Genomic DNA, 115,343 nt, shown 5'->3' on the forward strand with positions numbered 1-115,343 from the left:
GGTGCTCGGTATCGACCCGCTGGCGGCGCTGGACGCGAAGATCGACCGGAACGAACGGAGGTTCCCGATCTAGCGGGCACCACCCGGCCGCCTGGAGCAGAGAAGTCCACTTGTACGCTGCGTAATCGAATCGTGGTCCGATTCCGAATTGTTGTCCGCAGATTTCCGCCTTCCTCTGGCTTTTCGTCTCACGCCCCCTCACGCTGGGTAGTGAACAAGGGAGTGCGGGCAGACAGACGCGCGCAGCGCGTCGGACAAGACGGGGGCAGCGCATGGACGCGGTGCGGCTCATCGTGACGAGCAGGCGGTCCCTGGCGGCGGGCGGCGACGCGCGGGAGACCCTGGCCGAGGTGTGGCAGGCGCAGGCCCTCGCCCAAGCCATAGGAAGCCGTCTCGCGGTCGCCGGGCCGCCCGAACTGCGCGGCGAGGCACTGGGGTTGACGGAGCTGGCGGGCCGGGGCTGCGGTGTCCTCGACCCGCCGGTGCTGGCGCCCGGTGAGCTGAGGGCGGGCCAGCTCACCGAGTTGGGCGACGCCCGGCACACCCTGATGTACCTCGGCGACCTCCTCGGAGAGGTCGGCATCGCCCTGGTCGCCCTGGCCAGCGCCGCCGACGACGAGGGCACGTACTGGCAGTGCATGGAGGCCATCGACGCGGCGGACGAGTCCCGCGACCGCGTCCTGGAGATGCTCCGCAGACTCGCGGACCGGGAACAGGCGCTGCCGGAGAAAGAAGCGGGGTGAGGGGACGGGGCAGGCAGGCACGGGGCTCTCCTGAGCCGTGGAAGGAGGCACGACCCCCTCGGCCGGCCCTGAGGTCCCCGGTCCCTAGCCCGTTTGCCCCTCCTCGACGACCCTCCGTTCGACACCCCCCGCCGCCTGAAGGTCCGTGTCCAGCGCCGACAGGTCCGCGTTCAACGCCGCCATCAGCTCCTCCATCTGCTGCAACAGCCCTTGCGGCTGTCCGGTCCCGCCCTGCTGCGGCACGGTCTCTTCGGACATGATGGCCTCCTCGGCCCCCGGCCCCCGGGGAGGCCGACGCGGGTGACGCCCCGGCGGTCCACCCCCCGGTGCGGAAGCCGGGGGCTCCGGCTCCGCCCGAGCCAACGATCACCATCGGGGCCGGTCACTGGCCCGGTCACCGGGGCCCCGCAGTATTGACGTATTTTCACCCGACCGGGGACCGGACGCTACGGGGGACCGACCGCGTGATCGCACACCCCGGCGTGCAGGATGGAAGCATGGATCTGCGCATCTTCACCGAGCCCCAGCAGGGGGCCACCTACGACACTCTGCTCACCGTCGCGAAGGCCACCGAGGACCTCGGCTTCGACGCCTTCTTCCGTTCCGACCACTACCTCCGCATGGGCACCGTGGACGGCCTGCCCGGCCCCACCGACGCCTGGATCACCCTGGCCGGACTCGCCCGCGAGACCAAGCGCATCCGGCTCGGGACCTTGATGACCGCCGGCACCTTCCGGCTGCCCGGCGTGCTCGCCATCCAGGTCGCCCAGGTCGACCAGATGTCCGGCGGCCGCGTCGAACTCGGCCTCGGCGCCGGCTGGTTCGAGGAGGAGCACAAGGCCTACGGCATCCCCTTTCCCAAGGAGAAGTTCGCCCGCCTCGAGGAGCAGCTGGAGGTCGTCACCGGCCTGTGGGGGACGGCCCCCGGCAAGACCTTCGACTTCCACGGCACCTACTACGACCTCACGGACTCTCCCGCCCTGCCCAAGCCGGCCCAGCAGAAGATCCCCGTGCTCGTAGGCGGTCACGGCCCGTCCCGCACCCCGCGGCTGGCCGCCAAGTACGCCGACGAGTTCAACATGCCGTTCGGCTCCGTCGAGGACAGTGAGCGCCAGTTCGGCCGGGTCCGCGCCGCCGCGGAGGAAGCGGGCCGCGGCGACGAGCTGACGTACTCCAACGCCCTCGTCGTCTGCGTCGGCCGGGACGACGCGGAGGTCGCCCGCCGGGCCGCCGCGATCGGCCGTGAGGTGGACGAGTTGAAGCTCAACGGCCTGGCCGGCTCTCCGGCCGAGGTCGTCGACAAGATCGGCCGCTACGCCGAGATCGGCTCCCGCCGCATCTACCTCCAGGTCCTCGACCTCGACGACCTGGACCACCTGGAGCTGATCTCCGCGCAGGTGCAGTCGCAGCTGGCGTGACCCACCGCCAACGGCTCCAGGAGACTGCTCCTGCGAGCCGTTGGCCTGTACAGGCCCGCAGAAGTTCCGTGCACTTCCCCGGGTTCGCCTGCGTGGCAGGAGCGGCAGCCGCATACTGTCGTCCGTGACCGAGGGATCCCCGAAGCCGGGCTCGATGAAGTTCTCCGATGACGGCAAGACGCTGCTCGTCTACGAGGACGGCGAGTGGAAGCCCGACTACCAGCAGCTTCAGCAGTCAGATCAGAACACCGTCGAGTACCGGGGTGACCAGCCGACATGACGGGGGCGGAGCCGGTGGCCACCACCGACGCCGTCGATGACCTCAGGGCCACCCTGAAGTGGATCATTGCCGCCGCCGCCGGCACCGCGACCCTGCTCGTCGGAGCCGGCCCGTTGATCGCTCTGGGCAAGCTCGACGACAGAGGCGATGTTGCCGCTGCTTTCTGCGGACTGGCCCTGGCGGTAGCGGGCATCGGCTGGATCGTCTGGCAGGCCAGCGAGGCCCTGATGCCTCATCTTTCCACTCTCACGCGCTTTCACGGCGATGAGTTGGCAGGCCTCCGCAAGCTCACCGAGGCCGATCCCCGCTCCTTCTTCGGCCCCTACAGGGACTTGACGGAGCTTCAGGCCAAGGTGGAATTCCATGACGCCGTGGCAGGGAACGCCGCCGTCATGCTGGCCCGGGAATCGGACGAGATCCGCGCGAAGATCCTGCAGCAACGGTTTGAGGCGGCACGTGCCAATGCCGAGCATGCGCGGCTGCTCGAACGCCGGCTGTTGGTCGTCGTTCACGCCTGGCTCGTCCGGGAGGCCGTCCGCAAGGCGCGGCGGCACGCCTTCTGCGCGATGATCGTGGTGGTGGCGGGAGCCGTCCTGTTCCTCACCTCGACCAACGACAACAAGCAGGAGACGCCGAAGAAGAAGGCTCAAGCGCCTCACGCCAGGCTGGTGCCCGGGTCCCCGTACTGGGTATAGGCGAGCCATGTTGGATCCGTGCTGCTGTGCAGTGCCTTGCGCGCGGTCATGACGGCGAGACCCAGGGGCTGGCGATCGGCGACGAACGCGTCGTAGAACGCCTCGGAGAACTCTGTGGCCTGCTTGCTGGGCACTCGCCACAACGTCCCCACGAAGCCGCCGGCGCCCGCCTGCATGAACTCCGTGGCCCAGCCCGTCAGCTTGGTGTACGTGTACGTGGCTCCGGCGCTTCTGCACGCGTTGAGGAACACCAGCGGGGAGTGGGTTGCCAGGTCCTTTCTGGCCACCGCCATGGCCAGCAGCTCCGGAGTGAGGGAGCCGCCTTCCATCGCGATGCTGGAGCCTCCCTCCTCGACGTCGAAGGTGTTGTGGCACGCGAAGTGCAGCAACCCGGGAGCCCCTTCCTCGATCCAGTCCAGGACGTCCTCGGTGTCCCGCAACACCCTGCCGTGATCGATGCGCAGACTTCGGGTCAGTCGGCCATTGAGACTGATGACCTCGGCGCGGGCGTCGCTCGGTGCTGCCTGTGGCAGAACGAAAGCCGCGCAGGAAAGGGGGATCGTGCCGACGCGTTCCTGGTTGTAGACCCTCCGGGACACGGGAAACTGCTCGACGAGGAACCCGTGGTCCTCGAGGCCGGTCATCGGATAGAGCAGTTCCCAAGGGATGACGTCGTCCTCCGTGGCGATGCTGAACCGGGAGATCTTCGAGCGGATGCTCCAGAACTGTTCCCTGATAGGGCCGGGCACCATCTCGTTCCAGAGCTTCACTCCCAGTGCCTGTAGCCGCCGGGATCGCGAGCGGTCGGCTCCCGCGCCACCGCAGTACTCCTCAAGCCGCTGGAGCGTGCGTTCGATGGGGCCGTCCAGTTCGGCCGGCAGGCTCATCGGCACCGTGCTGTAGAAGATGTTCTCCATCAGTACCTGGAACTCGTAGCGGTCTCCGACGCGTTTCAGCTGGAGAGTGGCCTCACCCGGATTCGCCTGGAGCGGTCCCAGGTTCGCCCCCTTGGACGCGCTCTGCCCGCCCCGCGCACCGGGTTGGACCGAGAATTCAAGGGCGAGTTCACCGACGAACGTGCCCCCACCCATGCGGTGACATGCGCGTGGAGCATTCCCGTCCGACGTGCCTCGAACTCGAAGAGCACTGGCTCCGAATCGCCGTTCGGGGGGACGACGAGCTTCTGGTTGAGGCCGCTGACCGGGGCGAGACCAGCTCGCGTCTGCACGGTCAGCATCACCTCGACGCCCTGGTCGGGAACGTCGAACTGCTTCAGCGCCGCGCCCTGGGTGAAGCGGATCGACGAGCCCTGGACGATGATCCGCATCACCAGGCAGATCCGCTCCCCGGGAGCCACCTGGAGAGGGAAGTCGGCGACCAGCAGCCGGTCGACACGCTCGAGTGCGGGAGCCGCCTGCCGTGCTTCGAGGGCGGGTGCACTGCCGGTCAGAGGCAGCTGGGGTCGGCGGCTCGCCGACAGGGCCCGGGTCTCCACGAGCACGCCTGTGGAGAACGCCTGGGCCGCAGCGTCGTACCGCGCGATCACCAGCTCCTCCCGTTCGACGAACTGGGCCTGCTCCCTTTCGCGCAGCAGAGGGATCTCGTCCCGGGCGTGATCGACCTTCCGCCGTTCCTGCTTCAGCCCGAACGCCCGCTTCTTCATGTCGTCGTAGCGGTCGCGTTCGAAAAGGAGCCGAGCGGTGACCGTCGCGAGCTGCCGGGTGTGGCCCGAGTAGAAGGCGAAGGCCGAGCACAACAGCAGCATCACTCCGTAGAGGACCCATTCCCCCACATACGAGAGGAAGAAGGTGCCGTCGAGCACGGTGATGGAGCGGGCCGCGAATGCCGTGACGGTGAGAGACGACACGGCCATGCCGAGCGCACCGTATCGGTACAGCGGGTGTCGCCGCCCCAAGAAGAGCCAGACGCCGGCGACGAAGGGGCAGAGGATGCCGACTGCCGTGAGGAGCACGGCGGACAACCACTGGACGAAAACGCCCTCGTACGAAGCGCTCTGGCCGGCCAGGCTGAACCCGAACAACAGAGTCTCCGCCGCGCCGGCCGCGGTCAGCACGCTGCGGCCCCGCCGGGGGTGGAACTCCTCCGCCCCCACGGTGCTCAGTTCGCCGGGCGACATGCTGTGCGTGAGGCTGTCGACGATATCCCGGCACCTGGCGAGATCCGTCGCGACGTGCGCCTGGCTGGTGCGGATATCCCGCAACTGCCGCTCCAGGCTCTCAGCCCGCTCCTGCACCTCCTTCAGCGCATTGCGGGCCTCCTCGCGAATCGCGGCGACGGCGGCCTTCTTCTCCTCTTCCAGCGACCGGAGATAGGCCGCCTGCACGTGCGCGAATTCCTCGGCGTCAAGGCCGGCTTCCCAGGCATGCCGGGTATGTTGCCGTCCGGCCCTCTCCTGGAGATCGAAAAAGGAGGGTGCGGAGCCGTGTCCGTCGGGAAAGGTCATGCACGTCGTCCTTCGTCGGCTCCACGCGAATCCGCTGCGCTCAGCTGGAACCACACTTTAAGGAGACATGGGGCCTTCGCGCCCCCCGAAGGCAGCAAAAACAAGTGAATGCGCCGGGATCCCTCGCGTACCTTGTCGCACATACATCCGCAGACCAGAAGGTGTTTCGAGGTGCGACCCCCTTGCTCCTGACGATCACGACCACCGGCACGCCGGAACGTCCCGCCACCGACCTCGGCTACCTGCTGCACAAGCATCCCGACAACGCGCAGGCGTTCTCCACCTCCTACGGCACGGCCCACGTCCTCTACCCCGAGGCCGAGGCCGGGCGTTGCACGGCGGCGCTGCTGCTGGAGGTCGACGCGGTGGCACTGGTCAGGCGGGGCAAGGGCAAGGGCCGCGGCGGCGCTCCGGACGCGGCACTCGCGCAGTACGTCAACGACCGCCCCTACGCGGCCTCCTCCCTGCTCGCCGTAGCGCTGAGCAGCGTCTTCTCCAGCGCGATGAAGGGCGTCTGCAACGCCCGGCCGGAACTGCCCGGCCGGGCCAGGCCGTTGCGTGTCGAGGTGCCCGCGCTCCCCGCCCGGGGCGGCCCGGACCTCGTACGGAAGCTCTTCGAGCCGCTCGGCTGGAGCGTCACCGCCGAGCCGGTGGCACTGGACACCGAGTTCCCCGAGTGGGGCGACTCGCGGTACGTGAGCCTCGTGCTGGAATCGGACACGCTCACCCTCGCCGAGGCCCTGCGCCACCTCTACGTCCTGCTCCCCGTCCTCGACGACGCCAAGCACTACTGGGTCGCCCCCGACGAGGTCGACAAGCTGCTGCGCGTCGGTGAGGGCTGGCTGCCCGGCCACCCCGGGCAGCGGCTCATCACCAGCCGCTACCTCTCGCGCCGCTGGGCGCTGACCCGCCAGGCCACCGAGCGCCTGGAGCTGGTGCGTCTCGCCGAGGCCGACGACAGCGAGGTCGAGGAGATCGACAACGCGGTCGAGGCGGAGACCGAGGCCGAGGAGAAGCCGACCCCGCTGGCCGTGCAGCGCCGCGAGGCGATCGTCACGGCGCTCCGGCAGTCCAAAGCCGCCCGGGTCCTCGATCTCGGCTGCGGTCAGGGCCAGTTGGTGCAGGCCCTGCTCAAGGATCCGGCGTTCACCGAGATCGTGGGCGTGGACGTGTCGATGCGGGCGCTGACCATCGCCTCCCGGCGGTTGAAGCTGGACCGCATGGGCGAGCGGCAGGCCTCCCGTGTCCAGCTCTTCCAGGGTTCCCTCGCCTACACCGACGTCCGGCTCAAGGGCTACGACGCCGCCGTGCTCAGCGAGGTCATCGAGCACCTCGACCTGCCCCGGCTGCCCGCCCTGGAGTACGCGGTGTTCGGCTCCGCGCGTCCGGGGACGGTCCTCGTGACCACTCCGAACGTCGAATACAACGTGCGCTGGGAGTCCCTGCCGGCCGGCCACGTCCGGCACGGCGACCACCGCTTCGAGTGGACCCGCGCGGAGTTCCGCGCCTGGGCCGAAGCGGTGGCCGAACGGCACGGCTACGACGTCGAGTTCGTCGCCGTGGGCCCTGACGACCCCGAGGTGGGACCGCCCACCCAGATGGCCGTGTTCACGATGACCACGCCGAAGGAGGCGAAGGCGGCATGACCGACGTACAGCAGGGGCGCGTGCTGCCCGTCACCGACCTGTCCCTGGTGGTGCTGGTCGGAGCCACCGGCTCCGGCAAGTCCACCTTCGCCCGCAGGCACTTCAAGCCCACCGAGGTCATCTCGTCCGACTTCTGCCGCGGCCTCGTCTCCGACGACGAGAACGACCAGAGCGCCACCAAGGACGCCTTCGACGTCCTGCACTACATCGCGGGCAAACGCCTGGCCGCCGGCCGCCGCACGGTCGTGGACGCGACCAGTGTGCAGTCCGACGCCCGCCGCCAGCTGATCGACCTGGCCAAGCAGTACGACGTGCTGCCGATCGCGATCGTGCTGGACGTGCCCGAGGAGGTGTGCGCCGAACGCAACGCGGCCCGCACGGACCGCGCCGACATGCCCCGCCGGGTCATCCAGCGCCACACCCGCGAACTGCGCCGCTCCCTCAGGCACCTGGAGCGCGAGGGCTTCCGCAAGGTCCACATCCTGCGAGGCGTGGAGGAGGTCGAGCACGCCACGGTCGTCACCGAGAAGCGCTTCAACGACCTGACCCACCTGACCGGTCCGTTCGACATCATCGGCGACATCCACGGCTGCGCCGCCGAACTGGAAGCGCTGCTGGCCAAGCTGGGCTACGTCGACGGCGTCCACCCGGAGGGCCGTACGGCCGTCTTCGTCGGCGACCTGGTCGACCGCGGCCCGGACAGCCCGGGCGTACTGCGCCGCGTGATGGCGATGGTGAAGTCCGGCAACGCCCTGTGCGTGCCCGGCAACCACGAGAACAAGTACGGCCGCTACCTGCGCGGCCGCAAGGTCCAGCACACCCACGGCCTCGCCGAGACCATCGAGCAGATGGCGGGCGAGAGCGAGGAGTTCGTCGCCGAGGTACGCAAGTTCCTCGACGGACTCGTCAGCCACTACGTCCTCGACGGCGGCCGGCTGGTCGTCTGCCACGCCGGTCTGCCCGAGAAGTACCACGGCCGCACCTCGGGCCGGGTCCGCAGCCACGCCCTGTACGGCGACACCACCGGGGAGACCGACGAGTTCGGCCTGCCGGTGCGCTACCCGTGGGCGGAGGACTACCGGGGCCGGGCCGCGGTCGTCTACGGCCACACCCCGGTGCCGGAGGCGACCTGGCTCAACAACACCATCTGCCTGGACACCGGCGCCGTCTTCGGCGGCAAACTCACCGCGCTGCGCTGGCCGGAGCGCGAGCTGGCCGACGTCCCGGCGGAGCAGGTCTGGTACGAGCCGACGAAGCCGCTGCGCTCCGAGGCGCCCGGCGGGCAGGACGGCCGTCCGCTGGACCTGGCGGACGTGCGGGGCCGCAGGGTCGTGGAGACCCGGCACCAGGGCCGCGTCGCGATCCGCGAGGAGAACGCGGCCGCCGCCCTGGAGGTCATGAGCCGCTTCGCGGTGGACCCGCGCCTGCTGCCGTACCTCCCGCCGACCATGGCCCCGACGGCCACGAGTCACGTCGAGGGCTACCTGGAGCACCCGGCCGAGGCCTTCGCCCAGTACGCGGCGGACGGTGTCGCGCGGGTCGTGTGCGAGGAGAAGCACATGGGCTCGCGGGCGGTGGTCCTGGTGTGCCGGGACGCGGAGGCGGCCCGCAAGCGCTTCGGCGTCGGGGGCACCTCCCGCTCGAGCGCAGCCGAGGGTGGGGCGGGCCCCACGGGGTCCCTCTACACCCGCACCGGACGTCCCTTCCTGGACGACGAGGCCCTCACCGAGGAGATCCTCGACCGGGTGCGCACGGCGATCGGCGAGGCCGGTCTCTGGGACGAGCTGGAGACGGACTGGCTGCTGCTGGACGCCGAGCTGATGCCCTGGTCGCTGAAGGCGTCCGGCCTGCTGCGGTCGCAGTACGCCGCCGTGGGCGCCGCGTCCGGCGCGGTGCTCCCGCGGGCACTGGCCGCCCTGCGGGGCGCGGCGGCGCGCGGCGTGGACGTGGGCGGTCTGCTGTCCCGCACCGGTGAACGCGCCACGGACGCCGCCGCGTTCACCGAGGCGTATCGCCGCTACTGCTGGACCACCGACGGCCTGGAGGGCGTGCGCCTGGCACCGTTCCAGATCCTCGCGGTGCAGGGGCGCAACCTCGCCGGCCTGCCGCACGACGAGCAGCTCGCCCTGCTGGACCGGCTCGTCGAGCACGACGGCAGCGGACTCCTGCAGACCACCCGTCGCCTCTACGTCGACACCGCCGACCCGGAGTCGGTCCAGGCCGGCATCGACTGGTGGCTGGAGATGACCGGCCGCGGCGGCGAGGGCATGGTCGTCAAGCCCGTCGGCGCGGTGGTCCGCGACGGCCAGGGCCGCCTGGTGCAGCCCGGCATCAAGTGCCGCGGCCGCGAGTACCTGCGGATCATCTACGGCCCGGAGTACACGCGCCCGGAGAACCTCGCCCGGCTGCGCTCGCGGTTCCTCAACCACAAGAGGTCCCTGGCGATCCGCGAGTACGCCCTGGGCCTGGAGGCCCTGGACCGGCTGGCCGAGGGCGAGCCGCTGTGGCGGGTGCACGAGGCGGTGTTCGGGGTGCTGGCGCTGGAGTCGGAGCCGGTGGACCCGAGGCTGTGAACGGGTGGGCGACAGTTCTGCCGTCGCCCACCTGCGCTTGGCGACGGCACCGGGCAACCCGGCCGGTCGAGCCGGCCGGTGCGGAGGAGGGCTGAGGCGACCCGGCGTGTGACGCCCCGGCGCCCCCGGGACCTCGTTGTCGTCACCCCGACGCGAACAGAAGCGCGACGAAACATGCGGGAAGTGCGTCAACGTGGGCCCTGGCGGTCAGGATGGATGCATGGCATACCACGTCCACTCCGAGGCCGGGCGGCTGCGCCGCGTCATCCTGCACCGGCCCGATCTCGAGCTCAAAAGGCTCACCCCCAGCAACAAGACCTCGCTGCTCTTCGACGACGTGCTGTGGGTACGCAGGGCCCGCGCCGAGCACGACGGGTTCGCCGACGTGCTGCGCGACCGCGGTGTCGCCGTCCACCTCTTCGGTGACCTGCTGGCCGAGACGCTCGAGGTGCCCGCGGCCAGATCCCTCGTCCTGGACCGGGTCTTCGACGAGAAGGAGTACGGCCCGCTGGCCACCGACCCGCTCAGAGCCGCCTTCGAGAACCTGCCCGCGCGGGACCTGGCCGAGGTCCTGATCGGCGGCATGACGAAACGCGAGTTCCTGGACGTGAACCCCGAGCCGACCTCGGTGCGCTTCCACGTCATGGAGCTGGACGACTTCCTGCTGGGCCCGCTGCCCAACCACCTCTTCACCCGCGACACCTCCGCCTGGATCTACGACGGGGTGTCCATCAACGCGATGCGCTGGCCCGCCCGGCAGCGCGAGACCGTGCACTTCGAGGCGATCTACCGGCACCACCCGCTGTTCCGCGACGAGACGTTCCACGAGTGGTCGAAGGGGCAGACCGACTACCCGTCGACCATCGAGGGCGGGGACGTGCTGGTCATCGGCAACGGGGCCGTGCTCATCGGCATGAGCGAGCGCACCACCCCGCAGGCCGTGGAGATGCTCGCGCACAAGCTGTTCGCCGCCGGGTCCGCCGAGACGATCGTGGCCCTCGACATGCCCAAGCGGCGTGCCTTCATGCACCTCGACACCGTGATGACGATGGTCGACGGCGACACCTTCACCCAGTACGCGGGCCTCGGCATGCTCCGCTCGTACACCATCGAGCCGGGCGTCGGCGAGAAGGAGCTGAAGGTCACCGACCACCCGCCGGAGCACATGCACCGCGCGATCGCCGCCGCCCTCGGCCTGAACGAGATCCGTGTGCTGACCGCCACCCAGGACGTGCACGCGGCCGAACGCGAGCAGTGGGACGACGGCTGCAACGTCCTTGCCGTCGAACCCGGGGTCGTGGTCGCCTACGAGCGGAACTCCACCACCAACACCCACCTGCGCAAACAGGGCATCGAGGTGATAGAGATCCCGGGGAGCGAGCTGGGCCGGGGCCGGGGTGGGCCGCGGTGCATGAGCTGCCCGGTCGCGCGTGATCCGGTGTAGGAGGCCCCTGGGCCTCTGCCCCTGCGGCCGCCGCCCGAGAGCCCGCGTATATACATGCCGAGGTTCGTATAGTATTCCAGCAGTCTGTGTCCCCCGTATCCCTGGAGCGCCCTCATGGCGACTGTCCCGACCGCCCTCGCCGGCCGCCATCTCCTCAAAGAGCTGGACTTCACCGCGGAGGAGTTCCGCGGTCTGGTCGAGCTGGCCGCCGACCTGAAGGCCGCCAAGAAGGGCGGGATCGAGCCGCGCTATCTCCAGGGCCGGAACATCGCGCTGATCTTCGAGAAGACCTCCACCCGCACCCGCTGCGCGTTCGAGGTCGCGGCCGCCGACCAGGGCGCCTCGACCACGTACCTCGACCCCTTCGGCTCGCAGATCGGGCACAAGGAGTCGGTCAAGGACACCGCGCGGGTGCTGGGCCGGATGTACGACGCGATCGAGTACCGGGGTGACAGCCAGCAGAAGGTCGAGGAGCTGGCGGCGCACGCCGGTGTCCCCGTCTACAACGGGCTCACCGACGACTGGCACCCCACCCAGATGCTCGCCGACGTGCTGACCATGACCGAGCACTGCGCCAAGCCGCTGAGCGAGGTCTCCTTCGCCTACCTCGGCGACGCCCGTTTCAACATGGGCAACTCCTACCTGGTCACCGGCGCCCTGCTCGGCATGGACGTCCGGCTCGTCGCGCCGAAGCAGTACTGGCCGGCCGAGGGGATCGTCGACCGGGCCCGCGCGCTGGCCGCGGCCAGCGGCGCCCGCATCACGCTCACCGAGACGGTGGACGAGGGCGTCCGCGGCGCCGACTTCGTCGCCACGGACGTCTGGGTCTCCATGGGTGAGCCGAAGGAGGTCTGGGCCGAGCGCATCACCGCCCTCGCCCCGTACGCCGTGACCATGGACGTCCTGCGCGCCACCGGCAACCCGGACGTGAAGTTCCTGCACTGCCTGCCCGCCTTCCACGACCTCGGCACCAGGGTCGGCCAGGAGATCCACGCGGCCTACGGCCTGGAGTACCTGGAGGTCTCCGACGAGGTCTTCGAGTCGGCCCACTCGGTCGTCTTCGACGAGGCGGAGAACCGGATGCACACCATCAAGGCGGTCATGGTGGCGACCCTGGCCTGAACAGGCCATGCCCGTGCGGCCGGCGCCCTGCGGCCGCTACGGGCTCCAAGACCCCCGGCTCGCCCCGGTCACACCGTCCGGCGCCGCTGAGCCGGTACCGCGGACAGCCTGAACCAGACCGCCTTGCCCGACTCGGTCGGCCGGTGCCCGCAGGAGGAGCTCAGGGCGCGGATCAGCAGCAGCCCGCGCCCGTGCTCCTGCCAGGGGTCGGGCGGTCCGCCGGCCGGGCGCGTGAGGTCGCCGGGCGGAGCCGGGTCGGTGTCGTGCACCTCCACCTGGCAGCCCGACGGCATCAGCTCCACGACCAGCTCTATCGGCGTCTCGCCCGTGGTGTGCTCCACGGCGTTGGCCACCAGCTCCGCCGTCAGCAGCTCCGCGGTGTCGCGGTCCGCCCCGTGGTCCAGCTCGGCCAGCGCCGTACGGACCAGGGCGCGGGCCACGGGCACCGCCGCTGCGGTGTGCGGCAGCGCGATGCGCCAGGAGGCGGGGGCTGAGGGGAGTTCGTACACGGCGGGTCCGTTCATGGAGCAGGACATCCTGCTTGCAACCTGATGAATGGTACGGCGCCGCTCCTCGGAGGCGTCCGAGGGGCACCGTCGGAGGCGCCCTTGCCCCCTTGCCGGACGGCTTACCCAGGTGAACGCGCCGTCGCGCACAGCTGCTCCCGCCGTTACGCCGGTGTGGACGATCTGTGACGGATGTGACCGGGCCGGGTCACGCCGGGCCCGTGCCGAAGTCCTACCCGTACGGTCTATCGCGCACTCATGACGACAGTCACGGATGAGTGATAGCTTCGAGGGGTAGAGCTCAGTGAGGCAGTGCCCGCCCGAGGAGGCCGCACGTCATGAGTCCCTTCACCGGCTCCGCCGCCCGCACCCCCGGCTGGGAGCATCTGCGCGTCGACGTCGCCGACGGCGTCGCGACCGTCACCCTCGCCCGCCCCGAGAAACTCAACGCGCTCACCTTCGGCGCCTACGCCGACCTGCGTGACCTGCTCGCGGAGCTGTCCCGGGAGCGGTCCGTACGGGCCCTGGTGCTGGCCGGCGAGGGCCGCGGCTTCTGCTCCGGCGGCGACGTCGACGAGATCATCGGCGCGACGCTCGGCATGGACACCGCACAGCTCCTGGACTTCAACCGGATGACCGGCCAGGTGGTCCGTGCGATCCGGGAGTGCCCCTTCCCGGTGATCGCGGCCCTGCACGGCGTGGCGGCGGGCGCCGGAGCGGTCCTCGCCCTGGCCGCGGACTTCCGCGTCGCCGACCCCACCGCCCGCTTCGCGTTCCTCTTCACCCGCGTCGGCCTCTCCGGCGGCGACATGGGCGCGGCCTACCTGCTGCCCCGGGTCGTCGGTCTGGGCCACGCGACCCGCATGCTGATGCTGGGCGACCCGGTCCGGGCCCTGGAGGCGGAACGCATCGGCCTCATCAGCGAACTGACGGAAGAGGGCCGGGCGGACGAGACCGCACAGCAACTGGCCCGGCGCCTGGCGGAGGGCCCGGCTCTGGCCTACGCCCAGACCAAGGCACTCCTGACGTCCGAACTGGACATGCCCCTGGCGGCCTCGATCGAACTCGACGCCTCGACCCAGGCCCTGCTGATGACGGGCGAGGACTACGCGGAGTTCCACGCGGCGTTCACGGAGAAGCGCCCCCCGAAATGGAGCGGACGATAGTGGACGTCCCTGAAGGGGCGCGGGGAACCGCGCGACAAGCCACAACGCGCCCGCACCCGGGCACTGAGCCGAACCACCCCCTACGCGTGGCGATCATCGGCGGCGGCCCCGGCGGCCTCTACGCCGCCGCCCTCCTCAAACGCCTGGACCCGGAACGCCACATCACCGTCTGGGAACGCAACGCCCCCGACGACACCTTCGGCTTCGGCGTGGTCCTCTCCGACGAAACCCTCGGCGGCATAGAACACGCCGACCCCCAGGTCCACGAGGCCCTCCAGCAGCACTTCACCCGCTGGGACGACATCGACATCGTCCGCCGCGGCACCCGCCACACCTCCGGAGGCCACGGCTTCGCGGCCCTGGGCCGCCAACGCCTCCTGGAGGTGCTCCACACCCGCTGCCGCGACCTCGGCGTCGACCTCCGCTTCCACGCCGAGGCCCCCGAAGACCTGCCGTGCACCCACGACCTGGTCATCGCGGCGGACGGTGTCCACAGCTCCACCCGCGAGACCCACGCGGACGTCTTCCGCCCCCGGGTGACGACCCACCGCTGCCGCTACATCTGGCTCGCCGCCGACTTCCCCTTCGACTCCTTCCGCTTCGAGATCGCCGAGACCGAACACGGCGTCATGCAGCTCCACGGCTACCCGTACGCCCCCGACGCCTCGACGGTGATCATCGAGATGCGCGAAGAGGTCTGGCACGCTGCCGGATTCGACGAGCTCGGCGAAGCGGAGTCGATCGAGCGCTGCGCCAAGATCTTCGCGGAGGCCCTCCGCGGCCGCCCCCTGAAGTCGAACAACTCCACCTGGACGACGTTCCGCACGGTGGTCAACGACCGCTGGTCGCACGGCAACGTCGTCCTCCTCGGGGATGCCGCCCACACCGCCCACTTCTCCATCGGCTCCGGCACGAAGCTCGCCGTCGAGGACGCGCTCGCCCTGGCCGCGTGCCTGGAGGAGCAGGGCTCGCTGCCCGAGGCCCTGGCCGCCTACGAGGCGGAGCGGCGACCGGTCGTCGCCTCCACGCAGCGCGCGGCACGGGCCAGCCTGGAGTGGTTCGAGAACCTCCCCCTGTACCTGGATCAGCCGCCCCGGCAGTTCGCCTTCAACCTGCTCACCCGCAGCCGTCGCGTCACGCACGACAACCTGCGGCTGCGCGACCCCCGCTTCACACAGAAGGTGGAGCGCGAGTTCGGCTGCCCGCCCGGCACGCCCCCGATGTTCACGCCGTTCCGGCTGCGCGGACTGACCCTGCGCAACCGGGTCGTCGTCTCGCCCATGGACATGTACTCGGCCGTCGACGGCGTCCCCGGTGACTTCCACCTCGTCCACCTGGGCGCCCGGGCGCTGGGCGGGGCCGGGCTGGTGATGACCGAGATGGTGTGCGTCAGCGAGGAGGGCCGGATCACGCCCGGCTGCGCCGGCCTCTACACCGGACGGCAGGCCGAGGCCTGGAAGCGGATCACGAACTTCGTGCACGCTCAGGCGCCCGGCACCGCCATCGGCGTGCAGCTCGGCCACAGCGGCCGCAAGGGCTCCACGAAACTCATGTGGGAGGGCATGGACGAACCGCTGGAGGAGGGAAACTGGCCGCTCGTGGCCCCCTCGGCGCTTCCGTACAAGCCGTTCAGCCAGACGCCGCGCGAGCTGTCCCGCGCCCAACTGACCGACATCCGCGAACAGTTCACGGCGTCCGCGGTCCGCGCCGCCCGGGCCGGCTTCGACCTGCTCGAACTGCACTGCGCGCACGGCTACCTGCTGTCGGGGTTCCTCTCCCCGCTGACCAACCTGCGCACCGACGCCTACGGCGGCTCCCTGGAGAAGCGGCTGCGCTTCCCGCTGGAGGTCTTCGACGCCGTACGGAACGTGTGGCCCGGGGAGCGGCCCATGACCGTCCGCGTCTCCGCCACCGACTGGGCCGAGGGCGGGACGAGTGCCGAGGACGCCGTCGAGATCGCCCGGGCCTTCGCCGCGCACGGCGCCGACGCGATCGACGTGTCGACGGGGCAGGTCGTCGCGGACGAGCGACCGGAGTACGGGCGGTCGTACCAGACGCCGTTCGCCGACCGGATCCGCCACGCCACCGGCATCCCGGTGATCGCGGTCGGCGCGATCTCCAGCTGGGACGACGTCAACTCCCTGATCCTCGCGGGCCGCACCGACCTCTGCGCCCTGGCCCGCCCCCACCTCTACGACCCCCACTGGACCCTGCACGCGGCGGCCGAGCAGGGCTACACGGGCCCGGGCGCGCCCTGGCCGGCCCCGTACCGCGCGGGCAGCCGCCGCCCCCGGACGGGCCGCCTGGACGCCCCCAAACCGCGACTGGATCTCGAAGGACGCGGCACCCGGGGACGTTAGGATCCGTGGCATGCCCCTGACCCTGGACGACGTGGACCGGTTCGAAGCCTCCCGACCGCGTCTGGAGGCCGTGGCCTATCGGATGCTCGGGTCGGCGAGCGAGGCCGAGGACGCCGTGCAGGAGACGTTCCTGCGCTGGCAGGGCGCGGACACCGACCGCATCGAGGTCCCCGAGGCCTGGCTGACGAAGGTGCTCACCAACCTGTGCCTCAACCAGCTCACCTCGGCCCGGGCGCGGCGTGAGACCTACGTGGGGCAGTGGCTGCCCGAGCCGCTGCTCGCCGGGGACCCGATGCTCGGGCCCGCCGACACCGCCGAGCAGCGCGAGTCGGTCTCGTACGCGGTGCTCGTCCTGCTGGAGCGCCTCTCCCCGAACGAGCGGGCGGTGTACGTCCTGCGGGAGGCCTTCGACTATCCGCACCGGGAGATCGCCGAGATCCTCGACATCACGGAGGCCTCCAGCCAGCAGATCTTCCACCGCGCGAAGAAGCGCGTCGCGGACGGCAGGGCCCGTACCCGCACCGAGATCGACGAGACCGCCGCGCGGCGGATCATCGACGAGTTCCTCGCGGCCGCCGCCAGCGGCAGGACCGAGCCGCTCGTGCACCTGCTCACCGGGGACGCCGTCGCGGTCGGCGACGGTGGCGGGAAGGTCCCGGCCCGCGCCCGGGCGTTCGAGGGTGCCCTCGCGGTCGCGAAGTTCATGCGGGGCCTGTTCAAACCCAGCGCGGCCAAGCGCGCCCTGGTCGGCGGCTCGCCCGACGTCTACGCCTGGACCGCCAACGGCGACCCCGCCCTCGTGGTGGTCCTCGACGGCCGGGTCATCGGCGTCATGTGTCTGGAGGTCGCCGCCGACGGCATCGCCGCGTTCCGCAACCAGGTCAACCCCGACAAGCTCGAACGCGCGACCCGGCTGTGGGCCGCCGGCGACCACGGAGAACCCCTGCTGACGGTCTTCTGACCCGGCCGACCGCAGTGTGACGCGCATCACAGCACGCTCCTGTCAGGAAACGGCGGGCCGCCCGGTTCAAGAGGCGAACCCGCTGAAGACAGCCGTCATGACAGGAGCCACGCCATGCAGCACCGCATCGTCGTCCTCGGAGCCGGCTACACCGGAGCCACCGCCGCCGGCCGCCTCGCCAAGCGACTGCACCGCGAGGACGTCGCCATCACCCTCGTCAACGCCGAGCCCGACTTCGTCGAGCGCGTCCGGATGCACCAGCTCGCGGCCGGCCAGGACCTCGCGCCCCGGCCCTTCGCCGAGATGTTCCAGGGCACCGGCGTCGCAGTGAAGCAGGGGAAGGTCACCGCCCTCGACGTGGACGGCAGGACCGTCACCGTCGCCGCCCCGGAAGGCTCGGGGGAGCGGGAGGGCGAGGTCCTGCCGTACGACACCCTCGTGTACGCCCTCGGCAGCGGCTGGAACGACCAGGGCGTGCCCGGTACCGCCGAGCACGCCCACGAGATCGCCGGCCGCACCGGAGCGCTCCGGCTGCGGGAGCGCCTGGCCGGACTGTCCGCCGGGCAGTCCGTGGTCGTGGTCGGCGGCGGCCTCACCGGCCTGGAGGCCGTGACCGAGATCGCCGAGGCCCGCCCGGACCTCGACGTCGCCCTCGCCGCTCGCGGTGGCCTCGGCGACTGGCTCTCACCCAAGGGCGGCGGGCACCTGCGGAAGGTCGTCGACCGGCTGGGCATCACCGTCCACGAGCACACCGCCGTCACCGCCGTGGCAGCCGACCACGTCACCACCGCCGACGGCACCCGCCTCCCGGCTGCGGTCACCGTGTGGACCACGGGCTTCGCCGTCCACCCGATCGCACGGGCCACCACCCTGGAGGTCTCCGGCACCGGCCGGATCGTGGTCGACCGGACCATGCGCTCGGTGTCGCATCCGGACGTGTACGCCGTCGGCGACGCGGCCCTGGCGATGGGCCCCGGGGACAAGCCGCTGCGGATGTCGTGCGCCTCGGGAGTCCCCACCGCCTGGCAGGCCGCCGACGCCGTCGCGGCCCGCCTGACCGGCCAGAAGGTCCCCCGTGTGCCGGTGCGCTACTTCAACCAGTGCATCTCGCTGGGCCGCAAGGACGGTCTGATCCAGTACGTCACCGCCGACGACCGTGCGGTGTCGGCGGCCCTGACCGGCCGGCTCGCCGCGTTCTACAAGGAGATCATCTGCAAGGGCGCGGCCTGGGGTGTCGCCCACCCGACGATCCTGCCGGTCCGGCGCCGCCGCGTCGTGCGGGAGGCCGTCGTCCCGGAGGGCACGCCGGTCAGGACGGCGGCCTGACCCGTGGGGGTGCCGACCGCCTCAGACCGGGTACGCGTGGGTCTGCGTGGCCTTCACGGTCGCCCAGACCTCCGCGCCCGGGTGGAGGCCGAGTTCGGCCGCTGCCACGGTCGTGAGGTCGGCGGCGAGGGGCAGTTCCCCGGTGAGGTCGGCCCGGATCTGGTCGCCGTGCGTCTCCAGGCCCGCCACCTCGCAACGCCACAGGTTGCGGGCGCTGGAGCCGGTGGGGCGCTCGCGGTGGAGGGTGACCGCGCTCGGCGGGAACGCCACGAAGACCGGGCCGGACAGCACCTCGGTGGTGATGAGGGACGGGCCGTCCGCGAGCCGGACGGTGTGGCCGTCGGCCACACCCCGGTAGAGGTTCAGGCCCACCAGCCGTGCGATGTAGTCCGTGCGGGGGTGGCGGGCGATGTCGGCCGGGGTGCCCTCCTGCACGACGCGGCCGTGCTCCACGACCACCAGCCGGTCGGCCAGCACCATCGCGTCGAGCGGATCGTGGGTGACGAGCACGGCCACCGCCTCGAAGTCGGCCAGGTGGCGCCGCAGCCGGGCACGGACCTCCAGCCGGGTGCGGGCGTCCAGGGCCGCCAGCGGCTCGTCGAGCAGCAGCAGCCGGGGCCGGGTCGCCAGGGCCCGGGCGAGGGCGACGCGCTGGGCCTGGCCGCCGGAGAGCCTGCGCGGCTTGGCACCGGTGTGCGCCGCGAGGCCCAGTCGGTCGAGGCATTCGGCGGCCTGCGCCCGGGCCTCCGCCTTGGTCGCGCCCTGGCAGCGGGGGCCGAAGGCGACGTTGTCGAGAGCCGTGAGGTGGGGGAAGAGCAGGTAGTCCTGGAAGACCACCCCGACGGGGCGGGCCTCCGGTGGCGTGCGGTCCAACGCCGTGCCGTCCAGCCGCAGATGGCCGTCGGTGAGCGGGGTCAGGCCGGCCAGGGCCCGCAGTGCGGTGGTCTTGCCGGCGCCGTTCGGCCCGAGCAGGGCGACGACCTCGCCGGGCGCGACGGTCAGCGCCACGTCGAGGCGGAAGCCGCCGCGGTCCACGACGAGACGGGCGTCCAGCCCGTCCGCCGAGGTGCCGGCGTGCGTGTCCTGCTCGTGGGTCTCGGTCATCCGGCACGCATCCAACGGTCGCGCAACCCCGCCAGCACAGCGATCGACACGGCCAGCAGCACCAGGCTGAGGGCCATCGCGGCCTCCGGGTCGCTCTGCAGGGCCAGGTAGACGGCCAGGGGCATGGTCTGGGTACGGCCGGGGAAGTTGCCGGCGAAGGTGATCGTCGCGCCGAACTCGCCGAGCGCCCGGGCCCACGCCAGCACCGCGCCCGCCGCGATGCCCGGCGCGATCAGCGGCAGCGTGACCCGGCGGAACGCGGTGAAGCGGGACGCCCCCAGGGTGGCGGCGGCCTCCTCGTAGCGCGGGTCGGCGGCCCGCAGGGTGCCCTCGACGCTGATGACGAGGAACGGCATCGCCACGAACGCCTCCGCGATCACGACCCCGGCCGTGGTGAAGGGCAGCGTGATCCCGAACCACGAGTCGAGCCACTGCCCGACGATGCCGTTGCGGCCGAGCGCCATCAGCAGCGCCACACCGCCGACGACCGGAGGCAGGACGAGGGGCAGGGTGACGAGGGCGCGCACGAGTCCGCGGCCGGGGAAGTCGACGCGGGCCAGCAGCCAGGCCAGCGGCACGCCGACGACCAGGCTCACCGCGGTCGCCGCCGTGGCGCACAGCAGGGACAGTCTGAGCGCCTGCCACACATCCGGGCTGGTCAGCAGCCCGGGCAGGCTCTGCCACGGGGCCCGCACGAGCAGGGCGACCAGCGGCACGATCAGGAAGGCCAGGCCGATCAGCGCGGGGATCAGCAGGGGCAGCGGGACGCCCGTGCGGGCGCGCCGGCGCCGCGGACCGCCCCGGAGGGTGTCCGCCGCGGCGCGGGGCCGGTCGGTCGGGGAGATCACGGCTCGAGGAATCCTGCCCCGCTCAGGACCTTCCGGCCCTCGGCGGACCGCACCAGCGCGATGAACGCCTTGGCGGCCTCGGCGTTCGGGGCGTCCTCGAGCAGGGCGATCGGGTAGTCGTTGACGGCGTCGGCGGACTCGGGGAACTCCACGCCCTCCACCTTGTCACCCGCCGCGCGCACATCCGTCCGGTAGACGACGGCGGCGTCGGCCTCCTTCAGCTCGACCTTGGTCAGCGCGGCTTTGACGTCCTGCTCGTAGGAGACGGGGGTGAGCTTCAGCCGGCCCGCGTCGAGGGCCTTCCGGGCGGCCGCGCCGCAGGGCACCTCCTCGTCGCAGAGCACGACCTTCAGCTCCGGCCCGGTCAGGTCCTCAAGGCTGGTGATCTTGTGCGGGTTGCCCGGCAGGGTGGCGATCTCCAGCCTGTTGCGGACGAAGGTCACGGGCGCCCCCGAGGCGTCCCCGGCGCCCGTGACGATCTTCATCGTCCTGGGACTGGCCGCGGCGAACACGTCGGCCGGAGCGCCGCCCGTGATGCTCGCGGCGAGGGAGTCACTGCCGCCGAAGCTGAAGGTGACCTTCGTGCCCGGGTGCTCCTTCTCGAACTGCTCGCCCAGCGTCGTGAAGCTCTCCTTCAGCGAGGCCGCGGCGAACACGGTCACCTCGCCGGCGAGCCGGCCCGGCTCGGCGGAGTCCTGCCTCGCCGAGGAATCCGAGCCGGACGACGAGCAGGCACTCAGGGCCAGCAGGGCGGCGGCTGCCACCGCGGCCACCTGGAGCGGGCGGCGGGTCCGGCGCACGGTACGGGTCGGCACGGCTCTTCTCCCTCTGCTGGGCATGCGCCGATGATAATGCCGCAGATGCGAGGGGTGGACCCCCTGTTGATTCGCATGAGCCAGGGCCGGGATCCCCACGGGTGGCATGTGCGTTTCTACGGGGTGACCGGCGGGACCGGCTCTACCCGGTGCGGTTCCGGTGCCCGTGGTGCTCCAGAGCCCAGCGGCCGAAAAGCGCCCCGCCGTAGACGACGTAGCCCACGCCGATGAGCCAGGACTCCACGACCAGGACGACGCCGACCGCTCCGTAGTTGATCGCGTTGGTGACGATGAGGGGGGTGAAGACGAAGTAGGAGAACATGCGCAGGCCGCCCAGTCCCAGCATGGTGGCCAGCGCCCCCGGGAGCAGATCGCGCCAGCGGACCTGCCCGCCCAGCAGGAAGCGCTGCCCCCACCAGAAGAACAGCACCCCGGACGCCGAGCTCAGCGCGATCCGCTCCGGCCCCGAGAGCAGGCCGCGCGTCTGCACCTCCTGGTACAGGTACGCGGTCATCGCGATCAACCACACCGCCTGCCGCCAGACGCGGTGCCACGGGCCCGAGGGCAGGCCCCAGATCCGCTCGTAGCCGTTCTGCACACTCCCGCCGAACGCGACACCGAAGACGGCGAGCGCCACCCCGCCGAGCACGCTCGTGGTGCCGATGACCTTGCGCGGCGGGCTGATGATGTCCGTGAGCACCCGCGCGGACCGCCCGGACAGCCCCATGCCGTCGGCCAGCCACGAGGCGAAACCGCCCCGCCCCAGAGGGTCGGCGGCGGCGACCACGATCAGCAGCGGCGCCAGCGTGACCAGGGCGAGCGTGGCGAACCCCATGGCCCGGTGCATCAACTCCACGTCGCGGCCCTGCCGCACGAGGGTGGGGGCGCCGGCCCGCTTCCACCCGCCGTGCACCGAACGGCCCAGCCGCCTCACGGGAGCCGGTCCGCGCGGGCGCCCGCCGCCCTCGGTGGTGTGGTGACGGTCATCCCTCGGTCCGCCTCCCGCCGCGTGCTCCGTCCGCTCGCGGACATCGTTGACCGTTCCGCAACGGAGCAAACACGGCAAACCGGGCGGAGCCCGCGGGGGTCAGAGCCCCACGAACCCCGCCCCCGCGTCCCGCAGCCGCTCGTGCAGCCCCCGGAACACGGCCGACGAGCGGACTCCCGGCCAGTCGGCGGGAAGCAGCTCGGACGGCAGGCCCGGGTCGGTGTAGGGCAGGTGGCGCCAGGAGTCCAGCGCCAGGAGGTAGTCCCGGTAGGCCTCCTCGGCCGGGGTGTCCTCGCGCTTCTCCCAGTCGTGCAGCACGCGCGCGTGGCGGTCGAGGAACGCCTCGTGCTCCTTGGCGATGGCCGCCAGGTCCCACCACCGGGCGACGGCCTCCGCGGTCGGGGCGAACCCGAGGTGGTCACCGCGGAAGAAGTCGACGTACCCGTCGAGCCGCAGCCGCTGGAGCGTGTGCCGGGTCTCCTCGTACAGCCGCGCCGGCGCGATCCAGACCCCCGGAGCCGCCGTGCCGAAACCGAGCCCGGCCAGCCGGGAGCGCAGCACGTGCCGCTTCTGCCGCTCCGACTCCGGCACGGAGAAGACGGCGAGCACCCAGCCCTCGTCCTCGGGCGGGGCCGAGGCGTAGATGCGTCGGTCGCCGTCGTCGAGCAACTGGCGGGCGTCCGGGGACAGTTCGTAACCGGCCGCGCCCTGGGCGGTGCGGGCCGGAACGAGCAGTCCGCGTCTCTTCAGCCGCGACACCGAGGAGCGCACGGACGGCGCGTCCACGCCGGCCGCGGCCAGCAGCCGGATGAGTTCGGCTACCGGCACGGGGCCCGGCACGAAGCGGCCGTACGCGCCGTAGAGCGTGACGATGAGAGACCGTGGTGCATGCTGGTCGGACACGTTGATCATCTTAGGTCGTACGGATCATTCCCGGTCGCGTTCCGGTACCCCCGGGGCGCGCAGCCTGAACCGCTGGAGCTTGCCGGTGGCCGTGCGGGGCAGCGCGTCCATGAAGACGATCTCCCGCGGGCACTTGTACGGCGCCAGCTCGCTCTTCACGAAGGAGCGCAGCGCCTCGGCGTCGCGTTCCGCGCCCTCCTTGAGGACGGCGAAGGCCAGCACGACCTGTCCGCGGGCCTCGTCGGGCCGGCCCACGACCGCCGCCTCGACCACGTCCGGGTGCCGCAGCAGCGCGTCCTCCACCTCGGGGCCCGCGATGTTGTACCCGGCCGAGATGATCATGTCGTCGGCGCGGGCGACGTAGCGGAAGTAGCCGTGGGGATCGCGGACGTAGGTGTCGCCGGTGACGTTCCAGCCACCGCGCACGTAGTCCCGCTGCCTCGGGTCGGCGAGGTAACGGCAGCCGACCGGGCCGCGCACGGCGAGCAGGCCCGGCTGCCCGTCGGGCACGGGTCGGCCGTCGGCGTCCTGCACGCGCGCGTGCCAGCCCGGCACGGGCACGCCCGTGGTCCCTGGCCGGATCCGGTCGTCGGCCGCGGAGATGAAGATGTGCAGCAGCTCGGTGGCGCCGATGCCGTTGATGACGCGCAGGCCCGTGCGCTCGTGCCAGGCCCGCCAGGTCGCCGCGGGCAGGTTCTCGCCGGCCGAGACACAGCGGCGCAGGGAGGAGACGTCGTGTCCGTCGAGTTCGTCGAGCATGGCGCGGTACGCCGTCGGGGCGGTGAACAGCACGGAGACCCGGTGCCGGGCGATGGCGGGCAGCAGCTGCCGGGGCCCGGCCTGTTCGAGCAGCAGCGCACTCGCCCCGGCCCGCAAGGGGAAGACCACCAGGCCGCCGAGGCCGAAGGTGAAACCCAGTGGGGGGCTGCCCGTGAACACGTCGTCGGGGCCGGGCTTCAGCACGTGCCGCGAGAAGGTGTCGGCGATCGCCAGGACGTCCCGGTGGACGTGCATGCAGCCCTTGGGGCGGCCGGTGGTGCCGGAGGTGAAGGCGATCAGCGCCACGTCGTCGGCCGCCGTCGCCACGGCCGCGTACGGTGTGGCGGGCGTCGGGCGGTTCAGGAGGTCGTCCGGGGCGTCACCGCCGTAGGTCGTGATCCGCAGGCCCGGGATCTCGGCCTTGGCGAGGTCGTCGACGGCCCGGATGTCGCACAGGGCGTGCCGCACGCGGGCGATCTCGCACATCGTGCTCAGCTCGTGCGCGCGCTGCTGGGCCAGCACCGTCACCGCCACGGCCCCCGCCTTCAGCACCGCCAGCCAGCAGGCCGCGAGCCACGGGGTGGTGGGGCCGCGCAGCAGCACTCTGTTGCCGGGGACGACACCGAGTTCGCCGGTGAGCAGATGGGCGACGCGGTCGACGCGGGCGCGCAGATCGCCGTACGTCCACCGCTCGCCGGTGGCGGTGAGGAAGGCCGGGCGGTCGTCGGGCGGGCCGGTCAGCAGTTCGACGGCGCAGTTGAGCCGTTCGGGGTAGTGCAGCTCCGGCAAGTCGAAGCGGAGCTCGGGCCATTGGTCCGGGGGTGGCAGATGGTCCCGGGCGAAGGTGTCGACGTGGGCCGTGCCCCGTGGATTCATACGGTTCGCCCCCTTGGCGTGGTGGGCTCGCCCCTGGAGCGTATCGTGTTGGTGACGGCAGTCAACGGTCCGCGATAGCCTCGGAGTGGCCCAGCCGGAACGCAGGGTGGCGGAGAAGGGACCGGCGATGACCGCATTCTCGCTCGAACCGGCACAACTCGCCTGGTGCGCCGAACTGCGCGCCCTGGCCGCGGAGCGGCTCCGCCCGCTGGCCGACAAGGGCGAACCGGGGCGGGTGAACCGCCCCCTGGTGGCCGAACTGGGCAGCCTCGGGCTGCTCGGACGCCTGTTCACCTCGGGCGCGCTCGACCTGTGCCTGATGCGCGAGTCCCTGGCCTACGCCTGCACGGAGGCCGAGACGGCCCTGGCCCTCCAGGGCCTCGGCGCCCACCCGGTCCACGCGTACGGCACGCGGGCCCAACGCGACCACTGGCTCCCCCGGGTGACCGCCGGCACGGCGATCGCGGCCTTCGCGCTGAGCGAGCCGGGCGCGGGATCGGACGCGGCATCGCTGGAACTCCGGGCGGAGGCGGACGGTGACCTGCGGAGTGGCCGGGCATCGGATGCGGCGCTGCGGGTGGAGGCGGACACCGGACTGCGGGGTGGCCGGTCGTCGGACGCGGTGGTGCGGGCGATGCGGGTGGAGGCCGACGGTGATCTGCGGAGTGGCCGGGCATCGGATGCGGCGCTGCGGGTGGAGGCGGACACCGGACTGCGGGGTGGCCGGTCGTCGGACGCGGTGGCGCGGGCGATGCGTGTGGAGGCCGACGGTGATCTGCGGAGTGGCCGGGCATCGGATGCGGCGCTGCGGGGGGAGGCGGACGCCGCCTCGCAGGACGGCCGCGCATCAGAGGGCACTGCCCTGACCGCCGCCCCCGACGGCTCCGCCCGCTGGCGTCTCACCGGTGAGAAGTGCTGGATCTCCAACGCCCCCGAGGCCGACTTCTACACCGTCTTCGCCCGCACCACCCCGGGTGCCGGGGCCCGTGGCGTCACGGCCTTCCTCGTGCCCGCCGACCGCCCGGGCCTGACCGGCCGCGCTCTCGACATGCTCTCGCCGCACCCGATCGGCGCACTCGACTTCGACGCCGTGCCCGTGACGGCCGACGACGTGCTCGGCGAGGCCGGCCGCGGCTTCCGGGTCGCCATGGGGACGCTCAACCTGTTCCGTCCCAGCGTCGGCGCGTTCGCCATCGGCATGGCGCATGCGGCCCTCGACGCGACCCTCGCCCACACCGCAGGACGGGACGCCTTCGGGGGAAGGCTGAAGGACCTGCAAGCCGTCGCGCACCAGGTCGCCGAGATGGCCCTGCGCACGGAGGCGGCCCGGCTGATGGTCCACGCGGCGGCATCGGCGTACGACGCGGACGACCCGGACGTGCCCCGGCGCTCCGCCATGGCGAAACTGCTCGCCACCGAAACCGCGCAGTACGTCGTCGACGCGGCCGTCCAGCTGCACGGGGCCCGGGCTCTGCAACGCGGCCATCTGCTCGAACACCTCTACCGCGAGGTGCGCGCCCCGCGCATCTACGAGGGGGCCAGCGAGGTGCAACGCGGCATCATCGCCAGGGAGTTGTACGCCCGTCAGGAGGCCCGGTGAGCACCGAGCGCGTCAACCCGCCCGAGTTGTCCCCGCCGGCCGGCTTCTCCCACGCCGTGGTGGCCTCCGGGTCGCAGGTGGTGTTCCTGGCCGGCCAGACCGCCCTCGACGCAGACGGCAAGGTGGTCGGCCGCACCCTGCCCGAGCAGTTCGAAAGGGCCCTCGCCAACCTGCTGACCGCCCTCACCGCGGCCGGCGGCACACCGTCCGACCTGGCCCGTGTCACCGTCTACGCCACGGATGTCGAGGCGTACCGCGCGCACGCCCCCGAACTCGGCCGCCTGTGGCGTGAGGTGGCCGGACGCGACTACCCCGCCATGGCGGTCGTCCAGGTCGTCCGGCTGTGGGACGCGGAGGCGATGGTGGAACTGGACGGCTTCGCGGTCCTGCCGTAGCGGGAAGGTCGTGTGGCCAGGAAGCGGCCTCGGGTCAGGCCGCGGCGGCCAGTCCCTCCGCCGTCACCCGGCGGGGCTGCACCACGCGCCCGTCGGGGAGCAGTTCGCCGGTGTCGTCGAAGACGACCGTCCCGTCGCACAGCAGGCTCCAGCCCTGCTCGGGACGGGCCGCGACGATGTGCGCGGCGGGGGAGGGGGAGTCGGTCGCGGGGCACTGGGGCTGGTGGGCACACATGGCGCACCTCCACGTCGGTAGGGCCATCCTCGAAGGGTCGTACGACTCGTACAGACAGACCATCCTCCCGTCCCGGACTCACCGGAACGGCCCGGCGGGAAGCGTGACACGCCCCGGACATTCCCGGGACGGTTCCACGACGGCCGGTGCGAAGGCGCCCCCGAAGGGGTGAGGATGACGGGCGCCGGGCCCGTGGGGCGGGTACGAGTGGAAGCCGCAATCCCACCCCTTTCGGGAGGTTTCCCTCATGCGTGTACGTCCCCTTCTCGGCGCGGCGGCCGGTGCCGCGCTGCTCCTGCTCACGGGCGCGGGCGCGGCGCCCGCCACCGCGTCGGCCCTCGCCCCCACCGGCTCCGTGACGGTCGACGCCGTGGGCCGGATCGCCGCCGACGGCACCGTCACCCTGTCCGGTACCTACCGCTGCGCCGGCTCCAGCGGCCCGGTCTTCGTCAGCTCCTCCGTGCACCAGGGCCTCTCCACGGCCCGTCACGGCATCGGCGGCACCCGGGCCGTGTGCGACGGTGCCGAGCACCGCTGGGTGAACACGGGCCGGACCAGGTCCGGCGTGCTGGCGGCCGGGGCGGCCCACGTCGAGGCCACCGTGATGGAGTTGCGCACCTTCGGCGGCCTGCCGCTGCCCACCTTCCACGCGGTCCAGGGCCAGGACATCAAGCTGACCCGGGCCTGAGCGCGGCGGTGAACCGCTCGGCGGGCGTCCTGATTACGGGACGCCCGCCGATCCTGTTCAGGTGCGAAGTCTTTCGCTCTGCTGGGCCCCAGCGGCTGCCGCAAGTCCACCCTCGCCGGTCGCGGCCCTGCTGCACCGGCCCCACTCGGGCACCGTCCTCCTGGACGGCGAGCCCGGCGCTGGGCGACCGCACCGTCCACTGGGACGGCCTGGCCCGAGACCCGCCGGCCCGGGTTCGGCGGCCCTCGTCAGTGGTCGTCCCAGTGGCCCTCGTGGGCGGCGTGGCGGTGGCCGTCGTGCACGTAGTCCGTGTGGTCGCCGTGCCGCACGGCCGGATGGCCGCAGGCGTCGCCGTGCTCGTGGTCGTGGTTGCGGTGCACCGTGTGGCCGGCGGTGGCGCACTCGTCGGCGTGGCCCTCGTGCATCCGGTGGATGTGGCCGTCGTGGGCGTAGTCCGTGTGGTCGCCGTGGGTGAAGGCGAGATGACCGCAGTCGTCGCCATGGGTGTGCGCGTGGTTGTCGTGGGTGGAGTGTTCGGCGGTGGTCATGGGGGGCTCCTCGCGTGTGCGCGTGGCCGCTCGCGGCGCTTGCGGCGCTTGCGCCGAGACCGGCATGGCGATGTCAACAGATAGCGGTCTCCGCATGAAGTGTCGGAGTGCCCGCCCGCAGCCGCACCCGGTGTGGGGCATGCGGGTGAAGCGGCGAGTAGGACCTGTCGCTTTGGATCACGCCACAGACGCCGGGTCCGGCACGCACATCTGCCGCGTTGTCGTCGGCTGCCGACTCCCCCACGCTCGGCTGCGCTCGCGCGGGAGGGGCCCCAGTCGACGCCCTCCTCCGCCTTGCAGCCGCACGCACCAGACCCCGCTCACCTGCATCGACCCGTACCGTGAGTCTCCTGTGGCGTGATCCGAACGACAGGCCCTGGTTGTGCTGTCCCGGGACGTTGGTGACAGGCGACACGCCTTGAGCGGTCCTTGAACGAGGCGAGGGCCTCTGGGTTCGGTGTGGATTGCGGCGGAACGTGCCCGCGGACGGGGCGTTGCCCGGACGTGGATCGCGGAACGGAAGTTGGAGGGGATGCGCGTCGGCACCGGTTTCATACGGCTGATCGCCGAAGCGGCCTGTCAGGCCGGGACGTAGGTGCGCAGGCGCAACTGCGGTTGCTCAGGCTGCATTTGAGTACGTGTGCTCATACCCGGCGCGTGCAGCGCGGCCAGCATGGGAGCACGGCGCCGCCGAGAGCGTCGGTGGGATCCAGCTGAGTCTGTCAGGAGAACTTCTCATGTCGCGTCGTATCGTCGTGTCCGTTGCTGCCGGTGTCGTCGTCTTCGGAGGTGCTGGTGTCTTCGCTCTCGCCTACGCCGGGGACCAGCAGTCTCCGGCGCCGGCGCACAGCACGGCCCGCTACACCGCTCCCGACGCCGACGGCGACGGCTCGCTGGCCTTCACCACCGACGTCACGGCGTCCTCTGATGTCAAGAGCGTGAAGGTGCTGGCCTGGCCGGCGAACTCGTCCTTCGCGACGAAGGGGCTGACGGCCAAGGACATGGCCGGTGCGGAGTCGGCCGTCTGCAAGCCTTCGGGCGGGGACAGCCAGCGGTGCACCTACAAGGTTGCCGTCACCCGCGCCGACGCCGAAGGCTCCCCGAAGGGTCTGTGGCACGTGGCCGTCCTGGTCACCGCCAAGGACGGCGACACGACCCTGGACACGAAGGCGGCCGACTTCACGGTGGCCTGATCCGAACGTACTGCGCCTCGTCTCCCGGGGCCGGGGAAAGCAGGTGGTGATGGCGGCGAACGAGCCGTGGCGGATGTCGGTGGACGGCGAGGAGTTCGAGGTCAGCGAGCTGGACGGAAAGCCGGGCACCTACGACTTCATGTGGCTGACCGGGCCCGACCCCCAGTACGGATTCGGGTTCAGTACCCACCCTCCGGTGCGCGCTAGCAGGGAGCATCTGGAGGGGGCCGTGCGGGAGTTCCTCGCACAGGTGGACCCCGACACCGGACACATCGAGTGATCACCAGTACCGGAACGGCACCGTTCGCCGGACCGTCCTTCCCGACCGTGCGGCAGCCAGCCCCGCCCGGTGAGGATCGCCGGGCGGGGCTGGCTGCTGCGTGCGGACTGGGCCTCTGAGCGGCGGGTGGGGAGGCGTCAGCCGCAGTCGTTGCGGTTGATTTTCCGGGAGCGGGTCTGGTCGTTGAGGTTGTAGCCGCGCAGGTCCTTCACGCTGCCGTCCACGGCGCGCCGCACCCAGGGCGAGCCGCCGAAGTTGATCTCGAGGTAGATGCACACGTGGCCGGACGGCAGTCGATCTCTGCTCGCACCACGTTGGGGGTGCTGGAAGCGGAGGCGGGAACGGCCATCGGGGCGAGCGCCAGGGCGGCGACCGCCGCTGTACGCATCAGGATCCTGAGCACGTGGCGGCGGGTGTGCTGGTCGGGAGTCCTCACTGGTCCTGTGAGGAGGGGTAGATCCGCCAGAGCTGGGAGAGGTTCGGTCCGCCCCACATGCGGGTCAGGCCCACCAGCCGGTCGTTGCCCTGGAGATGGTCGGCGATGGCCAGGGCGTAGCGCGGGTGCACGACCGAGACCAGGTAGAAGTCGTTGCCTCGCTCGCTGTGGGAGATCAGCCGCCAGTGCTGGTTGAGGCTGTCGGTGGATTCTCGGAGGGTCACGATGTCGGGCGGGTTGGCCCCTGCGGTGAGGCAGCGCTGGTTGGCGTAGGACTCGATGCGCACAGTGCCGTCGGCGTTCTGCCGCAGGAACCACCGGTGGGAGTTGTTGTCCTTGGCGAACGGGTCCTGAGCCCAGGTCTGGGTGTGGTTGCCGACACCGTCGTGCCAGTCGTTGCACATGAAGTAAGTGCCGGTGACGTGGTGGGTCATGGTCACCGAGCCGCCCGCGAGCAGTACGAGGTCGGTCACGTCCGTGCTCCTCAGCCTTGAGAGTTCTTCATGGGAGAGGGCGCCCCCGAAACTCAGCGTAGTCAGCCGGCTGTTGCTCCAACGCATGGTGAACCAGTCGTTTCGCTAGGTCAGAGCCTGTCCAGGGGGTCTCGAACGCATAGACGGCCGAACGCAGACCCACTGACGCAGCGTCACCCACATGTCGCGCACGCGACGCAACGGTGCGGCAACACACCGCTGGATTCAAACGGGCGAGCGTGAACGCCTCGTGGCTGGCACGAGGGGCAAGAACGAGAACCAGACAGCCGTTTCGACGGTGTGGCTGTCTCATTCGCGGTCCCTGTCACGAAGAGGCGCCGGGCCCGGGGCGGCCGGCTGAGCCGCGGGGTGCACCTCACGAGGAGACGCCGACGGCTCACCGAGAGGCCGGGCGAGGGCGCGAGAGTGGTTCGACAGCAGCCGGTTCTCGTCGAAGACCCGGTCCAGGACGAGCGAGCGGGCCGCCGGGACGTCCAGGGCCTCGGTGAGCAGGTCGCCGAAGAGCTGGACGGCGACCCCGCGGTCCCGCGGCACGTCGGCGAACCCGTCGTGCTCGGCGCGCGCCCGGCGCACTCAGAGCACGTCGTCGAAGAGGAGGGCGTCCTTGTTGCTGGGGGCCTTTTGAGCTCGAGATCCGGCCGGTGCCGTGTGACGCGGCGCAGCCGCCCGGCCTCGGAGTGGACATGCAGTGCCATGCCACCGTCCTGGCCGACGGAGGGCGTTTCGACCCGTCGCTCACGTGGTTCCGCGCCCCGTTTTTTCGTCCCCTTGACGATAATCATCGCATCTGGTTATCGTCGAGCAGACGAAAAGCGAGGGGAAACCATGGCTGACATCACCCGGCGCCTCGGCCTGCGCCACCTGCGTGGCACACCGACGGCTCACATCCGGCACCACCGCGCGGGCCGCCTGCTGCACGACGGGCCGGGGCTGAGCTTCTGGTTCCGATCGCTGACCGCCGCGCTGTCGGAGATACCGGTCGACGACCGGGAACTGGCGATGACGTTCCACGCCCGTACGTCCGACTTCCAGGACGTGGCGGTGCAGGCGACGGTCACCTACCGCATCGACGACCCGGCCGTCGCCGCCGCCCGCCTCGACTTCTCCATCGACCCGGACACCGGCGTGTGGCGGGGCGCGCCGCTGGAGCAGCTCGCCACACTCCTCACCGAGACGGCCCAGCAGCACGCGCTGGACGTCCTGGCGCGTACGCCGCTGGCGGCCGCGCTGGTCGACGGCGTCAGCTCGGTGCGCGAGCGGATCGCAGCCGGTCTGGAAGCCGAACCCCGGCTGCCCGCGACCGGCATCGAGGTGGTCGCCGTACGCGTGGTGGCGCTGCGACCGGAGCCCGAGGTGGAGCGCGCGCTGCGCACCCCGGCCCGTGAACAGATCCAGCAGGAGGCCGACCGGGCGACGTACGGACGGCGGGCCCTCGCGGTGGAACGGGAACGGGCCATCGCGGAGAACGAGTTGGCCAGCAAGATCGAACTCGCCCGCCGCGAGGAGCAGTTGGTCGACCAGCGCGGCACGAACGCCCGGCGGGAGGCCGAGGAGCACGCGGCGGCGGACGCCGTACGGGCACAGGCGGAGGCGGCGCGGACGGTGCGGCTCGCGGAGGCCGAGGCGGCTCGTGCCGTACGGCTGTCCCGTGCGGAAGCGGAAGGGGCGCGCGAACTCGGCGAGGCGCGGGCCCAGGCGCAGGCCGCCTGGCTGCGGGTCCACGCGGAGGTGGAGGTGGCGACGCTGCACGCGCTCACCGGGACACGGCTCGCGGAGAACCTGCCGCGCATCGAGAGCGTGACGGTGTCACCGGACGTGCTGACCGGACTGCTGGCCAAGCTGGGCGCGCGGGAGCAGGCGTGAGCCTCGCACCCCGGGTCGTTCTCGTCCATCGCACCACGGAGTACGAGGAGTTGGTGGCCCGGCACGGCACGCACGGGCAGGCCGCCTTCTTCCTGTCCTCCCGGGGCCGGGACATCGCGGAGCTCGCCGAGCGGCACCGCCGGACGCGACAGGCGCTGGCCGAGGTCGGCTCGGCGGTTCCGCTGACCTGGCGTCAGGCACGGGTGGAGCGGGCCGACCTGCACCGTTTCCTCTTCGCGCCCGAGGACGTGGTGGTCGTGGTCGGGCAGGACGGACTGGTGGCGAACGTCGCCAAGTACCTCGGGGGGCAGCCGGTGGTGGGCATCGACACCGACCCAGGACGCAACCCCGGGGTGCTGGTCCGGCACCGCCCGCACGACGCGGCCGCTCTGCTTCCGGCGGTCCTCTCCCGCTCCGTCGGCGTCGAGGAACGCACCATGGTCGAGGCCGTCGCCGACGACACCCAGCGGGTCGTCGCCCTCAACGAGATCTGCCTGGCAGCCGGCGGACATCAGACGGCCCGATACCGCCTGGGCCTGGAGGGCGACGGGGGCGTCGTCGAGGCTCAGGCCTCTTCCGGGGTGCTCGTGGGCACGGGCACCGGGGCGACCGGGTGGATCCGGTCGGTGTGGCAGGAGCGCGGCGGCCACTGGCCCCTGCCTTCGCCCACCGAGCCGCGCCTGTTGTGGTTCGTACGTGAGGCCTGGCCGTCCCCGGCCACCGGCACATCGTCGGTGGCCGGGGAACTCACCGCGTCGTCCGGTCTGCACATCACCGTCGAGTCGGAGCGGCTCATCGCCTTCGGGGACGGGATGGAGACGGACGCGGTGGAGCTGACCTGGGGGCAGTCGGTGCGGGTGGGGATCTGCGAGGAGCGGTTGCGGTTGGTGGGGTGAGGCGACGCCCGGCGCCGAGTCAGCCGATGGGCCACCTGGCGCGGCCGGCACCACCACGTCACCCTCGTCACCGCCGCCCAAGCCTTCCTCACCCTCAGGATTACTAGCGCACCGCCACGACCACGCAGCTGTCGCCGTACTGCCACACCGGTCCCGCCTTGTCGAAGCCGGCCTGCCGGAGCAGCTCGAGGTGGGCGGCGAGCGGGAGTTCGGCGGGGCGGCAGGTGTCGGGTGCCGCGCGGCGGCGGCGCTCCGCGAGCAGGTCGGTCAGTTCCGGGTCGTCGCCGGCCGCCGCCCACCAGGAGCCCCAGTCCTCGTGGGCGAACACGCGCTGCCGGTCTGCCCGGCACCGCCCGACGTGGGCGGCGATCCCGCCCGGGCCCGTCTCGTCCTGGGGGAGGTGGTCGCCGTTGACGAGGACACCCCCGGGGCGCAGCAGCACGGCGAGCTGCCGGTAGGTCGCGAGCAGGGTGTCGCGGTCGAGGTAGTGCAGGGCCGTGGTGGAGACCGCCGCGTCCAGCGGCCGGTCCAGATCCAGGGCCCAGGTCCAGCCGGGCGTGCCGATCTCGGCGTCGACGTAACGGGCCGCGTCCGGGTGGTGGGTGCGGCCCAGCTCCAGCAGGAGGGGATCCCGGTCCACGGCCACGATCTCCGCGTCCGGCAGCCGCCGGATCAGCCGGGCCGCGAGGGAGCCGGGCCCGCAGCCGAGGTCCACGACGAGAGGTGGAGCCACGCACCCGGCCGTGGCGTGCTCGACGACATCGGCGATCACCGTGAACCGCTCCTCGCGGTCGACCGCGTACCGTTGCTGCTGGAGCTCCCAGCGCTCCACCCATCGCTGCGCCGTCGCCAGACTCAGCCCCATCCGGTTGCGCCACCTCGCCGTATCGCACCTGACTCCTGCCGGTCAGAGACTACAGGTGGAAACGGTTCCCATTACGCATAGTCGGGGGTGTCAGGAGAGTGAGGCGAGAACCGACAACAGCCGGTCGATCTCCTCAACGGTGTTGTACACGTGCAGACTCACCCGCACCGAACCGGACTTCTCGCCCGCGTCACCCTGGCAGTGGTGGTCCGAGCGGACCATGAACCCATGGCTGAACAGGATGAACCCCAGGTCGCCCGAGTCGATGGCGTGGTGCCGCAGGGTCACGATGCCCTGGCGGCGCTGCACGGCCGTGTCGGCGGCCAGGCTGAGCGGGCAGCCGAGCACCTCGTAGGCGTCCAGCCGGCGCAGCCCCTCCGTGAGGCGGGTCGCGAGATCGGCCGTCCAGCGCTCGATCCGGTCGAGACCGGCCGCCTCCAGCCAGTCCAGGGCCGCTTCGAGTGAGGCGATGCCGACGGTGTTGGGCGTGCCGCTCCAGCCCCCGGGCACGAACGCCGGCCCGCGCGCCTGCCGGGCCCACACCGCCCCGGAGCCGGGCAGGGCCAGCGCCTTGTGGCCGGAGAACACGACGAAGTCCACGTCCAACTCGGCCACGGAGAAGGGCAGATGGCCGACGCTCTGCGCCGCGTCCAGGCAGATGACCGCGTCCGGGCCGACGGCCTCGCGGATGCGCTGCACGTTCATGTCGCCGCCGTACACGTGGTGCACATGGGTGGTGGCGACGAACCGGGTGCGTGGGCCCGCCCGTTCGGCCAGCGCCCGGTGGTCGTAGTCCCCGGAACCGCTCTGGTACGGCATCGGCACCACCCGCACGCGCACGCCCTCGCGGGCGAGCAGCCGCTGGGCCTCCAGCCACGGCACGATGTTGGCCTGGTGGTCGGCGTCCGGGACGACGATCTCGTCGCCGTCGCGCAGGAAACCCGGCAGCCAGTCGCGGGCGACGGTCCGCAGCCCCTCGGTGGTACCGCCGGTGAAGTGGACGGCGGAGCGCTCCGGCCGCGCGTCCCCGAGGAACCGGGCGACGCGCTCACGGGTCCGCTCGACCAGCTCCGTGGTCCGGTTGGCCCAGGTGTAGGTGCCACGGGCGGAGTTGGCGTTGGACGTCGTCAGGTACGTCTGCACGGCGTCCAGCACGGCCTGCGGTTTCTGCGCCGTGGCAGCGCTGTCCAGGTACGCCAGCTCCGGATGCCCGGTGACGATGGGGAACTGGGCGCGCAGCGCCCGCTGCCACGGGTGCGGATCCTCGCGGGTGAGCGGTGCGGTCATGCCGGTCAGTCCCGCACCAGGGGCGCGCCCGCGTCCCGCCAGGCGATGATGCCGCCGGCCAGGCTGCGCACGTCGGGGTGGCCCATCCGGGTCAGCAGCGCCGTGTAGCGCGCGGACTGCTCACCGACCGGGCAGGCCAGCAGCACCGACTGGCGTTTGCTGAACGGCAGTCCACCCCGGACGAGTTCGGCGAACAGTTCGTCGACGATGTTGACCGACCCGTCGATGTGCAGCGCCGCGTACGCGTACGGGCTGCGCAGGTCGACCACGAGCGGTCGGTCGGTGTCGATCCAGCGCCGGGCTTCGGCCACGCCGACCGACGGCGCCCGGCCGATCTCGGTGTCGGACAGGTCGGCGGGCGAGTTCTTCCGGGGTGGCCGGCCCAGCAGATCGGGGCGCCGCCGGCGGACGTAGCTCAGATAGCTCTCCACCCGGTCGCAGACGATGAACACGGCGGTCCGTCGCTCCTCCGACTCCTCGTCCAGTGCCCGCAGATGACGGACCGCGCCGAAGTAGGCCGCCCCTCCGGTGGGCCCGCCGAGGATGCCGCAGCGGCGGTTCAGGGTGAGCATCCCCTCGATCGCCTCGTCGGCGCTGACCGACTCCATCGTGTCGTACGTGTCCGGGTCGAACAGGCCGACCTCCTGCACCTCGTCGATGGTGCGGATCCCAGGGATGAAGTCGGACTTGGCCGCGACGAGCCCGACCACCCGCACCGACGGGTCCTCCTCGCGCAGGGCGCGGGCGACCCCGGTGGAGGAACCGGCGGTGCCCACACAGGCGACGAACCAGTCCGGGACCCGGCCGTCCAGGTCCTTGACGATCTCCGGCCCGGTGCCGGTGAGATGGGCCTCGGTGTTGCGCGGGTTGAAGTACTGGTCGGTGTGCAGATACACGCTGCCGGAGGCGGACAGCGTCCGGTGGAACAGGGTCAGCGGATCGTCCGTGGCGGTCGGGTCGAGGCACTCGCTCTGCCCCGGCAGCTCCTCGATCTCCGCGCCGAGCAGCAGCAGGAGGTCCTTGATCTCCGGCACCCGCATCCGGTTGGTGACGCTCTTGAAGCCCAGGCCGTGCATGCCCGCGATGACCGCGAGGGCTTTGGCCGTGTTGCCGCTGGACAACTCGACCACCCGGCTGCCGTGTTCGACGGCCTCCGCCAACAGGGGCCCCGCCATGCTCCAGGCGGCCCGGTCCTTGACCGAGCCGAAGGGGTTGAGCATCTCCAGCTTGGCGTACAGGTCGATGGTGCGAAGGCCGTGCACGGCCGGGTCTATCCGCACCAGAGGGGTGTTGCCTATCGCGTCGGTGATGCTGTCGTACCTCACTGAGCTCCCCCCGAGGGCGTGATCGGCCAGAACTGGTCGTCCAGGCACCAGCGCCAGGCGTCTCCGTCCTGCCAGGCCGCGACCTTGCGGGCGGCGGGCTGGTGCTGGGCGCGCGTGGCGTGGAAGTCCATGGCGTAGCCCGCGGTGTTGGCGAAGGCCAGCAGATCGCCGGGTTCCGGGCGGCGCGGCAGGAAGACCGTGCGCCGGGTGATCAGGTCGCTCTCCAGGCAGAGACTGCCGAAGAGGTGCACGGCGACGGGCCCCCCGTCAGGCCCTGCTCCGTCGCGGGGGAGGACGACCGGATCCATCAGCACTCCGTGGTCCTCCAGGGCGATGTCGTCCGCCTTGGCGGCCAGCCTGACGAGCAGTGGCCCGCCGGCCTCCTGGCCACGGACCTCCAGGACCCGCGCCAGCGAGAGTCCGCATTGGTCCAGCAACGCCCGGCCGGGCTCGGTGTGCAGGTCGTACAGGTGCTCCAGCAGCAGCGCGGCCAGCGGGCGCCCGCCCAGTGAGGCGGCGGGCTGGGTCAGCAGCTCGTCCAGGTAGGCGGCGCCGGCGACGGGCCGGTGGGCCGGGTAGAGGCCGAGCGTGCCGCGCAGGGTGCCCGACTCGTCGCGCAGCCCGTAGCCGTGACCGCCCCACGTCAGCGGCGGACGCCGGCCGAGCACGGCCGCGGTGAGCCCGCTCGTGTACGCCTCCCACTGCTCCCGCTCGGCGAGATAGCTGACGCCGAACCCGCCGCCGACGTCCACGGTCCGCGGCCGCAGCCCCCGGCTCCGGCACAACTCCAGTGCGGCCAGGCACCCTTCGAGGGCGGTCGCCTTCTCCGCGACGCTCGTCGTGTCCAGATGGAAGGCCACCCCCGCCGGATCGACGGCGTCGGCATGCCGCTCGACCGCCTCCAGCAGCGGCTCCAACTCCCGTACGGGCGTGCCGAAGCGGCTGCGCCGGCTCAGCACCTTCACCCCCGACGTCTCGAAGCCCGACAGCCGCAGCAGCACCCGCGCCGGCGCGAGCGCGTGCTTGCGCACCAGGGCGGCGAGCTGGTCCAGTTCGGCGGCGGCGTCGACGCTGACCGTGACCCCCGCACGGGCCGCCAGCCACAGGAACTCGGGGTTCTTCGGCCCCGTGGCCGTGATCCGGCCGGCCTCGAACCCGGCACCCAGCGCGTGCTGCAACTCGCCCAGCGACGCCACGTCCACGCCCGCGTCCGTCGCGGCGAGCCGCCGCAGCAGGGCACTGGACCGGTTGGCCTTGTGGGCGTAGAAGACCTGGCCCGACAGGTGGTGCGCCCGGTACACCGACCGGAACCGCTCCAGGTTCTCGGCGATCTGGTCCGGCACCACGACGTGCAGAGGTGAGCCGAGCGCGTCGATGAGCGAGTGCAGCGTGCCGTGCGCCGCCATGAGCGACCTCAGCCGGGGCTCCAGCCGCGGTTCGAGATACAAGGGTTCCGGCTGCGGTCCGACGTGCAAGGGCCGGCCGTCCATGCGCGCTCCTTCCCCTGAAGCCGCTGCACCCGGCATCCGGGCACGTCGGACACTCCTCGCGTATCGCCGTATGACCCATATCCATTCTTCGGTCGCTTTACGCCCTGTAAGGCCCGGGCCCGGGCTTCGGCCGGTGTGAAGCGGATCACGGGCGAGGGAGCGGCGCGCGCCGGGCGCGAGGCGGCGGCATCCGCGGCCCGCGACTCGTCACGGGCCCGCCAGGTGCCGCACGCATGTGCCCCTCGCCCCGGGGGTACTCCGGGCCGAGACCGGCAACCGACCCGTCCGAGGAGGGACGTGGACTGGCATCCCCTGCGGCTCACCACCCCCGTCAAGCAGCACGTCTTCGGCGGCCGGGCCATCGCCGAGCGGCTGGGCCGCACCGGGCTGCCCGACGGGCCGGTCGCCGAGACATGGGAGGTCAGCGACGTCGAGGGCGATGCCTCGACCGTCCCGGACGGCCCCCTCGCCGGGTGCACCCTCGGGCAGGTCATGGCCGAGCATCCGGTCGAACTGCTCGGCGCCCGGCTCCCGCCCGGCCCCCGTTTCCCGCTGCTCACCAAGTTCATCGACGGCCGCCGGGCACTCCCGGTGCATCTGCACGCCGACGACGCCACCGCCCGGCGCCTGGAGGGCGAACCCCACGGCAAGACGGAGGCATGGCACGTCCTGGACGCCGCTCCGGGAGCCACCGCCCTGGTCGGCGTCCGCCCCGGCGTGGACCGTGACACCCTGCACCGGGCGCTGCTGGCGCAGGACTTCGACGCGGTCATGCGCCGCCTGCCGGTCCACGCGGGACAGACCGTCTACGTCCCCGGCGGCACCCTGCACAGCTTCGGCCCGGACACCCTCGTGTACGAGATCGAGCAGACGTCCGACATCCAGCAGCACGCCATGCGCCGCCGCATGGAGGACGGCTCGCCCGTGCCCGACCACGAGTGGCACGCGAACCTCGACCGCCTCCTCGACGAGTGGCGTCCCGGCCTCCGACCGGAGTTCCACCCCGGTCTCAGCGTTCGCCAGGACAACGGCGTCGTACGCACCGTGCTCTGCGCCGGCCCGTACTTCGCCCTCGAACGCTGGTCCGCCGGCACGGCGACGCCCTGGTCCTACCGCTTCTCCACCGTGCGGATCCTCACCAACGCGGGCGCCCCCGTCACCGTCACCGCCGGCTCCTGGTCGGGCCCGCTGGACCGCGCCCGCACCCTCCTCCTGCCGGCCGTCCTCGGCGAGGTCCGTATCCAGGGCCCCGCCGACGTTCTGATCGGCTACGTCCCCGAACCGGAGCGCGACATCCGAGCCCCCCTCCTCGCCGCCGGCCACGACCCGGCCGCTGTCGCCGCCCTCGGAGAGGGGCTCGGTCCGCGGTAGCGGGCCGGTGACAATCGGGACGGATCCGTAGCAGGCCCGCAGGGCAACGGCTGCGGCCGTGGCGGGTCGTACAGGGGGCAAGGGCACAAGCCCGCGCACCCGACCGGGAAAGCCGGGGGAAACCGATGGGGGAGACCATGAAGATCCGTACCCGAGGGATCCGTACGACCGTGGCCGCGCTGGCGGCCGTCGCCGGTGTCGCCGCAGCCGCCGTGCCGGCCGTCGCCGCCACCGCACCGGCCTCCGGCACGCCCCGGTTCCTGGAGCCGGCCGAGCTGCCGCCGCACCCGGCCTCGCCCTGGTACGCCGGTCCGGTCACCGCGGGCCGGCCCGACCCGCTGCCGATGTGCGTGGGCGACGCGCTGCCGTCCATCACCACGCACCGGGATCACTGGACGGAGTACGACACGAACGCCCAGCAGCTCACGGTCGAGGGGCGCAGCGAACAGTGGGCGAAGGACTTCGCGGCACTGCTGCGCAAGGACCTCGCCGGCTGCGCGAAGAAGCTGATGCAGCAGGACCCCGACATCACGGCGACCCAGAAGTACTACGGCCGGCTGAACGTCGAGGAGGGCGCCGACGTCTACGGCATCCACACCGCCTCCGCCTGGGGCTCCTCCGACATCGGCCTCTTCTCGGTCGGCCGCGACGGCGCGACCGTGACGGTCGTCCGCTGGAGCCAGATGGGCACGTTCCAGCACGCGCAGGTGGCGGACTTCAAGGCCACGACCGTCACGGCGGTGAACAAGCTGTACTGACGGCTCAGCCGCGGGCCGACTCGGGGGCGTCGTACACCAGGAGCCCGTCGTCGCGCAGACGGGCTCCCGGGGTCGGCGTGTGGGCGCTCGGGCGCCCGTCGTGCATGAGGTGCTGGACGGGTACACCGCGGGCCGGCACCGCGAAGTCGGCGATCAGCCGCCGGTGGCAGCGCCACCAGACCGCCTCGCCGCACATCACGGCGGTGCGGGCGCCCGCCGCCTGCTCCAGCAGGCGGTCCATCGCGGCGACGAACTCGGGGGGCGGACTTTCCCGTTTCGGCGGGCCCACACCTGACGCGCGCTCAGCATCCCTTGGCAAGGCCGTCTCCCTCAAGGACCGCGGCGCGACCCGCCGGTGGCCCACCCGGCGGGCAGGCCGGACGGGGTTCGGCGGCATCCGCTGATCAGATGTCCCGGAACGTCTCGATCTGTGCCCCGACCGAGTTCAGCCGCTCCGCCAGGTCCTCGTAACCGCGGTTGATGACGTACACGTTGCGCAGCACCGACGTGCCCTCGGCCGCCATCATCGCCAGCAGGACGACCACCGCGGGGCGCAGGGCCGGCGGGCACATCATCTCGGCGGCGCGCCAGCGGGTCGGGCCCTCGACCAGGACGCGGTGGGGGTCCAGGAGCTGGAGCCTGCCGCCGAGGCGGTTCAGGTCGGTCAGGTAGATCGCCCGGTTGTCGTAGACCCAGTCGTGGATGAGGGTCTTGCCCTGGGCGACCGCCGCGATGGCCGCGAAGAACGGGACGTTGTCGATGTTCAGGCCGGGGAACGGCATGGGGTGGATCTTGTCGATCGGCGCCTCCAGCTTGGAGGGCCGGACGGCGAGGTCCACCAGCCGAGTACGGCCGTTGTCGGCGAAGTACTCGGGCGTGCGGTCGTGGTCGAGGCCCATCTCCTCCAGGACCGCCAGCTCGATCTCCAGGAACTCGATGGGGACGCGGCGCACCGTCAGCTCCGACTCCGTCACCACGGCCGCCGCCACCAGGCTCATCGCCTCGACCGGGTCCTCGGAGGGGGAGTAGTCCACGTCGACGTCGATGGTGGGCACGCCGTGCACGGTGAGGGTGGTCGTGCCGATGCCGTCGACCTTGACGCCGAGGGCCTCCAGGAAGAAGCAGAGGTCCTGGACCATGTAGTTGGACGAGGCGTTGCGGATGACGGTGATGCCGTCGTGCCGCGCGGCGGCGAGGAGCGCGTTCTCGGTGACCGTGTCGCCGCGTTCGGTCAGGACGATCGGGCGGTCCGGGCTGACCGCGCGATCCACCCGGGCGTGGTACTGACCCTCGGTGGCGGCGATGTCCAGACCGAAGCGGCGCAGCGCGATCATGTGCGGCTCGATCGTGCGCGTGCCGAGGTCGCAGCCGCCGGCGTAGGGCAGTTTGAAGTGGTCCATGCGGTGCAGCAGCGGGCCGAGGAACATGATGATGGAGCGGGTGCGGCGGGCCGCGTCCGCGTCGATCGCCGCCAGGTCCAGCTCGGCCGACGGCACGATCTCCAGGTCGACGCCGTCGTTGATCCACCGGGTGCGCACGCCGATGGAGCTCAGCACCTCGAGGAGGCGGTACACCTCCTCGATGCGGGCGACGCGGCGCAGCACCGTGCGCCCCTCGTTGAGCAGTGAGGCGCACAGCAGTGCCACGCACGCGTTCTTGCTCGTCTTCACGTCGATGGCACCGGACAGCCGACGGCCGCCGACCACCCGCAGATGCATCGGACCGGCGTAGCCGAGCGACACGATCTCGCTGTCGAGGGCCTCCCCGATGCGCGCGATCATCTCAAGGCTGATGTTCTGGTTGCCGCGCTCGATCCGGTTGACGGCACTCTGGCTGGTTCCGAGCGCCTCGGCCAGCTGCGACTGCGTCCAGCCACGGTGCTGCCGGGCGTCACGGATGAGCTTACCGATGCGTACGAGGTAGTCGTCTGCCATGAGGCCGAGGTTATCTCAGATATGAGATGTCGCCGCGACAGGGGGTCCGAACGGGTGACGGGACGTCAATCCCGCCCGCCGCACTCAGTGTCGACGCGCCTTCGTGGTGCGCCGCCATCCGAAAGGTCCGGGCAGATCCATCGATGTCGTACGACGTCCTGTGCTGCTGCGGGTGTGGCGCGGGCCGTTCTTTCCGCCGCCGGTGGTGATGGACCAGGAGCGCTTGTTGATGTTCAGTCGCACCCCCGGAAGGATCCGGAAACTCTTGCGGAACGTGAGCGGCATGCCTGTCCCCTCTCCTGTGTATGGCTGTCCGTGTACTGCGTTGTGCGTGGATGCCTGGTTCGGATACCCGGGAAAAGAGCGCGCATGACCGTACGGGGGGCGCCAGGGCATGACCATCCGGCGCTCGTGTACTAGAGTTATCTCGACATCGAGATATCTGCCGAGAGAGCACCGCAGCCGCACGCCGCCATCGAATCCGGCGGTAAGGGTTACCTAACTTAGCCTTACCTTAGCGGATCGGCCAAGATGCCATGGCGGCAGGATCGTGGTGGTACGCGCACATCAATGAAGGAGACTGTCGTGTCGGCGAACAGCTTCGACGCCCGCAGCACGCTGCAGGTGGGCGACGAGTCGTACGAGATCTTCCGGCTGGACAAGGTGGAGGGCTCGGCCCGCCTTCCCTACAGCCTCAAGGTCCTGCTGGAGAACCTGCTCCGCACCGAGGACGGCGCGAACATCACCGCCGACCACATCCGTGCCCTCGGCGGATGGGACTCGCAGGCCCAGCCCAGCCAGGAGATCCAGTTCACGCCGGCCCGCGTGATCATGCAGGACTTCACCGGCGTTCCCTGCGTCGTGGACCTCGCGACCATGCGTGAGGCCGTCAAGGAGCTGGGCGGCGACCCGGCGAAGATCAACCCCCTCGCCCCGGCCGAGCTGGTCATCGACCACTCCGTCATCGCCGACAAGTTCGGCACCAACGACGCCTTCAAGCAGAACGTCGACCTGGAGTACGGCCGCAACAAGGAGCGCTACCAGTTCCTGCGCTGGGGCCAGACCGCCTTCGACGAGTTCAAGGTCGTCCCGCCCGGCACCGGCATCGTCCACCAGGTGAACATCGAGCACCTGGCCCGTGTCGTCATGGTCCGCGAGGGCAAGGCCTACCCGGACACCCTGGTCGGCACCGACTCGCACACCACCATGGTCAACGGCCTCGGCGTCCTCGGCTGGGGCGTCGGCGGCATCGAGGCCGAGGCCGCCATGCTCGGCCAGCCGGTCTCCATGCTCATCCCGCGCGTCGTCGGCTTCAAGCTCACCGGCGAGCTCACGCCCGGCACCACCGCCACCGACCTCGTCCTCACGATCACCGAGATGCTGCGCAAGCACGGCGTCGTCGGCAAGTTCGTCGAGTTCTACGGCGAGGGCGTCGCCGCCACGTCGCTGGCCAACCGCGCCACCATCGGCAACATGTCGCCGGAGTTCGGCTCCACCGCCGCGATCTTCCCGATCGACGACGAGACCATCAACTACATGCGGCTCACCGGCCGCAGCGAGCAGCAGCTCGCCCTGGTCGAGGCGTACGCCAAGGAGCAGGGCCTCTGGCTCGACCCGGCCGCCGAGCCCGACTTCTCCGAGAAGCTCGAACTCGACCTGTCGACCGTCGTGCCGTCCATCGCCGGCCCGAAGCGCCCGCAGGACCGCATCGTCCTCGCCGAGGCCGCCCAGCAGTTCGCCAAGGACGTCCTCAACTACGTCGAGGCCCCGGTCGCGCAGCAGCCCGGCGCCTCCGCCTCCCCGGTCGACGAGGCGAGCGCCGAGTCCTTCCCGGCCTCCGACGCCCCGGCCTACGGCAGTCAGGAGAACGGTGCCGGCGCGCCGCAGCACGCCGACGGCACCGGTGCGGCCGTTCCGTCGAACCCGGTCACCGTGACCGCCCCCGACGGCACGTCGTACGAGATCGACCACGGCGCGGTGACGGTCGCGGCCATCACCTCCTGCACCAACACCTCCAACCCGTACGTCATGGTCGCCGCCGCCCTGGTGGCCAAGAAGGCGGTGGAGAAGGGCCTGACCCGCAAGCCCTGGGTCAAGACCACCCTCGCCCCGGGCTCCAAGGTCGTCACCGACTACTTCGAGAAGGCGGGCCTGACCCCGTACCTCGACAAGGTCGGCTTCAACCTCGTCGGCTACGGCTGCACCACCTGCATCGGCAACTCCGGCCCGCTGCCGGAGGAGGTCTCCAAGGCCGTCAACGACCACGACCTCGCGGTCACCTCGGTCCTCTCCGGCAACCGGAACTTCGAGGGCCGGATCAACCCCGACGTCAAGATGAACTACCTGGCGTCCCCGCCGCTGGTCGTCGCGTACGCCCTCGCCGGTTCCATGAAGGTGGACATCACCAAGGACGCCCTGGGCACCGACCAGGACGGCAACCCGGTCTTCCTGAAGGACATCTGGCCGACCGAGGCCGAGGTCAACGAGGTCGTCGCCAGCGCCATCGGCGAGGACATGTTCGCCAAGTCCTACAGCGACGTCTTCGCGGGCGACGCACAGTGGCAGGCGCTGCCGATCCCGACCGGCAACACCTTCGAGTGGGACGCCGAGTCCACCTACGTCCGCAAGCCCCCGTACTTCGAGGGCATGGCCCACGAGCCGTCCCCGGTCGAGAACATCTCCGGCGCCCGCGTGCTCGCCAAGCTGGGCGACTCGGTCACCACCGACCACATCTCCCCGGCCGGCGCCATCAAGGCCGACACCCCGGCCGGTCAGTACCTCACGGAGCACGGCGTCGAGCGCCGCGACTTCAACAGCTACGGCTCGCGCCGCGGCAACCACGAGGTCATGATCCGCGGCACGTTCGCCAACATCCGCCTGCGCAACCAGATCGCGCCGGGCACCGAGGGCGGCTACACCCGCGACTTCACGCAGGAGGGCGGGCCGGTCTCCTTCATCTACGACGCCTCGCGCAACTACATCGAGCAGGGCATCCCGCTGGTCGTCCTGGCCGGCAAGGAGTACGGCTCCGGCTCGTCGCGCGACTGGGCCGCCAAGGGCACCGCGCTCCTCGGCGTCAAGGCCGTCATCGCCGAATCGTACGAGCGCATCCACCGCTCGAACCTCATCGGCATGGGCGTCCTGCCGCTGCAGTTCCCGGAGGGCCAGACCGCAGCGTCCCTCGGCCTCACCGGTGAGGAGACCTTCGACTTCACCGGCGTCGAGGAGCTCAACAACGGCACCACCCCGCGCACGGTGAAGGTCACCACCGACACCGGCGTCGAGTTCGACGCGGTCGTCCGCATCGACACCCCCGGCGAGGCGGACTACTACCGCAACGGCGGCATCATGCAGTACGTGCTGCGCAGCCTGATCCGCAAGTAAGCGGACCACGACGGCAGTTCGAGGGCCGCGTTCCCGGGTGACCGGGGGGCGCGGCCCGTGCCGTTCGCGGGCGGCCCCGTGAGCGGCGGCGGGTCACCCGCCGCGGTACTTCGCCGCGGCGGCATGGGCGAGGTCCTGCGCCTTGTCGAGGGCCGCGTCCACGGACTGCCGGCCGGCGATGGCCGCGGCGATCTGCTCGGAGACCGCCGTCCCCAGCACGGCGAACTCGGGGATGCCCAGGAAGCCGACGCCGGTGTAGGGGCGGGGGCCGACGCCCGGGTCCTTCGGGTCGGCGGAGTCCGTCGCCGCCGTGTACTCCTGCCGGTACCAGGCGCCGGCCGCCTGCTGGTACTCGGGCTTCTCGTAGAGCGACTTGCGGTTGCCGGCGGGCGCCGAGGTCCAGCCCATCTCCTGGCCGACCAGTTCCTGGAACTGCTTGGAGGAGGCCCAGGAGATGAACTCCCAGGCGGCGTCCTTGTGCTCGGACGCCTGCTGGATGCCCCAGGCCCAGGTCCACAGCCAGCCGGCCTTGTCGGTCTTCTCGTGCGGGGCCGGAACGTAGCCGACCTTGCCCTTGACCGGGGAACTGTCGGCCTCGATCGACGAGGCCAGCGACGTGGCGTCGTACATCATGGCGCACTTGCCCTCGACGAAGCGGTCCAGGATCTCCAGCACACCCATCCGCTCGGGATCGTCCTGGCCGTGGGAGCGGACCAGGTCGACGTAGAACCCGACGGCCTTCTTGAACTCCGGTGAGGTCAGCCGGGCGTTCCAGCCCATGTCGTACCAGGCGCCGCCGAAGGTGTTGACGACCGTGTTGATCGGGGCGAGGTTCTGGCCCCAGCCGGGCAGGCCGCGCAGGCAAATGCCGCTCGCGCCCTCCGAGCCGTCGACCCGGGCGGCGAGGTCGGCGACCTGCTTCCAGGTCGGGTTCGCCGGCATGGTCAGCCCGTCCTTGCGGAACAGGTCCTTGCGGTACATCAGGAAGGAGCCCTCGCCGTAGAACGGCTCGGCGTAGAGCTTGCCGTCCTCGCCGGTCAGCGACGACGCCAGGTTCGGGAAGACGTCGTCCTGGTCGAAGTCCTTGTCGGCCTTCACATAGGCGTCGAGCGGGGCGAGCCAGCCGTTGTCCGCGTAGATCGGCACCTCGTACGCGCTGACGCTCGCCACGTCGTAGGTGCCGGCCTGGGTCGCGAACTCGCGGTTCATCTTCTCCCGCGCCTCGTTCTCCGGCAGCAGCGTGTAGTCGACGGTGATGCCGGTCTCCGCCGTGAAATGCCTCTTGGTGAGCTTCTTCAGCGTCTGGATCTGCGGCACGTCCGTCGCGAGCACGCTGAGGTCGGCCTGTTCCTCGCCGCCGGGCAGATCGGTGTCACCGCACCCGGCGAGGACCAGACCAGCGGCGACCGTGAAGGCCACGGCCGCCTGAGTGAGGCGACTGCGTTTCATGACATCTCGGCCCTTACCCACCTTTGCTCATGTTAGACATTCCGTAATAAGTACACTAATCAGGCCTTTTGCCTTGATCTCGCGGTTCACGGTCGGCCACGTCGGGCCTGGGCGCGTCTGGACAGCGCGTCGGCGGCCACGGCGGCCAGCAGCACCCCGCCGGTGATCATGAACTGCACGGCGTCCTGGACCCCCAGCAGCCCCATCCCCGAGGCGATCGACTGGATCACCACCACACCGAGCAGCACCGACCAGGGCGAGCCCCGCCCGCCGAACAGACTGGTCCCGCCGATGACGGCCGCCGCGATGGCGTTGATCAGCAGCATCCCCGAACCGGCGGCCCGGGCCGTCGTGGGGCTCGCCGAGGTCAGTCCCGACGCCACGAACAGTCCGCCGAACGCGGCCAGCGTCCCCGACACCATGAACATCGCGACCCGCACCCGCTCCACCCCGATACCGGCCCGCCGCGCCGCCTCGACCCCGCCGCCGAGCGCGTACACCCGCCGCCCGTAGCGGGTACGGCGCAACAGATAGTCCGAGACGACCAGGACCACCAGGAAGACGAGCAGCGCCAGCGGCAGCCCCTGGAACCGGTTGAGGGTGTAGGCACCGGCGAAGGCGACCACCGCGAGGAGACCGGTGCGCATCCCGATGTCGCCCTCCGTCCGGTAGGGCATCCGCGCCGCCCGGTGGCGGCTGCGCCGGCGGTGGGCGGCCAGAAAGTACCCGGCCGTGCCGAGCGCGGCGACCGCGTACGCCACCAGGTCGTTGCCGAAGTGCCGGCTGGTCAGGGAGGCGACCAGGCCCTCCTCGTCGATGTTGATCGTGCCGCTGGCCCCCAGCAGGTACAGCGTCAGGCCGTTCCAGATCAGCAGCCCGGCCAGCGTCACCACGAACGCGGGCACGCCGAGCCAGGCGTGGAAGAACCCGTGGAAGGCACCCACGGCCGTTCCCACGGCCACCGCCACGATCACCGCCAGCCACTCCGGCACTCCGTGGTTCACGTTCAGCACGGCGAACGCCGCACCCGCCAGGCCGCTGACCGAGCCGACCGACAGATCGATCTCCCGGATCAGCAGCACGAACACGATCCCGACGGCGACCAGCCCGGTCCCGACGATGTCCACGCTGAGGTTGGACAGGTTGCGCGGCGAGAGGAAGTTGTCGTCCAGCCCCTGGAAGACGATCCAGATCACGAGCAGCCCGGCGAGCACCAGGAGCGGCCCCCGCTCTCCGCCCCGCACACTGCCGCGGACCTCCAGCGCGTACTGGCGCACACCGTCCCGCCAGCCGCGGGCGACGCGCTGCTCGCGATCGGTGGTGACCGGCCCGGTGCTGCCCGGTCCCGCCGGTCCGCCGTCCCGGTGCGGCCCGCCGCGGCTCACGGCCACGCCTCCTCGTCGCCCTTCGAGCGATGGGCCACGGCGTTGTCCGCCGCACCCGTGACGGAGGAGATGATCTGTTCCTGGGTCACGGTGCTCACATCGAACAGACCGTTGTTGCGGCCCAGCCGCAGCACGGCGACCCGGTCCGCGACGGCCTTGATGTCACCCATGTTGTGACTGATGAGGATGATCGCCATACCGCGGTCGCGGACCTCCTCGATCAGGTCGAGCAGATGACTGGTCTGCTCCACGCCGAGGGCTGCGGTGGGCTCGTCGAGCAGCAGCACCTTGGGGGCACCCATCAGCGAGCGGGAGATCGCGACGGCCTGCCGCTGACCGGCCGACAGCGCGGCGACCGGCACCCGCACGTCGGGGATGCGAATCGACAGCGCGCGCATCAGGTCACGGGCACGGCGCTCCATCTCCACCTCGTCGAGGACGCCCACCCGGTCGATCTCGCGGCCGAGGAAGAGGTTGCCGACGACGTCCAGGTTGTCGCACATGGCGAGGTCCTGGTAGACGGTGGCGATGCCCAGGGCGTGGGCGTCGTGCGGGCGTTTGATCTGCACGAGGCGCCCCTCCCACTCGATGACGCCCCGGTCGGCGGGGCTGACCCCGGAGATCACCTTGACCAGCGTGGACTTGCCCGCGCCGTTGTCGCCCGCCAGGGCCACGACCTCACCGGCCCGGACCTGCAGGTCGACGTCCACCAGCGCCTGGACACCGCCGAACCGCTTGGTGATGCCCCGCAGGGCCAGTACGGGGGGATATGCCACGGAGACCACCTCGCTCACCGGGTGAGCCCGGCGCGGACACAGGCCGAGCGGAACTTCGAGGTGCAGATCTGGTCGACCGTGTAGACACCGTCCCGGACGAGCGTCCGGCCGATCGTCTCGCGCGTCACGGCGGTGGGTGTGAGCAGGACAGCCGGGACCTCCTCGGTCGTGGGGCTGTCCACCGTCGTCGTGACCAGGGAGTCGATGTCGTTGCCGCGCGCCAGGGCCACGGCCATCGCGGCGGCCGCCTCGGTCTCCAGCCGGAACGGCTTGTAGACGGTCATGTACTGCTCGCCCTGGACGATGCGCTGCACGGCGTCCAGGTCGGCGTCCTGCCCGGTGACCGGGGGCAGCGGCGTGACACGGGCGCTCTTGAGGGCCGAGATGACACCGGCGGCGATGGAGTCGTTGGCCGCGAGCACCCCGTCGATCGCGCTCGGGCCGAGGGCACTGACCGCGGCGGACATGTGGTCGTGCGCGTTCTCCGTACGCCACCCCACGGTGTCGTACGACTTCAGGATCCGCACCTCGTCCTGGAGGACGGCCCGCGCCCCGCCCTCGTACCAGGCGGCGTTGGGGCTGGACGGGTCGCCGTTCACCATGACGACACCACCACCGTCGGCGCGGGGCCCCATGCCCTTCAGGAGCTCCTGGCCCTGGAGCCTGCCGACCTGGTCGCCGTCGAAACTGACGAAACCCGAGATCGGGCCTTCGGCGAGGCGGTCGTAGGCGACGACCGGGATGCCCTCGCGCTGCGCCGCGTGCACCGAGGAGCGCAGGGCCTTGGGGTCGACGACGTCCAGGAGCAGGGCCGAGACGCCCCGGGTGATCATGGAGGTCATCTGCTGCCGCTGGCTCGCCGCGTCGTTCTCGGCGTTGGCGTACACGACCCTGCAATCGGAGCACAGCTCCTTGACCCGCTTCTCGATCAGGGGCCTGTCCGACTTCTCCCAGCGGGGCACGGCCCGGCTGGGCAGCAGCAGCCCGATGGTCAGCTCGCCCTCGCCCTCCCCGCCGTCCGCACATCCGGCGAGGGACACGGCCAGCAGGACCGCCAGCAGCCCGGCGGCACCGCGCAGACCGAGACCACGCATCAGGGACCTCCCTCACGGGTTTTGGGGTCGTGAACGGCCTGGTCACCGGCACGGTCCGTGGCCGGCTCGTCATTGCGGCGCGGCTCCTGGCCGCGGGCCTTGCGGCGGTCCCGGTTGCGGCCCAGGCCCCAGGTCCGGTCGCGGCCCAGGCCCCAGACGCGGCCCGGTCTGCGCTCCTCCTCCGGCTCGGTCTCCGGCTCCTCCTCCGGCTCCTCACCGGGCTCCGGCTCCTGGCGGGTGACGACGATCTCGCTCCACACCTGCTTGCCCCCACCCACCGGCACCGAGCCCCAGGCCGCCGACATGGCCTCGACCAGGAAGAGCCCCCGGCCGCCGGTCGACTCCCAGTCCACGACCACCGGTTTGGCCGGCGCCCGCGGTGAGGAGTCGTTCACGGTCACCCGCAGCCGGTCCGCCGCCAGGGTCAGCTCCACCCGCACCGCGCCCTGCGTGTGCACCAGGGCGTTCGTGACCAGCTCCGACACCACCAGCAGCACGGTGTCGGCCTCGGCGGCGATGCCCCACGAGCGCAGCGTGCGCGCGCTGAACCGGCGGGCGTGCATCACCGCGTCCGGCAGCCGCCACACCACCCAGCCCGCCCGCACCGGCCGTATCCGCATCCCGTCGTAGCGCAGCAGCAGCACCGCCACGTCGTCCTCGCGCCGTCCGGTTTCGCCGAGCAGCGCGTCGGCCATCCGGCCCGGGTCGGCGGGATCGGCCGCGGCGAACGCCTGGCGCACGAGCCGCATCCCCTCGTCCAGCTGCAGGTCCGCCGACTCGACCAGACCGTCGGTCACCAGCGCGAGCACCGATCCCGGGGCGAGGGCGAGGGCCGTCAGCGGGAACTCCGCGTCGGCGAGGACGCCCAGTGGGAGCCCGCCCTCGACGGCGATCTCCTCGGTGCCGCCGTCGGGATGCCGCGCCAGCGGTGCCAGGTGCCCGGCCCGGACGAACAGCGCGTTGCCCTCCTCCATGTCCAGTTCGACGTAGCAGCAGGTGGCGAACAGGTCGGTCTCCATCCCGACGAGCAGCCGGTTGGCGTGCGCGACGACCACGTCCGGCGGATGCCCCTCCACGGCGTAGGCGCGGACCGCCGTACGCATCTGGCCCATGATCGTCGCGGCCCCGGCGCTGTGTCCCTGCACATCCCCGATGACCAGCGCCACCTTGCTCTCCGACAACGCGATCACGTCGTACCAGTCGCCGCCCACCTGGAGCCCTCGCCGGGCGGGCAGATAGCGGGCCACGGCCGTGCCCCCGGGCAGCTGGGGGAGCCGGCGCGGCAGCAGACTGCGCTGGAGCATCGTCGCGAGCTCCTGCTCGGCGTCGTAGGCGTGCGCGCGCTTCAGGGCCTGCCCGACCAGGCCCGCGGTCGCGGTCAGCAGGGCCCGCTCCTCGGGGGCGAACTCGTGCGAGGTGTCCCAGCCGACCAGGCACACCCCGGCCACCCCGCTCCGGGCCGGCAGCGGCAGCACCGCAAGCCCGCCGGGGCCGATCCCCGCCAGCCCGGGTTCCAGCACGGCACCCGCCGGCCACAGGCTCATCCGCCCGTCCCGCAGCGCCGCCTGGAGCGTGGGCAGGGCGGAGACCGGCGCGTCGGGCCACTCCGAGCGCCACTCCCGGCGCCACAGCTCAGGCCAGGCACCCGCGCCCGGCGGATCGAGCACGGTGACCGCCAGCCGGTCCTCCAGCAACTCGGCGAGCGCCACCCGGTCCGCGCCCAGCGGCTCGCGCAACGCGGCGACGACCACACGGCTGACGTCCCGGACGGTCGTGGCGTCGTCGAGGGCGGCCGTCAGCCACTGGATCCGGGCGACGTCGCTGGCGCTGCGGCGCAGCACGGGCGCCGCGCTCACCACGCCCAGCACCCGCTCCGGGGCGCCGTCGGGCCCCTTCAGAACCCGGCAGTCCAGCCGCAGCCAGCACAGTTCACCGGTGGGCCGCCGGATACGGAACTCCAGCTCACGGCGGCCCGGGGTCTGCGCGGACGGTTCGATGACCGACATCAGCGCGGGGACGTCCTCCGGGACGCTGACCGACAGCAGGGTGTCGGTCTTGCCGTCGAATCCGCCCTCGGGGATGCCGACGAGTTCGAGCAGGGCCGGGTCCGTCTCGACCAGCCCGGTGCCGGGCGACAGGGCGAAGGACCCCACTCCCATGGCGCGCAGGGCCGAATCCAGCAGCGGTGAGGGCGCCGAGCGGTCGGCCTCGCCCCGCAGCCGCTCGGCGACGGCCTCGGCATAGCGCTCCAGGAACTCCCGCTGCTCGGACCCGAACCCCTCTCCGGCCTCTCCCACCACGACGAGACACCCCAGCCAGCCACCCGCGGCCCCCAGTGGCAGAGCCCCGAAGGGGAGGGAGACGGCCACGCCTTCCCCCGTCCCGGCGAGCACCACACCCGCGAGCCACACGGCCCGTCCCCGCAGATAGGCCTCGGCGACGTCAGGGCCACCGCCTCCCGTGCCCGGGCCGGAAGGGGCCCCGCCCGGACGGGCGCCGGGGGAGGGGCCGCCGTGAGCAGTGGCTTGCGACGCCGGCCCGGCGGAACCGGGCGATCCCGCGCCGGGTGATGCCCCCGGAGCCGGGAGCGTCACCCGTTGCGGCAACCGGTAGCGCTGCTCGGACTCGGCCCCGGCCGACTCCACCAGCCGGAGATCGGCCCCGTCCTCGCCCCGCACGTACACCGCGGCCACCACCACCCCGGCGAACGCCAGGACACGCGCCCGGGCGGCCGTCTCCGGAGCGGGACGAGAGGGACAGGTGCCCCCGTCCCCCGGCGCCCGGAGACCGGGGACCGCGGCCCGGGCATCGCCGTAATGGGGCATGTCTGCATCCACCTCCCGTCCATGCCGCAGCCACCGGCAGGTGGGAGTCCCCGGGACTCAGGCGACGACGACGCGGGCACGGGACCGGCGGCGCGGGGTTGCGCCTCCCATGGCGGATCCACGCCGCACATGAGCGGCAGGGCACCCACACACAGAATCGCACACCTGGATAACCCCGACATATGGGGCGGCCGACCCGGTTCGCTCCGCACTCGCATCCCGCATGCGCCCCTGCCGGTGCCCCGGCCGACCGGTGCCCCCGCGGTGCCCTCAGGAAGCGCCCTTCGAGGAGGTCGAGGAGGTCGAGGAGTACGTCACACGGGAGACGGCCACGGCAGGTGGTCCGTTCCCCGAACCGGACGCCGCCCTGACCGGCCGCGGGACGCCGTCACCGCCGACCGCCGCCCGGGCCGGCCGCGGGACGCCGTCACCGCCGACCGGCGAAGACGCGCAGTTCACCGACCCTCATCAGGCGGGCCAGGGCCAGGTAGCCCGCGGCCATCACGACCGTTCCGGCAGCGAGGCCCAGCGCGGTGGACCAGGTGCCGGTGCCCAGCGACGCGGAGCAGGCCCGGGCGGCTCCCCAGCCCAGCCCCGCGGCGAGGGCGGCGGCGCTCACCAGTTTCGTGTACGTGCGGCGCAGCTCCCCGTCATCGAGCCGGCCGCCGAGCCTGCCGCGCAGCCGCCACGCCGTGACGGCCAGGCCGGCCAGGTACGACACGGTGTAGGCACCGGCCATACCGGTCACCGCCCAGCGCGCGGGCAGCAGCAGGTGGCAGAAGACGACCAGCGTGATGTTCACCGCGGCGATCCACGTCGCCATGAAGAACGGGGTGCGGGTGTCCTCGAAGGCGTAGAAGCCCCGCAGGAGGAGGTACTGCGCCGAGAACGGGATCAGTCCCAGCCCGAACGCCTGGAGCATCTGCCCGAGCGGCTGGGAGGATGCCGCGTCGGCCGCCCCGTGGGCGAACAGCAGCGCGGAGATCTGAGGGCCCAGCGCCAGGAAGAGGAATCCGGCCGGCACGATGACGACCCCGCTGACACGCAGCGCCCGCGAGAGATCGGCACGCAGCCCGGCGACCCGGCCCTCCGCGGCGGCCCTGCTCATCCGTGGCAACAGCGCGGTCACCAGGGAGACGGTCACGATCGACTGCGGCAGCAACCAGATGGTCTGCGCGTACATGTAGGCCGAGTAGCCGGCACCGGCATCCGGCAGCGCCTGGTCCGCCGCGTTGGCGAAGTTCGTCACCACGGTCAGCGCGACCTGGTTGACCAGGACGAACAGCAACGTCCACTTGGCGGCATGGACGCTCTTGCCCAGTCCGGCACCCCGCCAGTCGAAGCGTGGCCGGAACCGGAAGCCCGCGGCACGCACGAAGGGGATCAGCGCAAGGGCCTGCAGGGCGATGCCGGCCGTCGTGCCCAGCCCCAGCAGCCGCACCTGCGTCGCGGTGATGTCCGCCACCCGGTCCGGGACCGTCATCAGCCCCAGGTACGCGGCGAACATGCCGATCAGCACGACGTTGTTCAGCACCGGCGTCCACATCATCGCGCCGAACCTCTCCCGGGCGTTCAGCACTTGCCCCAGGATGCCGAACAGGCCGTAGAAGAAGATCTGCGGCAGCAGGAACCTCGCGAAGACCACGGTCAGTTCGAACGCCTCATGGCTGTCCGCGGTGTCGCGCATGTACAGGCCCACGATCTGCGGCGCGGCCCACACGGCCAGCGCCGTCCCAACGGCCAGGACGCACAGGACGAGCGTCACCAGCCGCTGCTCATAGGCCCTTCCACCGTCGGCCTCGGTGGCCCGCGCCCGGACCAGCTGCGGCACCAGCACGGCGTTGAGCGCACCGCCGATCACCAGGGTGTACAGACTCGTCGGCACGGTGTTCGCCGTGTTGTACGTGCTCGCCAGCAGCCCCGTGCCCAGCGCCGCCGCCTGGAGCACCTGCCGGATCAGCCCCGTCGCCCGGGACACCATCGTGCCCAATGCCATCCACAGGGACGAGCGGGCCGGCCCGCCCTGTTCCCTCATGCCTCTTGGCGCCTGCGGTTGTTCTCCGGCCTGTTCCCTCATGCCGCTTGGCGCCTGCGGTTGTTCTCCGGCCTGTCCGCTCGTGGCCGCCGACTCGGTCGCGGCCTTCGCCCCCTCCACCATGGCGCCAACCTACGCGGCCGGGAACCCGGGGAGGGATCCGGCCGGCGCGCTCCGCCCGGCCGGCCCGGCCCGCGTCCTCGTGCGGACGGGCCCGGTCACCGTCGCCCCGGTCACCGGGCCCGCCCCGTCCGGTGGTTCAGCCCACCCGGCACGGCAGACTGCTCGTACTGTCACCCCCCGCCCCGGAGACGACGTATCCGAACGTCGTGCTCTTGCCTGGCGCGAGGGAGCCGTTCCAGTTGACGTTGTGGACCATCACCGCCTGGCCGTTGTAGGTCGCGCTGCCGCTCCACAGGCTCTCGACCTTCTGGCCCGACGGGAGGGTCCAGTCGACCATCCAGCCGAGCATCGGGACCGTGCCGGTGTTGGTGACGGTCACCTCGGACTGGTAGCCGCCGCTCCAGGTGCCGGTGGTCTTGCGGGTGGCCGTGCAGGTGCCGGGCACCGGCTCGGACGGGTTGCCCGGCTCCTTGATGCCGGTCACCTCGCCCTTGCCGCCGTCGAAGACCACGTCGGAGCAGGAGTAGAAGGTCTCCTGGCTGTCGGAGCGCTGCCAGACCATGTAGATGATGTGGCGGCCCGACTTGTTGTCGGGGAGCTTCCCGGCCCAGGAGTAGTTGGCCTCGACCGTGCCCGGGGAGCCGTTCAGCCGCGGGTGGTCGACACTCAGGAACGGCCGCTCCTCCATGTCGTTCCAGGTGAGCGTCTTGGTGGGGTCGAAGCCGTCCTTGGTGATGTAGACGTAGAACCAACCCGGGTGTGCCGCCCAGGCGTTGTACGAGAAGTCGACGGTCGCGCCCGAGGTGAGATGGGTGAGCGGCCAGTCCTTGCCGGGCGTGTTGAACCCGGTGAAGTTGGGGTTGCCGCCGCTGCAGAGCTCGCCGTCCGGTACGAAGCCCCGGGTGCGGCCGGCGCCGTCCGAGCGGAGCACCGAGAACCAGTTGTAGAACGGCGTGGTGCCGCTGACCTGCTGTGCGCCCCGGCACGCGGGGTTCACCGGCTTGATCTCGCCGGTGTCGGTCAGTGCGTCCTGCCAGCACAGGAACGTGCGGCTGCCGGGCTTCATGGGGGTGCCGTGCGCCTCCGCCTCACCTCCGGCCGTCATGACCAGGCCGATGGCCGGGACGGTGACGAGGAGGGAGAGCAGCACGAGGAAGAGGGCTCTGGCACGGGAGGGGAGCGCTGGTCGGGGCATCGTGGATCCTCCCGGCTCGCTTGTCGGGATCATGACAGCACCATCCGTTCGTGGGGGTACGGACCTGCGGATGTGTGTGTGCGGTAGCGCGGGATGGGAGCGGCTCGAGGGCGGGTTCCGGTCCACCGTGATGGGAGCGCTCCCACCCCGCCTGTTGCGGAAGTTAGCGCCCGGCGGCGCAGATGTAAACGGTTCAGGGGCGAGGGTCTGGGCCGGGGACCCCTGCCGATGCGCCGGACCCTCCACCGGGGAGGGCGGCGCGAGTGACGGGCGGCCGCCACCTGCGATGGCCTAACAGGCCTGAGCGCAGCGGGAGTTGACTTTACCTTCCCTTTGCGGTTGGCTGCGGGGCTCGACCATCATGATCCGGGGGGATCCCTTTGAAGCGCACCCTTCGCGCAGCCGTCTGTTCCGTCGCCGTCACCGGTCTCGCGCTCGGCCTCACCGCCTGCTCCGAGGCGGTCGACCAGGTCGACAAGGCGGTGGACGAGACGTACGAGGTCACCTACGAGGTGACGGGGAAGAACATCGACTCGATCGAATTCCACGGCGGCGGGGGCAAGGCCATGGAGCCGAAGATCGAGTCGGTGTCGAAGCCCGAGCTGCCCTGGAAGAAGACGGTCACGCTGCGCGGAATCATGCCCGCGGCGGTCATGCCGGTCGCCGCGGACCCCGAGGGCTCCCGGATCACCTGCAAGATCATCCACAAGGGCAAGGTGATCGAGGAGCAGAGCGCCGAGGGTCTGGTGAGCGCCGGCGGCTGCACCGCGGAGTCCCCGGTCGCGGGGTGAGCCGAGGAGGGGACGGCAGGGTGGCGCGGCCCATGGGCCGCGCCAAGAACAGGCCGGCCGGCCCCGCGCCGCCCCGCCGTCAGTCCAGCACCCCTCGCAGCCACTGCAGTTGGCGTCGCACCTGCACCGCGTCGCCCCCCTCGTGCCCGTTGAACGGATAGGCGTGGATCTCCCTGCGCGGGTCCGTCCCGGTCAGTTCGGCGTAGCGGTTGAAGGCGGCGTACGCCCCGCTCGGCGGGCACACCGTGTCCCGCAGGCCCACCCCGAAGTGGGCCGGGGCCTGCGCGCGGCGGGCGAAGGAGACGCCCTCGACATAGGAGAGGGTGCGAAAGGCGGCGCGCTCGGCGCCCCGGTGGACGGAGAGGTAGGCGGCGATCTCGCCGTAGGGCCCGGCGTCCGTGAGGTCCAGGGCGCGCCGGATCCCGCACAACAGCGGCGCCGTGGTCAGCAGTGCCGCCAGGCCGGGCACGAGCCCCGCGACCGCCAGGGCGAGCCCGCCCCCCTGGCTGTTGCCCACGGCGGCGATCCGCCCGGGATCGACACCCGGCAGCTCCCGTACGGCCGCGACGGCACGCACCGCGTCCGTGATCAGGCGCCGGTAGTGGTAGTCCTCGGCGGCGAGCAGCCCGCGCACCGCCGGCCCGGGGCCGCCCGGCGCGACGGCGTGCGGATCGGGTGTGTCGCCGCCGCACCCGTACTGGTCGCCCTGGCCGCGGTTGTCCATGAGCAGATGCGCGTACCCGGCGTTGACCCACGTCAGACGCTCGTGCGGAAGGCCGCGGCCGCGCCCGTAGCCGGCGAACTCGACCACGGCGGGCAGCGGTTCACCCACCCCGGCCGGCCGGCTGAACCATGCCCGCACCGCATCACCCGCGAAGCCCCGGAACGTCACGTCCCAGGTCTGCGTCAGCCGAAGGCCCGTCTCCACCGGCCGCACCGACACCCCGGGGCCCGCCTCCCCGGCCGCCTTCAGGGTGTCCTGCCAGAACGCGTCGAAGTCGGCGGGCTCCTCGATGCCCGGGCGGTGGCGCTCCAGTTCGGTCAGCGGCAGGTCGAACGCGGGCACGGCGACACCTCGCAGGAATCGGTGGTCATCCAGAAACTTGCGGTGGGTCGGCGGAGTGGACCCCGGGGGTTCTACCCAGCGTCGGAGGGATTCCAACGCGCCACAGATGCCCCGTCCGAGTGCCGCCGCACCCATTGACAGCGCTTTCTGAGCCCCATAAGTTGCCGCAAGTTACCGGCAAGAGCTCGAAAGTTTCGGTTTCGCGTCCCATGTCCACGGGAGGCCCGAGCAATGAGCACGTCCACCACATCGGCCCCGCCGGGCGCCCCGGACCAGCCGTCGGCCCGGGCCGCTCCCCGGCGCGGCGAGCGGGTGCCCGCCCGGACCGGGTGGCGGCGGGCACTGCGCCGCGACTGGCAGCTGTACTCGCTGGCGATCCTGCCGCTGCTGTTCTTCCTGGTCTTCCGCTATCTGCCGATGATCGGCAACGTGATCGCCTTCCGGCGCTTCGAGCCCGGCGGTTCGATCTTCGGTGAGGAATGGGTGGGCCTGCGCTATGTGCGGATGTTCCTCAGCGACCCCACCTTCTGGCAGGTGTTCCGCAACACCCTGTGGCTGGGCGGGCTCACGCTCCTCTTCTGCTTCCCGATTCCGATCGTGCTCGCGCTGCTGCTGAACGAGGTGCGCCGGCGCTCCCTGAAGCGGTTCGTGCAGTCGGTGTCGTACCTCCCGCACTTCCTGTCGATCGTGATCGTCGCGGGCATCACCCTGCAGATGCTGGCGAGCGACGGCCCGGTCAACCACGTCCTCGGCCTGCTCGGCCACGACCCGGTCCGTTTCATCCAGGAACCCGGGTGGTTCCGCACCGTCTACGTCGGTTCCGAGATCTGGCAGACCGCCGGCTGGGGCACCATCCTCTACCTCGCCGCGCTCACCACGATCGACGAGGACCTGTACGAAGCCGCCCGCATCGACGGCGCGGGCCGCTGGCAGCAGATCTGGCACGTCACCCTGCCCGGCATCCGCCCCACCATGATCACGCTGCTGATCCTCAACGTCGGCACGTTCATGGCGGTCGGCTTCGAGAAGGTGCTGCTGCTGTACAACCCGCTGACCTATCCCACCGCGGATGTGATCTCGACATACGTCTACCGCTCCGGCGTCGAGTCCAACAGCTTCAGCTACGCCGCCGCCATCGGCCTGTTCGAGGCGATCATCGGCCTGGTCCTGATCACGTCCGCCAACACGCTCTCGCGCCGCACGGTGGGGACGAGCCTGTGGTGAGGCCGAGCCGCTCCCAGCGGGTCTTCCAGGGCGTCAACGGGGTGATCCTCACGCTCGTCGTGCTGGTGACCCTCTACCCGTTCGTCAACATCCTCGCGCGGTCCTTCAGCGGGGAGCGGCAGATCCGGGCCGGTGAGGTGACCCTGCTGCCCAAGGGGTTCAACCTCACCACGTACAGGATCGTGTTCCAGGACTCGATGTTCTGGCGGAACTACGGCAACACCGTGCTCTACACGGTCGTGGCGACGGCGGTCGCCATGGTCCTGACGACCTGTTACGCCTACGTCCTGTCGAAGAAGCACCTCAAGGGCCGGGGCGTGCTCGTCGGCATCGCCGTGTTCACCATGTTCTTCACCGGCGGCCTGATCCCGAACTACATCCTGGTCACCAGCCTCGGCCTGAAGAACAGCGTGTGGGCGATCGCCCTGCCGAACGCGATCAGCGTCTTCAACCTGCTGGTGATGAAGGCCTTCTTCGAGAATCTGCCGACGGAACTGGAGGAGGCCGCGCAGATCGACGGCCTGAGCACCTACGGCACCCTGCTGAGGATCGTGCTGCCGCTGTCCAAAGCGGTCGTGGCGACCATGGTGCTCTTCTACTCGGTGTCCTTCTGGAACTCCTGGTTCAGCGCGTTCCTCTACATGGACCGGACGGAGCTGATGCCGGTCACGGTCTACCTGCGCAACCTCATCCAGGGCGCCACCGGCGGCGGCAACGCCGGTGCCGGAACCGAGCAGCTCAGCCAGGTCGGCGCCAACATCCAGTCGGTCACCATCGTGCTCACCGCCCTGCCGATCCTCTGCGTGTACCCGTTCGTCCAGCGCTACTTCGTCTCGGGCGTGATGCTCGGCGCGGTCAAGGGCTGAGCGCGCACCTGCTCCTCAACTCGACTACGGAACAAGGGGATCCCGTGAAGAACGAAGGACAGCTGTCGCGACGCCGGATGCTCGCCGCGGCCGGCTTCATCGGCCTCGCCACGGTCACCGGCTGCGGTGGCGGTGACGACGGCGGGGACGGCAAGGACCTGTCGAAGAAGCAGGACGGGGCCATGAAGAACTACCGGGCCGGGCAGCAGTTCAAGGCCTCCCGGCCGCTGTCCTTCTCGGTGTTGCACAACAACAACCCGGTCTACCCGATGAAGAACGGCTGGCTGTTCTGGAAGGAGCTGACCAAGCGCACCGGCGTGACGCTCGAGCCGGTCGACGTCCCGCTGGCCGACTACGAGAAGAAGCGCAGCGTCCTCATCGGCGCGGGGGACGCACCCTTCCTGATCCCGAAGACGTACCACCCCTCCGAGGTCGCCTTCGTCTCCTCGGGCGCCATCCTCCCGGTCAGCGACTACGTGAAGCTGATGCCCAACTTCCGCGAGCAGGTGCGCAAGTGGAAGCTGGAGCCCGAGCTCGACTCGATCCGCCAGTCCGACGGCCGCTACTACCTGCTGCCCGGACTGCACGAGAAGCCCAAGGCCGGCTACTCGCTGTCCTTGCGCACGGACGTTCTCGACAAGCACGGCCTGAGCCTGCCCGCCACCTGGGACGAGGTGTACGACGTCCTGAAGGCGCTCAAGGAGGAGCACCCCGGCACGTACCCCCTCACCGACCGCTGGAGCACCAACACCCCGTTCCCCTGCGGCGCCCTGTTCAGCTACCTCGGCCAGGCCTTCGGCGTCAGATCCGGCTGGACGTACGACAACATCAGCTTCGACCACAAGGCGCAGAAGTACGTCTTCACCGGCGCGCAGGACGCCTACCGCCAGATGGTCGAGTACCTGCGCAGGCTCGTCGCCGAGAAGCTCATGGACCCCGAGAGCTTCAGCCAGACCGACGACCAGGCGCTGCAGAAGCTGCTCGCCGAGAAGTCCTACGCGATGAGCGCCAACCCGCAGGTCCTGGTGCAGGACTACCGGTACAACCTGGAGAAGCAGGTCAAGGGCGCGAGGATCGAGATGGTGCCGGTGCCGCTCGGGCCGGCCGGCCCCGTCGTGCTGGGCGGCAGCCGGCTGGAGAACGGTGTCATGATCTCCAGCAAGGCGCTGAAGAGCGACAACTTCGTTGCCATGATGCAGTTCGTGGACTGGCTCTGGTACTCCGACGAGGGCCAGCGGCTGGCCCGCTGGGGCGTCGAGGGCGTCACCCACACACGCTCCGGAAGCCGGTACGAGCCGAAGCCCGGCATCAGCCTCATGGGCTCCGACCCGGACGCCCCGAAGGACATGCAGAAGGACTTCGGCTTCTACAACGGCGTCTTCGCCTACGGCGGCAGCTGGGAGCTCGTCTCCTCGATGTTCAGCCCGGACGAGCGGAAGTTCCAGGACGCCATGGCCCAGCGCGAGCAGCTGCCCATCGACCCGGCCCACCCCCTGCAGTCCTTCGAGCAGGAGCAGGCCACCCTCTGGGAAACGCCGCTCAAGGACCACGTCATCCAGAACACCCTCCAGTTCGTCCTCGGCAAGCGCCCGCTGTCCCAGTGGAACTCCTACCTCGCCGAGCTGAAGTCGAAGAACATGCAGCAGCTCGTCGACCTGCACAACAAGGCCTACGAGCGGTTCAGGAAGGAGAACGGGTGATCCGGGTCCCCGACGGGCCGAGCGGCCGGCTCACCTGCGGCACGGCGGAGCACCGGCCCTCCGCGCGGCAGGGCGTCCGGCACGTGCGGCGGCCGCCCGGCCGGGAGGCCGCCGCATGAGCACCGTGCGCAGCGCCGGCTTCGGCACCGGAACCCTCTCCCGCGCCTCCGCTCTGATCCACACCCTGCTGACCGTCGAGGCACTGTTCCTCGTCGCCGCTTCACCGGGCCCGGCCGGGCTGCTCCTGCTCGGGCCCGACCCCGCCAACCTCCCTCTCGCGGCCCTGTGCCTGCTGCCCCTCGGGCCGGCCCTGTCCGCCGCGCTCTACGCACTCCACCACCGCAGCAGCGACCTCACCGAGCTGCACCCGGCCCGGGCCTACCTGCGCGGCTGGCGGCTCAACGCCGTACCGGCACTGAAGCTGTGGACACCCCTGCTGGCGTGGCTGACGGTCATCGCCTTCACCCTCACGCACTTCTCCGCCACCGGCCTGCCCGGCTGGTGGGCGCTGCTGCTCGCGGTGATCGGCACCGGCTCCCTCTTCTGGGGCGCGCACGCCCTCGTCCTGACGTCCCTGTTCACCTTCCGTGCCCGGGACACCGCCCGCCTCGCCGGGTACTTCCTGTTCCGGCACGGCCGCGCCACCCTCGCCGCCGCCTCCCTGCTGGTCCTGACGGCCGCGTCGGCGAGCGTGCTGACCGAGGCCCTGCCCGCCCTGCTGGCCGCCCCGCTGCTGTTGTCCCTGCTGCACGGCAGCCGCTCGGTGATCGCCGAGACGCGGAAGGACTTCACCGCATGACGCACAAGATCCGCTACGGCGGCGACTACAACCCCGAGCAGTGGCCGGGGGAGGTCTGGGACGAGGACCACCGTCTGTTCACCCGGGCCGGACCAGGTCCGCCGGATCCTGACCCGCCACGACCTGCTCGGCCCCTGCGCCGACCACCCGGCGGTGGAGACCGCGAGCCGGGTCGCCCCCGACGGCACCCGTCTGCTCTTCCTCCTCAACCACGCCCCCGAACCGGCCCGCCTGACAGCGCTCGGCACGGCCACCGACCTGCTCACCGGCAAGCGGGTGGACGGGGGAGAACCCCTGGTCCTCGACCCGCTGGGCGTGGCGATCCTTCAGTAGATCCGCCGCCCCCGCTCGTCCGGCACGCCGGACGCACGGAAGAAATAGCTGTTGACCTGGTCGCGCCATTCACGGGCACTGCGCAGCTGCTCCTCGTAGCGCTCCGTCACCCGGGCATGGCGCGCCGGGTCCACCAGCCCGGCCAGTGAGGCCCACACCGCCCGGGCCTCCTCGACCTCCTCGACCCCCTCGAAGTGGGTGTCGTAGATGTGCTGGATCACCGTCTTCCCGCTCTTCAGCACATGCCCGTACGGCACATGGTGGAAGAACAGCAGCAGTTCGTCCGGGCAGGTCTGCGGCGACTCGTACAGCTCGGCCCACGGTGTGCCGTACTGCCCGGCGAACCCCGTACCGCCCGTCACACCGCGGTCGACCCCGATGCCGTCCCGGTCGGCGAAGTGGTACGTCCCCCACGGGCTGTACTCGTACCCCTCCACACTCGGCCCGTAGTGGTGCCCCGGCTGCACCATGAAGCCGACCCCCAGCGGAGCGGTGTACTTCTCGTACGTCCGCCACGAGCCGTCGAGCACGGCGTGCAGCCCGTCGGCCAGCCGTGCCGGGGCGTCCGGGAAGGTGAGCGCGATCCATTCGTCGAGCACCGCGCCCGGCTCGGCGTCCGGCTGCCAGGCCAGCCGCCCGAAGGTGTACAGATTGGCCTGCGCCAGCGGATGCCCCGTCCAGAACGGGTCGTCCCCGACGTTCGACACGGCGACGAGACCACCCCGCGCCGACTCGCCCACGGCCGAACCCTGTTGGTGCCGGAACCGCAGCACCTCGCTCCACATCGGCCCCAGCCAGCACGTGTGCCGCTGCTGCCCGGTGTACTCCTGGGTGACCTGCAGCTCCACCGCCAGCCGGGTCCGCGGCATGGCCCCGATCAGCGGCGAGACCGGTTCCCGCACCTGGAAGTCCATCGGCCCGTGCTTCACCTGGAGCACGGCACCGGCCGCGAACTCCCCGTCCAGTGGCACGAAATGGTCGTACGCGGCCCGGGCCCGGTCCGTCGTGCGGTCCCGCCAGTCCTGGCGGTGGTCGTAGACGAACGCCCGCCAGTGCACCGTGCCGCCGAACGGCTCCAGCACCGCAGCCAGCAGGTTCGCGCCCTCGGCGTGACTGCGGCCGTACGCGAACGGCCCCGGCTGTCCTTCCGAGTCGGCCTTCACCACGTACCCGCCGAAGTCGGGTATCGCCTCGTACACCCGCCGCGTCGCCTCGGCCCACCAGCCGCGCACCGCCTCGTCCAGCGGATCGGCCGTGGGCAGCCCGCCCAGCGTGATCGGGGACGCGAAGGAGACCGACAGATGGGTGCGGATGCCGTAGGGGCGCAAGGCCCCGGCGATCTCGGCCACTTCCCCGATACGGTCGGTCAGCAGACGCGCCTCGGTCGCGTGCACGTTGACGTTGTTCACGGACAGCGCGTTGATCCCGCACGCCGCGAGCAGCCTGCCGTACGTCCGCACACGCTCCGGTTCGCCCCGCGCCCTGCCGTCCTCCCAGAACAGCGAGCCGCCCGCGTACCCGCGCTCCACCTGGCCCATGACCGGGTGCACGGCCACGTTGTCCCAGTGGTCGAGCATCCGCAGCGCGAGCGCCGGGCGATGGGTCTTCGGCGCCCACCCACCCCGGAACGCCGCCTCCCCGAGACGGACGACGTGGAACAGGCCGTACAACAGCCCCCGGCCGCCGGAGGCGGTGACCATCGTCGTGCCGCCCTCACGCGCGACAGTGAAGCCCTCACCGTCGGCATCGTCGCTACCGAGGCCGAGAACCAGGTCGTACGCGCCGTCCGGCACGGCCTCCCGCACGACCCGGCCCCCGAACCGCCGGCAGGCCTCGGCCACCTCCCCGTGCACCGTCTCCACCAGCGGACCCGATCCCCGGATCAGCGTCCGCCGGCCGCCGACCGCCGAGAACGCGGCGGGCGGCAGCCAGGCAGGATCGACACCCTCGGGCAGGACGGGCACGGGAAGCGGCATCGGACCCCCAACTCGGCACCTCAGGAGAGCAGTTCGACCTCCGCCAGGGTGGCCTCAGCGTCGAGGACCAGGCGGTACCTCTCGTACGTACCCGGCGACCTCACGGAGAACGCGCGGGTCTGTCTGTCCCAGGCGAACGACTCACCGGAGCGCCGGTCCAGCGTCCGCCAGGTCGTCCCGTCGGAGGAGCCCTGGAGCGTCCAGCCGGCCGGTGCCTTCGCCCGGTCCGCCGCCGACGTCAGCGTGTACTGCACCGCCTCGGTCCCCTCGGAGACCGGGAGATCCACGGAGGTCACCGCCGCGTCCGTCGCCGACGTGTCGTCGAACAGGGCGCCGTCGCCCTTCAGCACGTCCCCGCGCGGCGCCGGCACCTGGTCGCCCCGGGTGATCGACACGGGCGCCGCGTGCTCTCCCGTGCCCCAGGACGACGGCCGCGAGCCCATGTCGAACTCCAGGACACCGCCCCCGGCGACCAGCGAGTGAGGGAGAGAGGTCTTCGTCCAGGTCCGGCCGTTCACCTTCAGCCCCCGCACGTACACGTTCTTCGCGCTGTTCCGGGGGGCTTTCACCACCAGCTCGCGCCCGTTCTCCAGATGCACGGTCGCCTTGGTGAACAGGGGCGATCCGATCGCGTACTCGCCGCTGCCCATCACCAGCGGGTAGAAGCCGAGCGCGGAGAACAGGAACCAGGCCGACTGCTCGCCGTTGTCCTCGTCACCGTGGTAGCCCTGCCCGATCGCGCTGCCCGTGTACAGCCGGGACAGCACCTCGCGGACCTTCTCCTGCGCCTTCCAGGGCTGCCCGGCCGCGTCGTACATGTAGATCGCGTGGTGGGCGACCTGGTTGGAATGCCCGTACATGCCCATCCGGACGTCGCGCGCCTCGGTCATCTCGTGGATGACACCGCCGTAGGAGCCGACGAACTCGGGGGAGGCCGTCTCCGGGGTGGAGAAGTAGTCGTCGAGCTTGTCCGCGAGACCCTTCCGGCCGCCGTACAGGTTCGCCAGACCCCGGCTGTCGTGCGGCGCGGTGAACGCGTACCCGTAACCGTTTGTCTCGGTGTAGTCGTGACCCCAGACGCGCGGGTCGTACGTCGAGGACTCGACCCGCCAGTCGCCCTTGGCGTTTTTGCCCTGGAAGAAGCCGGCCTTCGAGTCGAAGAGGTTCACGTAATCCCGGGCGCGGTTCAGGAAGTACTCCGACTCCTCCTTGTAGCGCCGCTCACCGGTCTCCTCGTAGAGCCTTCGGCCCATGCGGGAGATGCCGTAGTCGTTGAGGTAGCCCTCCAGCGCCCAGGACAGGCCCTCGCGGGTCTCGGTGCTCGTGTAGCCGAGGAAGGGGGAGGTGGTCATGCCCTTGCGTCCGACGCCCGGGTTCGGCGGTACGACCGTGGCGTTCTTCACCGCAGCCTCGTACGCCGCCTCCGCGTCGAAGTCGACGCCCTTGACGTACGCGTCCGCGAACGCCACGTCCGAGGACGTGCCCGTCATGAGGTCCGCGTAGCCGGGGGAGGACCAGCGGGAGGTCCAGCCGCCGTCCTTGTACTGCTGCACGAACCCGTCGACCAGCTCGCCCGCCCGGGACGGGGTCAGGAACGAGTACGCCGGCCAGGTCGTCCGATAGGTGTCCCAGAAGCCGTTGTTGACGTACACCTTGCCGTCGACGATCTTCGCGCCGGTGTGCGTCGGGGTGTCCGGGTTCGGCATGGGGGAGAAGGGCGAGGCGTACCGGTACACGCCACCCACCTTCTCGAAACCGGAGTTCGGGTACAGGTAGAGCCGGTACAGGCTGGAGTACAGCGTCGTCAGCTGGTCGGGGGTCGCGCCCTCGACCTCCACCTTGCCGAGCAGCCGGTCCCACTGCCGCTGGGCGCTCTTCTTCACCGCCTCGAAGGACCGGCCCTCCGGGATCTCCTGGCGGAGGTTGTCCTCGGCCTGGTCGAGGCTGATGAGCGAGGTCGCCAGGCGCAGGGTGACGGTCCGGTCCTCGGCCTTGAAGCGCAGGTGGCCCTTGACGCCGCTGGAGTCGCCTTCGGTCACCGGCTGGTCGAACTCGCCGTGGACGAACAGCCGGGTCGCGCCCGTCGACAGCCCGGACTTGACGTCCGAGTAACCGGTGACGATCCCTTTCTCCTTGTCGAGCGTCAGCCCTGCCTGGTCCGTCACGTTGTCGAAGAGAACGCTCGCGTCGTCGCCGGGGTAGGTGAAGCGCAGCACCGCCGCGTGGTCCGTCGGCGCCATCTCGGCCTTCAGCCCGTTCTCGAACCGCACCCCGTAGTAGTACGGCCGCGCCGTCTCGTTCTCGTGCCGGAAGGCCAGCTCCCGGGCGTCCCGCCCGTACTCCGGGGTCCCGGTGGCCACGGACGGCATGACCTGGAACGTCTGCCGGTCACCCATCCAGGGGCTCGGCTCGTGGCTCGCGCTGAACGCCTGGATCGTCGGCAGGTTGTCCGCGTTGTTCGCCCGCGCGTAGTCGTACAGCCAGCTGAGCGAACCCGCGTTGGTCACCGGCGTCCAGAAGTTGAAGCCGTGCGGCACCGCCGTCGCCGGGAAGGTGTTGCCACGCGAGAAGCCGCCGCTGGAGTTGGTGCCCCGGGTCGTGACCGCGTAGTCGGACAGATGCGCCTTCGGCCGCTCGGGGGCGACGGACTCGATGGTCACGTCGTCCAGCCAGCCCCGGAACTTCGCCGGGCCCTTGGGGGAGTCGTAGGCCACCAGGATCCGGTCCACGGTCTTCCCGGCCGCGACCGACCCGATCCGCGAGGCCACGTCGTTCCACTGGTTGACGTAGAGGATCTTCGCCGCGCCCTGCCCCTGCGGGGTCAGCGGGAAGCCGTGCTGGTCGGTGGCGCGCAGCTCGCTCAGGTGGGTGCCGTCGGTGAAGGCGAGGTCGACGGAGACGTTCGTGGCGTCGTAGTCGAGGTCGCCGTCCGCCATCGACGGGAAGACCCGGTAGGCCAGCCGTGTGTTCCGGCCGACGGCCACGTTCACGTCGAAGATCTTGTTGTACGAGTACGCCCGCCCCTCCGCGGTGTGCCGGCCGGCGTAGCGCAGGGCCCGTTTTCCGGTGAACCCGGCACCCGCCTTGGCGGTGGGGGAGCCGCTCGGACCGCGGTCGACCAGGGAGAGCATGTCCTGCGGGACGGGCCCGTCGGTGCCGCCCGTGGACAGCTGGAGGTCGGCGAGCTGCAGGATGCCGCCGCCGTTGTTCCGGGTGACGTCCAGCCGGAAGTGCCGGTACTCACCGGGTTCGGCGAGGTCGTACGTCGTCGTCTGGAACCGCGCGGAGAAGGTCTCGCCGGATCGGGTGTCCAGGGTCTTCCAGTCCTTGCCGTCGGCGGAGCCCTTCAGGGCCCAGTCCTTCGGGTCGCGCTCGTCGTGGTCGTTGGCCGACGTCAGTGCGTAACGCGCCAGTTCGACCGGCTTGTCCAGCTCGAACTCGACCCAGCCGGAGGGCTCGAAGGTGAGCCACTTGGTACTGGGTTCGCCGTCGACGAGGTTCTCCTTCACCTCGCCGCCACCCGTGTTCTCGGCACTGGCCCGGACATCGGTGATCCGGTCGGTCACATTGCCCGGTATGCCGCTGCTGTAGCCGCCGTCGACGCCCGAGGCCCGTTTGCCGCCGTCGGGGGTGGTGTCGACGGTGTTCAGCCAGTCCGGAACCGGGTCGTCCGCCTCGAAGGAGGAGGTGAATCCCCGGTCCGGTTTCCCGGGATCCTGAGGCAGTGCGACTGCAACGCCCTGTGAGCCCAGGGCCAAAGCGAAGGCGGTCGCCGACACGACCGCCGAACCCCATCTGTGCCGAGCTTTCCGCTGCATCAACGGGTACCCTCCCTGCGCAGTGGACAACGTTGTCACCTTCGATGCGCAAGGACCAGTAGTCGCCCAAGTGACGGGGAGTGTCAAGGGTGTTGTCTGTGGCATTCGGGCGCGGTGACCGGGATATTTCCGGCGGAGTACCCACAGGTCGCCCATGCTTCCGCGAGGTCTCAACTCGGATAAGACCCACGGCCAACCTTGTGTTCGATCTTGATCCGCCGACGTGAAGTGGACTATACCTGTCGAACGCTTCACACGATCCGCACGTCATCACCCGCACTTTCCTGCACGACCCAGCTTGACCCGATCGCGGTGCCGGGGAGGATCCGGTTCACCGCCTGAGTCCTGGAGAAGGCGAGGACTTGAGCATGGGATCCACTTCCGCCGAGAACCACGGCACCGAGGGTGTCGGCCGCCGTGATCTGATCAAGAGGTCTGCCGCACTCGGGCTGATCTCCGTCCCCACCATGAGCTTCCTGTCCGCCTGCGCGAGCAGCGGCGGCGACGACAGCGGCGACAAGGCCAAGGCCGGCAAGAAGACCGCGAAGAACCCGCTCGCCGTCAACGACACGGCCGGCATGGAATTCGTCCTGTTCGACGGCGGTTTCGGCAAGGAATACGCCGAGGACGCCGTGAAGATCTACGAGAAGAACTTCCCCAAGGCCACGGTGAAGTTCTCCGCCACCCAGAAGATCCAGTCCACCCTCCAGCCCCGCTTCAACCAGGGCACCCCGCCGGACCTCATCGACAACTCCGGCGCCGAGCAGATGGACATGGGTGTTCTGGTGGGCAAGAACCAGCTCACCGACCTCACCCCGCTGCTGGACGCGCCCTCCTACGACGACCCGGGCAAGAAGGTCCGCGACACGCTGCGCCCCGGCATCGTGGAGATGGGCCAGTTCGACGGCGAGAAGGTCTGGATCCTGTACTACGCCTACACGGTGTACGGCGTCTGGTACTCGCAGAAGGCCCTGGACTCGCTCGACGAGCAGTACCCCGAGACCTGGGACCAGATGCTCGCGGTCTGCGCGAAGGCCAAGAAGAAGGGCATGGCGGGCTGGACGTACGCGGGCAAATACCCGTACTACATCCCCTTCTCGCTCTACCCGATGATCGGCAAGGTCGGCGGCCGCGAGGTCCTCGACGCGATCGACAACCTGGAGCCGAACGCCTGGAAGCACCCGGCCGTCAAGGCCTGCTTCGAGGCGTACTACGAGCTGTACAAGAAGGGCTACGTCCTCAAGGGCACGCCGGGCCTGGACCACATCCAGTCGCAGACGGCCTGGGCCGAGGGCAAGGCGCTGTTCATCCCGAACGGCTCCTGGGTGGAGAACGAGTCGGCGAACGTCATCCCGAAGGACTTCGACCTGGCCGTCTCCGCGCCCACCGGCATCGACTCCTCCGACAAGATGCCGTTCGGCACGATCTGGGCCTCCGGCGGCGAGCCCTTCATCGTCCCGGCCAAGGCGAAGAACGCCGCCGGCGGCATGGAGCAGCTGCGCATCATGCTCAGCGAGGCCTCCTCGAAGAACTTCACCGGCAAGGTGAAGTCGCTGACCGCGTACAACGGCGGCACCGACGGCATCGCCCTCACCCCCGGTCTGAAATCCGGTGTCGCGGCCCTGGACAAGGCCGGCGAGAACGTGGTGAATCCCCGTATGCAGGACTGGTACGTGCAATTGCAGAAGGAGAAGATCGGCGTCTCCGGCCTGGGCGAGATGATGGCGGGCCGGCTGACCCCGGCCGAGGCCATCAAGAAGATCCAGGGCTTCGCCGACGAGGCCGCCAAGGACGACTCCATCAAGCACTACAAGCACCAGTAAACGCACCGGAAACCCAAATTCCGCACACGGCACCGGAGTGGCGATGCAGCACGGCAAGTACCGGTTCATCGTGGGCTTCCTCGCGTTGCCCCTGGGACTGTACGCGCTCTTCGTGGTCTGGCCGTTCATCCAGTCCATCTATTACTCGTTCACGGACTGGACCGGCCTGAGTCCCGAATTCAAGATGGTCGGTTTCGACAACTACAGCCGCATGCTCGACGACGAGATCTTCTGGAAGTCGTTGCAGCACAGCCTGCTGTTCGCCCTCCTGCTGCCGGTGGTGACGATCGGCCTCGCGCTGTTCTTCGCCTTCATGATCAACGTGGGCGGCAGAAAGAGGAAGAACGGCCCGGTGGTCACCGGTGTCCGAGGCTCCTCGTTCTACAAGATCGTCTATTTCTTCCCGCAGGTCCTCTCGATCGCCATCGTCGCCCTGCTGTTCGCGTTCGCGTACAACCCGGACAGTGGAGCGATCAACTCGCTCCTGCGCGGGATCGGCCTCGACACCATCCAGCCGCTCTGGCTGGGCGACCCGGATCTCGCCCTGTGGGCCGTGATGGGGGTCCTGGTCTGGTCCACGGTCGGCTTCTTCGTGGTCCTGTTCTCCGCCGGCATGGCCTCCATCCCCGCGGACATGTACGAGGCGGCCCTGCTGGACGGCGCCAACCGCTTCACCACGTTCTACCGGATCACCCTGCCCCTCCTCTGGGACACGGTGCAGTCCGGCTGGGTCTACATGGGCATCCTCGCCCTGGGCGCCGAGTCGTTCGCGGTCGTGCAGATCATGACGACCGGGCCGGGCGGTCCCGACTACTCGACCACCGTCATGGTCCTGTACGTGTATCAGAAGGCGTTCCGTGACGGGCAGGCCGCCTACGCCACCACCATCGGTGTCGCCCTGCTCGTCGTCACGCTGGCCTTCGCCGCCGTGGTGATGCGGCTGGGCCGTCGCGAGCGGCTGGAGTACTGACCGTTGACGCTCCCCTCCCTAAAGGGAGGGGATTCTTACGGCTCGCGCCGTGAGACTTCCTGTTTCATTGCCGACTGCCCGCCCGGAGTGCTCCGTTGAGGTCTTACACCAGCTCCACAGGCCGACACCGCCCGTCCGGCGGCCAGCATGTTCTTGGCTGCGTTCACGTCCCGGTCGTGGGTCGTGCCGCAGTCGCACGTCCACATGCGGACGTGCAGCGGCATCTTCCCCTGGAGGGTGCCGCAGGTGGAGCAAAGCTTGGACGAAGGGAAGAAGCGGTCCACCGCGATCACTTCCCGCCCATACCAGGCGGCCTTGTACTCCAGCATGCTCCGGAACTCCGACCACGCCGCGTCGCTGATGGCACGGGCCAAAGTCCGGTTCTTGACCATGTTGCGCACGGTCAGGTCCTCGATCACGATCGTTTGGTTCTCACGAACGAGTCGAGTGGTCAGCTTGTGCAGCCCGTCACGGCGACGGTCGGCGATACGGGCATGGATCCTGGCGACCTTACGCCGCGCCTTGACACGATTCGCCGACCCCTTGGCCTTCTTCGCGAGACGGCGCTGAGCCAGAGCGAGGCGGGAACGATCTTTGCGCTCGTGCCTGGGGTTGACGACCTTCTCACCAGTGGAGAGCGTGAGGAGGTGATCCAGGCCGACATCCACACCTACGGCGGCATTCCTCACAGGGAGCGGCTTCACCGTCGGGTCGTCGCACAGCATCGACACGTACCAGCGCCCAGCCGCGTCCTGGGACACGGTCACAGTGGACGGCTTCGCACCCTCGGGGAGCGGCCGGGACCACACGATGTCCAGCGGCTCACGCATCTTGGCGAGCGTCAGCTTGCCGTCGCGGAAGCGGAAACCGCTGGTGGTGTACTCGGCGGACTTCGGGGACTTTTTCTTCGACTTGAAGCGTGGGTACTTCGCCCGCTTGCCGAAGAAGTTGGTGAACGCACCTTGCAGATGGCGCAAGCATTGCTGCAGCGGCACGGAAGAGACCTCATTGAGGAACGCCAGGCTCTCAGTCTTCTTCCACGCCGTCAGCATCGCCGACGTCTGGTTGTAGTTCACCCGCTCCTGCCGCGTCCATGCCTCTGTGCGGGCGGCGAGCGCCATGTTGTAGACCTTGCGGACGCAGCCGAACGTGCGCGACAGCTCTGCTGCCTGCTCACCCGTGGGATAGAAGCGGTACTTGAACGCCCGCTTCACATGCGTCGTGGGCACTCTCACAAACTAGCGTCGCGACAGGTAAAGATCAAAGCTGCTGGTCAGAGCACAGGCTTTCGCTCAGGGGGCGAAACCCCGCACCTTGCCCTGCTCCGCAGGAGTCCGTTTCCTCTCCGCCCTGAAGGGCGGAGTATCCACGGAGATTTCCGATGAAGACGACCGAAACCCCCGCGCCGCTCCCGGCCGAGTCCGGAGCCCCGATCACCAAGACGGACGTCAAGCCGCCCCCTCCGGTGAAGGAGAAGAAGGAGGGCACGGTCCTCAACGTCTTCTCCCACGGCGTCCTGGTCGTCTGGGCGTTCATGGTGGTCATGCCGCTGCTCTGGGCGGTCATGACGTCCTTCAAGGACGACCGCTCCATCTTCAGCTCCCCCTGGTCGCTCCCGGACTCCCTGCACTTCGACAACTGGTCGCGGGCGTGGACCCAGGCCAACATGAGCGACTACTTCCTCAACACGGTGCTCGTGGTGGGCGGTTCACTCATCGGCACGCTGGCCCTCGGCTCCATGGCGGCCTACGTCCTGGCCCGCTTCGACTTCCCGGGCAACCGCTTCATCTACTTCCTGTTCATCGGCGGCATGAGCTTCCCGATCATGCTCGCGCTGGTCCCGCTGTTCTACGTCGTGAACAACATGGGCCTGCTGAACACCATCCACGGTCTGATCCTGGTCTACATCGCCTACTCGCTGCCGTTCACGGTGTTCTTCCTCACGGCGTTCTTCCGCACCCTGCCGACGTCGATCGCGGAGGCGGCCTTCGTGGACGGCGCTTCCCACAGCCGCACGTTCTTCCAGATCATGCTGCCCATGGCCAAGCCGGGCCTGATCAGCGTCGGCATCTTCAACTTCCTGGGCCAGTGGAACCAGTACATGCTCCCCACGGTCCTCAACACCGACCCCGACAAGCGTGTCCTCACCCAGGGCCTGGTCCAGCTGGCGGTCAGCCAGGGCTACAAGGGCGACTGGTCGGGCCTCTTCGCGGGCCTGGTGATGGCGATGCTGCCGGTGCTGGCGGCGTACATCATCTTCCAGCGGCAGGTGGTGCAGGGGCTCACGGCGGGGGCGTTGAAGTAGCCCGGCGGCCCGCAGCAGGCCTCGCGCCGTTCCGAGGACGGACACTCCCCGGCGCGACCCCGCCCCACCACCGGCGCAAGGGCTGCGCGCACCGCCGAACAGCCCCGCAGGCCGCCGCAGGCAGAAAGCGCGTACCACCACATAGCGCTCCGCGACGACCCGCGCACGCCCCGGAATCAGTTCAACCTCTTGACGGGAGGCGACCCGAACGGCTCAGCTTAGAGTTCACTAGTTGGACATAGACGGGGCCTCATCGATGCGGCCCCGTGCGCAGGAGGTCGTCGTGGAGACTCCGGGGTCGCAGTCATCGCTGCACCGAGCCAACCTCGAGCGGGTCGTAAGAGCCGTACGTCTCGCGGGCTCCCTCACCCAGGCCGAGATCGCGCGGACGACAGGCCTGTCCGCGGCGACGGTGTCCAACATCGTCCGGGAGTTGAAGGACGGCGGCACCGTCGAGGTCACACCGACCTCCGCCGGCGGCCGCAGGGCCCGCAGCGTGTCGCTGAGCGGCGACGCAGGCATCGTCATCGGCGTCGACTTCGGCCACACCCACCTGCGCGTCGCCATCGGCAACCTCGCCCACCAGGTGCTGGCGGAGGAGTCCGAACCCCTGGACGTGGACGCCTCGTCCACCCAGGGCTTCGACCGCGCGGAAGAGCTGGTCACCCGCCTGATCGAAGCCACCGGCGTCGACCGCTCCAAGATCGCCGGCGTCGGCCTCGGCGTCCCCGGTCCCATCGACGTCGAGTCCGGCACCCTCGGCTCGACCGCCATCCTCCCCGGCTGGACCGGCACCAAGCCCGCCGAGGAGCTGCGCGGCCGCCTCGGCGTTCCCGTGCACGTGGACAACGACGCCAATCTCGGCGCCCTCGGCGAGATGGTCTGGGGCAGCGGCCGAGGCGTCCGCGACCTGGCTTACATCAAGGTCGCCAGCGGCGTCGGCGCCGGCCTGGTGATCAGCGGCAGGATCTATCGGGGGCCCGGCGGCACTGCCGGAGAAATCGGACATATTACACTCGATGAGTCCGGCCCGGTCTGCCGTTGCGGAAACCGCGGCTGCCTGGAGACCTTCGCGGCCGCGCGCTACGTGCTCCCGCTCCTCCAGTCCAGTCACGGCACCGATCTGACCATGGAAGGCGTCGTGCGGCTCGCGCGGGACGGAGACCCGGGCTGCCGTCGGGTGATCGCCGACGTCGGCCGCCACATCGGCAGTGGAGTGGCCAATCTCTGCAACCTGCTGAACCCGAGCCGGGTGGTCCTCGGCGGTGATCTCGCCGAGGCCGGTGAGCTGGTGCTCGGGCCGATCCGGGAGTCCGTCGGCCGCTACGCGATCCCCAGTGCGGCACGCCAGTTGTCCGTTCTCCCCGGTGCCCTCGGAGGCCGTGCGGAGGTGCTCGGAGCGCTCGCTCTCGCCCTCAGCGAGATGGGTGATTCGACCCTTCTGGACGGAACTGCCCCCGGCGCCCTTGAGGCCGCCACCCCTGCCTTCACTTAGAGAACGGATGGCACCGTTGCCATCTCGTTAAGGATTTACTTCTTGACGTCGCACGTGTGGCCGAGTTGACTTCCAGCCACCTCGGCCGCAATGTCGCGGCCTCGTCAGGGAGGTTTCTGAAGTGAACACGCGTATGCGTCGCGCCGCTGTTGCTATTGCCGCCGGTACGATGGCCGTTTCGCTTGCTGCCTGTGGCAGCGCCAAGGAGTCGGGCGACAACGCCGACTCCACGGGGTCCGCCAAGAAGGGCGACGACATCAAGGTCGGCCTGCTCCTTCCCGAGAACGCGACGGCCCGTTACGAGAAGTTCGACCGGCCGCTCATCGAGAAGAAGGTCAAGGAACTCACCAACAACAAGGGTGAGGTCGTCTACGCCAACGCCAAGCAGGACGCCAGCACGCAGAACCAGCAGGTCGACACCATGGTGACCAACAAGGTCGACGTGCTGATCGTGGACGCGGTGGACTCCAAGGCCATCGCCGGCTCGGTGAAGAAGGCCAAGGACGCGGGCATCCCCGTCGTCGCTTACGACCGCCTGGCCGAGGGCCCGATCGACGCCTACACCTCGTTCGACAACGAGACGGTCGGCAAGACCCAGGGCGAGGCCCTGCTGAAGGCGCTGGGCGACAAGGCCAAGGACGGCCAGATCGTCATGATGAACGGGTCCTCCACCGACCCCAACGCCGCCCAGTTCAAGAAGGGCGCGCACTCCGTGCTCGACGGCAAGGTGAAGGTCGGCCGCGAGTACGACACCAAGGAGTGGAAGCCGGAGAACGCCAACCAGAACATGGAGGGCGCCATCTCCGCCCTCGGCAAGGACAAGATCGTCGGCGTCTACTCCGCCAACGACGGCATGGCGGGCGGCATCATCACCGCCCTGAAGGCCGCCGGCATCGCCGACATCCCGGTCACCGGCCAGGACGCCGAGCTCGCGGGTGTGCAGCGCATCGTCACCGGTGAGCAGTACATGAGCGTCTACAAGCCCTACCCGCAGGAGGCGGACGTCGCGGCCGAGATGGCCGTCGCCCTCGCCCAGGGCAAGTCGCTCGACTCGATCGCCAAGGACAAGGTCGACAGCCCGACCACCAAGGCCGTCCCGTCCGTCCTCGTCCCGGTCGTCTCGCTGACGAAGGACAACATCAACGACACCGTCATCAAGGACGGCATCTACACCGTGAACGAGATCTGCGCGGGCAAGTACAAGGCCGCCTGCGACAAGATCGGTCTCAAGTAGGCAACCGCCAAGTCCCCTGCCGAGCACGGGAGTCCGAGCCGGACTCCCGTGACTCCATGCGGGGACCGGTTCGCCCCGAGTTCCTCCGGCGCCCCGCCACATCAGCCCCGCAAGCTATGCGGGGCGCCGGACGGATCACCCCTCCCACACTTCTGCACAACCTCCCGCCGGGTCAGGCGGCGAAGGAGATGGTTCACGTGTCCGCTACGCCCGTGCTGGCGTTGCGCGGGGTCTCCAAGCGGTTCGGTGCCGTTCAGGCGCTCACCGACGTAGAGCTTGAGGTCCACGCCGGTGAAGTGGTCGCCCTGGTGGGCGACAACGGCGCCGGAAAGTCCACGCTGGTCAAGACGATCGCCGGCGTGCACCCCATCGATGAGGGCGTCATCGAATGGGACGGCAGGTCCGTCCAGATCAACAAGCCGCACGACGCCCAGAACCTGGGCATCGCGACCGTCTACCAGGACCTCGCGCTCTGCGACAACATCGACGTCGTCGGCAACCTCTACCTGGGCCGGGAGCTCCGCAAGCGCGGCATCCTGGACGAGGTGGAGATGGAGCGCCGCTCCCGCGAGCTGCTCGACACGCTGTCGATCCGCATCCCCAGCGTGCGCATCCCGATCGCCTCGCTCTCCGGTGGTCAGCGCCAGACCGTGGCCATCGCCCGTTCCATGCTCGGCGAGCCCAAACTGGTCATCCTCGACGAGCCCACCGCCGCCCTCGGCGTCGAGCAGACCGCGCAGGTCCTCGACCTGGTCGAGCGGCTGCGCGAGCGCGGCCACGCCGTGATCCTCATCAGCCACAACATGGCCGACGTGAAGGCCGTCGCGGACAAGGTCGCCGTGCTGCGCCTCGGGCGCAACAACGGCGTCTTCGAGGTCAAGTCGACCTCGCAGGAAGAGATCATCTCCGCCATCACCGGCGCCACCGACAACGCCGTGACCCGCCGTGCGGCGCGCACGAACGGGGAGGGTTCCAAGTGAGCATCGACAAGACCTCCGCGGCTCCGGACGAGCACGTCGTGGAGAACCCCGAGGCGGCCAAGGCCGCCGTCACGGTCGTCGACCCCCGGCTGCTGGTGCGCGAGCAGGGCCTCAAGGGCTACGTCAGCGAGTTCAAGCGGAAGATGAAGTCCGGCGACCTGGGCTCCATCCCGGTCGTCATCGGCCTGGCCGTCATCTGGCTCATCTTCACGAGCCTGAACTCCAACTTCCTCACCGCGGGCAACCTGTCCGACATGTCCGTCGCCATGGTCGGCACGGGCATGATCGCCGTCGGCATCGTGTTCGTGCTGCTGCTCGGCGAGATCGACCTGTCGGTCGGCTCGGTGTCCGGTGTGGCGGGTGCTTCGTTCGCGGTGCTGAACGTCACCAACGGCATGAACGAGTGGCTCGCCTTCGTGCTGGCCATCCTCACCGGCACGGTCGCCGGTGTGCTGCACGGCTTCTTCTTCGCGAAGATCGGCGTCCCCGCCTTCGCCGTCACCCTGGCCGGTCTGCTCTTCTGGAACGGCCTCATGCTCCAGATCCTGGGCGACAACGGCACCATCAACCTCGACCCGGACGGGGTCGTGGCCCAGCTGACCAGCTACTACTTCTCCGACGTGGCCGCCGCGTACAGCCTGGCCGCGGTGGTGACCGCCGGGTTCTTCCTCAGCTCCTTCCTCGGCAACCGGCGCCGCGAGGCCGCGGGTGTGCCGTCCCGGCCGCTGAGCGAGACCATCGTGCGGACCGCACTGCTGGCGGTGCTCGCCTTCGCCGTCGCCATCGTCTTCAACCAGTACAAGGGCCTGCCGCTCGCCGTGGTGATCTTCATCGTGGTGCTGCTGGTCACGGACTTCGCGCTGCGCCGCACGGCGTACGGCCGGAAGGTGTTCGCACTCGGCGGCAGCGTCGAGGCGTCGCGCCGCGCCGGCATCAACGTGGAGATGGTCCGGATCTCGGTGTTCGCGATCTCCGGTACCTTCGCCGCGGTGGGCGGCCTGTTCATCGCGTCCAAGATCGCGGCGGCCAACCAGGGCGCCGGCGGCGGTGACCTGCTGATGAACGCGATCGCCGCGGCGGTCATCGGCGGTACGTCGCTCTTCGGTGGCCGCGGCCGCACGTGGAACGCGCTGCTCGGTGTCCTGGTGATCGTATCGATCCAGTACGGCCTCGCCCTGGAGGGCATCGCCTCCCCGGTGCAGTACATGATCACCGGTGGTGTGCTGTTGGCCACGGTCGTGATCGACGCCGTCACCCGCAGGACACAGAAGACCGCAGGGCGCGCGTAACGCCGAGGAACACCCTCTGTGCCCGGTACCCCCCAGGTACCGGGCACAGCTGTGTCGTAGAGGTGGCGCACCATGGGTAGAGCCGAACGCGTGACGTACGACGCACAGCCTCGGCGCCGCCCGCACGGGCGGAACATTAGACTCGACAAGCCCGGCAACAGCTCTACTGCAAGGAGGCACGGGTGCCGCTGCTGACCCGTATCAGGGGACCGCGCGATCTGGACCGGCTCAACCTGGAGGAGCTGAACCAGCTGGCGGAGGAGATCCGGAGCTTCCTTGTCGAAGCGGTCTCCAAGACCGGCGGTCACCTCGGCCCCAACCTCGGCGTGGTGGAGCTCACCATCGCCCTGCACCGGGTCTTCGACTCGCCCAGGGACAAGGTGCTCTGGGACACCGGCCACCAGTCCTACGTCCACAAGCTGCTCACCGGCCGTCAGGACTTCTCGAAGCTGAAGATGAAGGGCGGCCTGTCCGGCTATCCCTCGCAGGCCGAGTCCGAGCACGACGTCATCGAGAACTCGCACGCCTCGACCGTCCTCGGCTGGGCCGACGGCATCGCCAAGGCCAACCAGATCATGGAGCGCGACGACCACGTCGTGGCCGTGATCGGTGACGGCGCCCTGACCGGCGGCATGGCCTGGGAGGCGCTGAACAACATCGCCGACGCCAAGGACCGCCCGCTCGTCATCGTCGTCAACGACAACGAGCGCTCCTACGCGCCGACCATCGGCGGCCTCGCCAACCACCTGGCGACCCTGCGCACCACCGACGGCTACGAGCGCTTCCTCGCCCGCACCAAGGAGGTCCTGGAGCGCACGCCCGTCGTCGGACGGCCGCTCTACGACACCCTGCACGGCGCCAAGAAGGGGCTGAAGGACTTCATCGCCCCGCAGGGCATGTTCGAAGACCTCGGCCTGAAGTACGTCGGCCCGATCGACGGGCACGACCTGGAGGCCCTGGAGTCGGCGCTCGCCAAGGCCAAGCGGTTCGGCGGGCCGGTCATCGTGCACTGCCTCACCGAGAAGGGCCGCGGCTACCAGCCGGCCCTCCAGGACGAAGCGGACCGCTTCCACGCCGTCGGCAAGATCCACCCCGACACGGGCCTGCCGATCGCCAGCTCCGGCGCCGACTGGACGTCCGTCTTCGGCGAGGAGATGGTCAAGCTCGGTGAGGAGCGCGAGGACATCGTCGCCATCACGGCCGCGATGCTCCAGCCGGTCGGCCTGGACAAGTTCGCCAAGCGCTTCCCCAAGCGGGTCTACGACGTCGGCATCGCCGAGCAGCACGGCGCCGTCTCCGCGGCCGGCCTGGCCACGGGCGGCGTGCACCCGGTGTTCGCCGTCTACGCCACCTTCCTCAACCGTGCCTTCGACCAGGTGCTGATGGACGTGGCCCTGCACAAGTGCGGCGTCACCTTCGTGCTCGACCGGGCCGGGGTCACCGGCACCGACGGTGCCTCCCACAACGGCATGTGGGACATGTCGATCCTTCAGGTCGTGCCCGGACTGCGGCTGGCCGCGCCGCGTGACGCCGACCAGGTGCGCGCCCAGCTGCGCGAGGCCGTCGCCGTCGACGACGCGCCGACCGTGGTCCGCTTCTCCAAGGGCGCCGTCGGCCCCGCCGTGCCCGCCGTGCGGCGCGTCGGCGGCATGGACGTCCTGCGCGAGCCCGGCACCGACCGGCCGGATGTGCTCCTGGTCTCCGTCGGAGCCCTCGCGCCGATGTGCCTGGAGATCGCCGGCCTGCTCGACAGGCAGGGCATCTCGACGACCGTCGTCGACCCGCGCTGGGTCAAGCCCGTCGACGAGGCCATGGCCCCGCTCGCCGAGCAGCACCGCGTGGTCGTCACCGTCGAGGACAACAGCCGGGTCGGTGGCGTCGGCTCGACGATCGCCCAGGCGCTGCGCGACGCGGGCGTGGACGTGCCGCTGCGGGACTTCGGCATCCCGCCGCGCTTCCTCGACCACGCCTCGCGGGCCGAGGTCCTCGCCGAGATCGGGCTCACCGCGCCCGACATCGCCCGGCAGGTGACCGGGCTGGTCGCCAAGCTGGACGGGCGTTTCGAGCGCAGCGCGGCGGACGCCGTGGACGCCGCGCGCGACTGACGCGGCCGGGACGGCCGAACGGGTTCGAGATGGGCCGGTTTCCCCACCATGAGGGTGGTGGAACCGGCCCGTTGGCGTGAATTCGCCCGTGCCGGGGCATACGGATGGTGCCACCTCTCGATCATGTCGAGGACGACGAGCGTGGGAGGTAACCCCGTGAGCAGTACCCTCTTCCGGACGAAGAAGGTCGAGCAGTCCATCCTCGACACCGAGGAGCCAGAACACGCGCTCAAGAAGTCCTTGTCCGCGCTGGATCTGACCGTCTTCGGCGTCGGTGTGATCATCGGTACCGGCATCTTCGTTCTCACCGGCACAGTCGCCAAGAACAACGCCGGGCCGGCCACGGCTCTGGCGTTCGTGGCCGCGGGCGTCGCCTGCGCCCTGGCCGCCCTCTGTTACGCCGAGTTCGCGTCCACGGTCCCGGTCGCCGGGTCCGCCTACACGTTCTCGTACGCCTCCCTCGGTGAACTGCCCGCGTGGATCATCGGCTGGGACCTGGTTCTGGAGTTCGCACTCGGTACGGCGGTGGTGGCCGTCGGCTGGTCCGGCTACATCCAGTCGCTCATGGACAACGCGGGCTGGAACATGCCGGCGGCCCTCGGCAGCCGCGAGGGTGCCGACGCCTTCGGCTTCGACATCCTCGCCGCCGCGCTCGTCCTCGTCCTCACCGCCATCCTGGTGGTCGGCATGAAGCTGTCCGCGCGAATCACGTCGATCGTCGTCGCCATCAAGGTGACGGTCGTCCTCGTCGTGATCATCGCGGGCGCGTTCCTCATCAAGGGCGACAACTACGACCCGTTCATCCCCAAGGAGCAGCCCGTGGAGGCCGGGGCGAGTCTCGACTCCCCTCTGATCCAGCTCATGTTCGGCTGGGCACCCTCCAACTTCGGCGTGATGGGCATCTTCACCGCCGCCTCGGTCGTGTTCTTCGCCTTCATCGGCTTCGACGTCGTGGCCACGGCCGCCGAGGAGACCAAGAACCCGCAGCGCGACATGCCGCGCGGCATCCTCGGCTCCCTCGTCATCTGCACGACGCTGTACGTCCTTGTGTCGATCGTCGTCACCGGCATGCAGCACTACAGCGAGCTGTCCGTCGACGCCCCGCTCGCCGATGCCTTCAAGGCCACCGGGCATCCGTGGTACGCGGGCTTCATCAGCTTCGGCGCCGCGGTCGGCCTGACGACGGTGTGCATGATCCTGCTGCTCGGCCAGACGCGTGTGTTCTTCGCGATGAGCCGCGACGGCCTGCTGCCGCGGTTCTTCTCGCGCGTCCACCCGCGGTTCAAGACCCCGCACCGGCCGACGATCCTGCTCGGCGTGATCATCGCCGTCCTCGCCGGCTTCACCCCGCTGACGGAGCTCGCCGCCCTGGTGAACATCGGCACGCTGTTCGCCTTCGTGGTGGTCGCCATCGGCGTGATCATCCTCCGCAAGTCCCGCCCCGACCTGCCCCGGGCCTTCCGCACCCCGTGGGTGCCGGTCATCCCGATCCTGTCGGTCTGCGCGTCCCTGTGGCTGATGATCAACCTGCCCGCCGAGACGTGGGTCCGCTTCGCCATCTGGATGGCCGCCGGCTTCCTCGTCTACTTCCTGTACGGCCGCACCCACAGCCGCCTTGCCCGCTCCGAAGCGGGGGAGGAACAGCCGAGCGCGGGGGGTGGCACGCCGTAAGCGGCTGCGGCTGCGGCTTCGGGGCCGTGTGCCGGCGGCGGCCTGTGGCTGCCCCGGTGGGAGTGCGCGTGGCGCCTGTTCGCCGGGGCGGGCCGGGGCCGCGCCGGGAGCGTCCTTCCTCGGAACGGCGCGATGGGGTGTCATACCGACTGACGGTTCGTCGACGCGCCAACCGCTGCCGGCGGCCCCCCGACACGGCCCCTTGCGTACGACGGCGGCTGCCGGTGCGTAGGGGCCCGCCGCCCTGGCTGCGGGCCATCGTGCCACCCCAGGGGCGGCACGGGTGGGCGGTCGGGGTCCCGGTCCCCCCTGCTCGGGCGAAGCGCCGAGAGCCTGGGGGAGGCGCCTCGTCGCGCCGAGTCGCGCGTCGCCCCAGCCCCGACGCCCGGCACCGCTCCTACGGGCGAACAGACCGCGGCCCCGCCACCTCCGCCCCCAGCTCCCCGACGCGCCTGCGTAGCTCCCGGTCCGCCGTGACGACAAGGACGGGACGGTCACCGGCCGACTCGACCACCTCCACGATGTGATCGTCCCCACTGCCGGGCGCCGACGACACCCGCACTCCGGGCACGGACTCCACCCCCCGCGCAGCCCCCTCCACCACCAGGACGATCTCCACCGGGCCGGACACGGCAGGAACCCCTTCCGAGGCCAACCGGTCCCGCAGCCGTTCCGCCGCACCCCGGCGGTCCCGCCACCACCCGTCCGGCACCGATCCGACGACGTTCGCGGCGTCGACCACGACGAGGAGGGGCGAAGGCTCGTTCATGGGGCCAGGGTCGCACGGCGGATGTGCCCGGGCGGGGGTGGGCCGCGCGCCGAGCCCTCGGGCCCGCATAAAGTGAACTGGTGAACGGCGACTGGCTCATCCGCGGCCGCGACGGCCGCCTCACCGTGTATCTGCCCTCCGGCGACGCCGTCCTGTGCCGGGCGGAACGCGGCCCCGGAGGCCCCTGGGAGAACGACCCGCGAACCGTCGGCGGTGCCCAGAAACTGCACCCGGAGGCGGCGGTCGGACAGGGCGCCGACGGCTACGCCCATCTGGCGGCCTGGCGGCCCACCACCCCGGGGGAGTCCGGGCTCGTGCACTCCACGCACTTCCGCCCCCGCCTCGCGCCCCTGGACTGGACTCCCATCGGCCACCCGGACAAGAAGGGCGACCGTACGGGGCCGCCCGCCGTGACCGTGGACGGGGCGGGGCGCGGCTATGTCTTCGTGCGAAACGGGAGCGGCGGAGTCAGCCTGCGCAACCAGAAGGTGAAGGGCGGCTGGGGAGGCTGGCTGGACCTGGAAGGGCATGACGTCGAGGGGGAGTTGGCCGCCGTCACGGGCGAGTCGGGGCTGGTCGAGCTGTACGCTGCCGTACCCGGCGGGATCCTGCGCTGGCGGCAGGAGTCGGACGGCAAGAAGCCGGTGCGGACCGAGGGCGTCGACGCTCCCGTACGTCCGGGCACCCTGCGCGCGCTCGCCACGTCCGCCGAGCACACCACTCTCTTCTTCACCGACGCCTCCGGCGATCTGTGCGCCTGGCGCCCCGGTGAGAAGCCGGTGACCCTGCTGGCCGCCGCCGGCCCGGGGCCCGTCTCCGCCGTCCGGTGTGTCATCGAGGGATACGACTGCACCGTGCTCGCCCAGCGGTCGGCGAGCGGCCGGGTCGCCTTCGCCGCGTACCCGACCGAGCAGGAGTCGGCCGGTGCCTGGTGGACCGAGTCCGGCCCTGGGCTGCCCGCCGACGCCGTCGTGTCGGTGGCGCTCGATGAGCACGAGGAGGTCGTCGCGGCCTCCCTGTCGCCCTCGACGGGGACCGTGCTGCTCACCCGTCGCAAGGACGAGCCGGGGCTGGCGCTGGAGGCCTGGCGGGAGATCTGACCGCTTGCAAGAAGTGGAACCAGCCCCTTGCTCTCGACGCTCTTGTCGCGCCGGACACCTGAAGCGTGTCAAGCGTCGTGGCGTGAACAAGGCGCACGGGAGAACACGCTCGAAAAGAGGCCGTCCGGCTCCTCGCCCCGGACGAGGACGTGCCGCTTGCAGGCGGTGATGCGGTGACGGCAATGCGGAGAAGGGGGGCGGGTGCACGGATTGTTGCCGTACGCCCCACCCCCCTCAGGGGTTACGCGTTACGCCGGGACGCTCGCGACGCCCTGCGCCAGGAACCTCTTGCCGTTCACGCGCTCGGAGACACCCTCGCGGTCCAGGTACGGCGTGATGCCGCCCAGGTGGAAGGGCCAGCCGGCGCCCGTGATGAGGCACAGGTCGATGTCCTGCGCCTCGGCGACGACGCCCTCGTCGAGCATGATGCCGATCTCCTGCGCCACCGCGTCGAGCACACGGTCGCGGACCTGCTCCTCCGTCAGGACGGTGTCGCCCTGCTTCAGCAGCGCGGCGACCTCGGGGTCGAGCTCCGGCTTGCCGGAGTCGTAGACGTAGAAGCCGCGCTTGCCCGCCTCGACGACCGCCTTGAGGTTCGGGGAGACCGTGAAGCGGTCCGGGAACGCCCGGTTGAGCGTCTCGGAGACGTGCAGGCCGATCGCCGGGCCGACCAGCTCCAGCAGGACCAGCGGCGACATCGGCAGACCGAGCGGCTCGACGCCCTTCTCGGCGACCTCGACGGGGGTGCCCTCGTCGATGATGTTCTGGATCTCGCCCATGAAGCGGGTCAGGATGCGGTTCACGACGAACGCCGGGGCGTCCTTGGTGAGGACCGCGGTCTTCTTCAGCTTCTTGGCGACGGCGAAGGCCGTGGCCAGGGAGGCGTCGTCGGTCTTCTCGCCGCGGACGATCTCCAGCAGCGGGAGCACCGCGACCGGGTTGAAGAAGTGGAAGCCCACGACCCGCTCGGGGTTCTTGAGCTTCGACGCCATCTCGGAGACCGACAGCGAGGAGGTGTTCGTCGCGAAGATGGCGTGCGCCGGGGCGACCGCCTCGACCTCCGCGAACACCTGCTGCTTGACGCCGATCTCCTCGAACACGGCCTCGATGATGAAGTCCGCGTCCGCGAAGCCCTCGGCCTTGTCCAGCACACCGGACACCAGCGCCTTGAGGCGGTTGGCCTTGTCCTGGTTGATACGGCCCTTGCCGAGCAGCTTGTCGATCTCGGCGTGGACGTAGCCCACACCCTTGTCGACGCGCTCCTGGTCGATGTCGGTCAGCACGACCGGCACCTCCAGGCGGCGCAGGAACAGCAGCGCGAGCTGGCTGGCCATCAGACCGGCGCCGACGACACCGACCTTGGTGACCGGGCGGGCCAGGTTCTTGTCCGGGGCGCCGGCCGGGCGCTTGCCGCGCTTCTGCACCAGGTTGAAGGCGTAGATGCCGGAGCGCAGTTCGCCGCCCATGATGAGGTCGGCGAGGGCCTTGTCCTCGGCGTCGTAGCCCTGCTGCAGGTCGCCGTTCTTGGCGGCGGCGATGATGTCCAGGGCGCGGTAGGCGGCCGGGGCCGCGCCGTGCACCTTGGAGTCCGCGATGAAGCGGCCCTTGGCGACGGCCTGGTCCCAGGCCTCGCCGCGGTCGATGACCGGGCGCTCGATCTCCAGCTCGCCCTTGAGGACGGCCGCGGTCCAGATCAGCGACTGCTCCAGGAAGTCCGCGCCCTCGAAGATCGCGTCGGCGATCCCGAGCTCGAAGACCTGCTTGCCCTTGAGCTGCTTGTTCTGGTTGAGGCTGTTCTCGATGATCACCGAGACGGCCTTCTCGGGGCCGATCAGGTTCGGCAGCAGGGCGCAGCCGCCCCAGCCCGGGACCAGACCGAGGAAGACCTCGGGCAGCGAGAACGCCGGCAGGGCCGCGGAGACGGTGCGGTAGGTGCAGTGCAGACCGACCTCGACACCGCCGCCCATCGCGGCACCGTTGTAGTACGCGAAGGTCGGCACGGCCAGCTTGGACAGCCGCTTGAAGACCTCGTGGCCGCCCTTGCCGATGGCGAGGGCGTGCTCGTACTCCTTGAGGATCTCCACGCCCTTGAGGTCGGCGCCGACCGCGAAGATGAACGGCTTGCCGGTGAGGCCGACGCCGACGATCTCGCCGTCCGCCGCCTCCTTCTCGACCTGGTCGATGGCGGCGTTCAGGTTCGCCAGCGAGGCCGGGCCGAAGGTGGTCGGCTTGGTGTGGTCGTGGCCGTTGTCCAGGGTGATCAGGGCGAAGCGCCCGGCACCGAGGGGGAGGTCGAAGTGGCGTACGTGCGCACTCGTGACGACCTCGTCCGGGAACAGCTCGGAAGCCTGCTTGAGAAGCTCGGCGGTGGTGCTCACTTGTCCCCCTCGAAGTGCGGGTTCTCCCAGATGACCGTCGCGCCCATGCCGAAGCCGACGCACATGGTGGTCAGGCCGTAGCGGACGTGCGGCTGCTCCTCGAACTGGCGGGCCAGCTGCGTCATCAGACGGACGCCGGAGGAGGCCAGCGGGTGGCCGAACGCGATGGCGCCGCCGTACTGGTTGACGCGCTCGTCGTCGTCGGCGATGCCGTAGTGGTCCAGGAAGGCCAGGACCTGGACGGCGAAGGCCTCGTTGATCTCGAACAGGCCGATGTCGGAGATCGACAGACCCGCCTGGGCCAGCGCCTTCTCCGTCGCCGGGATCGGGCCGTAGCCCATGACCTCCGGCTCCACGCCCGCGAAGGAGTAGGAGACCAGGCGCATCTTCACGGGGAGGTCGTGCTCGCGCGCGAAGTCCTCGGAGGCGATGAGCGAGGCGGTGGCGCCGTCGTTCAGACCGGCCGCGTTACCGGCGGTGACCCGGCCGTGCACACGGAAGGGGGTCTTCAGACCCGACAGGTTCTCCAGGGTCGTGCCCGGGCGCATCGGCTCGTCGGCGGTGACCAGGCCCCAGCCCGTCTCACCGGCCTCGGGGGAGGTGCGGCGGACCGAGACCGGCACCAGGTCGGCCTGGATCTTGCCGTTGGCGTACGCCTTGGCGGCCTTCTCCTGGGAGCGCACGGCGTACTCGTCGGCGCGCAGCTTGGTGATCTGCGGGTAGCGGTCGTGGAGGTTCTCCGCGGTCATGCCCATGAAGAGGGCCGACTCGTCGACCAGCTTCTCCGAGACGAACCGCGGGTTCGGGTCGACGCCCTCGCCCATGGGGTGGCGGCCCATGTGCTCGACACCGCCCGCGATGGCGATGTCGTAGGCGCCGAAGGCGACGGAACCGGCGACCGAGGTGACGGCCGTCAGGGCGCCGGCGCACATGCGGTCGATGGAGTAGCCCGGCACGGACTGCGGGAGACCCGCGAGGATCCCGGCGGTGCGTCCGATGGTCAGGCCCTGGTCACCGATCTGCGTGGTCGCGGCGATGGCGACCTCGTCGATCTTCTTCGGGTCGAGTCCGGGGTTGCGGCGCAGCAGCTCCCGGATCGCCTTCACGACGAGGTCGTCGGCACGGGTCTCGTGGTAGATGCCCTTCGGGCCCGCCTTGCCGAACGGGGTGCGGACGCCGTCGACGAAGACGACGTCCCTGACGGTACGAGGCACGATGGCTCTCCTCCAGGGTCAGGATCTGCATTGCTGCTGCGATGCGCTGAGCGCGCGCTCAGGCCCATGCTACTTATGAGTAACGTGACTGCACACCCCTGACAGGCGGAGCGGTGAAGGTCACACCCCATGAGGGCAGTGCCCTGCTTTTCAGGGGCGCGGGGAACTGCGCGAGCAACCCCGTACGGCCCGCACCCCCGTACGGTCCCTACCGAGGCGGCGCAGTGGACCCGCGAGGCGTCAGCACCGGTGTCGGCACAGGATGGGACCCACCCTCGCCCCCGGTGATCACCGAGAACAGCGTCCTCGCCACGTCCGCTCCAAACCCGTGCACGTCATGGCTCATAGCCGAAAGCGTCGGATGCGTCAGCCGGCACAGCTGCGAGTCGTCCCAGGCCAGCAGCGACACGTCCTCCGGCACCCGCAGCCCCATCTCCGCCGCCACCGACAGCCCCGCCACCGCCATGATGTCGTTGTCGTAGAGGATCGCGGTCGGCCGGTCGGCCGGCGCCGCGGTCAGCAGCGACCGGGTCGCCCGGGCCCCCGCGTCCCCCGAGAAATCCGTCGCGACCTGCCAGGCCCCCGCCAGCGCCAGCGTCCCCGCCGTCTCGTCGAACGCCGCCGTCCGGATCGCCGTGTGACCGAGGTCCGCCGCCCCGCCCACCCGGGCGATCCGACGGTGCCCGAGGGCGGCCAGATACCGCACCGCCTCCGTCACGGCCGTGGCGTCGTCCGTCCACACCGAGGTGAGCCCTCCGGTGAGCGAGGGATGCCCGACGGCGACCGCCGGCATCCCGAGGCGCTGCGTCATGGCCGCCCGCGGATCGTCCGAGCGGAAGTCGACGAGGATCGACCCGCCGACCTGCCGCCCCCGCCACCACGTCTCCTGGACGCCCACCTCCTCGTCCGTGTTCCGCACCAGCCTCAGCAGCAGCGAGCTGGAGTGCTCGGTCAGCACGCTCTGCACGCCGGAGACGAACTCCATGTACCAGGGTTCGAGCCCCAGGACCCGCGCCGGCCGGCACACCGCCAGGCCCACCACGTCCACCCGTGATCCGGCCAGGGTCCGCGCCGTGAGGCTCGGCGCCCAGCCCAGATCGCGCGCCGCCCGGAAGATCCGGTCCCGGGTGGCCTCCGAGAGCCCGGGCTTGTGGTTGAAGGCGAGGGACACGGCACCCTTGGACACACCGGCGCGCGCGGCGACGTCCTTGATGGTGACGCGAGGGGTGGGCGTTGCCGTCATCGGGTGGGCTCCACGCAGTACAGGGCCGAACGGGCGGTCTCCGCGTCCGGAGTCTTCCAGCCGCGCACCCCGATGGTCACCTCTTCGCCCGGCAGCAGGGTGACCGGCCCCCGGTCGGCCCGCGCCCCCGGCTCCAGCCGGTCGGCCTGGAGCAGCAGGTCCCGGACCAGGGTGCGGGCGGTCACGGTGATGCCGCCGGGGGTGAGCGTGACATCGAACTCGGGCTGCGGGTAGGAGAGTTCGCGGTCCGGCAGCGGGAAGTGCACCGCCCGCAGCCCCTCCCCGTCGGCGACCAGGAACTCCTCCGGCCCGACGGGCGTCAGCTCGCGCGGCACCTCGATCCGGGCCACGGCCCGTGCCCCGGCCGTGAACTTCACATTCGTCTGCCCCAGGGTCTCGCCCGCCATGGACATCCGGCGCAGGGTGAGTTCCCCCGTCCAGTCCCCGGCCGCCTGGTTCACGGCGGCCAGGTCCAACCCGCCGTCCCCCGCCGGGTCCAACCCGCCGTCCCCCGCCAGGATCGTCAGCAGCCGGTCCGCGTACAGCCGCCTCAGCTCGTGGTACAGCGGCTTCTCCCGGCCGTCCCCGTCGATCGCCGCCCAGGAGGTCACCGGCCAGCAGTCGTTGAGCTGCCAGACGATCGTGCCCGCGCACACCGGCCAGTGCGCACGCCAGTGCTCGATCCCGGCCGCGACCGCCCGCGCCTGGTTGAGCTGCATGAGGTAGTGCCACCGGTCGAAGTCGCCCTCCGGCACGGCGAAATGCCGCTCGAGCCCCCGCTCCAGCTTGCCGTTGCCGTCGTCGGCCTTCTGGTGGTGCAGCATGCCGGGGGAGTCCGATGCGAGCTCCTCCCCGGGCAGCGCACGGCGCAGCGTGGCGTACGCGGGCGGCGCCTGCCAGCCGAACTCGGCGACGAAGCGCGGCACGCTCAGCCGGTAGTCCGCGTAGTCCTCCCGGTTCCACACCTCCCACGAGTGGTGGGTGCCGTGCGCCGGGTCGTTCGGATGGCGGTCCCACGACCCTGACCAGGGGCTGCCCGCCGTGTAGGGCCGGGTCGGGTCCAGCTCGGCCACCACGCGCGGCAGCAGGCCCAGGTAGTACCCCTCGCCCCAGGAGTCCCCGGCCAGCCGCGGCTCCCACTCCCAGTCCCTGAAGCCCCACAGGTTCTCGTTGTTGCCGTTCCACAGCACGAGCGACGGATGCGGCATCAGCCGTACGACGTTCTCCCGCGCCTCGGCCTCCACCTCGCCGCGCAGGGGCTGCTCCTCCGGGTAGGCCGCGCAGGCGAACGGGAAGTCCTGCCAGACCAGCAGCCCGAGCTCGTCGCAGGCGTCGTAGAAGTCCTCGCTCTCGTAGATGCCGCCGCCCCAGATCCGTACGAGGTCCACGCCCGCGCCGGCCGCCTGCTCCAGCCGCTCCCGGTAGCGCTCGCGGGTGATCCGGGACGGGAAGACGTCGTCGGGGATCCAGTTGACGCCCCGCGCGAAGAGCCGCTCGCCGTTGACGGCGAGGGTGAAGCCGGTGCCGTGCGCGTCGGGCCGCCGGTCCAGCTCCACCGTCCTGAAGCCGATCCGCCGCCGCCACACGTCCAGGGCGTCCTCGCCGTGCAGCAGCGTCAACTCAACCTCGTAGAGCGGCTGCTGGCCGTAACCGCGTGGCCACCACAGCTCCGCGTCCGGCACCCGCAGCCGTACGACCCCGCCCGCCCCCGCGATCTCGGCCCGTGCCCGCACCCCCGCGACGGTCGCCTCCACGGCGAGCGGTGCCTCGACCCGGGTCCGCTCGACGTCCACGGCCAGCTCGACGACCCCGGCGCCCTCCTCGACGGTCACCAGGGGACGCACCCGGGCGATCCGTGCCGTCGACCAGTGCTCCAGGCGCACCGGCCGCCAGATCCCGGCCGTCACCAGGGTGGGCCCCCAGTCCCAGCCGAAGGAGCAGGCCATCTTGCGCAGGTACTGGTACGGCTCGGTGTAGGCGGCGGGCCGCTCACCCACCAGTCCCCGCACGGCCTCGGCCTCGGCGTAGGCGGAGACGAACCGCACGGACAGCCGCCCGGACAGACCCGTCACGTCGAACCGGTAGGACCGGTGCATGTTGCGCACCTTCCCCAGCAGCCGCCCGTCCAGGGCGATCTCGGCGACGGTGTCGAGCCCGTCGAAGACCAGGTCGGTCTGCTCCTGCGCGGACGAGCCCCCGAGCTCCCGCTCGTAGGTCCAGTCGCGGCGCCCCACCCAGGCCACCTCGGTCTCGTTCCGGCCGAGGAACGGGTCCGGGATCACCCCGGCCGACATCAGGTCGGTGTGCACGCACCCCGGCACCGTGGCCGGCAGCCTGTCCGAGTCGTGCCGCAGGATCCATCCGTCGCCGAGCGGTGTGGCCTCCAGCATGCGCACTCCCTTAACCGGTTCAGTGAAGAGTCGTGTGACGGTTTCGCATCGTTGGCGGGATTGCGACTTTACCGGTTGAGTACGCGCTGCCAGAGTTCCGAACCAGCCATACCGCACGTGCTCGTCCGTCCCGAGTTCCCCTCCGTGAACGGAGCTGATGCACATGAACCGCCGTACCCTCCTCGCCCTCGCCGTGGGCGCCGCTCTGCTGGCCTCCGGCTGCACCGGCACCGGAGGCTCCTCCGAGGGCGCCGACGCCGAGGCGCCCGACGATCCCGCCAAGGTCAGCGCAACCATCACCGTCCTCACCCACCGCACCGACCTCGTGCAGGACGGGACGATGAAGAAGTACGCCGCCGAGTTCAACAGGACGTACCCCAAGGTGAAGGTCGAGTTCGACGGCATCACCGACTACGAGGGCGAAGTCAAGATCCGTATGAACACCGAGAACTACGGGGACGTCCTCATGATCCCCGCGGTGATCGAGAAGAAGGACTACCCCAGGTTCTTCGCCTCGCTGGGCAGTGAGGCGGAGCGGAGCAAGAAGTACCGCTTCACCGATTTCACCGCCGTCGGCGGAAAGGTCTACGGCCAGAGCCCGCTCGGCGCACTTCCGGGGTTCATCTACAACAAGAAGGTGTGGAGTAAGGCCGGGATCACCGAATGGCCCACGACACCGGCCGAGTTCCTCGCCGGCCTCAAGGCCATCAAGTCGAAGACGGAGGCGATTCCCTACTACACCAACTTCAAGGACAAGTGGCCGCTCAGCCAGTGGACGGGCGTCAACGGCTCGGTCGGCTGCGACGAGCAGGCCACCACCAGGCTCGCCGAGGGCAACCCCTGGGCCGAGGGCGCCGACCTGCGCGTGGCGGACACCTTGCTGTACGACATCGTGCACGAGGGGCTCGTCGAGAAGGACCCGACCACCACCAACTGGGAGGCGTCCAAGCCCAAGCTGGCCAAGGGCGAGATCGCCACCATGTGGCTCGGTTCCTGGGCGGTCATCCAGATGCAGGGCGCTGCGAAGCAGGCCGGCACCGACCCGGACGACATCGGGTTCATGCCCTTCCCCGCCCAGAAGGACGGCACGTTCTGCGCGGTGACGTCCCCCGACTACAACCAGGCCGTCAACATCAACTCCTCGCACAAGGAGGCCGCCCGCGCCTGGATCGACTGGTTCACCGACAAGTCCGGCTACGCGCAGGACAACCTGGCGCTGTCCCCGCTCAAGGACGCCCCGCTGCCCGGTGTCCTGAAGCCGTACGAGGAGGCGGGCGTCAAGCTCCTCGAACTCGACGACAGCAAGGGCGCCGAGGTGAAGAGCATCGACAACCAGTCCGAGGTCGGCATCAACAAGCCCGACTACCGCCAGGAACTCGTCGACATGGCCCGCGGCGCCAGGAAGGGCGACCCGGACGACTTCCTGGACGGCCTCGGTGAGAAGTGGACCGAGACGCAGAAGTCGCTGGGGTCCTGATGACGGGCACCACCGACACGGCGGCCGTCGCGGCCGCCTCCAAGGCGACCGCCGCCCCCGCCCCCGCCCCGGCCCCGCGCCCGGCACGCCTGTGGCGCGGGGCCACCCCCTGGCTCTTCCTGCTCGCCCCGCTCACGCTCCTGATCGTCTTCACCTACGCGCCGATCGCCAACATGGTCGCGTACAGCTTCACCGACTGGGACGGGGTGAGCCCCGAACTGAACTACACGGGCGCCGAGAACTACGCCGAACTCTTCACCCGCTCCGAGCTGTTCGAGGTCTTCTGGGTCAGCGGCTACTACCTGGCGGCCTCCGTCGTCCAGATCGTGGCCGCGCTCTACTTCGCCACCATCCTCAGCTTCAACGTCCGCTTCCGGAACTTCTTCAAGGGCGTGCTGTTCTTCCCGTATCTGATCAACGGGGTGGCGATCGGGTTCGTCTTCCTCTACTTCTTCCAGGACGGCGGCACCCTCGACTCGGTGCTGAGCCTGTTCGGCGTGGAGACGGACCGGGCCTGGCTCGGCACCCCGGCATCGGCGAACACCTCCCTGGCCGGCGTCTCCGTCTGGCGCTACCTGGGCCTGAACTTCGTGCTGTTCCTCGGCGCGATCCAGTCGATCCCCGGGGAGCTGTACGAGGCGGCCGAACTGGACGGCGCGAACCGCTGGCACCAGTTCCGGTACATCATCGCGCCGGGCATCAAACCGGTGCTGTCCCTCACCGTGATCCTCTCGATCTCGGGCTCCCTGGCGGTCTTCGAGATCCCTTACATCATGACGGGCGGCGCGACCGGCACCGAGACGTTCGTGATCCAGACCGTGAAGCTGGCTTTCCAGTTCAACAAGACGGGCCTCGCCTCGGCGGCCGCGGTCGTGCTGTTGCTGATCGTCCTGGCGGTGACCTGGGTGCAGCGGCGCCTCGCCCCCGACGACAAGGTGGACCTCGTATGACCCGCCGCGCGGTGACCCGCGTCCTTGTGTACCTGTCGCTGATCGCGGCGACCGCGGTGGTCCTGCTCCCGCTCGCCGCGGTGTTCCTGACATCCCTCAAGTCCGAGCGGGAGATGGCCGACGGCAGCGGAGCGCTCGCGCTGCCCGAAGACCCGTTGAACTTCCACAACTACGTGACGGCGTTCCAGGACGGCCGGATGCTCTCGGCCTTCGGCAACACGGCGATCATCCTGGTCGTCGCCATCGGCGGCACGGTCCTCATCGGCTCGATGACGGCCTACGCCCTCGACCGCTTCCGGTTCCGTTTCCGCGCGGCGGTCCTGGCCCTGTTCCTGGTCGCGGCGCTGGTCCCCGGCGTGACCACTCAGGTGGCCACCTTCCAGATCGTCAACAGCTTCGGCATGTTCGACAGTCTGTGGGCGCCGATCGCCCTCTACATGGGCACGGACATCGTCTCGATCTACATCTTCCTGCAGTTCGTCCGGTCCATTCCGGTCTCACTGGACGAGTCGGCCCGCATCGACGGCGCCAACGCCTTCACGGTCTACCGCAAGGTCATCTTCCCGTTGCTGAAACCGGCGATCGCGACGGTCGTGATCGTGAAGGGGATCACCGTCTACAACGACTTCTACATCCCCTTCCTCTACATGCCCTCCGAAGATCTTGGCGTGATCTCGACGTCGTTGTTCCGCTTCAAGGGCCCCTTCGGCGCCCACTGGGAGACGATCTCGGCGGGAGCGATCCTGGTCATCGTCCCCACTCTGATCGTCTTCCTGTTCCTCCAGCGGTTCATCTACAACGGCTTCACCCGGGGAGCGACCAAGTGAGGATGCCCCAAGGGGCGCGGGGAACTGCGCGACAAGCGAAGACCACGGGCAGCCGCCGTACGACGGGGAGTCCGACGGCGGCTAGGCCTCCTCGGCGGACAACGCGGTCACCAGCACCGGCGTGACCTGCTCCACCTGCCACGGCCGCGCCCCGTGGCCGACCAGCGCCGCCGCGACGGACTCCGCGTCCACCACCGCCGGCGGCTCCCAGCACACCCGCCGCACCGTGTCCGGCGTGATCAGGTTCTCCTGCGGCATGCTCAGCTGCTCGGCCAGCGCCGACACCCCGGCCCGGGCCGCGGACAACCGCGCCGCGGCTGCGGGGTCCTTGTCGGCCCAGGCGCGCGGCGGCGGAGGGCCGGCCACCGGCTGCCCCGGCTGCGGCAGCTGCGCCTCGCTCAGCGCCTTCGCCCGGTCCACGGCCGCCTGCCACTGCTCCAGCTGCCGCTTGCCCACGCGGTGGCCGAAACCGTTCAACGCGGCCAGCGCCTGCACATTGGCCGGAACCGCCAGCGCGGCCTCGACGATGGCCGCGTCCCCGAGCACCTTGCCCGGCGACACGTCCCGCCGCTGCGCGATCCGGTCCCGGGTCTGCCACAGCTCCCGTACGACGGCCAGCTGCCGCCGCCGGCGCACCTTGTGCATGCCGGACGTACGCCGCCACGGGTCCTTGCGGGGCTCGGGCGGCGGAGCCGAGGCGATCGCGTCGAACTCCTGGCGGGCCCACTCCAGCTTGCCCTGCCGGTCCAGCTCCTTCTCCAGCGCGTCGCGCAGGTCGACGAGCAGTTCGACGTCCAGCGCCGCGTAGCGCAGCCAGGGCTCGGGCAGGGGCCGGGTCGACCAGTCGACGGCGGAGTGCCCCTTCTCCAGGACGAAGCCCAGCACGCTCTCGACCATGGCGCCGAGGCCGACCCGGGGGAACCCGGCGAGCCGCCCGGCCAGCTCCGTGTCGAACAGCCGCGTCGGCACCATGCCTATCTCGCGCAGACAGGGCAGGTCCTGGGTGGCGGCGTGCAGCACCCACTCGGCGCCGGACAGGGCGCCACCGAGGGCGGACAGGTCGGGGCAGGCCACGGGGTCGATCAGGGCCGTTCCGGCGCCCTGGCGGCGCAGCTGCACGAGGTAGGCGCGCTGCCCGTAGCGGTAGCCGGACGCGCGCTCGGCGTCGACGGCGACGGGCCCGGAGCCCGCCTCGAAGGCGGCGATCACCCGGGCCAGGGCGGTCTCGTCCGCGATGACGGGCGGAATGCCCTCACGCGGCTCCAGCAGAGGGATCGGCGCCTCCGTAGCAGAAGATCCGTCGTCGTCCGGAGGGGCGCCTCCGGTGGTTCGCAGTGAGCTGTCTGCTGCGGTGTCGTGGGCGTCGGTCACATGTCAAGGGTATCCATGTATGGACAGCGCCCGCCGACGGAACGTTCCGTCGACGGGCGCTCGAGGGTCGCAAACCAGTCATGTCGGGGAAGCGGCGGGTTCACGAACCGTGCATGACGTGAACGGGGCCGGTGGCCGGTCCCGCGTCACGTGAGGGGATGATCACCAAGGGGTACGGCGGAGCGGGTCAGTGGATGATGCCGGTCCGCAGCGCCACCGCGACCATGCCGGCGCGGTCGCCCGTGCCGAGCTTGCGGGCGATGCGTGCGAGGTGGCTCTTGACGGTCAGGGCGGACAGGCCCATCGAGACGCCGATCGCCTTGTTCGACTGGCCCTCCGCGACCAGCCGCAGCACCTCGACCTCGCGGCCGGACAGTTCGCGGTAGCCGCCCGGGTGGCTCGGGGCACCCGGGGGGCGGCGGTGCAGTCGCGCGGCGGCGGCGCCGATGGGGGCGGCGCCCGGCCGGGTGGGGAGCCCGACGTTGGTACGGGTGCCGGTGACGACGTAACCCTTCACGCCGCCGGCGAGTGCGTTGCGCACGGCACCGATGTCGTCGGCGGCGGAGAGGGCGAGCCCGTTGGGCCAGCCCGCGGCGCGGGTCTCCGACAGCAGCGTGAGGCCGGAGCCGTCCGGCAGGTGGACGTCAGCGACACAGATGTCGCGGGGGTTGCCGATGCGGGGACGAGCCTCCGCGATGGACGAAGCCTCGATGACGTCGCGCACACCGAGCGCCCACAGGTGGCGGGTGACGGTGGAGCGGACGCGCGGGTCGGCCACGACCACCATGGCGGTCGGCTTGTTCGGGCGGTAGGCGACCAGGCTTGCGGGCTGCTCGAGGAGAACGGACACCAGGCCTCCTGGGGTGCGGGACGGGGCCGGCTCGTGGGGGGTGAAGCCGGGACGAACCGTGCTTTCAAGGTCACAGTCGTCTTCGGCACCGAACCCGTCCGCCTTTAGGGAATGATCACGAATCGGTGATAACAATCCGTGCAATTCGGACACGCGGTCGATCATTCGAAGGTCGAACGGTTTCGGTCTGCGTCGATACGCGGTCGAAAGTGGCCGTATCGACAAAGTGATTCGGCCAAGAGGGGTACTCAGGTGTGATCGTCGACCGGACATGGTTGACCGCCCCGCACAAGGTCGATCAGTGCGGGGCGGTCAGGGAGCAATCAAGGGCCGAGCAAGGGCCGAGCAAGGGCCGCTCAAGGGCCGCTCAGGGGCCGATCAGCGGGACTGCGGTCCTCGCCGCTGGGGCAGCGTCACCACCGACGCGTCACCGGGAACGGCCGGAGGCAGCCCCGCGATCTGGGCGAGAAGATCGCACCATGCCGCCAGGTGCGCGGCCGTGTCCGGGACCCCGCCCAGGCCCTCGCGCGGCGTCCACGACGCGCGGATCTCGATCTGCGAGGCGGCCGGGCGCGCGGAGAGCCCGCCGAAGTAGTGGGAGCTCGCGCGCGTGACCGTGCCGCTCGGCTCGCCGTAGGTCAGCCCGCGTGCCTGGAGCGCGCCGGTCAGCCAGGACCAGCACACCTCCGGCAGCAGCGGGTCCGCCGCCATCTCCGGCTCCAGCTCCGCACGCACCAGCGTCACCAGCCGGAAGGTGCCCCGCCAGGCGTCGTGCCCGGCCGGGTCGTGCAGCAGCACCAGCCGGCCGTCGGCCAGATCCTGGTCGCCGTCGACGACCGCGGCCTCCAGGGCGTAGCTGTGAGGAGCGAGCCGCCTGGGCGGGGGCGTCGGCTCGACCTCGATCTGGGGCCGCAACCGCGCCGCCTTGAGCGCGTCGACGGCGGCCCGGAAGGGCAGCGGGGCGGAGTCCGCCTCCCGCCGGTCGTTCTCGGTGTCCTTCGCTTCGTCCATTCCGCCAGCGCCGTCCGACAGTCGTCCCTGAGCCGCAGCCATGCGGGAAGATTACGGGGACCGGAGCCCGGGTGCGGGGCTAGACACCCCGCGCCTGCCCAGGGGCTGAATCACGCCGTTCGGCGGCGTGCGAAACTTGGCCCCGTGAGTGCCAAAGACGCCCCTCGGGCCCAGAAGCCGTCCGCCGCGTACGACTCCGCCTTCCTCAAGGCCTGTCGGCGCGAGCCCGTGCCGCACACGCCGGTGTGGTTCATGCGGCAGGCCGGGCGCTCACTGCCGGAGTACCGCAAGGTGCGCGAGGGCATCGGGATGCTCGAGTCCTGCATGCGGCCCGACCTGGTCACCGAGATCACCCTCCAGCCGGTGCGCCGGCACGGCGTGGACGCGGCGATCTACTTCAGTGACATCGTCGTCCCGCTCAAGGCCATCGGCATCGACCTCGACATCAAGCCCGGCGTCGGCCCGGTCGTCGAGCGCCCGATCCGCACCCGGGAGGACCTGGCGCAGCTGCGCGACCTGACCCCCGAGGACGTCTCCTACGTCACCGAGGCCATCGGCCTGCTCACCCGCGAGCTCGGCGCCACGCCCCTCATCGGCTTCGCCGGCGCCCCCTTCACCCTCGCCAGCTACCTCGTCGAGGGCGGCCCGTCCCGCACGTACGAGAACGCCAAGGCGATGATGTACGGCGACCCCGAGCTGTGGACCGACCTGCTCGACCGCCTCGCGGACATCACCGGCGCGTTCCTCAAGGTGCAGATCGAGGCGGGCGCCTCGGCGGTCCAGCTGTTCGACTCCTGGGCCGGTGCGCTGGCCCCCGTCGACTACCGCCGCTCGGTGCTGCCGGCGTCGGCGAAGGTCTTCGAGGCCGTGGCCGGCTACGGCGTGCCGCGCATCCACTTCGGTGTCGGCACCGGCGAGCTGCTGGGTCTCATGGGCGAGGCCGGCGCGGACGTCGTGGGCGTCGACTGGCGGGTCCCGATGGACGAGGCCGCCCGCCGGGTGGGCCCCGGCAAGGCACTCCAGGGCAATCTCGACCCGACCGTGCTGTTCGCCCCGACGGAGGCCGTCGAGGCCAAGACCCGCGAGGTCCTGGACTCGGCGAAGAACCTCGAGGGCCACGTCTTCAACCTCGGCCACGGCGTCATGCCGTCCACCGACCCGGACGCCCTGACGCGGCTCGTGGAGCACGTGCACACGCTGACCGCACGCTGACGTCCGGTCACCGGTCGGCCGCTTCGGTGAACGCGGCCGTACGGGCGTGCGTATGTGTCGGCAACCGCCCGCGGCGCGGGGAAGGCGGGTCGCGGGGCCGACGTGAGGAACAGGCGATGAACGACCGAGTGACTCCAGCGATGCACGCCCTGCCCGACGGTGAGGCGGAGCTGACGCTGGTGGTGCGGCTGCCCTGGGAGGACGTGGCCCGCCTCGGCCAGGACGCGGGGCGGCTGGCGACCCAGTTGCGGCGGCCCGTGACGCTGGAGGAGGCGGTGAGCCACCGGTTGCGGTCGACCCGCGTGGCGTCGCACGCGAAGCCGGCTGGGGAGCAGCCGCCGGCGGTGACGGCCGCTTCGGCGTCGGTGTCCTCGTTGCCGTCGCGGCCGCCGGCGGAGCAGGCGCGGCAGGCGATCGACCGGATCACCGGTACGGCCGGGACCGCGTAGGGCTTCGCCGTCGGGGGGCGGGGTCGTCGCCGGTGCGGGCTCGCCGGTGCGGGTCCGCCGCGTGGCCGCTCGCGCCCACGCGGCGGAGCCGCGCACTGATACGGCCCCGCGCCCCCGGCGGCCCCGCCGCGCCCACGCGGCGGAGCCGCGCACTGATACGGCCCCGCGCCCCCGGCGGCCCCGCCCCCCTCACATGGAATCGCGGACCTTTGCCGCCGCCTTGCGGGCCGCCACCAGGACCGGGTCCCAGACCGGGGAGAACGGCGGGGCGTAGCCCAGGTCCAGGGCCGTCATCTGCTCTGCCGTCATACCGGCGGTGAGGGCGACCGCCGCGATGTCGACACGCTTGCCCGCGCCCTCCCGGCCGACGATCTGAACGCCGAGGAGGCGGCCCGTGCGGTGCTCGGCGAGCATCTTGACCGTCATGGGGGAGGCGTTCGGGTAGTAGCCCGCGCGGCTGGTCGACTCGATGGTGACCGACTCGAAGCGCAGACCCACCCGGTGGGCGTCCTTCTCGCGCAGGCCCGTGCGGGCGATCTCCAGGTCGCAGACCTTGCTGACCGCCGTGCCGACCACGCCCGGGAAGGTGGCGTAGCCGCCGCCGACGTTGGTGCCGATGACCTGGCCGTGCTTGTTGGCGTGCGTACCGAGCGGGATGTGCCGCTCCTGGCCCGAGACCAGGTCGAGGACCTCGACGCAGTCGCCGCCGGCCCAGATGTTCTCCTGGCCGCGCACCCGCATCGAGCGGTCCGTGAGGAGACCGCCGTGCGGGCCGAGGGGGAGCCCGGCGGCCCGGGCGAGGGTCGTCTCGGGGCGGACGCCGATGCCGAGCACGACCACGTCCGCCGGGAACTCGCGGTCCTGCGTGACCACTGCCCGCACCCGCCCTTCCCCAAGCTCTCGGCTTCGCCCGAGCAGGGAGGTGCCCCCGTCGCCGGTGAGGATCTTCGTGACCTCGGCGTCGTTCACCATCGTGATGCCCATGCCCTCCATGGCCTCGTGCACCAGACGGCCCATGTCGGGGTCGAGGGTCGACATCGGCTCGCTGCCGCGGTTGACGACCGTCACCTCGTAGCCGCGCTTGATGAGCGCCTCGGCCATCTCCACGCCGATGTAGCCGGCCCCGACCACCACCGCGCGGCGGCCACGCGTGCCCTCCAGCGTGTCGAGGAGCGCCTGGCCGTCGTCCAGCGTCTGCACGCCGTGCACCCCGGCCGCGTCGGCCCCCGGCATGTCCGGCCGGATCGGCCGGGCGCCGGTCGCGATCACGAGCTTGTCGTACGACGTCCAGGACTCCTCGCCCGAGTCGACGTCACGCGCGCGCACCCGCCGCCCGTCGAGGTCGAGTTCCGTCACCTCGGTGCGCAGGCGCAGGTCGATGTCCCGGGCGCGGTGCTCCTCCGGGGTGCGGGCCACGAGCTCGTCCCGGTCGGTGACGTCGCCGCCGACCCAGTAGGGGATGCCGCACGCCGAGTACGACGTGAAGTGGCCCCGTTCGAACGCCACGATCTCCAGCTCGTCGGGGCCTTTCAGACGGCGCGCCTGTGACGCCGCGGACATGCCCGCGGCGTCACCGCCGATGACGACCAGTCGCTCCCGTGCACGGCTCATGCTCATGCGAACACGCTACGGGAGCAGGGCATTTCAGTCCCGCTCACCCGGAGTTCGCGGCTGCGCGGCCTCCGGGGCGGGGCGGGCCGTCGGCAGCGGGCCGAGCGCGGTCGCCGTGGGCGCGGGCGCGGGGCGGCGCGACAGGCGAGGGCGTACGACGCGCAGCCACAGCAGGGCGATGAGCGCGGCCACCGCCGCGAACGGCAGGACCGCGCCGACGGCCACCGCGAGCCAGCGCAGCATCGTCACGAAGGCGCTCCAGCCGCCAGCGAGCGCGTCGACGAAGCCCGGGTCGTCGTCCTTGGCCTCCTTCTTCTTCACCGGGGTCTCGGACAGCGACAGGGTGATGGTGGCCAGGCTGGTGCGGTCCTTCAGGGACTTCTGCCGGGCGAGCAGCGCCTCCAGGTCGGCCTGGCGGGTGCTCAGCTCGCCCTCCAGGGTCACCACGTCGCTGAGCTTGCCGGCCCGGTCCATCAGCTCGCGGATCCGGGCCACGCTGGCGCGCTGCGTCTTGATCCGGCTCTCCACGTCCACGACCTGGTCGGTGACGTCCTCGGCCTTCGCGCTGCGGTCGACGAGCTTGCCGGAGCCCTCCAGTTCCGCGAGGACCCCGTCGTACTTCTCGACGGGCACGCGCAACACGACCCGGGTGCGCTCGTGGCCCTCGGCGTCCCGGGTGGTCGTCTCGTTGCCGACGTAGCCGCCCGCGTTCTCCACGCCGGTGCGGGCCTGATCCAGGGCCTGCGGGACGTCCTTGACCTGTACGGTCAGGGAGGCCGTGCGGATGATGTGGCTCGCGGCGAGCTTCGGCGGCGCCGTGGCCCTGGCGCCGCTGCCGGTGCCGCCGGGGGCGGCCTCGCCCGAGACGGCCTTGTCGTCCGCCCCGTGGTCGGCGGCGGAGTTGCTGCCGCCCGACGCGTCGTCCCCGGCGCTGCACCCCGTGAGTGCGAGGGCGGCGGCCAGCAGGAGCGCGGCCAGGGCCGGGGCGGGGCGTCGTACGGATCGTCGTGTGCGCATGCGGGCATCCCCCGAGGGTCGATTCTGCTGACGCTTCTTCGACGCCGGGGCGGGGCCGATCGTTTGGCCCGGGACGGTTCCGATGCGGTCACGGTCGGGACTCGTGCAGGACACCGGGACGCGGCGGCGCCGTCAGAGCGGTCTGAGAAGCTGGGGGCATGCGCGAACTTCAAGGGCGGGTCGTCGTCATCGGGGCGGGCATCGCGGGGCTGGCCGCCGCGCACCGGCTGCTGGACCGCGGGGCGCGGGTGACCGTGCTGGAGGCCTCCGGCCGGGTCGGCGGCAAGCTGCTGCCCGGGGAGATCGCGGGCGCTCGCGTCGACCTCGGCGCCGAGTCGATGCTGGCCCGCCGCCCGGAGGCGGTGGCGCTCGCGCGCGAGGTGGGCCTCGCCGACCGCCTGCAGCCCCCGGCCACCGCGACGGCCTCGCTGTGGACCCGCGGCGCCCTGCGCCCCTTCCCCAAGGGGCATGTGATGGGCGTGCCCGGCACCGCGTCCGCCCTGGCCGGCGTGCTGTCCGAGGAAGGCCTCGCCCGCATCGAGCAGGACGCCGAGCTGCCCCGTACCGAGGTCGGCGACGACGTGGCGGTCGGGGAGTACGTGGCGCAGCGCCTCGGCCGTGAGGTCGTCGACCGCCTGCTGGAGCCCATGCTGGGCGGGGTGTACGCGGGCGACGCGTACCGCATCTCCATGCGTTCGGCCGTTCCGCAGCTCTTCCAGGTGGCCAGGACCCACACCTCCCTGACGGCAGGGGTCCGCGAGCTCCAGGCCAAGGCGGCCGCGGCCCGGCAGACCGGACCCGTCTTCATGGGCATCCAGGGCGGCATCGGCACCCTGCCCCTCGCGGTGGCGGACTCGGTCCGGGCCCGCGGGGGCGACATCCTCACGGGGACGCCGGTGACCGAGCTGCGTCGCACCCCCGAGGGCGGCTGGCACGTCGTCTCGGGTCGGCGCGAGTGGCTCGCGGACGCCGTGATCGTCGCCGCGCCCGCCCCTGCGGCCGCCCGGCTGCTGCGCGCCGAGAACCCCGGTGCCGCCGCCGGGCTCGACGGCGTCGAGTACGCCTCCATGGCCCTGGTCACCCTCGCCTACCGCCGCGCCGGGACGGCTCTGCCCGACGGCAGCGGCTTCCTCGTGCCGCCGGTCGACGGGCGGACCATCAAGGCGTCCACGTTCGCCTCGCAGAAATGGGGCTGGATCGCCGACGAGAACCCCGACCTGGTCGTCCTGCGCACCTCCGTCGGGCGGTACGGCGAGACGGAGATCCTCGAGCGCGACGACAGCGAGCTGGCCGATGTCTCCCGGCAGGACCTGAAGGCGGCGACCGGCCTCGACGCCACACCCGTCGCCACCCGCGTCACCCGCTGGGACGACGGCCTGCCCCAGTACCCCGTCGGCCACCACGCGCGCGTGGCCCGCATCCGCGAGCACATCGCCCGCCTCCCCGGCCTCGCCGTCTGCGGTGCCGCGTACGACGGCGTCGGCATCCCCGCCTGCATCGCGAGCGCCTACGCCGCCGTCGACCAGATCCACGGTGACCAGCGGGGTGTGCAGGAGCTCACCGCCCACCCGGTGCAGAGTCTGCACGGCGGAGCGGGAGAATGAGAGGCATGAGTGACGACGCCTCCACCACGGCCTCCAGCGCCGGGCCCGACCGCATCCCGAACAAGGGCAAGCTGGCCAAGGACCTCAACGAGGTCATCCGCTACACGCTCTGGTCCGTCTTCAAGCTGAAGGACGTCCTCCCCGAGGACCGCGCCGGGTACGCCGACGAGGTCCAGGAGCTGTTCGACCAGCTCGCCGCCAAGGACGTGACGATCCGCGGCACCTACGACGTCTCGGGCCTGCGCGCCGACGCCGACCTCATGATCTGGTGGCACGCGGAGACCAGCGACGCGCTGCAGGAGGCGTACAACCTCTTCCGCCGGACCAGGCTGGGCCGCGCCCTGGAGCCCGTCTGGTCGAACATGGCGCTGCACCGCCCCGCCGAGTTCAACCGCTCGCACATCCCGGCGTTCCTCGCCGACGAGACGCCCCGCGACTACGTCAGCGTCTACCCCTTCGTGCGCTCCTACGACTGGTACCTGCTGCCCGACGAGGACCGCCGCCGCATGCTCGCCGACCACGGCAAGATGGCCCGCGGCTACCCGGACGTGCGGGCCAACACCGTCGCCTCGTTCTCCCTCGGCGACTACGAGTGGATCCTCGCCTTCGAGGCCGACGAGCTGTACCGCATCGTCGACCTCATGCGTCACCTGCGCGCCTCGGAGGCCCGTCGGCACGTCCGCGAGGAGGTGCCGTTCTACACGGGCCGCCGCAGGGACATCGCCGAGCTGGTCGCCGCGCTGGCCTGATTCAGCGGACGCTTCCGCGAGCCGACGGCCCGGGCCTTGTCCGGGGCCGTCGGTTTCGGCTCGGCGTGCGGGGCGCACTCCGCGCGCCGTCCCGGCAGCCGCCCCTCCAGCAGATACGCCTCCACGTGGCCGTTGACGCAGGCGTTCGGGCCGCCCGCCAGCCCGTGGGCACCGGCGTCCCGCTCCGTCACCAGGACCGAGCCCGCGAGACGGTGGTGGAGGTCGAGGGCGCCGTCGTACGGGGTGGCGGCGTCCCGCTCGGCGGCCAGGATCAGCGTCGGCGGCAGTTCGCCCGGCCCGGCGCCGACATCGAGCGGCCGCTGCCGGGGCGCCCGCCAGTAGGCGCATGGCAGGTTCGTCCACACGTTGTCCCAGGTCTCGAAGGGCGCCATCCGCGCGAGCCGGGTGTTGTCCCGGTCCCACACCGTCCAGTCCGTGGGCCAGGGGGCGTCGTTGCACTCGACGGCCAGGTACACCGCGCGTGAGTTCTCCGCCTCGGCCGCCGCCTCCGGATGCTGTTCCGCCTGCTCGATGAGGGGCTTCGGGTCACCCTTGAGGTACGCCGACAGCGCGTGCGCGCGGTGCGCCCACTGGTCGTCGTAGTAACCGGCCTGCAGGAACGCCTTCTGCAACTCGCCCGGTCCGACCTTCCCGTCCGCCGGCTCGGCGGCCAGCCGCGCGCTCGCCCGCTGGTAACTGCGCAGCACCTCCCGCGCGGTCGCGCCCAGCCCGTACACGTCGTGGTGCCGGGCGATCCAGGCCCGGAGGTCCGCCCAGCGGCGCTCGAACGCCGCCGACTGGGCGAGGTTGTTGCGGTACCAGATCCGGTGGGGGCCGGGGTGGACCACCGAGTCGAACACCATCCGCCGCACGTGCGAGGGGAACACCGTCGCGTACAGGGCACCGAAGTACGTTCCGTACGACGAGCCCATGAAGGTCAGCCGCTCCTCGCCGAGCGCGGCGCGCAGCACGTCGAGGTCGCGGGCGTTGTTGAGGGAGTGGTAGTGCCGCAGGGCGCCGCCCGCGCGCTCGGCGCAGCCGCGCGCGTACGCCTTCGCCCGCGCGATGCGTTCCTTCTTGAACGACTCCGAGGGCTGGGCCGGTGCCTGCGAGGGCCCCTCGAAGAACTGCTTCGGGTCCGTGCACGACAGCGGCGCCGAACGGCCGACCCCGCGCGGAGCGTAGCCGACGAGGTCGTACGCGGCCGCGATCCGCTTCCACTCGGGGAGCAGTCCGACGAGCGGGAAGTACAGGCCGGTGGCGCCCGGCCCGCCCGGGTTGTACACCAGGGCGCCCTGCCGCCCGGCCGCCTCCTCGCCGTGGCGCGGGTCCTTCCGTGTGGCCCGGGCCCTGCTGACGGAGAGTTCGATCTGCTCGCCGCCCGGGCGGGCGTAGTCCAGCGGGACGCGCACCGTTGCGCACCGCATGCTGCCGGGCAGGTCCTGCGCGTCGGGGCAGGGGCCGAAGTCGACACCGGCCGCCTTGGCCCGTGCGGCGGCCACGGCGGTGCCGCGCCGCTCCGCCGCCCCCGTCGGGTCCGGGGTGTGGGCCGCGGCGAGGGTGCTCAGCAGCAAGGACCCGGCGGCCGAGTAGAGGAGGACGGCTCTCATGCGTATCCCTTCGGTGCACGGTGGCGACCAAAGGGATGTTTCGTTCGGCGCGGGGGGAAGGCAAGCACCGTCCGTCGGTGTCGGACCGCGTGCCCCTTGTGCGTCCCGGTCGGTCAGTCGTGCGACTTGCGGTGCGCGAACGCGGCGCGCAGGTCCGGTTCGCCGATCGCGCTGACGCCGCGCACCGCCACCGAGGTGAGGTACGTGCGGTCGTCGGCGGTGCCGTCCGCGGTCCGGGTCAGCGTGCCGAGCAACTGCCGCCCGGCCGGGGAGGCCCAGTGCGAGTAGGGGTGGATCTCGACCCGCGCGACGGCCAGGCAGCTCAGGGTCAGGGCGAGCGGCAGCGCGAACCACAGGGCGACCAGATGCCGTGGCATGTCCGGCGGAGCGGGCGTCAGCAGCGCGGCCACGCCCAGCCCGAGGACGGCGACGGCGGCCGCGCGGACCTGCCGGACGGCCGTCGCGACCGTCGTACGGGCACTGTCCGGCACCGCGAGCCCCGCGCGCACCAGCCCCTCGGCGATCCCGCGCACGGCGTCGGCAGCGGCGGCGGTGGACCGCACCGGCGCGATCCGGGACTGCCCCTCGGGACCGATGGCCCCTATCACCGACCGCTCCATCTCGTCCCGCCCGCGCGGGTCGACGACCGTCGCCCAGCCGGTGTGCGCCAGGAGCAGCCTGCGCTGACGTGCCATCGCGACCAACGTGACGTCGGCCACCCGGCGGGGGCCGCCGGAGAGGAACGCGGCCTCGTACAGCGTGAGTTCACGACCCGGGCCGGTGTGCGCGTCCACGGTCGCGGCGCGTACGGCGGCCAGGCACAGACGCGTGCACGCCGTGCCGGCCACGGCCCAGGCCGCCAGCAGGAAAAGAACCCAGAGCATATGTTGTTTGTATGTGACACGGTCCCGAAAACACCATGCCTCGTTCACAATCCGGACGGAGTGTTGTCGGTATGTGACGTTCCGTTTCAACTCGGTGGCGGACTGTAGGCGGGCGGCGGGAGCGTGCGCTCCCGGCGACGGTGACGAGGGCGGCGTGGGCGGCGTGGGCGGCGGCCGGTCCCGGGCCGGTGGCCGGGGGAGTGCCGGTGTCGGCCGTTTCGCGGGCCGCGGCGTCGAAGCCGACGCAGCCCGTCGCCTCCAGGACCTTGGTGTGGTCGAGGACGGTCGTGTCGGCGTCATCGGCGAGCTCGCGCGCCAGGGCGTTGCGGGTGCTCGCGCGGACCTGGGCGACGACCGGGAACACCTTGCCGTGCGCCAGTCGCAGGAGGGTGGCGAACTCGCGGTCGTACTCCGCTCCTCGCGCCCGGTCGAGCCGGTGCATCCACTGCTTCTGCTGCTCGCTCGGCTCGTCCGGCAGGGCGATTGGGGAGCGGCCGGGGACACATGCAGGACATGAAGGGCATGACATACCGGGATGAACAGGACTAGCCCACCCGGGTCCTCTGGGCCGCCCGGAGGCCGTCGCGGCGGTGTGCCCCGTGGCCGCCGCCCGCCCGATGGGCCATGTTGCTGAGCGTCGAGCCGATCGGGCTCCGGCCGGACGTGAAGGAGGCCCCGCGGTGGGTGAGCTGTACATCGACGGCGCGTGGACGCAGGCGGCGGCCGGCGGCCGGCGTGAGGTGGTCAACCCCTACGACGCCTCGGTCGTCACCACCGTCGACGAGGCCGACGCCACCGACGTCGACCGCGCCGTGCGCGCCGCCCGGCGCGCCTTCGCCGAGGAGGACTGGGCGAACGCCCCCACCCGCCGCCGGGCCGACCTCCTGCTGCGCGTCCACGACCTGCTGCTGCGCGACCGGGAGGACATCGCCCGCACCGAGACGCTCGACACCGGCAAGACCCTCACCGAGGCCCGGATCGACGTGGAGGACGTGGCGAACGCCTTCCGCTACTACGCCGAGCTCGCCGGCAAGGACGGCGGCCGGGTCGTCGACGTCGGCCCGGACGTCCTCAGCCGCGTCGTCTACCAGCCGGTCGGCGTGTGCGCCCTCATCACCCCCTGGAACTACCCGCTGCTGCAGGCCTCCTGGAAAGTCGCACCGGCCCTGGCCGCCGGCAACACCTTCGTCCTCAAGCCCAGCGAGACCACACCCCTCACCACGATCGCCATGATCCGGCTCATCGAGGAGGCCGGCGCCCCGCCCGGCGTCGCCAACCTCGTGCTGGGCTCCGGGGCGACCGTCGGCGCGGCCCTGACCAGCCACCCGGACGTCGATCTGGTCTCCTTCACCGGCGGCCTGCACACCGGCCGGGCCATCATGGCCAGCGCCGCCGAGGGGCCGCGGAACATCGCCCTCGAACTGGGCGGCAAGAACCCCAACATCGTGTTCGCCGACGCCGACTTCGACGCCGCCGTCGACTACGCCCTCGACGCCGCCTTCCTGCACTCCGGGCAGGTCTGCTCGGCCGGTTCACGCCTGCTCGTCGAGGACTCCCTGCACGACCGGTTCGTCGACGCCTACGCCGAGCGCGCCCGGGCGATCCGGCTCGGCAACGGCCTGGAGGAGGGTACCGAGAGCGGCCCCCTCAGCTCCGCCGAGCACCGGGAGAAGGTCGAGGGCTACATCGCCGTCGCCAAGGAGGAGGGCGCCCGGCTCGTCACCGGCGGCACCCGCCCCGACGACCCCGCCCTCAGCCGCGGCTTCTTCCTGCTGCCGACGATCTTCGCCGACTGCGACCGGTCCATGCGCATCGTCCAGGAGGAGGTCTTCGGCCCGGTCGTCACCGTCGAGCGCTTCCGCACCGAGGACGAGGCGGTGGACCTCGCCAACGACACCCGCTACGGCCTGGTCGGCGGCGTGTGGACCTCGGATGCGAGCCGCGCCCAGCGCGTCGCCCAGCGGCTGCGGCACGGCACCGTGTGGATCAACGACTTCCATCCCTACGTACCGCAGGCCGAGTGGGGCGGCTTCGGCCGCTCCGGCGTCGGACGCGAGCTCGGCCCCACAGGGCTGCGCGAGTACCAGGAGGCCAAGCACATCTACCAGAACCTCGCCCCCGCCCCCTCCGGCTGGTTCAAGGGCTGACCAGCGCCACCCCGCCGGCATCATCCCCACGGCCGGCCCGAGGCAGGACGCGCCCCGAACAAGGCCCTCCGCCCGCGGCGCGCCGGCCGTCGAAGAAGGGCCGTCCGCCGGCGGCGAACCGGCCACCGAAGAAAGGCACCGCATGGCCACCACTCCCGCGCACGGCGACGAGTCCGCCTACGACTACGTCATCGTCGGCGGCGGCACCGCCGGTTGCGTGCTCGCCGCCCGGCTGAGCGAGGACCCCGACTGCCGCGTCTGCGTCATCGAGGGCGGCCCCAGTGATATCGGCGACGAGCGCATCCTGCGCCTGCGCAACTGGATCAACCTGCTCGGCACGGAGTTCGACTACGGCTACACCACCGTCGAGCAGCCGCGCGGCAACTCGCACATCCTGCACTCCCGGGCCCGCGTGCTCGGCGGCTGCTCCTCGCACAACACCCTGATCAGCTTCCTGCCGCTGCCGCAGGACCTCGACGACTGGGTGAGCCACGGCTGCTCCGGCTGGGACCCGGCGACGATCCTGCCCTACCGCGACCGGCTGCTCACGCAGATCGTCCCGGTGGCCGAGGCCGACCGCAATCCCATCGCCGAGGACTTCGTCACCGCGGCCTCGCGCGCCCTCGGCGTCCCCGTCGTCGACGATTTCAACGCCGAACCCTTCGCCGACGGCACCGGCTTCTTCTCGGTGGCCTACCAGCCGGAGGGCAACCTGCGCTCCTCCGCGTCCGTCGCGTACCTCCACCCGGTGCTGGACCGGCCCAACCTCACCCTCAAGCTGGAGACCTGGGCCCACCGGTTGATCCCCGACGCGTCGGGCCGGCTCACCCGGGTCGCCGTCCGGGGCGCGGACGGCGAACCCGCCACCGTGCGCGCCGAGCGCGAACTCCTGCTGTGCGCGGGCGCCATCGACACCCCGCGCCTGCTGATGCTCTCCGGCATCGGACCGGCCGACGACCTGCGTGCCCTGGGCATCGCGGTACGGGCCGACCTGCCCGGCGTCGGGGAGAACCTCCTGGACCACCCCGAGTCCGTGATCGTCTGGGAGACCGCGGGGCCGCTGCCGCCCAACTCCGCGATGGACTCCGACGCCGGCCTGTTCCTGCGCCGCGACAAGGGCCAGCCGCGCCCCGACCTGATGTTCCACTTCTACCAGGTGCCGTTCACCGTCAACACCGAACGCCTCGGCTACCCCGTACCGCGGCACGGGGTCTGCATGACGCCGAACGTGCCGCGGGCCCGCTCCATCGGCCGCATGTGGCTGCGCAGCAACAACCCCGCCGAGCACCCGGCCCTGGACTTCCGGTACTTCACCGACCCCGAGGGCCACGACGAGCGCACCATCGTGGACGGTCTGAAGGTGGCACGCGAGGTCGCCGCGACCGACCCGCTGCGCGACTGGCTCGTCCGCGAGGTCGCGCCCGGGCCGGACGTCGTCTCCGACGCCGACCTGTCGGAGTACGGCCGCCGCGCGGCCCACACCGTCTACCACCCGGCCGGCACCTGCCGCATGGGCGCCGCGGACGACCCCTCGGCCGTCTGCGACCCCGAGCTCAGACTCCGGGGCTTCGACGGGGTGCGGATCGTCGACGCGTCGGTGTTCCCGACGATGCCCACCATCAACCCGATGGTGACCGTGCTGCTCGCCGCCGAACGGGCCGCCGACCTGATCACCGCAGACCGGAGGTCCCAGCAGTGACCGGTACGCAGCCCCCAGCGCCGGCGTCCGGTGTGCCCTCCGGGGAGCCGGGCTCCGAGTTCCGCAAGGACATGGGCCCCTGGGCCAACTTCGCCCTCGGCTTCACCTACCTCTCCCCGGTGGTGGGCACCTACACGCTCTTCGGCATCGCGATCGCCGACGGCGGACCGCCGATGATCTGGGCGTTCCTGGTCGCCGGCTGCGGCCAGTTCCTCGTCGCGCTGATCTTCGGCGAGATCGTCGCCCAGTACCCGATCGCGGGCGGTGTCTACCCCTGGGCCCGGCGGCTGTGGGGCACGCGCTGGGCGTGGATGACCGGCTGGGTGTACATGTGGGCGCTGCTGGTGACCATCACCTCCGTCGCCTACGGCGCCGGCCCCTACATCGCCATCCTCTTCGGCTTCAGAGCGACCGTGCACACCACCGTGCTGTGCACCGCCGTCCTCATCGTCGTCGCCATTCTCATCAACTACATGGGCACCAAGGCGCTGTCGGCGGCAGCGCTCATCGGTTTCGCCGGCGAGCTCATCGGTGCCCTCGTCGTCGGCGTCTACCTGCTGGCCACCCACCGGCACCACGGTCTCGGAGTCGTCTTCGACACCTACGGGGTCGAGGGAGACGGTTCCTACCTGCCGGCGTTCCTGGCAGCCTCCATCATCGGCCTCTACCAGTACTACGGCTTCGAGGCGTGCGGCGACACCGCCGAGGAGGTCGCCCACCCGGGCCGGGTCATCCCCCGCGCGATGCGCCGCACCATCTACATCGGCGGCGCGGCGGCCACGTTCACCTGTATGTCGCTGCTGCTGTCGGTCACGGACTTCAACGCGATCATCTCGGGCGAGCAGGCGGACCCGGTGGTGGACGTGCTGTACGACGCCATGGGCGAGACCGGGGCCAGGATGGTGATGGCCGTGGTGCTGATCTCCTTCCTGTCCTGCACGATCAGCCTCCAGGCCGCGGCCGGGCGGCTCATCTACTCCTACGCCCGGGACGAGATGATCGTCGGATACCGGCTGCTGCGGCGGTTCGTCCACGCCCGTGCGGTGCCGAGCTGGGCGCTGTTCGTGTCCGCTGCGGTGCCGCTGATCATCGCCTTCGCCTCACTGCTCTCCGAGGACGCCCTCACCAACATCGTCTCGTTCGCGATCCTCGGCATCTACGGCTCGTTCCAGATGGTGGTCCTGGCCGCACTGCGCGCTCGGCTCAAGGGCTGGAAACCGACGGGGGAGTTCACCCTGGGCCGCTGGGGCCTCACGGTGAACATCGCGGCGCTGGTCTACGGCATCCTCGCCATCGTCAACATCTGCTGGGCCCGCTCCCCGGAGAAGTCCTGGTGGGAGAACTGGATCGTCCTGTTGTGCGGCGGCGTGGTGCTGGGGACGGGCCTGGTCTACATGTTCACGACGCACCACTACGGCCGGAGCGATGCGCCGGCGGGCGACGCGGTACCGGACAAGCGGGCCGCTGCCCCCGCCGGGCCGGACTCAGGGCGCGGGTGAGATGCGTGGGGGCTCCTCAACGCCGCAGCAGGACCTTGCGCGTGGCGCGAGCGAGTCGGTGGGCCGGGCGCCGGGAGCGCGGCGAGGGCCCCGACCGCTCCAGCCACCACTCCCGCAGCTCCCGCCGTGCCGTCGTGTCCCCGGGGCGTCCGGTGGACAGCAGGTGCTCGGCGAAGTCGAGGGCGTCGCGCCGGTACCCGGCGGTCATGGGCCGGGTCTGGGCGTAGCCGAGGAACGCCGTGCGGTACGCGTCCCCGAGGATCACCGGCAGCTCGGGCGCGACCTTCGCCACCACATCCGCCCGCTTCGCGGCGAGCGCCCGCGTCTGTACGCCGATCCGCACCCGGTCGAACCCCTCGGGCACGGGCGTGCCCGCGACCAGCGCCGACAGCAACGCGGCCTGCGCCAGCCCGAGCCGCTGCCGGGCGTCGCCGGCCCCTTCTGGATGGGGCAGGCCGGAGACGCCCCGTGTCGCCCCGGCCGCCCCGGTCTCATGGCCGTGCCGCACGACGCGGGTTGCGTCCGCAGCGGCTTCCGGTGCTCCGGCGCCGGCTGCCGGGGCCGGAGCACCGCCGCGGCCGGCAGCCGCTCCCCGTCGTCCGGCGGCGGTTGCCGTGAGCAGCGGTTCGTCGTCGACCGCCCCGGTCCTCGTGCGCCGCGCGGCGGCACCGGCGGCGGAGCGGAGTTCTGTCTTCACGCGTTCGACAGCCCCTGCCTCCAGCGCCCGGCGGATCGTGGTCAACTCGGCCTCCAGCTCCGCCGGTTCCGGGAAGTTCTCGTCCCGCTCCAGGAGGACGCCCGGGGGACTGACGCGGGAGGCGAGGTCCGTCAGGATGTCGAGGACCGGCCGGGGAACGGGGTGGGCGTGGCTGTCGTGCCAGACGCCGTCGCGCTCGAAGCCGCCGGCGACGTGGACGTAGGCGATGGCCTCCAGGGGCAGCTCGGCGAGGGCCTTGGACGGGTCCTCGCCGCAATTGACGTGGTTGGTGTGCAGGTTGGCCACGTCGATGAGGAGGCGGACGCCCGTGCGGTCGGCGAGGTCGTACAGGAACTGGCCCTCTGTCATCTCCTCGCCCGGCCAGCAGACCAGCGCGGCGATGTTCTCGACGGCCAGCGGCACCGGAAGCGCGTCCTGAGCGATGCGTACGTTCTCGCACAGGACGTCCAGGGCGTCCCGGGTCCGGGGCACGGGCAGCAGATGACCCGCCTCCAGGTGCGGGGAGGCGGTCAGCGCCCCACCCGCCCGTACGAACGCGATGTGCTCGGTGACCAGCGGCGAACCGAGTGCCTCCGCGCGCTCGGCCAGTGCCGTCAGCCGTCCCGCGTCGGGCCGGTCCGCGCCACCGAGGCCGAGCGAGACGCCGTGCGGCACCACGGTGACGCCGCGCTCACGCAGCCGCCGCAGCGAGTCGGGCAGGTGCCCGGGGCAGACGTTCTCGGCCACCGCCTCGACCCAGTCGATCCCCGGCATCCGCTCCACGGCGTCCGCGATCTCCGGTCGCCACCCGATGCCCGTCCCCAGTCGCTCCATCGTCCCCTCCTCCACCCGGCCCGTTCCTCGAACGTGAGGGGGGTATGGCCCAGCCGCTCGCCCCCGAACCCCGCACGGCCCGCCTTCAGAGCAACATTTGAGGTTCGGGGGCCCGGCCCCCGCCCCCTGACGGAAACGCACGGGGTCGGCTGTAGCCCCACTGGAGCACTCGTCCGGGACCGCCGCGCCCGCGGCTACTCCGAACGGGAGGGCGCCGCGCGGCCGGTCCCGTGCGGCTCGCGGCGCAGCGCCGGGTGGTCCGCCACCACCGTGCACGAGCCGGGCGCGATCTCCGTGAACCCCGCGTCGCGCACCAACGGCAGCCCACTGCCGGTGAGTCCGGGCCAGCGGGCCGCGCCGGCCGTCCGGACGGCGAGCGGGAAAC

Annotated in this window: 96 protein-coding genes and 2 pseudogenes (2 of these 98 only partly in view); 51 read left to right on the top strand and 47 right to left on the bottom strand. The window is 71.1% G+C overall.

Features of this window, described 5'->3' with window-relative positions:
• A protein-coding gene (locus ACZ7EG_RS21080) for a nucleotide pyrophosphohydrolase (RefSeq protein WP_471080822.1) crosses the window boundary here: on the top strand, positions 1-73 show its 3' portion. Its footprint begins 287 nt before the window's first position; only the last 73 of its 360 coding nucleotides appear in the window; the start codon falls outside the window, past its left edge; its stop codon occupies positions 71-73.
• Positions 74-272: 199 nt separating this feature from the next.
• On the top strand, positions 273-743 hold the full coding sequence (locus ACZ7EG_RS21085; protein WP_471080825.1) for a DUF6099 family protein: 471 nt from the start codon (positions 273-275) through the stop codon (positions 741-743).
• Positions 744-827: 84 nt separating this feature from the next.
• Here ACZ7EG_RS21085 and ACZ7EG_RS21090 read toward each other — a convergent pair whose 3' ends face one another.
• The gene (locus ACZ7EG_RS21090; protein ID WP_471080829.1) at positions 828-1,001 is read right to left on the bottom strand and encodes a hypothetical protein; all 174 of its coding nucleotides are present in this window, start codon (positions 999-1,001) and stop codon (positions 828-830) included.
• A 239-nt stretch (positions 1,002-1,240) separates the two neighbouring features.
• On the opposite strand from ACZ7EG_RS21090, the gene ACZ7EG_RS21095 reads away from it, so the two are divergent.
• The 3 genes from ACZ7EG_RS21095 (at position 1,241) to ACZ7EG_RS21105 (ending at position 3,136) form a co-directional block, all read left to right on the top strand.
• The gene (locus ACZ7EG_RS21095) at positions 1,241-2,161 is read left to right on the top strand and encodes an LLM class F420-dependent oxidoreductase (RefSeq protein ID WP_471080832.1); all 921 of its coding nucleotides are present in this window, start codon (positions 1,241-1,243) and stop codon (positions 2,159-2,161) included.
• A 124-nt stretch (positions 2,162-2,285) separates the two neighbouring features.
• The gene (locus tag ACZ7EG_RS21100) at positions 2,286-2,441 is read left to right on the top strand and encodes a hypothetical protein (protein ID WP_471080835.1); all 156 of its coding nucleotides are present in this window, start codon (positions 2,286-2,288) and stop codon (positions 2,439-2,441) included.
• A gap of 14 nt (positions 2,442-2,455) precedes the next feature.
• On the top strand, positions 2,456-3,136 hold the full coding sequence (locus ACZ7EG_RS21105; protein ID WP_471080838.1) for a hypothetical protein: 681 nt from the start codon (positions 2,456-2,458) through the stop codon (positions 3,134-3,136).
• On the opposite strand, the gene ACZ7EG_RS21110 is transcribed toward ACZ7EG_RS21105, so the two are convergent.
• Positions 3,097-4,053, bottom strand: a complete 957-nt coding sequence (locus tag ACZ7EG_RS21110; protein ID WP_471081853.1) for a CHAT domain-containing protein — start codon at positions 4,051-4,053, stop codon at positions 3,097-3,099. The two genes, ACZ7EG_RS21105 and ACZ7EG_RS21110, sit on opposite strands and share 40 nt — an antisense overlap.
• A 35-nt stretch (positions 4,054-4,088) precedes the next feature.
• Complete coding sequence (locus ACZ7EG_RS21115) at positions 4,089-5,600, bottom strand: hypothetical protein (protein WP_471080841.1); 1,512 nt, start codon at positions 5,598-5,600, stop codon at positions 4,089-4,091.
• Between the two features lie 182 nt (positions 5,601-5,782).
• On the opposite strand from ACZ7EG_RS21115, the gene ACZ7EG_RS21120 reads away from it, so the two are divergent.
• The 4 genes from ACZ7EG_RS21120 to argF all read left to right on the top strand — a co-directional run bounded on the left by ACZ7EG_RS21120 (position 5,783) and on the right by argF (position 12,385).
• The gene (locus ACZ7EG_RS21120; RefSeq protein WP_471080844.1) at positions 5,783-7,246 is read left to right on the top strand and encodes a 3' terminal RNA ribose 2'-O-methyltransferase Hen1; all 1,464 of its coding nucleotides are present in this window, start codon (positions 5,783-5,785) and stop codon (positions 7,244-7,246) included.
• Positions 7,243-9,819, top strand: coding sequence for a polynucleotide kinase-phosphatase (locus ACZ7EG_RS21125; protein ID WP_471080847.1), 2,577 nt, complete (start codon positions 7,243-7,245; stop codon positions 9,817-9,819). The genes ACZ7EG_RS21120 and ACZ7EG_RS21125 overlap by 4 nt, the downstream gene beginning before the upstream one ends.
• 220 nt (positions 9,820-10,039) lie before the next feature.
• The gene (locus ACZ7EG_RS21130; RefSeq protein WP_471080850.1) at positions 10,040-11,263 is read left to right on the top strand and encodes an arginine deiminase; all 1,224 of its coding nucleotides are present in this window, start codon (positions 10,040-10,042) and stop codon (positions 11,261-11,263) included.
• Between the two features lie 114 nt (positions 11,264-11,377).
• The gene (argF, locus tag ACZ7EG_RS21135) at positions 11,378-12,385 is read left to right on the top strand and encodes an ornithine carbamoyltransferase (protein WP_471080854.1); all 1,008 of its coding nucleotides are present in this window, start codon (positions 11,378-11,380) and stop codon (positions 12,383-12,385) included.
• Positions 12,386-12,453: 68 nt separating this feature from the next.
• Here argF and ACZ7EG_RS21140 read toward each other — a convergent pair whose 3' ends face one another.
• Positions 12,454-12,921: an ATP-binding protein gene (locus ACZ7EG_RS21140; RefSeq protein ID WP_471080857.1), complete on the bottom strand. Its 468-nt coding sequence runs from the start codon at positions 12,919-12,921 to the stop codon at positions 12,454-12,456.
• Positions 12,922-13,229: 308 nt separating this feature from the next.
• Between ACZ7EG_RS21140 and ACZ7EG_RS21145 the strand changes: the two genes are divergently transcribed.
• The 4 genes from ACZ7EG_RS21145 (at position 13,230) to ACZ7EG_RS21160 (ending at position 18,704) form a co-directional block, all read left to right on the top strand.
• Positions 13,230-14,057, top strand: coding sequence for an enoyl-CoA hydratase family protein (locus ACZ7EG_RS21145; RefSeq protein WP_471080861.1), 828 nt, complete (start codon positions 13,230-13,232; stop codon positions 14,055-14,057).
• On the top strand, positions 14,042-16,417 hold the full coding sequence (locus tag ACZ7EG_RS21150) for a bifunctional salicylyl-CoA 5-hydroxylase/oxidoreductase (protein WP_471080864.1): 2,376 nt from the start codon (positions 14,042-14,044) through the stop codon (positions 16,415-16,417). Before ACZ7EG_RS21145 ends, ACZ7EG_RS21150 begins: the two co-directional genes overlap by 16 nt.
• Before the next feature lie 10 nt (positions 16,418-16,427).
• Entirely contained in the window at positions 16,428-17,378 is a 951-nt protein-coding gene (gene sigJ / locus ACZ7EG_RS21155; RefSeq protein WP_471080867.1) for an RNA polymerase sigma factor SigJ, read from the top strand.
• 114 nt (positions 17,379-17,492) lie between these two features.
• Positions 17,493-18,704, top strand: a complete 1,212-nt coding sequence (locus ACZ7EG_RS21160) for an NAD(P)/FAD-dependent oxidoreductase (RefSeq protein ID WP_471080870.1) — start codon at positions 17,493-17,495, stop codon at positions 18,702-18,704.
• A gap of 21 nt (positions 18,705-18,725) precedes the next feature.
• On the opposite strand, the gene ACZ7EG_RS21165 is transcribed toward ACZ7EG_RS21160, so the two are convergent.
• The 6 genes from ACZ7EG_RS21165 to ACZ7EG_RS21190 all read right to left on the bottom strand — a co-directional run bounded on the left by ACZ7EG_RS21165 (position 18,726) and on the right by ACZ7EG_RS21190 (position 24,997).
• The gene (locus tag ACZ7EG_RS21165) at positions 18,726-19,808 is read right to left on the bottom strand and encodes an ABC transporter ATP-binding protein (protein WP_471080873.1); all 1,083 of its coding nucleotides are present in this window, start codon (positions 19,806-19,808) and stop codon (positions 18,726-18,728) included.
• Positions 19,805-20,656, bottom strand: coding sequence for a molybdate ABC transporter permease subunit (gene modB / locus ACZ7EG_RS21170; protein WP_471080876.1), 852 nt, complete (start codon positions 20,654-20,656; stop codon positions 19,805-19,807). Before modB ends, ACZ7EG_RS21165 begins: the two co-directional genes overlap by 4 nt.
• Positions 20,653-21,471 (bottom strand): molybdate ABC transporter substrate-binding protein, encoded by an 819-nt coding sequence (modA, locus tag ACZ7EG_RS21175; protein ID WP_471080879.1) that lies wholly within the window; start codon positions 21,469-21,471, stop codon positions 20,653-20,655. The genes modB and modA overlap by 4 nt, the downstream gene beginning before the upstream one ends.
• A 142-nt stretch (positions 21,472-21,613) precedes the next feature.
• Positions 21,614-22,405 (bottom strand): ribonuclease BN, encoded by a 792-nt coding sequence (locus ACZ7EG_RS21180; protein ID WP_471080882.1) that lies wholly within the window; start codon positions 22,403-22,405, stop codon positions 21,614-21,616.
• 153 nt (positions 22,406-22,558) lie between these two features.
• Positions 22,559-23,371 (bottom strand): PaaX family transcriptional regulator, encoded by an 813-nt coding sequence (locus ACZ7EG_RS21185; RefSeq protein ID WP_471080885.1) that lies wholly within the window; start codon positions 23,369-23,371, stop codon positions 22,559-22,561.
• 15 nt (positions 23,372-23,386) lie between these two features.
• On the bottom strand, positions 23,387-24,997 hold the full coding sequence (locus ACZ7EG_RS21190; RefSeq protein ID WP_471080888.1) for an AMP-binding protein: 1,611 nt from the start codon (positions 24,995-24,997) through the stop codon (positions 23,387-23,389).
• Positions 24,998-25,124: 127 nt separating this feature from the next.
• Here ACZ7EG_RS21190 and ACZ7EG_RS21195 point away from each other — a divergent pair, with 127 nt between their 5' ends.
• On the top strand, positions 25,125-26,597 hold the full coding sequence (locus ACZ7EG_RS21195) for an acyl-CoA dehydrogenase family protein (protein WP_471080891.1): 1,473 nt from the start codon (positions 25,125-25,127) through the stop codon (positions 26,595-26,597).
• Positions 26,594-26,992 (top strand): RidA family protein, encoded by a 399-nt coding sequence (locus ACZ7EG_RS21200; RefSeq protein ID WP_471080894.1) that lies wholly within the window; start codon positions 26,594-26,596, stop codon positions 26,990-26,992. The genes ACZ7EG_RS21195 and ACZ7EG_RS21200 overlap by 4 nt, the downstream gene beginning before the upstream one ends.
• A gap of 34 nt (positions 26,993-27,026) precedes the next feature.
• On the opposite strand, the gene ACZ7EG_RS21205 is transcribed toward ACZ7EG_RS21200, so the two are convergent.
• Entirely contained in the window at positions 27,027-27,227 is a 201-nt protein-coding gene (locus tag ACZ7EG_RS21205; protein ID WP_471080897.1) for a DUF5999 family protein, read from the bottom strand.
• A gap of 247 nt (positions 27,228-27,474) precedes the next feature.
• Here ACZ7EG_RS21205 and ACZ7EG_RS21210 point away from each other — a divergent pair, with 247 nt between their 5' ends.
• The gene (locus ACZ7EG_RS21210) at positions 27,475-27,915 is read left to right on the top strand and encodes a DUF6299 family protein (protein ID WP_471080900.1); all 441 of its coding nucleotides are present in this window, start codon (positions 27,475-27,477) and stop codon (positions 27,913-27,915) included.
• 248 nt (positions 27,916-28,163) lie between these two features.
• On the opposite strand, the gene ACZ7EG_RS21215 is transcribed toward ACZ7EG_RS21210, so the two are convergent.
• Positions 28,164-28,463, bottom strand: coding sequence for a hypothetical protein (locus tag ACZ7EG_RS21215; RefSeq protein WP_471080903.1), 300 nt, complete (start codon positions 28,461-28,463; stop codon positions 28,164-28,166).
• A 737-nt stretch (positions 28,464-29,200) separates the two neighbouring features.
• On the opposite strand from ACZ7EG_RS21215, the gene ACZ7EG_RS21220 reads away from it, so the two are divergent.
• Positions 29,201-29,656, top strand: coding sequence for a DUF5707 domain-containing protein (locus tag ACZ7EG_RS21220; RefSeq protein WP_471080905.1), 456 nt, complete (start codon positions 29,201-29,203; stop codon positions 29,654-29,656).
• A 49-nt stretch (positions 29,657-29,705) separates the two neighbouring features.
• Positions 29,706-29,936 (top strand): hypothetical protein, encoded by a 231-nt coding sequence (locus ACZ7EG_RS21225; protein WP_471080908.1) that lies wholly within the window; start codon positions 29,706-29,708, stop codon positions 29,934-29,936.
• 137 nt (positions 29,937-30,073) lie between these two features.
• Here the strand turns inward: ACZ7EG_RS21225 and ACZ7EG_RS21230 are convergent, their stop codons facing one another.
• From ACZ7EG_RS21230 to ACZ7EG_RS21240, 3 genes and pseudogenes are all read right to left on the bottom strand, one after another.
• Positions 30,074-30,214 (bottom strand): hypothetical protein, encoded by a 141-nt coding sequence (locus ACZ7EG_RS21230; protein WP_471080911.1) that lies wholly within the window; start codon positions 30,212-30,214, stop codon positions 30,074-30,076.
• Between the two features lie 154 nt (positions 30,215-30,368).
• Complete coding sequence (locus tag ACZ7EG_RS21235; protein WP_471080914.1) at positions 30,369-30,845, bottom strand: RICIN domain-containing protein; 477 nt, start codon at positions 30,843-30,845, stop codon at positions 30,369-30,371.
• A 417-nt stretch (positions 30,846-31,262) separates the two neighbouring features.
• A pseudogene (locus ACZ7EG_RS21240) lies at positions 31,263-31,561 on the bottom strand (arginine deiminase family protein); the annotation flags it as partial.
• A 130-nt stretch (positions 31,562-31,691) separates the two neighbouring features.
• On the opposite strand from ACZ7EG_RS21240, the gene ACZ7EG_RS21245 reads away from it, so the two are divergent.
• Both ACZ7EG_RS21245 and ACZ7EG_RS21250 read left to right on the top strand, forming a co-directional pair.
• A complete protein-coding gene (locus ACZ7EG_RS21245; protein WP_471080916.1) occupies positions 31,692-32,729 on the top strand; it encodes an SPFH domain-containing protein in 1,038 nt (345 codons plus the stop codon).
• Positions 32,726-33,625 (top strand): NAD(+)/NADH kinase, encoded by a 900-nt coding sequence (locus ACZ7EG_RS21250; protein ID WP_471080919.1) that lies wholly within the window; start codon positions 32,726-32,728, stop codon positions 33,623-33,625. Before ACZ7EG_RS21245 ends, ACZ7EG_RS21250 begins: the two co-directional genes overlap by 4 nt.
• A 103-nt stretch (positions 33,626-33,728) precedes the next feature.
• Here the strand turns inward: ACZ7EG_RS21250 and ACZ7EG_RS21255 are convergent, their stop codons facing one another.
• From ACZ7EG_RS21255 to ACZ7EG_RS21270, 4 genes are all read right to left on the bottom strand, one after another.
• Positions 33,729-34,490, bottom strand: a complete 762-nt coding sequence (locus ACZ7EG_RS21255; RefSeq protein ID WP_471080922.1) for a class I SAM-dependent methyltransferase — start codon at positions 34,488-34,490, stop codon at positions 33,729-33,731.
• Between the two features lie 90 nt (positions 34,491-34,580).
• Entirely contained in the window at positions 34,581-35,777 is a 1,197-nt protein-coding gene (locus ACZ7EG_RS21260; RefSeq protein WP_471080925.1) for an aminotransferase class V-fold PLP-dependent enzyme, read from the bottom strand.
• Between the two features lie 5 nt (positions 35,778-35,782).
• Positions 35,783-37,102, bottom strand: a complete 1,320-nt coding sequence (locus ACZ7EG_RS21265) for a pyridoxal-phosphate dependent enzyme (protein ID WP_471080929.1) — start codon at positions 37,100-37,102, stop codon at positions 35,783-35,785.
• A complete protein-coding gene (locus tag ACZ7EG_RS21270) occupies positions 37,099-38,592 on the bottom strand; it encodes a Y4yA family PLP-dependent enzyme (RefSeq protein ID WP_471080932.1) in 1,494 nt (497 codons plus the stop codon). The genes ACZ7EG_RS21265 and ACZ7EG_RS21270 overlap by 4 nt, the downstream gene beginning before the upstream one ends.
• 297 nt (positions 38,593-38,889) lie before the next feature.
• On the opposite strand from ACZ7EG_RS21270, the gene ACZ7EG_RS21275 reads away from it, so the two are divergent.
• Entirely contained in the window at positions 38,890-39,963 is a 1,074-nt protein-coding gene (locus ACZ7EG_RS21275) for a type I phosphomannose isomerase catalytic subunit (protein ID WP_471080936.1), read from the top strand.
• Positions 39,964-40,088: 125 nt separating this feature from the next.
• Entirely contained in the window at positions 40,089-40,721 is a 633-nt protein-coding gene (locus ACZ7EG_RS21280; RefSeq protein WP_471080939.1) for a hypothetical protein, read from the top strand.
• A 4-nt stretch (positions 40,722-40,725) separates the two neighbouring features.
• Here ACZ7EG_RS21280 and ACZ7EG_RS21285 read toward each other — a convergent pair.
• The 3 genes and pseudogenes from ACZ7EG_RS21285 to ACZ7EG_RS21295 all read right to left on the bottom strand — a co-directional run.
• Positions 40,726-40,980: pseudogene (locus ACZ7EG_RS21285) on the bottom strand (DUF488 family protein); the annotation flags it as partial.
• 145 nt (positions 40,981-41,125) lie between these two features.
• The gene (locus ACZ7EG_RS21290) at positions 41,126-42,655 is read right to left on the bottom strand and encodes a helix-turn-helix domain-containing protein (protein WP_471080942.1); all 1,530 of its coding nucleotides are present in this window, start codon (positions 42,653-42,655) and stop codon (positions 41,126-41,128) included.
• Positions 42,656-42,739: 84 nt separating this feature from the next.
• Positions 42,740-42,940 carry a DUF4236 domain-containing protein gene (locus tag ACZ7EG_RS21295; RefSeq protein ID WP_030838640.1) on the bottom strand — a complete coding sequence of 67 codons (201 nt, stop codon included), beginning with the start codon at positions 42,938-42,940 and terminating at the stop codon, positions 42,740-42,742.
• 300 nt (positions 42,941-43,240) lie between these two features.
• On the opposite strand from ACZ7EG_RS21295, the gene ACZ7EG_RS21300 reads away from it, so the two are divergent.
• Positions 43,241-46,039, top strand: a complete 2,799-nt coding sequence (locus ACZ7EG_RS21300; protein WP_471080946.1) for an aconitate hydratase — start codon at positions 43,241-43,243, stop codon at positions 46,037-46,039.
• 93 nt (positions 46,040-46,132) lie between these two features.
• Here ACZ7EG_RS21300 and ACZ7EG_RS21305 read toward each other — a convergent pair whose 3' ends face one another.
• The 7 genes from ACZ7EG_RS21305 to ACZ7EG_RS21335 form a co-directional block, all read right to left on the bottom strand.
• A complete protein-coding gene (locus ACZ7EG_RS21305) occupies positions 46,133-47,488 on the bottom strand; it encodes an ABC transporter substrate-binding protein (protein WP_471080949.1) in 1,356 nt (451 codons plus the stop codon).
• An 86-nt stretch (positions 47,489-47,574) separates the two neighbouring features.
• Positions 47,575-48,873, bottom strand: a complete 1,299-nt coding sequence (locus tag ACZ7EG_RS21310; RefSeq protein ID WP_471080952.1) for a sugar ABC transporter permease — start codon at positions 48,871-48,873, stop codon at positions 47,575-47,577.
• Entirely contained in the window at positions 48,870-49,649 is a 780-nt protein-coding gene (locus tag ACZ7EG_RS21315) for an ATP-binding cassette domain-containing protein (RefSeq protein ID WP_471080955.1), read from the bottom strand. Before ACZ7EG_RS21315 ends, ACZ7EG_RS21310 begins: the two co-directional genes overlap by 4 nt.
• Before the next feature lie 14 nt (positions 49,650-49,663).
• The gene (locus tag ACZ7EG_RS21320) at positions 49,664-50,743 is read right to left on the bottom strand and encodes a substrate-binding domain-containing protein (RefSeq protein ID WP_471080958.1); all 1,080 of its coding nucleotides are present in this window, start codon (positions 50,741-50,743) and stop codon (positions 49,664-49,666) included.
• Positions 50,743-53,568 carry a SpoIIE family protein phosphatase gene (locus tag ACZ7EG_RS21325; protein ID WP_471080961.1) on the bottom strand — a complete coding sequence of 942 codons (2,826 nt, stop codon included), beginning with the start codon at positions 53,566-53,568 and terminating at the stop codon, positions 50,743-50,745. Before ACZ7EG_RS21325 ends, ACZ7EG_RS21320 begins: the two co-directional genes overlap by 1 nt.
• Positions 53,569-53,995: 427 nt before the next feature.
• A complete protein-coding gene (gene murJ, locus ACZ7EG_RS21330) occupies positions 53,996-55,603 on the bottom strand; it encodes a murein biosynthesis integral membrane protein MurJ (RefSeq protein ID WP_471080964.1) in 1,608 nt (535 codons plus the stop codon).
• Positions 55,604-55,862: 259 nt separating this feature from the next.
• Complete coding sequence (locus ACZ7EG_RS21335) at positions 55,863-56,921, bottom strand: lytic polysaccharide monooxygenase auxiliary activity family 9 protein (protein WP_471080969.1); 1,059 nt, start codon at positions 56,919-56,921, stop codon at positions 55,863-55,865.
• A 380-nt stretch (positions 56,922-57,301) separates the two neighbouring features.
• Here ACZ7EG_RS21335 and ACZ7EG_RS21340 point away from each other — a divergent pair, with 380 nt between their 5' ends.
• A complete protein-coding gene (locus ACZ7EG_RS21340; RefSeq protein ID WP_471080972.1) occupies positions 57,302-57,712 on the top strand; it encodes an MmpS family transport accessory protein in 411 nt (136 codons plus the stop codon).
• A gap of 79 nt (positions 57,713-57,791) precedes the next feature.
• Here the strand turns inward: ACZ7EG_RS21340 and ACZ7EG_RS21345 are convergent, their stop codons facing one another.
• Positions 57,792-58,778, bottom strand: coding sequence for an acetylxylan esterase (locus ACZ7EG_RS21345; RefSeq protein WP_471080976.1), 987 nt, complete (start codon positions 58,776-58,778; stop codon positions 57,792-57,794).
• A gap of 231 nt (positions 58,779-59,009) precedes the next feature.
• Here ACZ7EG_RS21345 and ACZ7EG_RS21350 point away from each other — a divergent pair, with 231 nt between their 5' ends.
• From ACZ7EG_RS21350 to ACZ7EG_RS21375, 6 genes are all read left to right on the top strand, one after another.
• Positions 59,010-60,002 (top strand): ABC transporter permease, encoded by a 993-nt coding sequence (locus ACZ7EG_RS21350; protein WP_471080978.1) that lies wholly within the window; start codon positions 59,010-59,012, stop codon positions 60,000-60,002.
• Positions 59,996-60,868: a carbohydrate ABC transporter permease gene (locus tag ACZ7EG_RS21355; RefSeq protein ID WP_471080982.1), complete on the top strand. Its 873-nt coding sequence runs from the start codon at positions 59,996-59,998 to the stop codon at positions 60,866-60,868. Before ACZ7EG_RS21350 ends, ACZ7EG_RS21355 begins: the two co-directional genes overlap by 7 nt.
• Positions 60,869-60,912: 44 nt before the next feature.
• Positions 60,913-62,568: an ABC transporter substrate-binding protein gene (locus ACZ7EG_RS21360; protein WP_471080985.1), complete on the top strand. Its 1,656-nt coding sequence runs from the start codon at positions 60,913-60,915 to the stop codon at positions 62,566-62,568.
• Complete coding sequence (locus tag ACZ7EG_RS21365; RefSeq protein WP_471080988.1) at positions 62,565-62,687, top strand: hypothetical protein; 123 nt, start codon at positions 62,565-62,567, stop codon at positions 62,685-62,687. Before ACZ7EG_RS21360 ends, ACZ7EG_RS21365 begins: the two co-directional genes overlap by 4 nt.
• A complete protein-coding gene (locus ACZ7EG_RS21370; protein ID WP_471080991.1) occupies positions 62,684-63,367 on the top strand; it encodes a hypothetical protein in 684 nt (227 codons plus the stop codon). The genes ACZ7EG_RS21365 and ACZ7EG_RS21370 overlap by 4 nt, the downstream gene beginning before the upstream one ends.
• 153 nt (positions 63,368-63,520) lie before the next feature.
• Positions 63,521-63,700 carry a Beta-galactosidase C-terminal domain gene (locus ACZ7EG_RS21375; protein WP_471080993.1) on the top strand — a complete coding sequence of 60 codons (180 nt, stop codon included), beginning with the start codon at positions 63,521-63,523 and terminating at the stop codon, positions 63,698-63,700.
• On the opposite strand, the gene ACZ7EG_RS21380 is transcribed toward ACZ7EG_RS21375, so the two are convergent.
• Both ACZ7EG_RS21380 and ACZ7EG_RS21385 read right to left on the bottom strand, forming a co-directional pair.
• Positions 63,694-65,676 carry an alpha-glucuronidase gene (locus ACZ7EG_RS21380; protein WP_471080996.1) on the bottom strand — a complete coding sequence of 661 codons (1,983 nt, stop codon included), beginning with the start codon at positions 65,674-65,676 and terminating at the stop codon, positions 63,694-63,696. The genes ACZ7EG_RS21375 and ACZ7EG_RS21380 overlap by 7 nt on opposite strands.
• Before the next feature lie 20 nt (positions 65,677-65,696).
• On the bottom strand, positions 65,697-69,494 hold the full coding sequence (locus ACZ7EG_RS21385; protein ID WP_471080999.1) for a GH92 family glycosyl hydrolase: 3,798 nt from the start codon (positions 69,492-69,494) through the stop codon (positions 65,697-65,699).
• 368 nt (positions 69,495-69,862) lie between these two features.
• On the opposite strand from ACZ7EG_RS21385, the gene ngcE reads away from it, so the two are divergent.
• On the top strand, positions 69,863-71,317 hold the full coding sequence (gene ngcE / locus ACZ7EG_RS21390) for an N-acetylglucosamine/diacetylchitobiose ABC transporter substrate-binding protein (protein WP_471081002.1): 1,455 nt from the start codon (positions 69,863-69,865) through the stop codon (positions 71,315-71,317).
• Between the two features lie 43 nt (positions 71,318-71,360).
• Positions 71,361-72,287 carry a carbohydrate ABC transporter permease gene (locus ACZ7EG_RS21395; protein ID WP_471081004.1) on the top strand — a complete coding sequence of 309 codons (927 nt, stop codon included), beginning with the start codon at positions 71,361-71,363 and terminating at the stop codon, positions 72,285-72,287.
• Between the two features lie 35 nt (positions 72,288-72,322).
• On the opposite strand, the gene ACZ7EG_RS21400 is transcribed toward ACZ7EG_RS21395, so the two are convergent.
• Positions 72,323-73,516, bottom strand: a complete 1,194-nt coding sequence (locus ACZ7EG_RS21400; protein ID WP_471081008.1) for an RNA-guided endonuclease InsQ/TnpB family protein — start codon at positions 73,514-73,516, stop codon at positions 72,323-72,325.
• A gap of 152 nt (positions 73,517-73,668) precedes the next feature.
• Here ACZ7EG_RS21400 and ACZ7EG_RS21405 point away from each other — a divergent pair, with 152 nt between their 5' ends.
• The 7 genes from ACZ7EG_RS21405 to ACZ7EG_RS21435 all read left to right on the top strand — a co-directional run bounded on the left by ACZ7EG_RS21405 (position 73,669) and on the right by ACZ7EG_RS21435 (position 83,366).
• Positions 73,669-74,592 (top strand): carbohydrate ABC transporter permease, encoded by a 924-nt coding sequence (locus ACZ7EG_RS21405; protein ID WP_471081012.1) that lies wholly within the window; start codon positions 73,669-73,671, stop codon positions 74,590-74,592.
• A gap of 283 nt (positions 74,593-74,875) precedes the next feature.
• Complete coding sequence (locus ACZ7EG_RS21410) at positions 74,876-76,087, top strand: ROK family transcriptional regulator (RefSeq protein ID WP_471081015.1); 1,212 nt, start codon at positions 74,876-74,878, stop codon at positions 76,085-76,087.
• A gap of 133 nt (positions 76,088-76,220) precedes the next feature.
• A complete protein-coding gene (locus ACZ7EG_RS21415; protein ID WP_471081856.1) occupies positions 76,221-77,321 on the top strand; it encodes an ABC transporter substrate-binding protein in 1,101 nt (366 codons plus the stop codon).
• Positions 77,322-77,509: 188 nt separating this feature from the next.
• Positions 77,510-78,301, top strand: coding sequence for an ATP-binding cassette domain-containing protein (locus ACZ7EG_RS21420; RefSeq protein WP_185010908.1), 792 nt, complete (start codon positions 77,510-77,512; stop codon positions 78,299-78,301).
• A complete protein-coding gene (locus tag ACZ7EG_RS21425; protein WP_471081019.1) occupies positions 78,298-79,590 on the top strand; it encodes a sugar ABC transporter permease in 1,293 nt (430 codons plus the stop codon). Before ACZ7EG_RS21420 ends, ACZ7EG_RS21425 begins: the two co-directional genes overlap by 4 nt.
• A 182-nt stretch (positions 79,591-79,772) precedes the next feature.
• On the top strand, positions 79,773-81,695 hold the full coding sequence (dxs, locus tag ACZ7EG_RS21430) for a 1-deoxy-D-xylulose-5-phosphate synthase (protein WP_471081022.1): 1,923 nt from the start codon (positions 79,773-79,775) through the stop codon (positions 81,693-81,695).
• A gap of 156 nt (positions 81,696-81,851) precedes the next feature.
• Positions 81,852-83,366: an amino acid permease gene (locus ACZ7EG_RS21435; RefSeq protein ID WP_471081025.1), complete on the top strand. Its 1,515-nt coding sequence runs from the start codon at positions 81,852-81,854 to the stop codon at positions 83,364-83,366.
• A 397-nt stretch (positions 83,367-83,763) separates the two neighbouring features.
• Here the strand turns inward: ACZ7EG_RS21435 and ACZ7EG_RS21440 are convergent, their stop codons facing one another.
• The gene (locus tag ACZ7EG_RS21440; RefSeq protein WP_471081028.1) at positions 83,764-84,135 is read right to left on the bottom strand and encodes a PIN domain-containing protein; all 372 of its coding nucleotides are present in this window, start codon (positions 84,133-84,135) and stop codon (positions 83,764-83,766) included.
• An 80-nt stretch (positions 84,136-84,215) separates the two neighbouring features.
• Between ACZ7EG_RS21440 and ACZ7EG_RS21445 the strand changes: the two genes are divergently transcribed.
• On the top strand, positions 84,216-85,235 hold the full coding sequence (locus ACZ7EG_RS21445) for a PLL family lectin (protein ID WP_471081031.1): 1,020 nt from the start codon (positions 84,216-84,218) through the stop codon (positions 85,233-85,235).
• Positions 85,236-85,483: 248 nt separating this feature from the next.
• Here ACZ7EG_RS21445 and ACZ7EG_RS21450 read toward each other — a convergent pair whose 3' ends face one another.
• From ACZ7EG_RS21450 to ACZ7EG_RS21465, 4 genes are all read right to left on the bottom strand, one after another.
• Positions 85,484-87,613 (bottom strand): 3-hydroxyacyl-CoA dehydrogenase NAD-binding domain-containing protein, encoded by a 2,130-nt coding sequence (locus ACZ7EG_RS21450; protein WP_471081034.1) that lies wholly within the window; start codon positions 87,611-87,613, stop codon positions 85,484-85,486.
• Complete coding sequence (locus tag ACZ7EG_RS21455; RefSeq protein ID WP_381427908.1) at positions 87,610-88,827, bottom strand: thiolase family protein; 1,218 nt, start codon at positions 88,825-88,827, stop codon at positions 87,610-87,612. Before ACZ7EG_RS21455 ends, ACZ7EG_RS21450 begins: the two co-directional genes overlap by 4 nt.
• Before the next feature lie 208 nt (positions 88,828-89,035).
• Positions 89,036-90,070, bottom strand: a complete 1,035-nt coding sequence (locus ACZ7EG_RS21460) for a LacI family DNA-binding transcriptional regulator (RefSeq protein WP_471081038.1) — start codon at positions 90,068-90,070, stop codon at positions 89,036-89,038.
• The gene (locus ACZ7EG_RS21465) at positions 90,067-92,460 is read right to left on the bottom strand and encodes a glycoside hydrolase family 2 protein (RefSeq protein ID WP_471081041.1); all 2,394 of its coding nucleotides are present in this window, start codon (positions 92,458-92,460) and stop codon (positions 90,067-90,069) included. The genes ACZ7EG_RS21460 and ACZ7EG_RS21465 overlap by 4 nt, the downstream gene beginning before the upstream one ends.
• Positions 92,461-92,623: 163 nt before the next feature.
• Between ACZ7EG_RS21465 and ACZ7EG_RS21470 the strand changes: the two genes are divergently transcribed.
• From ACZ7EG_RS21470 to ACZ7EG_RS21480, 3 genes are read left to right on the top strand one after another with little or no spacing between them, the layout of a single operon-like run.
• Positions 92,624-93,937, top strand: coding sequence for an ABC transporter substrate-binding protein (locus ACZ7EG_RS21470; protein ID WP_471081043.1), 1,314 nt, complete (start codon positions 92,624-92,626; stop codon positions 93,935-93,937).
• Entirely contained in the window at positions 93,937-94,887 is a 951-nt protein-coding gene (locus ACZ7EG_RS21475; RefSeq protein ID WP_471081046.1) for a carbohydrate ABC transporter permease, read from the top strand. Before ACZ7EG_RS21470 ends, ACZ7EG_RS21475 begins: the two co-directional genes overlap by 1 nt.
• Positions 94,884-95,714, top strand: coding sequence for a carbohydrate ABC transporter permease (locus ACZ7EG_RS21480; RefSeq protein ID WP_471081049.1), 831 nt, complete (start codon positions 94,884-94,886; stop codon positions 95,712-95,714). Before ACZ7EG_RS21475 ends, ACZ7EG_RS21480 begins: the two co-directional genes overlap by 4 nt.
• A gap of 81 nt (positions 95,715-95,795) precedes the next feature.
• On the opposite strand, the gene ACZ7EG_RS21485 is transcribed toward ACZ7EG_RS21480, so the two are convergent.
• The 3 genes from ACZ7EG_RS21485 to ACZ7EG_RS21495 all read right to left on the bottom strand — a co-directional run bounded on the left by ACZ7EG_RS21485 (position 95,796) and on the right by ACZ7EG_RS21495 (position 98,988).
• Complete coding sequence (locus ACZ7EG_RS21485) at positions 95,796-97,085, bottom strand: ribonuclease D (protein WP_471081053.1); 1,290 nt, start codon at positions 97,083-97,085, stop codon at positions 95,796-95,798.
• A 187-nt stretch (positions 97,086-97,272) separates the two neighbouring features.
• A complete protein-coding gene (locus ACZ7EG_RS21490) occupies positions 97,273-97,935 on the bottom strand; it encodes a response regulator transcription factor (protein WP_003993737.1) in 663 nt (220 codons plus the stop codon).
• A gap of 378 nt (positions 97,936-98,313) precedes the next feature.
• Positions 98,314-98,988 (bottom strand): DUF3000 domain-containing protein, encoded by a 675-nt coding sequence (locus ACZ7EG_RS21495; RefSeq protein ID WP_104778336.1) that lies wholly within the window; start codon positions 98,986-98,988, stop codon positions 98,314-98,316.
• A gap of 102 nt (positions 98,989-99,090) precedes the next feature.
• On the opposite strand from ACZ7EG_RS21495, the gene hemE reads away from it, so the two are divergent.
• Entirely contained in the window at positions 99,091-100,158 is a 1,068-nt protein-coding gene (gene hemE, locus ACZ7EG_RS21500) for a uroporphyrinogen decarboxylase (protein WP_471081056.1), read from the top strand.
• 116 nt (positions 100,159-100,274) lie between these two features.
• Complete coding sequence (locus tag ACZ7EG_RS21505; RefSeq protein ID WP_471081059.1) at positions 100,275-100,607, top strand: hypothetical protein; 333 nt, start codon at positions 100,275-100,277, stop codon at positions 100,605-100,607.
• A 189-nt stretch (positions 100,608-100,796) separates the two neighbouring features.
• Here ACZ7EG_RS21505 and ACZ7EG_RS21510 read toward each other — a convergent pair whose 3' ends face one another.
• Positions 100,797-102,224: an FAD-dependent oxidoreductase gene (locus tag ACZ7EG_RS21510; RefSeq protein ID WP_471081061.1), complete on the bottom strand. Its 1,428-nt coding sequence runs from the start codon at positions 102,222-102,224 to the stop codon at positions 100,797-100,799.
• A 27-nt stretch (positions 102,225-102,251) separates the two neighbouring features.
• Positions 102,252-103,235 (bottom strand): DUF4349 domain-containing protein, encoded by a 984-nt coding sequence (locus ACZ7EG_RS21515; RefSeq protein ID WP_471081064.1) that lies wholly within the window; start codon positions 103,233-103,235, stop codon positions 102,252-102,254.
• Between the two features lie 158 nt (positions 103,236-103,393).
• Between ACZ7EG_RS21515 and hemG the strand changes: the two genes are divergently transcribed.
• Together hemG and hemQ are read left to right on the top strand one after the other, a co-directional pair.
• On the top strand, positions 103,394-104,839 hold the full coding sequence (gene hemG / locus ACZ7EG_RS21520; protein ID WP_471081067.1) for a protoporphyrinogen oxidase: 1,446 nt from the start codon (positions 103,394-103,396) through the stop codon (positions 104,837-104,839).
• Between the two features lie 5 nt (positions 104,840-104,844).
• Positions 104,845-105,588, top strand: coding sequence for a hydrogen peroxide-dependent heme synthase (gene hemQ, locus ACZ7EG_RS21525; protein ID WP_471081070.1), 744 nt, complete (start codon positions 104,845-104,847; stop codon positions 105,586-105,588).
• Here the strand turns inward: hemQ and ACZ7EG_RS21530 are convergent.
• Entirely contained in the window at positions 105,537-107,198 is a 1,662-nt protein-coding gene (locus tag ACZ7EG_RS21530) for an alpha/beta hydrolase (RefSeq protein WP_471081073.1), read from the bottom strand. The two genes, hemQ and ACZ7EG_RS21530, sit on opposite strands and share 52 nt — an antisense overlap.
• Before the next feature lie 113 nt (positions 107,199-107,311).
• On the bottom strand, positions 107,312-108,082 hold the full coding sequence (locus ACZ7EG_RS21535) for a TIGR04222 domain-containing membrane protein (RefSeq protein WP_471081076.1): 771 nt from the start codon (positions 108,080-108,082) through the stop codon (positions 107,312-107,314).
• Between the two features lie 94 nt (positions 108,083-108,176).
• Here ACZ7EG_RS21535 and ACZ7EG_RS21540 point away from each other — a divergent pair, with 94 nt between their 5' ends.
• The 4 genes from ACZ7EG_RS21540 to ACZ7EG_RS21555 all read left to right on the top strand — a co-directional run bounded on the left by ACZ7EG_RS21540 (position 108,177) and on the right by ACZ7EG_RS21555 (position 113,427).
• A complete protein-coding gene (locus tag ACZ7EG_RS21540) occupies positions 108,177-108,599 on the top strand; it encodes a hypothetical protein (protein ID WP_471081079.1) in 423 nt (140 codons plus the stop codon).
• Positions 108,600-108,762: 163 nt separating this feature from the next.
• Complete coding sequence (locus ACZ7EG_RS21545; protein ID WP_471081081.1) at positions 108,763-110,229, top strand: aldehyde dehydrogenase family protein; 1,467 nt, start codon at positions 108,763-108,765, stop codon at positions 110,227-110,229.
• Positions 110,230-110,371: 142 nt separating this feature from the next.
• Complete coding sequence (locus ACZ7EG_RS21550) at positions 110,372-111,928, top strand: GMC family oxidoreductase (RefSeq protein ID WP_471081084.1); 1,557 nt, start codon at positions 110,372-110,374, stop codon at positions 111,926-111,928.
• Positions 111,925-113,427: an APC family permease gene (locus tag ACZ7EG_RS21555; protein ID WP_471081087.1), complete on the top strand. Its 1,503-nt coding sequence runs from the start codon at positions 111,925-111,927 to the stop codon at positions 113,425-113,427. The genes ACZ7EG_RS21550 and ACZ7EG_RS21555 overlap by 4 nt, the downstream gene beginning before the upstream one ends.
• A gap of 16 nt (positions 113,428-113,443) precedes the next feature.
• Here the strand turns inward: ACZ7EG_RS21555 and ACZ7EG_RS21560 are convergent, their stop codons facing one another.
• The gene (locus ACZ7EG_RS21560; RefSeq protein WP_471081090.1) at positions 113,444-114,958 is read right to left on the bottom strand and encodes an MbnB/TglH/ChrH family RiPP precursor modification enzyme; all 1,515 of its coding nucleotides are present in this window, start codon (positions 114,956-114,958) and stop codon (positions 113,444-113,446) included.
• 194 nt (positions 114,959-115,152) lie between these two features.
• A protein-coding gene (locus ACZ7EG_RS21565) for an aminoacyl-tRNA hydrolase (protein WP_471081093.1) crosses the window boundary here: on the bottom strand, positions 115,153-115,343 show its final stretch. The gene runs 577 nt beyond the window's last position; the window shows 191 of its 768 coding nt (coding positions 578-768); its start codon lies beyond the right edge, outside the window; it ends in the stop codon at positions 115,153-115,155.

It is taken from the genome of Streptomyces sp. NPDC037100, from assembly GCF_055606225.1.

Excerpts from the sequence above, each read along its gene's own strand:
- ACZ7EG_RS21085 (WP_471080825.1), top strand. The coding sequence starts at position 273 with ATGGACGCGGTGCGGCTCATCGTGACGAGCAGGCGGTCCCTGGCGGCG.
- ACZ7EG_RS21090 (WP_471080829.1), bottom strand. The coding sequence starts at position 1,001 with ATGTCCGAAGAGACCGTGCCGCAGCAGGGCGGGACCGGACAGCCGCAA.
- ACZ7EG_RS21095 (WP_471080832.1), top strand. The coding sequence starts at position 1,241 with ATGGATCTGCGCATCTTCACCGAGCCCCAGCAGGGGGCCACCTACGAC.
- ACZ7EG_RS21110 (WP_471081853.1), bottom strand. The coding sequence starts at position 4,053 with ATGGAGAACATCTTCTACAGCACGGTGCCGATGAGCCTGCCGGCCGAA.
- ACZ7EG_RS21115 (WP_471080841.1), bottom strand. The coding sequence starts at position 5,600 with ATGACCTTTCCCGACGGACACGGCTCCGCACCCTCCTTTTTCGATCTC.
- ACZ7EG_RS21125 (WP_471080847.1), top strand. The coding sequence starts at position 7,243 with ATGACCGACGTACAGCAGGGGCGCGTGCTGCCCGTCACCGACCTGTCC.
- ACZ7EG_RS21130 (WP_471080850.1), top strand. The coding sequence starts at position 10,040 with ATGGCATACCACGTCCACTCCGAGGCCGGGCGGCTGCGCCGCGTCATC.
- argF (WP_471080854.1), top strand. The coding sequence starts at position 11,378 with ATGGCGACTGTCCCGACCGCCCTCGCCGGCCGCCATCTCCTCAAAGAG.
- ACZ7EG_RS21140 (WP_471080857.1), bottom strand. The coding sequence starts at position 12,921 with ATGTCCTGCTCCATGAACGGACCCGCCGTGTACGAACTCCCCTCAGCC.
- ACZ7EG_RS21145 (WP_471080861.1), top strand. The coding sequence starts at position 13,230 with ATGAGTCCCTTCACCGGCTCCGCCGCCCGCACCCCCGGCTGGGAGCAT.
- ACZ7EG_RS21150 (WP_471080864.1), top strand. The coding sequence starts at position 14,042 with ATGGAGCGGACGATAGTGGACGTCCCTGAAGGGGCGCGGGGAACCGCG.
- sigJ (WP_471080867.1), top strand. The coding sequence starts at position 16,428 with ATGCCCCTGACCCTGGACGACGTGGACCGGTTCGAAGCCTCCCGACCG.
- ACZ7EG_RS21160 (WP_471080870.1), top strand. The coding sequence starts at position 17,493 with ATGCAGCACCGCATCGTCGTCCTCGGAGCCGGCTACACCGGAGCCACC.
- ACZ7EG_RS21165 (WP_471080873.1), bottom strand. The coding sequence starts at position 19,808 with ATGACCGAGACCCACGAGCAGGACACGCACGCCGGCACCTCGGCGGAC.
- ACZ7EG_RS21185 (WP_471080885.1), bottom strand. The coding sequence starts at position 23,371 with ATGATCAACGTGTCCGACCAGCATGCACCACGGTCTCTCATCGTCACG.
- ACZ7EG_RS21190 (WP_471080888.1), bottom strand. The coding sequence starts at position 24,997 with ATGAATCCACGGGGCACGGCCCACGTCGACACCTTCGCCCGGGACCAT.
- ACZ7EG_RS21195 (WP_471080891.1), top strand. The coding sequence starts at position 25,125 with ATGACCGCATTCTCGCTCGAACCGGCACAACTCGCCTGGTGCGCCGAA.
- ACZ7EG_RS21205 (WP_471080897.1), bottom strand. The coding sequence starts at position 27,227 with ATGTGTGCCCACCAGCCCCAGTGCCCCGCGACCGACTCCCCCTCCCCC.
- ACZ7EG_RS21210 (WP_471080900.1), top strand. The coding sequence starts at position 27,475 with ATGCGTGTACGTCCCCTTCTCGGCGCGGCGGCCGGTGCCGCGCTGCTC.
- ACZ7EG_RS21215 (WP_471080903.1), bottom strand. The coding sequence starts at position 28,463 with ATGACCACCGCCGAACACTCCACCCACGACAACCACGCGCACACCCAT.
- ACZ7EG_RS21220 (WP_471080905.1), top strand. The coding sequence starts at position 29,201 with ATGTCGCGTCGTATCGTCGTGTCCGTTGCTGCCGGTGTCGTCGTCTTC.
- ACZ7EG_RS21225 (WP_471080908.1), top strand. The coding sequence starts at position 29,706 with ATGGCGGCGAACGAGCCGTGGCGGATGTCGGTGGACGGCGAGGAGTTC.
- ACZ7EG_RS21245 (WP_471080916.1), top strand. The coding sequence starts at position 31,692 with ATGGCTGACATCACCCGGCGCCTCGGCCTGCGCCACCTGCGTGGCACA.
- ACZ7EG_RS21255 (WP_471080922.1), bottom strand. The coding sequence starts at position 34,490 with ATGGGGCTGAGTCTGGCGACGGCGCAGCGATGGGTGGAGCGCTGGGAG.
- ACZ7EG_RS21260 (WP_471080925.1), bottom strand. The coding sequence starts at position 35,777 with ATGACCGCACCGCTCACCCGCGAGGATCCGCACCCGTGGCAGCGGGCG.
- ACZ7EG_RS21270 (WP_471080932.1), bottom strand. The coding sequence starts at position 38,592 with ATGGACGGCCGGCCCTTGCACGTCGGACCGCAGCCGGAACCCTTGTAT.
- ACZ7EG_RS21280 (WP_471080939.1), top strand. The coding sequence starts at position 40,089 with ATGGGGGAGACCATGAAGATCCGTACCCGAGGGATCCGTACGACCGTG.
- ACZ7EG_RS21290 (WP_471080942.1), bottom strand. The coding sequence starts at position 42,655 with ATGGCAGACGACTACCTCGTACGCATCGGTAAGCTCATCCGTGACGCC.
- ACZ7EG_RS21295 (WP_030838640.1), bottom strand. The coding sequence starts at position 42,940 with ATGCCGCTCACGTTCCGCAAGAGTTTCCGGATCCTTCCGGGGGTGCGA.
- ACZ7EG_RS21305 (WP_471080949.1), bottom strand. The coding sequence starts at position 47,488 with ATGAAACGCAGTCGCCTCACTCAGGCGGCCGTGGCCTTCACGGTCGCC.
- ACZ7EG_RS21320 (WP_471080958.1), bottom strand. The coding sequence starts at position 50,743 with ATGCGTGGTCTCGGTCTGCGCGGTGCCGCCGGGCTGCTGGCGGTCCTG.
- ACZ7EG_RS21325 (WP_471080961.1), bottom strand. The coding sequence starts at position 53,568 with ATGCCCCATTACGGCGATGCCCGGGCCGCGGTCCCCGGTCTCCGGGCG.
- murJ (WP_471080964.1), bottom strand. The coding sequence starts at position 55,603 with ATGAGGGAACAGGGCGGGCCGGCCCGCTCGTCCCTGTGGATGGCATTG.
- ACZ7EG_RS21335 (WP_471080969.1), bottom strand. The coding sequence starts at position 56,921 with ATGCCCCGACCAGCGCTCCCCTCCCGTGCCAGAGCCCTCTTCCTCGTG.
- ACZ7EG_RS21350 (WP_471080978.1), top strand. The coding sequence starts at position 59,010 with ATGAGCACGTCCACCACATCGGCCCCGCCGGGCGCCCCGGACCAGCCG.
- ACZ7EG_RS21370 (WP_471080991.1), top strand. The coding sequence starts at position 62,684 with ATGAGCACCGTGCGCAGCGCCGGCTTCGGCACCGGAACCCTCTCCCGC.
- ACZ7EG_RS21380 (WP_471080996.1), bottom strand. The coding sequence starts at position 65,676 with ATGCCGCTTCCCGTGCCCGTCCTGCCCGAGGGTGTCGATCCTGCCTGG.
- ACZ7EG_RS21385 (WP_471080999.1), bottom strand. The coding sequence starts at position 69,494 with ATGCAGCGGAAAGCTCGGCACAGATGGGGTTCGGCGGTCGTGTCGGCG.
- ngcE (WP_471081002.1), top strand. The coding sequence starts at position 69,863 with ATGGGATCCACTTCCGCCGAGAACCACGGCACCGAGGGTGTCGGCCGC.
- ACZ7EG_RS21395 (WP_471081004.1), top strand. The coding sequence starts at position 71,361 with ATGCAGCACGGCAAGTACCGGTTCATCGTGGGCTTCCTCGCGTTGCCC.
- ACZ7EG_RS21405 (WP_471081012.1), top strand. The coding sequence starts at position 73,669 with ATGAAGACGACCGAAACCCCCGCGCCGCTCCCGGCCGAGTCCGGAGCC.
- ACZ7EG_RS21415 (WP_471081856.1), top strand. The coding sequence starts at position 76,221 with ATGCGTCGCGCCGCTGTTGCTATTGCCGCCGGTACGATGGCCGTTTCG.
- ACZ7EG_RS21420 (WP_185010908.1), top strand. The coding sequence starts at position 77,510 with ATGGTTCACGTGTCCGCTACGCCCGTGCTGGCGTTGCGCGGGGTCTCC.
- ACZ7EG_RS21440 (WP_471081028.1), bottom strand. The coding sequence starts at position 84,135 with ATGAACGAGCCTTCGCCCCTCCTCGTCGTGGTCGACGCCGCGAACGTC.
- ACZ7EG_RS21460 (WP_471081038.1), bottom strand. The coding sequence starts at position 90,070 with ATGACGGCAACGCCCACCCCTCGCGTCACCATCAAGGACGTCGCCGCG.
- ACZ7EG_RS21465 (WP_471081041.1), bottom strand. The coding sequence starts at position 92,460 with ATGCTGGAGGCCACACCGCTCGGCGACGGATGGATCCTGCGGCACGAC.
- ACZ7EG_RS21470 (WP_471081043.1), top strand. The coding sequence starts at position 92,624 with ATGAACCGCCGTACCCTCCTCGCCCTCGCCGTGGGCGCCGCTCTGCTG.
- ACZ7EG_RS21475 (WP_471081046.1), top strand. The coding sequence starts at position 93,937 with ATGACGGGCACCACCGACACGGCGGCCGTCGCGGCCGCCTCCAAGGCG.
- ACZ7EG_RS21480 (WP_471081049.1), top strand. The coding sequence starts at position 94,884 with ATGACCCGCCGCGCGGTGACCCGCGTCCTTGTGTACCTGTCGCTGATC.
- ACZ7EG_RS21495 (WP_104778336.1), bottom strand. The coding sequence starts at position 98,988 with ATGGCTGCGGCTCAGGGACGACTGTCGGACGGCGCTGGCGGAATGGAC.
- ACZ7EG_RS21505 (WP_471081059.1), top strand. The coding sequence starts at position 100,275 with ATGAACGACCGAGTGACTCCAGCGATGCACGCCCTGCCCGACGGTGAG.
- ACZ7EG_RS21510 (WP_471081061.1), bottom strand. The coding sequence starts at position 102,224 with ATGAGCATGAGCCGTGCACGGGAGCGACTGGTCGTCATCGGCGGTGAC.
- ACZ7EG_RS21515 (WP_471081064.1), bottom strand. The coding sequence starts at position 103,235 with ATGCGCACACGACGATCCGTACGACGCCCCGCCCCGGCCCTGGCCGCG.
- hemG (WP_471081067.1), top strand. The coding sequence starts at position 103,394 with ATGCGCGAACTTCAAGGGCGGGTCGTCGTCATCGGGGCGGGCATCGCG.
- hemQ (WP_471081070.1), top strand. The coding sequence starts at position 104,845 with ATGAGTGACGACGCCTCCACCACGGCCTCCAGCGCCGGGCCCGACCGC.
- ACZ7EG_RS21530 (WP_471081073.1), bottom strand. The coding sequence starts at position 107,198 with ATGAGAGCCGTCCTCCTCTACTCGGCCGCCGGGTCCTTGCTGCTGAGC.
- ACZ7EG_RS21535 (WP_471081076.1), bottom strand. The coding sequence starts at position 108,082 with ATGCTCTGGGTTCTTTTCCTGCTGGCGGCCTGGGCCGTGGCCGGCACG.
- ACZ7EG_RS21550 (WP_471081084.1), top strand. The coding sequence starts at position 110,372 with ATGGCCACCACTCCCGCGCACGGCGACGAGTCCGCCTACGACTACGTC.
- ACZ7EG_RS21560 (WP_471081090.1), bottom strand. The coding sequence starts at position 114,958 with ATGGAGCGACTGGGGACGGGCATCGGGTGGCGACCGGAGATCGCGGAC.